The organism is Streptomyces griseoflavus, assembly GCF_014649995.1.
Lineage (GTDB): Bacteria > Actinomycetota > Actinomycetes > Streptomycetales > Streptomycetaceae > Streptomyces > Streptomyces griseoflavus.
The window spans coordinates 1-115,343 of sequence record NZ_BMUC01000014.1 but is presented as its reverse complement, the minus strand read 5'-3'; the positions used below and the strand labels follow the sequence as shown (position 1 = coordinate 115,343).

Sequence of the window (115,343 nt, the reverse complement as noted above, 5' to 3'; positions counted from 1 at the left end):
CGCAGTGGTGGCCCAACGTCCAGGTCGGCGACGACCTGGCCGGCAGCCAGCGGATGCGGTTCTTCGCGCTGGACGAGGAGAGCGGCCGCTACGCCAACCTGTCGAAGAAGCTCGGCATCGGCGAGCCCATCCCGACCCGCGGCATCGCCACCGCCGACGTGGACGGCGACGGCCGTCTCGACATGGCCGTCGCCCGCCAGTGGGACGAGCCGGCCTTCTTCCGCAACGTCGGCGAGACTCCCGGTTCCGCCCTCCAGCTCACGCTGACCCACCCCGACGGAGCGCCCGTGGTCGGCGCCGAGGTCTGTGTCGAACTGCCCGACGGAACCATGCGCGTCACCCGCCTCGACGGCGGCGGAGGCCACTCCGGCAAGCGCAGCACCGACGTGCACATCGGGCTGGGCAAGGGCGTCGGCGGACCGCTGCCCGTCGTGCTGACCTGGCGCGACCGCGACGGCGACGTCCACGAGCAAAAGCTGCGGATGGAGCCCGGCCGGCACGCCTTCGAGCTCGGCACCCAGGCCAAGGAGAAGTGATCATGTCCCCGTCCCAGACCGCCGCCCCGCGCCACAACACGAAGGTCGTCACGGCGCTGCGGAGATTCGCGATCTCGATCTCGGTGCTCAACGTCTTCGGCTACACCGTGCTCGGCTTCGAGCAGCCCTGGACCTGGCCCTTCATCGCCCTGGCCACCGCCTACACGCTGGAGATCGCCCTGGAGGTGCTCGGCGCCCGGGTGGAGGGCCGCGCCGCCCGCTTCCGGGGCAACGGCTTCAAGGGCCTCATGGAGTTCCTGCTGCCGGCCCACATCACCGCGCTCGCGGTGAACATGCTCTCCTACGTCAACGACGTGGTCGAGGTCATGATCTTCGGTGTCATCGTCGCCGTCGGTACCAAGTGGGTGCTCAGGGCCCCGCTCAAGGGCCGCATGCGGCATGTCATGAACCCATCGAACTTCGGCATCGCCGTCATCCTGCTGCTGTTCCCGTGGGCCTCCATCGCACCGCCGTACCAGTTCACCGAGTACATCGACGGCGGCTTCGACTGGCTCGTCCCGGCGATCATCATCACCCTCGGCACGATGCTCAACGCCAAGCTCACCGAACGCATGTGGCTCATCCTCGCCTGGGTCGGCGGCTTCGCCCTCCAGGCCATCGTGCGCGGCCTGGTGTTCGGGACCTCCGTCCCGGCCGCCCTGGCGATGATGTCCGGCGTCGCCTTCGTGCTCTTCACCAACTACATGATCACGGACCCCGGCACGACCCCCTCCTCCAAGTGGGGCCAGATCGCCTTCGGCGGCGGGGTCGCGGCCATGTACGGCGTCCTGACCGCCATGAGCGTGGCCTACGGCCTCTTCTTCGCCACCGCGCTCGTCTGCGCCATCCGGGGCGCCTTCCTGTGGACCGCGGACATCGTGGCCAGGCGGCGCGCCGAGGAGGCCCTGGCGCTGGCCGCCGTGGAACAGGCGGCGGCGAACACCGCCCCCGCGAACACCGCCCCGGCCGACACCACGCCGGTGGACACCGCACCCGCGTGCGCCTGCCCGGCCGGCGCCTGCGCCTGCCCGCCCGCCGCCGAGGCGCCCACACGGAAGGTGCCGGTGACAGCATGAGCAGAATCGCCGTTGTCGGCATGGCCTGCCGCTATCCCGACGCCGACTCCCCCCAGGACCTGTGGGACAACGCCGTCGCCGGACGGCGCGCCTTCCGCCGGCTGCCCGACGTCCGCATGAACCTGGACGACTACTGGGACGCCGACCCGGCCACCCCGGACACCTTCTACGCCCGCAACGCCGCCGTCCTCGAGGGCTACGCGTTCGACCGGGTCGCCCACCGCGTCCCCGGCAGCACCTTCCGCTCCACGGACATGACGCACTGGCTCGCCCTCGACACCGCCACCCGGGCCCTGGCCGACGCCGGGTTCCCCGGCGGCGAGGGACTCCCGCGCGAACGCACCGGCGTGGTCGTGGGCAACACGCTCACCGGCGAGTTCACCCGCGCCAACGTCATGCGGCTGCGCTGGCCCTACGTGCGCCGGGTGATGGCCTCCGCGCTCGCCGGGCAGGACGGCTGGGACGACGCCCGCATCGCGGACTTCCTCGCCGGGGTCGAGACCTCGTACAAGGACCCCTTCCCGGCCGTCGACGAGGACACGCTGGCGGGAGGGCTCGCCAACACCATCGCGGGCCGCATCTGCAACCACTTCGACCTGGGCGGCGGCGGGTACACCGTCGACGGGGCGTGCTCCTCGTCCCTGCTGTCGGTCACCACGATCGGCACCGCGCTGCTCTCCGGCGACATCGACGTCGGTGTCGCCGGCGGCGTGGACCTGTCGATCGACCCGTTCGAGATCATCGGCTTCGCGAAGACCGGTGCCCTCGCCAAGGGCGAGATGAAGCTCTACGACCGCGGCTCCAACGGCTTCTGGCCGGGGGAGGGATGCGGGATCGTGGTCCTGATGCGCGAGGAGGACGCCCTCGCGGCCGGCCACCGCGTCTACGCCACCATCGCCGGCTGGGGCATCTCCTCCGACGGCCAGGGCGGCATCACCCGGCCCGAGGTCAGCGGCTACCGGCTGGCCCTGCGACGCGCCTACGAGCGGGCCGGCTTCGGCATCGAGACCGTGCGCCTGTTCGAGGGACACGGCACCGGGACCGCCGTCGGCGACATGACCGAACTCACCGCGCTCACCGAGGAACGCGCCGCCGCCGGCACGGACGTCCCCGTCGCGGCCATCACCTCCATCAAGGGCATGATCGGCCACACCAAGGCCGCCGCCGGGATCGCGGGCCTGATCAAGGCCGTCCTCGCCGTCGACCACCACACCGTCCCGCCGTCCATCGGCACCACCGACCCGCACGACCTGCTCACCGGCGAACGCGCCAACCTCCGGGCGCTGCGCACGGCGGAACCCTGGCCCGAGGACGTACCGCGCCGGGCCGGCGTCACCGCCATGGGCTTCGGCGGCATCAACACCCACGTGGTCCTCGACGAACCCGCCACCCGGCGCCGGCCGCACCGGCCGCACTCCACACCGGCGCACGTCCCGCAGGACTGCGAACTGCTCCTGCTCGACGCCGACTCGCCCCGCGCGCTCGGCACCCGGATCACCGAGGTCGCCGACTTCGTCGCCGGAGTCTCCTACGGCCAGGTCGCCGACCTGGCCGCCACCCTCCAGCGCGAACAGCGCGGCAGGGCCCACCGCGCGGCCGTCGTCGTCTCCTCCCCGGAGGACGCCGAGCGGCGCCTGCGGCACCTGGCCGGCCTGCTGGAGTCCGGCGAGAACACCCACACCGCCGCCGACGCGCGCAGCTTCCTCGGCGAGGTCACCGGACCGGCCCGGATCGGCTACCTCTTCCCGGGGCAGGGCTCCGGCAAGGGAACCGGCGGAGGCGCGCTGCGCCGCCGCTTCGCCCCGGCCGCCGACGTCTTCGACCGGGCCGGCCTGCCGAGCACCGGCGACATGGTCGCCACCGAGGTGGCCCAGCCGCGCATCGTCACCGGCACCGCCGCCGGACTGCGCGTCCTGGACGCGCTGCGCCTGGACGCCGGCGTCGCCGTCGGCCACAGTCTCGGCGAGCTCTCGGCCCTGCACTGGGCGGGCGCCTTCGACGAGCGGACGCTGCTGGAGGCGGCGCGCGTGCGCGGCGGGGCCATGGCCCGGCACAGCGCCTCGGGCACCATGGCGTCCCTGCACGCCGCCCCCGAGCGGGCGGAGGAACTCCTCACCGGCCTCGACGCCGTCGTCGCCGGATACAACGGACCCGCGCAGACCGTGGTCGCCGGCCCTATCGAGGCGGTCCGGGAGGTCGGGCGACGGGCCGCCGAGGCCGGGGTGGACTGCACCCCGCTCCCCGTCTCCCACGCCTTCCACTCCCCGCTGGTCGCCCCGGCGGCCGAGGCGTTCGGCACCTGGCTGGCCGACGCGGCCGTCGGGCAGGTCCACGGCAGGGTCGTCTCCACGGTCACCGGGACCGAACTGGACCGCGACACCGGGATACCGGAACTGCTGAGCCGCCAGATCACCGCTCCCGTCCGCTTCACCGAGGCGGTGCGCGAGGCGGCCCGGCACGCCGACCTGTTCGTCGAGGTCGGTCCGGGCCGCGTGCTCAGCGGCATGGCACGCGCGGCGACGGACGTACCGGCCGTCGCGCTGGACACCGACGACGAGTCGCTGCGCGGTCTCCTCGGCGTCGTGGGCGCCGCGTTCGCCGTGGGCGCCCCCGTCGCGCTCGAGGGTCTCTTCCGTGACCGGCTGATCCGGCCGCTGAAGGTCGGCCAGGAGTTCTCCTTCCTGTCCAGCCCGTGCGAGCAGGCGCCCCGCGACATCGCGCCCGCCGCCCGGGCCCCCCGCCCGGCCGCCGTGACCGCGGCACCGGCCGACGTCCCCACCCCCCAGGCACCCGCAGCCCTCCAGACACCCGCGGCCGCCGCGGCGACGGCGCCCGCCGGCACCGGGGAGAAGGAGGCAGAGCCCGCCGCGGAGCGGCAGGGAGCGCTGGACGTGCTGCGGGAACTGGTCGCGGAGCGCGCCGAACTCCCGGCCGAACTCGTGGACCCCGGCAGCCGGCTCCTGGACGACCTGCACCTGAGTTCCATCACCGTCGGTCAGATCGTCAACGTCGCGGCGGTCCGCCTCGGCCTGGCGCCGAACCTGATGCCGACCAACTTCGCCACCGCCAGCCTCAGCGAACTCGCCGAAGCCCTGGACACCCTGGTCAGCACCGGCGCGACCGAGGCCGGGGAGACCGGCGTCGCCGCGGTGGCCGGAGCCGCGCCCTGGGCCCGGCCGTTCGCCGTCGACCTGGAGGAGGTCGCCGCACCGTCGCCCGGGGCCGCCGGGGCGAACGGCGCGTGGGAGCTGTTCGGCACCGCCGACCCGGCCCTGTGCCAGGACCTCAGGGCGGCGCTGGAGAGCGCCGGCGCCGGCGGCGGTGTCCTCACCGTCCTGCCCCGGGGCTGCACCCGGCAGGAGGTGGACGCAGCACTCGCCGCCGCCCGCAGCGGCCTCACGGGGGACCGCGAACGACGGTTCGTCCTCGTGCAGGACGGGCGCGGCGCCGCCGGCCTGGCCAAGACCCTGCACCAGGAGGCCCCGCACCTGCGCACCACCGTCGTCCAGCTCCCGCTGGACGGGGACACGGTCGCCCGCGTCGTGGCCGAGGTCCGCGCCACCGACCGGTTCGCCGAGGTCCACTACGACACGGACGGCGTACGGCGCGTGCCGACCCTGCGGGCCCTGCCCGTCGAGCAGGAGACCACCGACCTCCCGCTGGGCGCCGCCGACGTGCTGCTGGTGACCGGGGGCGGCAAGGGCATCTCCGCCGAGTGCGCCCTGGCCGTCGCCCGGCGGACCGGGGCGAAGCTGGCCGTGCTCGGCCGCTCCGACCCGGCCGCCGACACCGAACTCGCCGGGAACCTGGCCCGGATGGCCGACGGCGGCGTCCGCGTGCACTACGCGCGCGCCGACGTCACCGACGCGGAACAGGTCGCGGCGGCCGTCGCCGAGCTGGAGCGCAACCTCGGCGGGATCACCGGCGTCCTGCACGGGGCCGGCCGCAACGAACCGGCCCCCCTGAGCGAACTGGACGCGGAGGACTTCCGCCGCACCTTCGCCCCCAAGGTCGACGGTCTGCGCACGGTCCTGGACGCGGTGGGGGCCGACGGCCTGAAGCTGCTGGTCTCCTTCGGCAGCATCATCGGCCGGGCCGGACTGCGCGGCGAGGCCCACTACGCCACCGCCAACGAGTGGCTGGCGGACCTCACCGAGGAGGTCGCCCGCACCCACCCGGGGCTGCGCGCGAGGTGCATGGAGTGGTCGGTGTGGTCGGGCGTCGGCATGGGCGAGAAGCTCTCCGTCGTCGAGACCCTCGCCCGCGAGGGCATCGCCCCGGTCTCGCCCGACCAGGGCGTGGAGATCCTGCTGCGGCTGATATCCGACCCGGACGCTCCCGTCGTCACGGTCATCAGCGGCCGCACCGAGGGCATCGGCACCGTCCGCCGGGACCTGCCGCCGCTGCCGCTGCTGCGGTTCACCGACAACCCGCTCGTGCGCTACCACGGCGTCGAACTCGTCACCGAGGTGGAACTGAACGCGGGCACCGACCCCTACCTGGCCGACCATCTGCTCGACGGAAACCTGCTGCTGCCCGCCGTCATGGGCATGGAGGCGATGACGCAGGTCGCGACCGCCGCGACCGGCTGGAGCGGCACCCCCGTCATCGAGGGGGCGCAGTTCCTGCGGCCCATCGTCGTACCGCCCGACGGCAGCACCCGGATCCGGGTCGCCGCCACCGTCACCGGACGCGACACGGTCGACGTCGCGGTGCACGCCGAGGACACCGGTTTCGTGGCCGAGCACTTCCGGGCCCGGCTCGTCTTCGGCGGCGTCGAGGCGCCGGACGGGCCGCCCGAGCAGGTGCCCGAGGGCACCGCCCCGGTCCCGCTCGACCCGGCCGCCGACCTGTACGGCGGGCTGCTGTTCCAGGGCGCGCGCTTCCAGCGGCTGCGCCGCTTCCACCGGGCGGCGGCCCGGCACGTCGACGCCGACGTCGACGTGCGCCGCACGCCCGAGGGATGGTTCGCCGGGTTCCTGCCCGGACAGCTGCTGCTGGCCGACCCGGGCATGCGCGACGCGCTGATGCACGGCAACCAGGTCTGCGTGCCCGACGCCACCCTGCTGCCCTCCGGCGTCGAGCGGATCCACCCGCTCGGCTCCGGGGACCACGTGCCGGAGCGGCTCAGGTACACGGCCGTCGAACGCAGCCGGGACGGCAACACCTACGTGTACGACATCGCCGTACGCGACGAGGACGGCACCGTCGTCGAACGCTGGGAGGGACTGACCCTGCACGCCGTGCGCCGGACCGACGGGGCCGGCCCCTGGGTCGCGCCGCTGCTCGGCCCCTACCTGGAGCGCACCCTCGAAGAGGTCCTGGACGCCCGGATCGCGGTCGCCGTCGAGCCGCACGGCGGACAGCCCCCGGGTTCGGTGAGCCGGCGCCGGAGCTTCACCGCGGACGCGGCCGCCCGTGCGGTGGGCGCCCCGGTGACGGTCGGCCACCGGCCCGACGGACGGCCGGAGCTCGCGTCGGACCGGCACCTGTCGATGTCCGCGGCGCACGGGCTCGGGGTGACGCTCAGCGCCGTCTCCGGCGCGGACGTGGCCTGCGACATCGAGGCGGTCAGCATGCGCTCGGAGACCGAGTGGCAGGGGCTGCTCGGCGAACACGCCCCCGTCGCACGGCTGGTCGCCAAGGAGACGGGTGAGGCGCCCGACACCGCCGCCACGCGTGTGTGGAGCGCCGTCGAGTGCCTCCAGAAGGCCGGGATCATGGCGGGAGCGCCCCTGACCGTGCTGCCCCGGCGCAGGGAGGCGTGGGTGGAGTTCACCGCCGGCGGCATCCGCATCGCCACCTTCGTCACCGCGCTGCGCGACGCCCTGGAACCCGCGGTCTTCGCCTTCCTCGTACACGACACGGACCGAACCGAAGGGCGGCCCTAGCATGGTGGATGACTACTTCGAGTACCGGCACACCGTCGGCTTCGAGGAGACCAACCTCGTCGGCAACGTCTACTACGTCAACTATCTGCGATGGCAGGGGCGTTGCCGGGAGATGTTCCTCCAGGAGAAGGCGCCCGAGGTCCTGGCGGACCTCCAGGACGACCTCAAGCTGTTCACGCTGAAGGTGGACTGCGAGTTCTTCGCCGAGATCACCGCGTTCGACGAGCTGTCCGTCCGGATGCGCCTGTCCGAACTGGGCCAGACTCAGCTGGAGTTCACCTTCGACTACGTCAAGGTCACCGGCGGCGCCGAGATCCCGGTGGCCCGCGGCCGCCAGCGCATCGCCTGCATGCGCGGTCCCAACACCAACACGGTCCCCTCGCTCATCCCCGAGCCCCTGGCCCGCGCGCTGCGGCCCTACGCGGTGCGGCCCACCTCGCTGACGGGGCGGACCGCATGAGCCCGCTGACCGCCGCACCGCCGTGGACCGCCGCCGCCGGCGACGCCACGCGGCTGCGGCGGGCCTTCGGGACGTTCGCCACGGGGGTGACCGTGGTGACGGCCGGCGGCGCCTCCCCGCGGGGCATGACCGCCAATTCGTTCACCTCCGTCTCCCTCGATCCGCCGCTCGTGCTGCTGTGCGTCGGCAGGGACGCCGGCATGTACCGCAGCCTCGCCGAGACCGACCGGTTCGCCGTGTCGGTCCTGGCCTCCGGACAGGAGGACGTGGCCCGGTACTTCGCCAGCCGCTCCCGGCCCGCCGGCGCGCAGCAGTTCGACGCCGTCGGCTCGCTGCCCGGCCGGGAGAGCGACGCCCCCCTGATCGCGGGGGCGGCGGCCCACTTCGAGTGCGCGACCTGGCGGACGTACGACGGCGGCGACCACGCGATCTTCCTCGGGCGGGTGCTCGCCCTGGACGAGGCGCCGGGGCGCGAGCCGCTGGTGTTCCACGGCGGCCGTTTCCGGCAGCTCGCCGACCGGGCCCCGGAGGTGTGACATGGGTGTGCACCCCCCGGGCCCGCCGGTGTGGGCCCTGCCCGGGCTGCTGCGCAAGCTCGCCGTGGACCGGCTCGGCATGATGGAGGACGCCGCCCGGCTCTCCGACGCCGTGCGGGTCTCCATGGGGCCGAAGAAGATGTACATCTTCAACCGGCCCGACTACGCCAAGCACGTCCTGGCCGACAACGCCGCCAACTACCACAAGGGCATCGGCCTGGTGGAGTCCCGCAAGATCCTCGGGGACGGGCTGCTCACCAGCGAGGGCGAGCTGTGGCGGGCCCAGCGTGCCACCGTCCAGCCCGCGTTCCGGCCCCGGCGGATCGCCGAGCAGGCGGGAGCGGTCGCCCGGGAGGCGGCCGCGCTCGTCGACCTGCTGCGCACCCGGGCCGGGCGGGGGCCGGTCGACGTGCTCACGGAGGTCACCGGACTGACCCTCGGCGTGCTGGGCCGCACCCTCATGGACACGTCCCTGGACGGCCACGACGGCATCGCCCACGCCTTCGAGGCGGTCCAGGACCAGGCCATGTTCGACATGGTGACGCAGGGACTGGTGCCGACCTGGGTGCCGCTGGGCACGCAGCGGCGGTTCCGCAGGGCCCGCAGGGAGCTGACCCGGACCGTCGACGCACTGGTCGCCGACCGGGCCGCCCGGATGGACGGGGACGATCCCGGTGACGACGCGTTCGCCCGGATGATCCTCGCCGCGCGCCGCCACGACGACCCGGCCGTGGGGCGCCGGCGCCTGCGCGAGGAACTCGTCACCCTGCTCCTGGCCGGGCACGAGACGACGGCGAGCACGCTGGGATGGACCCTGTTCCTGCTGGCGCGCCACCCGCACGTGCGCGACCTGCTGCGTGACGAGGCCCGCGCGGTCCTCGCCGACGGCCGCCTGCCGGACGCCGACGACCTGCACAAACTGACGTACACCACCCAGGTCGTCCAGGAGGCCATGCGGCTGTACCCGCCGGTGTGGATCCTGCCGCGCATCGCCCAGGGGGCCGACGAGGTGGGCGGCTTCGGTGTCGCGGCGGGGGCGGACGTCCTGGTCTGCCCCTACACCCTGCACCGCCACCCCGACCTGTGGGACGACCCGGAGCGGTTCGACCCGGGCCGCTTCGACGCGGCGCGGGCCGCCAACCGCCCCCGCTACGCCTACATCCCCTTCGGCGCCGGACCCCGCTTCTGCGTGGGCAGCGGCCTCGGGATGATGGAGGCCGTCTTCGTCACCGCGCTGGTCACCCGGGACCTGGACCTGGACGTCGTGCCGGGGCACCGGGGCGTGGCGGAGCCGATGATGTCCCTGCGGATGCGCGGCGGGCTGCCGATGACCGTTCGGGAGGCCGGCTGACGCGCTCGGCACGGAGCACCGCACAGGGGGAGGGCCACGGTCACGACCGTGGCCCTCCCCCTGTGCGGTGCGACGCGGCCGGTCAGCCGACGGCTTGCTCCAGCGCGTTGTTCCGCAGGTCGAGCAGGGCCATCAGCACCGGCGGGTCCAGCGCCCCGACCGGGCGCAGCGTGATCTCGGCGGGCAGCAGCGCGGTGTCCGCGTGCGCGGTGACCGGTCCGTAGCGGCCGACGGAGACGGTGTCCCCGTCCGCCGTCCCCGAGGGGAGGTGCTCACTGCCGTACGGGACGGAGTGGACGAGCAGGTACCAGGTGCCGGCCGGGACGTCGTGCATCTCGAAGGATCCGGGACCGTCCAGGACGGTGCAGCGCACCGGCTGCCCCTGGGGGACCGGCGTGGGGAAGAGCCCGACGAAACAGTGCCCGGGGGAGCGGCCCTCGGCCAGCGACACCTGCCCGCGCAGGGTGGTGCGCGGCCCGTCGTCCCCGTCGCCCGCGGGGTCGATGGCGGACGTGAATCCGCCGAGCTCCCTGAACACGCTCGGGGAAACACCCACACAGGCCTTGAACCGGGAACTGAAGGTGCCCACGCTGCTGTAGCCCACCTGACTGCTGATGTCGGCGACGCTGAACGTGGTGTCGACCAGAAGGCGTTTCGCCTCCTGGAGCCGGAGCGCGGAGAGGAAACGCCCGGGGGACGTGCCCGTCACATCCCGGAATACCCGGGTGAAATGAAACTTGCTGAACATCGCGGTGCGCGCCATGTCGTCGATGGTGAGATCCTGGCCGAGATTGGCCTGCATATCGTCGATCACCCTGTGGACTGCACGCTCGATCGTGGTGGAGGTCACCGTTTCTCCCTGTGGTCGAGAATGGCGATGCCGCGCCTTTCAGTTCCGGGGCGGCGGCGCGGTCCGAACGGTGCCGGCGGGCCCCATGTCGGTCAGGCGGCGGCTGGCCAGGTCCTCGGCGAACCTGCGCCAGGTGTGCGAGCACTGCAGAGCCAGTTCGGCCACGGTGGCCGTGCAGTGCGGGGGTACGGCGCCCGCCTGCTGCCGCCATGCCTCGTCCACCACGAAGTGGGTGTGCAGCCAGCGCAGGAAGTGGCGCCCGGACTCGGACTGGCGCAGCGACGGGTCGGCGGCGAGGTTGCGGAGCGTCTCCAGCGGGGTGCGGCTGCGTCCGCCGGCGGCCGGGCGGGCGCCCGCCGGACGGCCGGGCGCGGTGTGCGCCGGCGCCCGGTCCGCCAGGGCGGCCGGGACGGCACCGGCCTGCGGTGTCCCGCCCTCCGGCTCCTTGCCGCGCCGCCGGCTCGGTACCGGGGTCTCGCCGCGCTGGAGACGCCTGCGGACGTCGTGGGCGGTGCCCAGCGACAGGCCCGACCGCTCGGCGACGGCCCGCAGCGGCAGGTCCGGCTCGCTGGTCATGAGTTCCGCGGCGCGCAGGCGTTCCAGCGTGCGGTCCAGCGGGTGGTCCTTGCCGTCGCTGCCCACCCGCGTGTTCGACTGCGGAGTCCCCTCGGTTGAACTGCGCCGCACGGCCGCGACCGTCTTGGGGTCGAGCCCGGTGCAGGTGGCCACGGCCCGGTCGGAGAGGTCCGCGTGGGAGCGCAGGATGCGTTCGGCGGCGGCCTTGCGGTCGGCCGTCGACAGCGGCAGCCCGTGGGCGATGTTCGCGGACACCGAGCGCAGGAAGGTGTCCTTCTCGGGTCCGTCGAAGTAGTGCACCTCGACGGCGTCCTGTCCCATCAGGGCGGCGGCGGCCACCCGGTGCGAGCCGTCGACGATCCGCATCGTCGGACGGTGGACCAGGATCGGCGGCAGTGAGGCGAGGATGTCGGCGAGGCGCTGCACGTGCGCGTGGTCGACTCCGTTGAGCCGGGGGGAGTCGGCCGGGAGCAGAGCGACGATACGGACCCGCTGGGTGTAGTTCGTCGGCAGCTCCAAAGCCTTGTCGCTTTCCAACCTGCCACCCCCTGGACCGGTACGAATTGTTCCGGCGTGCCTCCTCTTCGCACGAAACAGGTCCTGTTTCTCGCAGAAGAGGAATACGTGGCAGGAACGTTAGGCGATCGAACGGTCTTTTGGGCGGGGCGGCGGGGGCGACGCGTCGACTCCGCCTAGTTCATTCATGCAACCCACTGTTCGGTGAACGCCGTCGGGAGTCAGTTGTTTGAAAAGACTCGGCAGTTCTACGTTCTCCCCACACCCCAGGTGAATCCACCAACGAGACCGGGAGGACGCGTTGCAGGCATCGGCAAGAATTCCCGAGCGCAGGGTCGACATCGGGGACGAGGCGACCCTCACCCTCGAGGCCTATGCGGACACCATCGTTCCCGGCGAGAAGCGCGGGTCCGGCGACCGGGCGATAGCCGGCGCCGGCACGGGAGGAGGAGCGGTCGCCGCCGGCGCCCTGGACCTCCTGCGCTGGGACGCCACCGGCATCTCCGAGGGCCTGGAGGACCTGGCCGGTCTCGTCAACGACCACGCCAGGGCCTACGCGGCCGGGGAGGGACTGGAGCCGGACGACACGGTGCCGCCCTTCGTGGCCCTCGGCTACGAGGACCGGGTGACGCTGATCCAGCGGCTGACCACCCCGGGCCACCCGGAGAAGGACTTCTGGGTCCTGCTCTCCCTGTTCTGCAACATGGCCTTCGACTCCGCGGCCCATCTGAACACCGCGCAGGCCATCGAGGACGGCCACCCCGGTCTCTCGGCGATGGGCATCACCGCCCCCGACGCCGACGGCCTGTGGCGGTTCTCGGACTTCGGCTACGGCCGCAAGCTGGCCGAGCTCCACCCCGACACCACCGCCACCGGGAGTCCGGCATGAGCAACGCGATCGAGAAGACCGACGTCCTGGTCATCGGCAGTGGCTTCGGCGGGGCCATCACCGCCTACCACCTCGCCGCCGGCGGGGCGAAGGTCACCGTGCTGGAGCGCGGGCCCTGGCTGAACAGCTCCGACTTCGAGCACGACTACAAGCTGGGCTCCTCCTACACGCGCGCCTTCGACTTCGTGGTCGGCGACGGGATGAGCGTGCTGGGCGGCAACTGCGTCGGCGGCGGCAGCGTCGTCTACTTCGCGGCCATGCCCCGCGCCCCGCGCTTCGTCTTCGACCGCAAGGGCAGCATCGGCCGCCGCATGTGGCCCTCCGCCCTCAGCCGCGACACCCTCGACCCCTGGTACGACCGGATCGAGGAATCCCTCTCGGTGACCAAGCAGGAATGGAGCGACGTCAGTTACGCCGGGGGCCTGTGGGCGGCGGCCTGCCACCACGCCGGCCGCACCGCCAACCCGCTCGCCGTCGCCATCGACAACTCCAAGTGCGCCAACTGCAACTTCATGATGGCCGGCTGCCGCTTCGAGGCGAAGCAGTCCCTCACCGTCAACTACCTGCCGGCCGCGATCGCCCACGGTGCCGAGATCCGGCCCCTGCACGAGGTGCAGCACCTGTCCAGGACCGCCGAGGGGGACTACCGGGTCCACTACAACGTCGTCGACGACCAGGACTACCGGCTGCACCACGACTCCGGCGTCATCCAGGCCAAGATCGTCGTCATGGCGGCCGGTGCCGCGGCCACGCCGGTCATCCTCCAGCGCAGCGAGACCCACCTCGGCACGATGCCGCACGCGGTCGGCCGCTACTTCTCCGGCAACGGGGAGCGGCTCAACACCGCCGTCCTCGACGAGGACAAGATCGCCGAGATCCTCGGCCTGACCCGCGGCGAGGGAGCCCTGCCCTACGGCGCCAACGCGATCGGCCGGGGGCCGACCGTGGCCAGCTGGGACAAGCTGGACGGCTCACTGCCGGAGTACTCCCGCTACTCGCTGGAGCAGCTGTACTTCCCGCCGGGCCTGGGCACCATCCTCGCCCAGGTGCCCGACGCCACCGGGCCGACCTGGTTCGGCCGGGAGAAGAAGGAGATCCTCCGCAACTGGAAGTCCTGGCTGACGATCTTCTCGATGACCGAGGACGACAACGAGGGCGTCTTCGGCCCGCCGCCGGCGACCGGCAACGCGATGCGCATCTCCCAGCAGATGCTCGGCCGCGGCAACCTCTCCTACCGGCCGACGAGGAACACCTGGCACGGCTGGAACCAGTCCGACGCCGAGGTGAAGGAGATCCTGGAGAAGGACGGCCTCGCCAAGGTGATGCCGTGGACCAACGACCTGGTCGGCGCCTACACCGTGCACCCGCTCGCCTCCTGCCGGATGGGCGACGACCCGCACACCTCCGCCCTGGACGACACCAACGAACTGCGCGGCCACTCCGGCGTCTTCGTCACCGACGCCTCCGCGGTCCCCGGCGCGCTCACCGTCAACCCGGCGATGACCATCGCGGCCGTGGCCGAGCGCGCGGTGCCGCACATCGTGGCGGCGGCCCGGCTCAGGGGAGTCGCGGTGAACTACGGCGCCCCGGCGCCCACCGGACACAAGAGCGGCCGCAACGCGGTCCTGCCCCTGCTGCGCCGGGGAGTCCGGCAGCCGGCCGGCGTGTGACCGGCACCGGCGGGCGCGCCGCGCGCCGGCCGGCCGGTCGCGCCACAGGACTTTCCCTTCCCCGGTGAGTTGCTTCACGCAACCCGCCCGCGATCCCAGGAGGCAGCGGTGCGACCGCTCGTGCGAACCATGCTGAAAGGCTCCCTCAAGCAGATCCGGCACGTCACCGCCGTCCCGCCGCAGCAGGCGCGGGGCCTGGTGGCCGACGTCTACCGGGGGGCCCGCCGGGAGTTCGGGATCCTCGCACCGCCGCTGGCGCTGCACTCCCCGGCGCCCGAGGTGCTCGCCGCCTGCTGGATGCTGCTGCGCGAGACCCTCCTCGTCGAGGGCCGGGCCGGCCGGGCCGCCAAGGAGGCCGTCGCCACCGGCGTCTCCCAGGCCAACGCGTGCGCGTACTGCGTCGACGTCCACCGGGCCAAGCTGCAGACCCTGTCCGGGCCGGACACCCCGGCCCTCGCGGCCGTCACCGACTGGGCCCGCGGCCTCACCACCGCCGGCGGCCCGCCCGGGGCCGTCCCCTTCGCCGCCGGTCACCTGCCCGAACTGCTGGCGACCGCCGTCACCTTCCACTACCTCAACCGCATGGTCCTGCTGTTCCTGCCCGACTCGCCGGTGCCCGCCGCGGCCCCCAGGGCCGGACACGGACCGGCGCTGCGGATCGTCGCGCGGGCCATGCGCCCGGACGCCGGCGCCCCGGTCACCGCCGGAGCCGCCCTCGGCCTGCTGCCCGCCGCGCCGCTGCCGGCCGCGCTCGCCTGGGCCCGGCCCGAACCGGCCGTCGCCGGGGCCCTGTCCCGCGCCGTCGCCGGCGTGGACGCGGCCGCCGAACGCTGGGTCCCCGAAGCCGTGCGGGAGCTGCTGCACGCCGAACTCGCCGTGAGCGACGGCACGCCGCCCGGCCCGAGCCGTGCCTGGCTCGAGCCCCTCGTCGCACCGCTCGACCCCGCCCCGAGGGCCGTCGCCCGGCTGGCCCTGCTCATCGCGCTCGCCCCGTACCAGATCACCGACGGGGACGTGACCGCGTTCCGGGGCGTGCGGCCCGGCGACCGCGAACTCGTGGAGCTCGCCGCCTGGGCGTCCCTCACCGCCGCCGTCCGCACCGCGAGCCGTTTCGCGGAGCCCGCCCCCGACACCCCCCGGCCCACCCGCACCGCGTAGGCACCCGGGCCCGGTGCTTCCCGCGCCCCGGCCCCCGTCCCACCCCACCGACCCCGTACGACAGCCCTGAAGGAGCCTCTGCCATGAACAGCGTCAACGACGTTCTGAAGGACCTGGCGACCGACATCGAGGAGACCGCCCGTCTCGTCGAGGGCCTCGACGAAGCGGCATGGAACACGCCGACGCCCGCCCCCGGCTGGCGCATCGCCGACCAGATCGCCCACCTGACCTTCATCTTCCACCTGGCCGGCACCGCCGCCTCCGACCCGGAGGCCTTCGCCCGCATCGCCGCCGGCGCCGCCCACGACTTCGACGGGGCCGTCGACGCCGCCCTGCGCCAGTTCAACCAGTTCCCGCCCGAGCAGCTGCTGGCCCGGTTCCGCGCGTCCGGCCGGGCGTCCGTCGACGCGCTGGCCGCCGTACCGGAGGGCCAGGTGGTGCCGTGGCTGGTCAATCCGCTGCCGCCCGCCGTGCTCGCGTCCGCCGGCATCATGGAGGTCTTCGGCCACGGCCAGGACATCGCGGACGCCCTCGGGGTGCGCCGCGAGCCGACCGGGCGGCTGCGGCACCTGGTCTTCTTCGCCCTCCTCACCCGGGACTTCGGCTACCTGTCCCGCGGTCTGACCCCGCCCACCGAGCCGTTCCGCATCGAGGTCACCTCGCCCACGGGCGACCTGTGGGCCTTCGGCCCCGAGGAGGCCACCGACCGGATCACCGGCCCGGCCGAGGACTTCTGCCTCCTGGTCACCCGCCGCCGCCACCGCGACGACCTGGCCCTCACGGCCGAGGGCGCGGAGGCCGAGCGGTGGCTCGACATCGCCCAGGCCTACCGGGGACCCGCCGGAGAGGGCCGGCGTCCGGGCCAGTTCTCCGGAGGCGGTGAGCACTGAGCCGCGCCACGGTCACCACCCCCGAGTCCCGGGCCCGCACCCCGCCGGCCGCCCCGCCCGCATCCGCCCAGGAGCCGTCATGACCCCCGCCTTCCTGCGTACCGCCGTCGTCATCGGCTGCGGCGTCACGGGAACCTCGATCGCCCTGGCCCTCACCCGGGCCGGGGTCGACGTGGCCCTCGCGGACCGGGACCCGGACGCGGTCGCCCGGGCCCAGCGGCGGGGGGCGGGCACACCGTGGGCCCCGAGCCGTCCGCCCGCGGACGTCGTCGTCGTCGCCACCCCGCCGTCCGCCGTCGTCGACGTCCTGCACGACGCGCAGGCCCGCGGCCTGGGCCACGTCTGCACCGACACCGCGGGGACCAAGGACATCGTCGCCGCCGAGGCCGAACTGCGCGGCTGCGACCTCAAGGGCTACGTCCCCGGACACCCGCTGCCGGCCCGGGGCGCGGCGGGACCGTCCGCCTCCCGCTTCGCCGGCCGGCCCTGGATCCTGTGCCCCTACGACACCACTCCCCGGTGGGCGCTCGCGGCGGTCTCCGAACTCGTCGCCCTGTGCGGGGCGACCCGCCGCGACATGACGCCCCAGGACCACGACCGGGCCGTGGCCGCCGTCAGCCACCTGCCGTACGTGGTGTCGGCCGTCGTGGCCGGCGGGCTGCTCGACCTCGACCCGGAGCTGCTGCCGCTCGCCGGCGACGAGCTGGCCGGCCTCGTCAGGGCCGTCGCCGCGGTCCCCGGCGCCGGCGGCGACCTGCTGGCGCACAACGCCGGGCCGGTGGCCGACCGGCTCGACAAGACGGCCGCCGCGCTGTCGGCCGCCGCCCGGATGCTCCACCGCGGCGAGGACACCGTGCCCGTCGAACTCGCCCTGCTGCTGGAGCTGGGTGAGCGGGGGCGGACCGCGCTGGAGGCGGCCGGCGAGGACCGCACGGCCGAGGATGCCCGCCGGCCGGACGGGAGGTGACGCTCACCCGGTCCCGACGCCGAACGAAGGACGACCGTCGATGCCCCGATCCCCCTTCCTCCGTCCCGTCTACGAAGCCCTGTCCGCCTTCGGATGGCTGTTCATCGGCCCCGTCCCGCTCCCCGAGCGGCGGCAGCCCCTGACCGGCCCCGCGCCCCTGCACCCCGAACGCCTGTGCCCGCAGCGGCCCCTGACGGCCGCGGAGCACGCCCTGGACCGGCAGCTGACGGGCTGAACCCCGCCGGCCCCGCCCGCCACGGAGCCCGGTACCCCGCACGGGATGCCGGGCTTCTTGGCGTCCCGGCACGCCCACGCCACCGTTCGACTTGGCAAAGTCGGGTGAACACCCAGGTCACAGCCGTGCGTCGCGGGCATGGCACGGGCGAAGATGCCGCTTCGAGGCGGCGCGGAAAACGATGGACGGGCCGTTGCGAGACGCCCTACGAGAACGGAGCCCCCGCATGACACACGGCGTGCCGAACCAGCGCCTGCTGATGGTGATGCCCTACAGCCAGTTCGTCCGCAAGGCCGCGCAGGCGGGGTTCGAGGTGTGGGCGATCTGGGACCCGGCCCTGCGCGAGCGGGCCTATCTCGACTCGGTCGCCGAGCACGCCCGCGAACTGCTGCTGACCGACTTCTCCGACGAGGCCGCGCTGCGCTCCCTGATCGCCGCCACCGTCCGGGCCCACGACATCGGCACCGTGCTGCACCTGGGCGCGGAGAGCAGCATGGGCCCGGTCGTGGCCGAAGCGGAGGCGCTCGGCCTGTCGCCCAACCCGGCCGCCGCCGTGCACCGCCTCAACGACAAGGCGGCGCTGCGCGCCCTGCTCGCCGAGCACGGGATCTCGCCCGTGCTCAGCGAGGCCGCCCCCACCGTCGAGGCGGTCGCCGCCGCCGTCGCACGCCTGCCGCTGCCCGTCGTGGTCAAGCCCACCCGGCTGTCCGGGAGCCGCGGCATCGCCCTCATCCGGGACGCCGCCGACCTCGACGAGTGGGCCGGGCGCGTCACCGCCGCGGGACACACCGGCCCGTACCTGGTCGAGGAGTACCTGGGGGGACCGGAGTTCAGCGTCGAGACCCTGTCCACCGGCGGGACGCACCACGTCATCGGCATCACCGCCAAGCGCACCACCGGCGCACCGCTGTTCGTCGAGACCTCCCACATCCACCCGGCGCCGCTCGCTCCCGCCGACGACGAGGCCGTCCGCACCCTGGTGACCCGGCTGCTCGACGCGGCCGGCCTGGTCTTCGGGCCGGCGCACACGGAGGTGATCCTCACCGAGCACGGTCCGCGCGTCGTGGAGTCCCAGACACGGCTGGGCGGGGACCGCATCCCGCAGCTGATCGAGACCGCCACCGGGTACGACATCGAGGCGGAGATCTTCCGCACCCTCGCGGGGGCCGCCACCGCACCGCCCACGGCGCTGCACACCGCGTCCGTCGGTTTCTTCCTGCTGCCGCCGGGGCGCCTGGCGGAGGTCCGCGGCCTCGACGCCGTACGGGCCCTGCCCTACGTGCACACCCTGCACTTCCCGTTCGCCCCCGGGGACGAACTGCCGCCCACCACCGACTCCGCCACCCGCCACGGCTACGTCGTCGTCGACGCCCAGTCACCGGCCGAGGCCGAGGAGCGCGTCGCCCGCGTGCGCTCCCTGCTCGGCGCCGACGTGCGCGAAGCCGTCACCTCGAAGGGAACCCCGCGTTGAGCCCTGCCCCGACCGTGCTGCTGATCGGCGGCGTCGACGCCCACCTGGAGCGCTTCGACGCGCTCGGGGCACGGATCGTCCTGATCCAGCACCCCGACAAGATCACGCCGTACCAGACCCGCACCGCCCACGCCCTGCTGATGCTGGACTACACCGACTGGGAGACCGTACGGCCGTTCGCCGAGGCCGCCCGCGCCGTCTACGGCGCCGACGCGGTGGTCTCCCTCACCGAACCCGGTCTCGACCCCGCCGCCCGGCTGTCCGACCGGTTCGGGCTGAGCGACGGCCGGCGGTACGAGGTGAGCCGCCGGATGCGCGACAAGTACCTGATGCGCCGGCACCTCGCCGAGCGCGGGCTGCCCGTCCCCGAGCACGGCCTCGTCGACGGCCCCGGCTCCCTGGCGGACTTCGGCGAGCGGGCCGGCTACCCCTTCATCGTCAAACCCGTCTCCACCACCGCCGGATTCGGCCTGCTGCGGGTGGAGGGCCCGCAGGACCTCGACGCCGCCTGGGCGCGGATCCGCACGCTCGACGGCGGACGCACCGACCGCGGCTCCACCATGTTCACCGTCGACGGCTTCCTCATGGAGTCCTACATCGACGGCCCCGAGTTCAGCGTCGAGTCGCTCAGCTTCGCCGGCCGGCACGTCGTCGTCGCCGTCACCGAGAAGCTCACCGACGACGCCCACTTCGCGGAACTCGGCCACGTGGTGCCCGCCCGGCTCCCCGCGACGGACCGGGCCCGGCTCGTCACCGCGGTCGAGGACTTCCTGACCGCCATGGACGTCACGGACGGCCCCGCCCACACCGAGATCCGGCTCTCCGCCCGCGGCCCCGTGGTCATCGAGTCCCACAACCGGCTCGGCGGCGGGCACATCCCCGACCTGGTCCGCGCCGCCTACGGCATCGACCTGATCGCCTACGGGGCCGCCTGGCCGCTCGGCCTGACCGAGCCGCTGTCCGCACCGCCCGAGCCCACTGCCGCGGCCGTCACCCGTTTCGTGCTGCGCGACCCCGGCACCGTCACCGCCGTGCACGGCGTCGAGGACGTCGCCGCCCGGCCCGACGTGCTGCTCGCCCAGGTGTCCGTCAAGCCCGGCGACACCGTCCGCGAGCTGCGCGACAACTGGGACCGGCTCGGCAGCGTCGCGGTCACGGCCGCCGACCCCGACAGCGCGGTCCGGCTGTGCGAGCACCTGGTCCGCGAGGAGATCCGCGTCGACGTCGCCCCGGCCGCCCCCGAAGGGCTGCGCGCGGCCTGAGCGGGCCCGCCCCCGCACGACCAGGAGGAGTTGACCACCATGTCCGAACGACGAGGACTGCTGCCCACCCTGCGCGAGGACCTCGGCGTCGTCGTCGAACGGGACCCGTCCCTCGGCGGCCGCTGGGAGGCGCTCGGGCACACGGGCCTGTCGGCCCTGTGGGCGCACCGCGTCGCGCACCGGCTGCACCGCGGCCGGACCCGCTGGGCCGCGCGCGCCGTCGCCCGGATCGCGCGCCGCCGCACCGGGGTCGAGATCCACCCCGGCGCGCGGCTGGGCCGGCGGGTCTTCATCGACCACGGCGCGTCCGTCGTGATCGGGCAGACGGCCGTCGTAGGCGACGACGTGACGATCTACCAGCAGGTCACGCTGGGGGCCGTCGGCTGGTGGGCCGACAACGCGCGGCCGCCCGGCGCCCGGCGGCACCCGGTGGTCGGCGACCGGGTCGTCCTCGGCGCCAACGCCACCGTGCTCGGCCCCGTCACGGTCGGCGACGACTGCCTGATCGGGGCCATGGCCACCGTCATGGACGACGTCCCGGCCGGCGCCCGCGTCTACGCGGCCCGCTCGGTCGTCCGCCCCGCGCCCGACCCGGCCCCCGAGGGCACGCACCCGGCGCGGTCCGCGCCGCCGGCCCTCGACGCCGTCCGCCTGCTCGCCTCGGCCGGCTCCTGGTGAGCGGCCGCGGGGCGCACCGCCCCCTTCCCGCCCGCCCCACGCCCTCCTGGAGACTGCCGTGACCACCGCCGTCCGCACCGAACGCAGGGTCGCCGACGGGCTCGAAGAGCTCATCGGCGGCACCCCACTGGTCCGCCTCGCCGTCGCCGGGGCCGCGCCCGGCGCCGAGGTGCTCGCCAAACTGGAGTCCGCCAACCCCTTCGCCAGCAGCAAGGACCGCGCCGCCCTGGCGATGCTGCGCGGCGCCGAGGAACGCGGCGACCTCGCCCCCGGCAGCACCGTGGTGGAGTCCACCTCGGGCAACACCGGCATCGCGCTGGCGGCCATGGCCGCCCGGCGCGGCTACCGCTGCGTCGTCGTCCTGCCCGACAGCGCCACCCCCGAAAGGATCGGCCTGCTGCACGCGCTGGGCGCCGAGGTCGTGCAGACGCCCAGCGCCGAACGGTTCGCGGGCGCCATCGCCAAGGCCGAGGAGATCCAGGCCGCGACCCCCCGGTCCTGGTACGTGCGCCAGCACGAGAACCCCGACAACGTCCGCGCCCACTACGAGAGCACCGGACCGGAGATCTGGGCCGACACCGGCGGCCGCGTCGACGTGCTCGTCGTGGGCGTCGGCACCGGCGGCACCCTCACCGGCGCCGGACGCTACCTGCGGGAGCGCAACCCCGGCCTGCGCATCGTCGCCGTGGAACCCGAGAACTCCCCGGTGCTGTCCCGGGGGTACGCGGGCAGCCACCGCATCCCCGGCCTCAACGGGGGTTTCGTGTCGCCCACCACCGACGTGGACCTCATCGACGAGGTGATCACCTGCCCGGACGAGGCCGCCCTGGAGACCGCCCTCGCCCTGGTGCGCGAACAGGGCCTGTTCGCGGGGGTCTCCTCCGGAGCCGCCGTGTACGCGGCGACCCTCCTGGCCCGGCGGGCGGAGACCACCGGCAAGTCCGTCGTCACGATCCTGCCCGACACCGGTGAGCGCTACGTCAGCGTCTTCAACGAAGGGACCCCCTCATGACCGTCCTGGTCCTGCACCGAGGCTCCCTGCGGGCCAACCCCTACGAGCGGTGGCTCGCCGACGGGGAGGAGAAGATCGTCCTGCTCGGTTCGGCCGAGCAGCTCGCCCTGTTCGGCGAGGACCTGCCCACCACCGCGCCCTACCTGCACGCCGAGGTGCTGCCCGACTACGACACCAGCCCCCGCGTCGTCGAACGGGCCGCCGAACTCATCGAGGAGTTCGGCGTCACGGACGTGGTGGCCTGCCAGGAGTTCGACATCGAGCGCGCCGCCGAGCTGCGCGAACGCCACGGCCTGCCGGGCCAGCGGCCGGACACCGCGCTGGTATACCGCGACAAGTGGGAGATGAAGCAGGCCGCCGTACGGGCCGGCATCAAGGTCGCCGACCACACCCTGCTGCGCACGCCCGGCGACCTCACCGCCTTCGCGGGCCGCCACGGGCTGCCCGTGGTGGTCAAGCCGCGCCGCGGCGCCCTGTCCGTCGGCGTGGCGATCCTGCGCACCGAGGAGGAACTGACCGCGTGGCCCGCCACCGCCGGGCTGACCGGCCCGGACGGTGAGCCGCAGTGGCTGGCCGAGACGTTCGTCGAGGGCTCCATGTGCCACGTCGACGGCACCGTCCTGGACGGGCGGATCGCCACCCTGTGGCCCTCCCGCTACCTGTACGCGCTGGCGAACTTCCGCGACCGCGCGGGCCGGGTCGACATCGCCCTGGACACCACCGACCCGCTCGCCCGCAGGCTCACCGCGTTCGGCGAGGCCGTCCTGGACGCCTTCGGCGGACCCGACCACTTCGCCTTCCACATCGAGGTGTTCCACACGGACGACGACGAACTCGTCCTGTGCGAGGCCGCCTCACGGGCGGGCGGGGCCGGCGTCCGCGACGTCCAGCGGGCCCTGTTCGGCTTCGACCCCATGGAGTACCCGGTGCGCCGCCAGCTGGGCCTGCCCGTGGACCACGAGGGCCGGGCGGACCCCGGGCGGATCGCCGGGCAGCTGCTGTTCACCAAGCGGCCGGGCGTGCTGCGCGCCCTGCCCGACCCGGCGACCCTGCCGCCGGGCGTCCTCAAGTACACGACGTACGCCCGGCCGGGGGAGGAGGTGGCGGAGGCCTCCCACTCGGGGGACTTCCTCGCCGCCTTCGTGATCGCGGGCCGGGACCGGGCCGAGTGCGAGGCCCGCATCCGGGCCGCCGAGGCCTGGTTCACCGCCGGACTCGACATCGGCTGAGCCGCCGACCTGACCAAGTACGCGCGTCGTGCGCGGCGGCGCGGGGCGCGGCAATCCAGGAGATGCCGCGTCCCGCGCCGCTGTGTGACCGTTCCGGCAGAGCCGGGGGCACGGCGGGTCCGCCGTCCGCCGTAGGGGCCGATCGGATGGGACAACGCCTTGGTCAGCACATCGATTCAGCAGCAGTTCGCCGAGCGGGTGAACTCCACGCCGGACGCGGTGGCCGTCTCGGCGCCCCTGGACGGCACCGCCCTGACGTACCGCCGGCTCGACGAGCGCGCCAACCGGCTCGCGCACCGGCTGATCGCCCTCGGCGTGCGCCCGGGCGACCCGGTCGCCGTGCTGATGCAGCGCTCGCCGGACGTCGTGACCGCCCTGCTCGCGGTGCTGAAGGCCGGCGGCACCTGTCTGCCCCTGCACAGCTCCCAGCCGCTCGCACGGCTGCAGCACATCACCGACCGGGCCGGCGCGCCCGTCCTGCTGACCGACGCCGTCATGCGCGAGCGCGGACTGCCGAAGGCCGGCGCGGTCGTCGAACCCGCCACCGACCCGGCGGTCGCCGCCTCCCCGGCCACCGACCCGGGCGTCGCGTCCGGACCCGACGCCGTGGCCTGCGTCATCCACACCTCCGGATCCACCGGCGAACCCAAGGGCGTGGAGGTCACCCACCGCGGCGTCCTCGCGTTCGCCGCCGACAGCTCCTGGGGCCCGGCGCACCGCCGGATCCTGTCCCTGGCCCCCTACGCCTTCGGTGTCTCCGCGTACGAGATCTGGGTGCCGCTGCTGAACGGCGGCCGCATCGTGCTGGCCCCGCCGGGCGAACCCGACGTGGCCACCGTCCGGCGGCTCCTCGCGGACGAGGGCGTCACCGCCCTGCACGTGACGGCCGGCCTCTTCCGCGTCTTCGCCCAGGAGGCGCCCGGGATCTTCGCCCCGGTCCGCGAGGTGCTCACCGGCGGCGACGTCGTCGCCCCGGCGGCCGTACGGCGCGTGCTGGACGCCTGCCCCGACACCGTCGTACGGGCCATGTACGGCGCCACCGAACTCACCGCCTTCGCCGCGCACACCACGATGACCGCCTCCGGCCCGCCGGACGGCCCGGTCCCCGTGGGCCGGCCGATGGACGGCGTCGGGTTCCGGCTGCTCGGGCCCGGCCTCGCCCCCGTGCCCGACGGGGAGGCCGGCGAGCTGTACGTCACCGGGGACCGGCTGGCCCGCGGCTACCACCGCGACGCCGCCCTGACCGCGGACCGCTTCGTCACCGGCCCCGACGGCACCCGCATGTACCGCACCGGCGACCTCATGCGGCGCACCGCCGACGGGCAGCTGGAGTTCGCCGGACGCCTCGGCGACCAGGTCAAGATCCGCGGCCACCTGGTCGAACCGGGCGAGGTGGAGCACGTGCTGGGCCGCCTGGACGGGGTGGCGGACGCCGCCGTCGTCGCCCGGGACGACGCCCTCGGCGAGGGCAAGCTGCTCGTCGCCTACGTGGTGCCCGGGCCCGCCGGTGTCTCTGCCGACGGCCTGCGCGCCGCGGTCGCCGCGCTGCTGCCCGACTACATGGTGCCCGCCGCCTTCGTCGAGCTCGCCGCCCTGCCCCTGACCCCCAACGGCAAGCTGGACCGTGCCGCGCTGCCCGCCCCCGCGCGGCCCGCCCCGGCGCCCGCCCCCGACGACCTCACGCCGGGCCGGCGACTGCTGTGCGACCTGTTCGCCCGCGCGCTCGGCCTCGACGCGGTCGGCCCCCACGACAGCTTCTTCGAGCTGGGCGGCGAATCCCTTCAGGCGATCCGGCTCGCCGGCCGCATCGGCGCCGAACTGGGCGTGGAGGTGTCCGCCGCGGACATCCTCAGCCACCCGACCGTCGCCGAACTCGAAGCCCTGCTGCGCGAGACGAGCCCCGCCCCCCTCTAGGCCCACCCAGGTCACGACGCGGTCGCCCACGACCGGGAAAAGGATTGGTCACCTTGAGCATCACCGCCGCAGCGCCGCAGCCGGACGCCCGCGCCCAGCGGATTCCGCTGTCGTACAACCAGCAGTTCCTGCTCGCCTTCGACAAGGGCGAGACGGACGGCGCGTTCGGCCACCGGCACACCCTGGTGTGCGGCTGGCGCGTCACCGGCGCCGTCGACACCGACGCCCTGCGGCACGCCCTCGACGACGTGGTCGAGCGGCACGAAGTGCTGCGCACCGCCGTGACCGGCGACGACGAGGGCGGCCACCAGACCGTCCACCCGCCCGCCCCGGCCGTCCTGGAGGTCACCGACCTGCCGGCCACCGACGCCGCCTCCCGCGACCTGCGCGCCGAGGAGTTCCTGGGCGACCTCGACGCCGCCCCGTTCCCGGTGCGGGAACTGCCCCACCTGCGGGCCTTCCTGGGCCGCTTCGACGCCACCGACGCCGTCCTCGTCCTCGCCACCCACCACACGTCCACCGACGCCTGGTCCCTGCAGATCCTGATGCGCGACCTGGTGGCCGCCTACCGTGCCCGCGCGGCCGGCGGCACGGGCGGCCCGGGCGAGGTGGTCCAGTACCGGGAGTTCGCCCGCTACCAGCAGGAGAACGCCGGCAACGAGCGCATCGACCGGGCCCGCGCCCACTGGCGCGAGCGCCTCGACGGGGCGCAGATCACCGGCATCGCCTCCGACCGGCCGGACCGGCCGGACCTGCCGAGCGACTACGGCGTGCACCGCTTCGTCTTCGACGCCGAACTGTCGAAGCAGGTCGTGGAGTTCGCCAGGGCCGAACGCTGCACCCCCTTCATGGTGCTGGCCGCCGCCTACAGCGTGCTGCTGCGCCGGCGCACCGGCAGCACCGACGTCGTCTTCCCGACCTTCTCCTCGGGCCGTTACGAGGAGCGGTTCGCGGACACCGTCGGCCCGTTCTTCAACTTCGTCCCCATCCGCGTCGACACCGGCGACTGCACCACCCTCGCCGACGTGCTGGACCGCTCCCGCGCGGCCTGCGTGAACGCCTACCGCCACGAGATCCCCTTCGCCCGCATCGCGGAGGACAACCCGGCCCTGCTCGCGCCGTTCGCCGACGGCGACCTGGCCGTCGTCGCCTTCGAGGTGCTCCAGTCGGCGTTCCCGCTCGACGGTGAGGAGGAGACCGACGGGCCCCGCTTCACGGAGATCCGGCGCCGCACCCTGTCCCAGCGGGTCAGCTCCGCCATCCCGAACGGCGGCCTGTGGGCGATGGACGTCCTGCCCGGCGGGGAGCTCGCGGGCAGCCTGAAGTTCGACCACAACCGCTTCGACGAGAGCACGGCCCGCGACCTGGTGGAGCAGTTCCGCCACCTGCTCGCGGTGCTGAGCAGCGCCCCGCACACGCCGCTGTCCCACCTGTGACCGGCACACGCCGCAGGCCGCCCCTTCGACGCAAGAGGACCGATCCACGATGACTTCCACCCTGCCCGAGACGTCCCCGCCGCGCGCGGCCGTGCCGGAACCGGACCTCACCCCGGACGAGATCGTCGCCCGCGCCGAGGAACTGGCGGCGCTCCTGCCCGCCCGCCAGGCCGAGACGGAGCGGCGCGGCTACTACGCCGAGGACACCCACGAGGCGTTCACCCGCGCCGGCTTCTACCGCATCCTGGTGCCGCGCCGCTACGGCGGCTACGAGTTCGGCCCGTCGACGTTCATGCGGGTCGCCACCACGCTGGCCCGCGGCTGCCCGTCGACCGGCTGGATGTACCTGTTCGGCGCGGCCCACGCCCTGGTCGCCGCGACCCTGTTCGACGAGCGCACCCAGGCCGAACTGTTCGCCGGCGGCGACTTCGTCTGCCCGGCCACGGTGGCCCCGGCCGGCACCGCCACGCGCGCCGAGGACGGGTCGTGGCAGGTGGAGGGCGTCTGGAACTACTGCTCCGGCGCCCCCTACGCCACCCACTTCATCGGCCACACCCTGGTCTTCGACTCCCCGGACCAGCCGCCCGCGCCGATGCTGTTCATCGCCGAACGGGCGCAGTTCGAGCGCCTGGACGACTGGGGCGACCAGCTCGGCCTCAAGGGCAGCGGCTCGCACAGCATCCGCATCACGGGCGCCCGCATCCCCGCCCACCGCACCCTGCCCGGGCACCTCAGCCAGATCCCGGTCACCGACGCCCTGCCGGGACGCCTGCTGCACGGCCCCGAGTACGGCGGCGGCCCGCTCAGCTTCATGCTGCTCGAACTCGGCGCGCTCGCCGTCGGCATGGCCCGCGGCGCGCTGGACGCCTACGAGGAGCTGATGCGCACCCGCACCACCACGTTCTTCCCGATCGTCCCGCGCACCGAGGACCCGGACTTCCAGTTCCGCTTCGGCGAGGCCACCGGCATGATCGCCACCGCGGACGCGGCGATGACCGAGGCCGTACGCCAGTGGGAACAGCTCTGCCTGAAGGACGCCGCGGCCTTCACCCGCGAGGAGGAGCTGCGGCTGGCCACCATCAGCCGTGAGGTGGTCCGCCTGTGCTGGAGGGCCGTGGAGGGCCAGCTGTTCCCGACCGCCGGCTCCAGCTCCGTACGCGCCGGGGAGCGCGTCGAACGGGTCTGGCGCGACCTGTCGATGCTGCACAGCCACGCCGGCAACGGCGTCTTCCTCGCCTCGCACGCCGGCCGGGAGCTGGCCCGCGCCCACTTCGGCACCGGCCAGTGACCGCCCCCGCCCCTTCTGCAGACAGGGAAAATCCCATGGAGCAAGGCTGCCCCTTCGCCCTCGACACCACCGGGCGGGACCTCCACGGCGAAGCCGCCGTCCTGCGGGCCCAGGGCCCCGCGGTGCAGGTGGAACTGCCCGGCGGCGTCCTCGCCTGGTCGCTGAACGGCCACGACGTCATCAAGAAGGTGCTCGGCGACCCGCGGGTCACCAAGAGCGCCCGCAACCACTGGCCGGCCTTCCGCAGCGGTGAGATACGGCCCGACTGGGAGCTGATCAGCTGGGTGGCCATGGACAACATGGTCACCGCCTACGGCAAGGACCACGTCCGGCTGCGCAAGCTGACCGGCAAGGCGTTCAGCCCGCGGCGCACCGAGGCGTTCCGTCCGCGCGTGGAGGAGCTCACCGACCAGCTCCTGGACGCGCTGGCGCAGGCAGGGCCCGGCGAGGTGGTGGACCTGCGCGAGCGGTTCGCCTACCCGCTGCCGGCGCGTCTGGTCGCCGACCTGATCGGCATGCCGGAGGAGGCCCGCGCCAAGACCGCCAAGGTCATCGACGCCATGGTGGACACCACCATCACCCCCGACCAGGCCCAGGCCGTGCTCGCCGGCTGGCGCGGCGCGATGGCGGACCTGATCGCCGACAAGCGGCGCGAGCCCGGCGAGGACATCACCAGCGACCTGGTGGCCGCCCGCGACGAGGACGGCTCACGGCTGTCCGAGGACGAGCTGACCGACACGATCTTCGCCATCCTGGGCGCCGGCTCCGAGACCACCATCAACTTCTTCGACAACGCCATCACCGCGCTGCTGTCCGACCCCGCGCAGCTCGAACTGGTCCGCTCCGGACAGGCCACCTGGGACGACGTCATCGACGAGACGCTGCGCGTGGAGTCGCCGCTGGCCCACCTGCCGCTGCGCTACGCCGCCGAGGAGATCGAACTCGACGGCGTCACCATCCCCAAGGGCGACCCGATCCTGGTCAACTACAGCGCCGTGGGCCGCGACCCGCGGCTGCACCCGGACGCCCCGGACGCCTTCGACCTCACCCGCGCCGACAAGGAGCACCTGTCCTTCGGGTTCGGCCCCCACTACTGCCTCGGCGTGGGCGTGGCCCGCCTGGTGGCCCGCACCGGACTGTCCCGCCTCTTCGCACGCTTCCCGGACCTGTCGCTGGCCGTGCCCCGGGAGGAGCTCCAGCCGCTGCCGACGTTCATCATGAACGGCCACCGCAGCCTGCCGGTCCGCCTGACGGTCCCGGCCCTGGCCACCACCGCCTCCTGACCTCTCCTGACGCCGCCGTCCCGCCCGGGGGCCGTCCCGCCACGCGCGGGACGGCCCCCGTCGTCGTGTCCGCGCGTACGGGGCGTCCGCCCGGTCCGGCGCCTCGTATCCGGCCGGTCCGGTTCCAGTCCGCGATCTGCCGGAGTGCGGTCGGACGGTCGGCGAAAACCCTCCTCCCTGCCCTTCGACCGCCCGGACGAAGTCGGCTTCCTATACTTCTGGCATGGACCATGACCTGGAGCGTGCCGCGCTTGTCGCCTTGATGCGGCGCGGGGATCGCTCCTGGCCGGATCTCACCGATCAGATCGAGTCGGTGGGCAGTGCCCGGGAGGTCCTGGACAGCGCGCTCGACGCCTCGGGGCAAGGAGCGCTCTTCGACACCGGACCCGCGGTGGACCTGGAGGCCGTCGCCGGCGAGATCGCCGCGTGGGAGCGCGAGGGGATGCGCCTGGTGACGATCCTGGACGAGGACTACCCGTTCTATCTGCGGTTGGTCCACCAGCGCCCGCCGTTCCTGTTCCTGCGTGGCACGCCGGTCGAGGACGATGCGAGGGTCGCTGTCGTCGGCACCCGCACTCCCACGCCGGAAGGTGTCGCTCACGCCCGCGCCGTCGCGGGCGGGCTCGCCGAGCGTGGCGTCACGGTGGTCTCCGGACTGGCGGCCGGGGTCGACACGGCCGCGCACGGCGCCGCGCTCGCTGTCGGCGGCCGTACGGTTGCGGTCGTCGGCACCGGTCTGCGCCGTACCTACCCGGCACAGAACGCCCGGTTGCAGCAGGAGATCGCCGAGCGAGGACTGGTGATCTCACAGTTCTGGCCGGACGCGCCGCCGTCGAAGACATCCTTCCCCATGCGCAACGCGGTGATGAGCGGCTACAGCCTGGCCACTGTCGTCATCGAGGCGGCCTACCGCAGTGGCGCACGGATGCAGGCCCGCCTCGCCCTGGAGCACGGCCGCCGGGTCTTCCTCATGCGGTCCCTGATGACGCACGAGTGGGCCCGCGCGTACGCGACCCGGCCCAACACCACCGTCATCGACGGTCCCGAGGACGTCTTCCGGCAGCTCGACTCCCTCGTCCCCGCCACGGGCGAGCTGACCTGGGCGTAGCGGGCAGCCCCCGGATGACCACCGTTGTCGGGCTGTCCGCCCGCTACGCCAACTTCCTCGTCCACCCGCTGCTGCCGGGACCCGGCGTGTGCCAGGTCTGCCGTGGTCCCGCCAAGACGGGGTATCCGACGTGCTGGCCGTGCCACGAGGCAAGCGGAATCCTCGGGGCGGGCGTCGCCGACACCGTGGTTCCGGTCAGCCTGGCCCTCAAGCGGGAGCAGTACGCCAACGAGCTCTGGCGGTACAAGAACGCCGCAGGTCCTCAGCAGCAGTACTTCCGCATGGGACTGGCAGCGGTGCTGTGGCGTTTTCTCGCCGCGCACGAGGGCTGCATCGCGGACAGGTGTGCCGTCCCGGGGTTCGGCATCGTCACCACGGTGCCCAGCACCAGTGGCCGGGCGGACCATCCACTGCGCACCATGGCCGCCCACATGGTGGGCGCGACCAGGGACCGCTACCGGGACCTGCTCGCGCCGATTCCGGACGCGGCCGCACTCGGGCGCACGGTGTCTCCGTCGCGTTACACGTCGTCGGCGCTCTGGGGCGACGACGTCCTGCTCGTCGACGACACCTGGACCACCGGCAACCACGCCCAGTCCGCGGCCGCCGCCCTGAAGGCCGCAGGTGCCCGCAGCGTGGCTGTCGTCGTCCTCGGCCGCCATCTCAACACCGACTACGGGGACACGGCCGGCCACGTCGAGCAGGCCCGGCTGCGTCGCTTCTCCTGGGACATCTGCGCCCTTCGGAACTGGGATCACGGGTGAGGCGTCCTCCCTGGCGCGGTCACCGACCTGGGCGGCGGGAGAACCGGCCGGCCGACGTGGGAAACGCTCCCTGTGCGGGCCGGCGCACGCTCTGACAAGGGAGTTCCAGTCCTGCCCGCGGTTCGTGGACGCAGGACGTTCACGAGGGCCGTCGGACGGTTCGGCTTGTTGCCCGGAGTGGCTGGACACGCGTCCCCGGCTCGGGCACTCGCACCGGCCGGCGGCTGCACCGACCCGAACTGCCACATCCCTGAGAGAAACCACCTCCGCCCCGAGGCGTTGACCGGGTGACGCCGCTCCGCCCGGCTCGCCGTGCACCGCGCAGGCTGTGGAAGGGCGGGCGGCGGGCACCGGACGACGCAGGGGGAGGGAACGCGGGATGACCGAGACCGCGGTGGAGGAACGGGACGAGCGGGTGCCGGGGCGCTGGTGGACGGTGCGTCTGGACGCCGTCGGCCGGGGCAGTACGGCGGTGCGCGTCACGTGCAGCCGCCCCGCCTGTGCGGAGCAGCGCCTGCCCACCGCGGCCGCCGGCCGCGCGGCCGCGGTCGCCCACTTCGGGGCCCACCTGCGCGCCGCCGCCCCCAGGGACGGGGCGTACTGCGCGTGCCGGACCGAGGGCTGCCGCACCCATCTGCCCGGCCCCGGCCGCCCCGCGCGTACCGAGCCCTGGCGGTGCGGCGGCCCGGTCGTCCTCGCCGTCGTCACCGACCGGGAGGGACGCTGGTGGCAGGCGATGGAGTGCTGCTCGCGGTGCGCGGCCGCCACCCCCGGGGCGAGGACCGTGGGCAGCTCCCGGACGCCCGCCCCACGCACCGCCGAACGCCCGGCCCACGCGGGTGTGGGGGTGCCCCAGTTCTCCGACCACCGGGCCCCCGCCGGGACGGCGGCTCCGGCCCCGACTCCCCGCTCCGTACCCGCGAGGCGCCGCCCCCGGCAGGGGAAGATCGCCCAGCGGATCGTCCCGCACGACCTGCTGCCCGACACCCTGCGGGACGAACTCACCGAACTCGGCGACCTCTTCCGCGCCTACCAGCGGCGCGAGCAGCCCGACCTGGCGCTCCTCGCCGACCTCCAGGAACGCAAGGCCCGCGCCTTCACCACCTGGGCCGCCGTCACCGGCGACGACACCCTGCGCGAGGAGGCCGGGCGCGCCGGGCAGGCCGCCGCCACCATCCGCTTCCAGCACCGGCAGCGCACCGGCGACCACACGCACGGCGACGGGCCGGCCGTGACACGGCTGCTGACCGTACCGACGCAGTGGGAGCACGTACGGTCCGTCCTCACGCACGTCGCCGGCCACACCCCGCTGCCCGGACCGGACGCCCGGCTGCTGGTACTGATGCTGACCCTGCGCACCGCGCACACCGGCACCGGAAACCTCGTCGGCCAGGACCTCAACGGGCTGGGCCTGACCGATCCGGGAGGCCTGGTCGAGGAGCTGACCGGCTGCGGGTGGCTGTCCCTCCCCGGCACCGCCGGCGACCTGCTCGCCTCCCGGCCGGAGAACCCCACCCCGATCACCGTCCCCTCCCTGGTGCCCCCCGAGGACGGGACCGGCCCGTTCACGTTCGGCCGGAAGACGCGGCCCAAGCTCTCCGGCTGGGCCCAGCGGGTCGTCACCGACAAGAAGCTCCGCAAGACCAGGGCGTCCGCCGCCACCCGGCTGCTCGCCCTGACCCTGGCCGCCCACACCGACGCCACGGGCCGCCTCGGCCCCGACAGCCAGGGCATCACGCTGGACACCCTCACCACCCGTGTCCCGGTCGGCCCCGCCGAACTCCAACCCCTCACCGACCACCTGACCGCGGCGGACTGGCTCACCGACCCCACCCTCACCGACACCCACCTCACCGGCCACCTGACCGAACGCGTCCTGCCCCTCAGCTGCCCGCTTCTCTGACCGCGCCGTCTTCGGAGGCACCGCTGCTCTGCCGGGGGCCGGGTGAAGCCGAAGCTGGCGCGGGTGTCGATGACGTGCGTGTGTCGGCAGAGAAAGTTACGTCAACCTCGAAGAGATGCAGAGTTTGTTACCTCTAAGATGCAACAAACTCTGCAAGACTATGTAATCTTCTCTGTATGGAGCGTGCTGAGCAGCTGGCGATTCTGTCCGGTGTGGCAGCCGATCAGTGGGGCTTGGTGACCGCCGCGCAGGCCAAAGCGCACGGCTTGAGTGCCGTACAGCTCAAGCGCCTGACGGAGGCCGGCCTGCTGGAGAACGTCGGCCGAGGCGTCTATGCCGTGCCGGCCGCCGGGCTGCCTCGTCACCTGGAGATCAAGGTGGCCTGGCTGCGTCTGCAGCCCACCGTGCCCGCATGGGAGCGCCCCATCGGTGGCCCGGACTCGGGCGTCGTCTCTCATGCCTCCGCGTGTCAGCTGCACTCCCTCGGCGACATCCCTGCCCCCGACGTGGAGATCAGTGTGCCCCGCCGGCGCACGACCACAGAGCCTTTCGTCCGGCTGCGCACCGCTGACCTGCCCACCGCAGACATCACCCTTGTCGATGGCCTGCCGGTGACCACCCCAGCGCGCACCATCGTCGACCTCCTGCAGACAAAGGCAGACGGCGGTCACGTCGGCGGGGTGATCGCAGATGCGGAACGCCGTGACCTTGTCGACATCAACGTGCTGGCACAAGCCGTCCAGCCATACGCGCGCAAGTACGGCCTTCGCCCTGCGGCCACGGGCTATGAGCTTGTCGAGCACCTGGTGGGCCAGGCGGGACGGACCTTGCACGCCCAGGAGGTGGCCCGCGCCGGCGAAGAAGGCCTTGCCATCGGCGCAGCGCTCGACGCCGCCATGCCCGACATCCTTGGCAGCAGCGTGTTGCGCGCATTGCAGGAGCTGCTGGATTCATCGGCATTCAAAGAAGCACTCAGGAACACCATGCCTTCGTCTCGTCTCAAGGACATGCTCCAGCAGTCCGGCGCGATGAGCGGCCTCCTGCCGGCAGTGCAAGCCTTGAAGATGACGTCGGTTTTGTCGCCTGAAACCCAACGGGCGTTGCAGGGGCACTTGGCCATGTCCGGTCCGGCCACGGCTCGAGCGGTCCGCGCCCTGCGGCAACCGGACGCCGCGCCATTCGGCAACAGGAACGATGCTGCCCCGGACAACGACTGCGAGTCGGACGAAGAACATCCAGACGAGTCGAACGACAAGCCCACCCCCCGCTAGAGTCAACCGCCCAGCACATCGGGTTCCGCGAGGCCGGGGGAAGCAAGCCGCACATGGGGAAAACCTACGCGAGTCCGCCGGCGTTCCGAGCGGCCCTGACCCAAGCCGCCAAGACCATGTCGAAGAAGACCGGCATGAGCGTCTCCGACCTCATGAAGATCTTCTACTTCAACCGTCTCGCCGCCCGGGTGTTCACCAAGGAACCCGACGACTGGCTCATCAAGGGCGGCCAGGCGCTCCTCGTCCGCTACCGCGGAGCTGCCCGCCTCAGCCAGGACATCGACCTGCAGTGCGCTCAGCCCGAGCGCACCGCGGAGGAGGCCAGGGAACTCGTCATCGCCGCGGCCTCCCTCGACCTCGGCGACTACCTGCGCTACGTGCCCGGGAAGTTCCTCGAACACAGCGATGAAGGCCGCGGCGGCGCCCAGTACTTCACAGTCTTCCTCGGACAGACTCACGTCGCCACCATCAAGGTCGACCTCGTTGTCGGCCGCACCCTGGCCGGCACCCCCGAGATCCGCACCCTGCAGTCCGCCGTCGACATCGCATGGCCCGTCGACTGGCCACAAGTCCGCCTCTACCCCGTCATTGACCACATCGCAGACAAGATCTGCGCGATGTATGAGCGCCACGGCCGAAACGGCGAACACGGATCCAACCGCTACCGTGACCTGGCCGACCTCCTCCTGATCAGTCAGCAGGAAACAGTGCCTGGCCGAGCCGCTTGCCAGGCTCTCCAGCGGGAAGCAGAGCGCCGGCGCAGCCTCGGAACCCAGGTACTGCTCCCTGTTGCATTCGAGGCCCCCGGCTCTGACTGGCACGACGGATACCCCAAGCAAGCGGCCATCGTCCTCGGGCTGCAAGGCTGCAGTACTTTCGCCGAAGCGGCCACGGCAGCCGAAGCCTTCCTCAACCCCATGCTCACCGGCACAGCACACGGCACGTGGAACCCGCACCAAGGGACGTGGTCCTGAGCCGCTGATGGCTTCGGGCACGGGCGCGGTTGAGTGTCACACCGGCCCCCGGCTGAGCGCTTGGTAGCCCTCCAGTCGGAACAGCCTGGAATGCTCAGCCACAGAACAGAAGCCCCGCCGGGGGAGCCACGGCATTCGGCGTGCGGAGGTACCGGAGCCGAATGGCCCCCCGGGGCCAGGCGGCGGAACCGTCCACCGGCCCCAGCCACGCTTCCGCGTTTTTTGAGCGTCACGGCCGGTACCGCCCGAGACGCAGAGCCGCTGGTGCTGTCCAGGACCTGCACGGGGCCGCGGAGCCGCACGCGAAGCCGCGCGCGCCACGACGGGGTCCGGCGAGCGGCCTCTGGCACTGCTGCTGACAGGGCCGGTTCCACGGCGTGGCGGTGCTTGATCACGGCGGGGAGAACCGGTATCACGCGCGCGCACGCTCTAGAGAGAAGAGCCGCGCGTTTCCGCAGGTCAGAGACCCAAGCTTGGAAAGATATGTCAGCCCTGGACTGACATATCTCCGTACGGAGGTCAGCCGTTCCTGACCTAACGGCGTCGTTTTGTGGCACTACTGCCACGAAACGACGCACGGCGGGTCAGTGGGCGATTCGGATGGAATCCGCAGGCAGAAGCCGGATTCGGACTGGTGTTTGGACGACTTTCGTGTCATTGCTGCCACGTTTCGGTGGCACTACTGCCACGGATCTGCCTCAATGGTTCCGACGCCAGGACGATCGAGGAGCGGCGACCCATGAGTTCAGGGCCCCTGGACGGCAGCGCGGTACCGAAGCTGCCCGGCGTTCCGTCCGGTCGTCGGCGGCGCCCGAAGCCGCCGCCCACCGCGTACAACCGGTCTTCCGGCCCCACGATCGAGCTGCCCGCCGGCCATGCCGCTCAGGTCTTCCCGCTCGGTTCCAGCACGGGGTTCATCGGCGAGGCGTTCTGCATGGACAGCCTGGAATTCATGCGCTGGGCCGCCGTCCGCTACGACGCCGACCGGTTCGTGCTCGTCGTGCTGTTCCACCTGATGGGCTCTCAGCAGCCAGGCGGTCTGATCGAGGTCAAGCACGAGAACGTTGCGGAGGCCCTCGGGTACAGCCGGCCTCACATCAGCCGTGCCTTCGGCGTCCTGGAGGCCGACGGCGCGCTGCGCAGGCTCCAGCGGGGCCTCTACCAGCTCAACCCGGCCGCATCCCTCAGGGGCGGGATCAGGGAGCCGGTGGAGGGCGGGAGGAAGCGCTCCGAGACGGGTACGGGTGCCAGGGTGGAACAGTTGGACCTGTTGCGCGAGATCCTGGAGGACCCGGACGCACCCGAAGCGTTCCGGGCCATGGCCGCTCCCGGCACGAGACTTGAAGTGCGCAAGGGGTCGGATTCGGATGGGAAAGGGAAGGCGATGTCATGACGTCCGCCACCGAGGAATGGGCGCCGCGCCGCAACGTGCTGTGGGGCAGCTTCAACGGTCTCGCGTACGTGCCCCGGCTGCCCCCCACTGCCTACGCCCTGTTGCTGCACATGATGACCGAGCAGGAACCCGGAGGCATGGTCGTCGCCACCCATGACGAACTCGCCCACGGCCTCGCCATGGAGCGCGGCATGATCAGCCGCGCCATGCCCCACCTGGTCGCCGCCCGGCTCGTCACCGTGGTCCGCCGTGGCCGCTTCCAGCTCCACCCGATGATCGCGGCTTACAACGACCCGCGCGAGCAACAGCGAGCCGTCAAGGCCCTCCCACGGGAGATGCGGCTGGACGCCGGCGACTTCGAGGACGAGTACGAGTACCGCTTCCAGCTCCACCTGGACGAGAAAGCCCGCAAGGCCGAGGCCAGGGCCAGGGGAAACGTCACCTCCATCACCAAGCCGGTTCGTCTCAAGCGCGTCCACTGACCCTCGCCGACCGCACGGGCACGGCGGCTTCGCGACCGTCCGTGCCGTCCGTGGACGGGCGGTCAAAGCAACAGGGGGAGTAAGCCGATCGCGGGAACCGGCGTTCCGCACCGATGCGCACAGCGCCTGGGGGCGTTCTTCAGGTCACCGCGAAGCAGGCGCGGTGACCGTGCCGCCTGCCGAGGAGAAACCCCCATGGACAGAAAGAAGCCCGGGAAGCCGGAAGGCCGACCCGTCCGCGCGCCTTCGCACGCAGGCAGACGGAGCGGCGTCACGAAGTCACGGCAACTCGTCGTGTTGCGCGGTCGCCTGTGGGTCAGCCCCGATGGCGATGCCCACGCGTTGCAGTGCGTCGCTCGCACCAGGAAGGGCAGCCGCTGTCGGAACCCGGTCGAGTACGGGCAGCTTCTCGGTCTTCATGAGTTCCGGCTCGGCCCGGCCGGCTACGTCCAGGCGTACCGCTCGGATGTCGCCTACGACGGTGAGCCGGCCGTCCGCGCGGAAGAAGCCGGTACGACGGGTGCGCAGGACACCCCCACGGGCAGTGTCGCGGCGGTCTTCGAAGCAGCCAGTCAGTTGCGCCCGCGCCCCGGCTATGTCAACGGTCTCGACCATGACGAGTGGTACGTCGAGGCCACGCCGGATCTCCTGCGCGCTCTGGCACAGCTGTCACGAGCCCACTACGAGCGGGAGTTGGCCGATTGGCTCGGGCAGTTGTCGGAACCGCTGTGCATGGAGCCTCTGGACGCCGTGCTGTCGTACGACACCTGCCCGAAGACCTGGTGCTGCCGTTCCGTCCAGGCTGCGGGACTGCCGTGCGAGCTGCGCGTCCCCGAGCGCGCTGCCGACCTCGGGCGCTGCACCTACACGCGCCCCCGGGCACACCCGCATCTGCCGGACTGCTCCCCTTGAAGGCAGTGACCGGTGCGAGGGCCACGCCGCGTAGTGCCGGGCCCCTTCCATTCAGGACGTCAGTGAGGGTGACGAGGGATCGAGGGGCGGGGGACCATGCGGTCCACCGCCCCCTTCTCTCTGTGGGCGCCTGCTCTCTGCCCCGGTTGATCGGAGCTGGAGGAGAGCGGGGTCAGGCGGGCAGTGGCTGGGGCTGTTCGGAGCCGCGGGTGACGCGGTCCTGCATGTCGGGGGTCATCAGGGCGGCGGGGGACTCCACCAGGCCGGCCACGCGCATGAAGGTGGCCGTCACCTCGCCGTCCACCGCGGCGGCGGCGTGCAGCCTGGCCATGTACATCCCGGACTGCTCCCACTCGGGGGTCCGTTCGCCCTCCACCTCCGGGTAGCCGAGGTCGGCGCCCGCGGAGAACTGCCACGGCACCTCGATGACGCCGGAGATGTCCTGGAAGAAGGCGAGCGGGTCGACCTCGCCCCGGGACAGGTGGTCGCGCAGCACCAGGGCCTCCAGCGCGGAGACCGTCATGCCCTGCCCGTAGACCGGGTTGAAGCTGCACGCGGCGTCGCCGAGCACCAGGTAGCGGCCCGGGAAGCGGGTCAGCCGGTCGAAGCGGCGCCGCACGCTGGCGGGATACCGGAAGACCGTGCCGTCGCCGACCGGTTCGGCGTCGTGGATCGCGTCGTGGATGTCCGTCACCGGCAGGGTGCGGGTCCACTCGAGGAAGCCGTCGAGGTCGGCGGGCGCGCTGTCGCCCAGTACGCCGGTCAGGGAGACGACGACCAGGCCGTCCTCGATGCGGGACAGGAACGCCCCGCGCCGGTGGCTCGGTGAGGTGACCGGGTTGATGGACAGGTCGCCGTCCAGGACCGAGTCGTCGCGCAGCCGGAACAGGCGGGTGGTGTAGCTGAGGTCGATCCGGATCCGGTCCTCCTCGGGGCGCCCGTAGCCGAGTTCCTCCAGCCACACCGGGGTGCGGGAGCCGCGGCCCGTGGTGTCGACGACGAGGTCGGCCGTGATCGTGCGCTCCTCGGCGCCCTCCTCGTGGCCGTGCACCCGTACGCCGGTCACGTTCGCCCCGTCCCCGTCGGTGACGAGGCCGGTGATGTCGTGGCGTTCCAGGAAGGTGACGTTGCCGAGGCCGGCCACCCGCGCGCGCACCCGGCTCTCCAGCAGCGGCCGGGTGGCCGAGACGCAGACCAGTCCGGTGGCGCGGGGGCTGAGCCGCCGACCGCCGAAGAACCAGCGCAGTTCGCCGAGGTCGCCGGTGGGGATGCCCGCGGCGACGGCCTCGTCGGTGAAGTCGGGGAAGAGCTCGTCGAGGATCTGCTGCCCGCGGGCGAGCAGCCCGTGGACGTGCCGGCCCTGCGGCACGCCCTTGCGTGCCGTGGTGGAGCGGCCGATGTCGTCACGCTCGACGACCAGGACCTCGCCGTAGGAGCCGGCGAGCACCCGGGCGGCCAGGAGCCCCGCCATGCCGCCGCCGAGCACCACCGCGCGGTCACCCCGCGCACCGGTCATCGCTGTCACCTTCGTTCCGTCCTTCCGTCCTTCGGTGGAGTCGCCCGCCGTACTCACGCGGCGTGCCGGGGGCTGTTCTGGTAGGCGGCGAGGAACCACCGGCCGTCCCGCTTGACGACGACCCAGGACGCGTGGACGGCACGCTCGGGGGCCGGTTCGGTCTCGCCCGGCGCCAGGATGCCGCCGCGCGTGATCAGCACGCCGGCGCCCTCGTTGGCGAAGCGGATGTCGATGGGGGTGCCGGTGACGCGGGTGCCCTGGTAGGGGCCCGCGTAGGCGGCGGCGAGGAAGGCGCGGATGGCGTCGCGGCCCTTCTCGTACACGCCCGGCAGGATGAGGGTCCCGTCGGGCGTGAACACCTCGGCGAAGGCGTCGGCGTCGTGGGCGGCCCACGCCTCGACGACGCGCTGGGGCAGGGAGGCGACGGCCGCCTTGTCCTCGTCGGACATCTCGACGGCCGGGGCGGTGGTCTGCGTGGTCATGAGTGCTCTCTTTCGCGGTGTGGGAAGTGCGCGGGGCGGTGCGGGCCGGTGCGGTGCGGGGCTCAGATGTAGAGCGTGTTCGGCTGCTGGCCGCACAGGACGCGGCCGTACAGCTCGGCGTTGGTGGCCGGGTTCATCAGGGCGTGCAGGGTGATGGCCTGGATGTCGCGGGTGATCCGCTGGATCGGCACGTCCCGGTAGACGGACGAACCGCCCGACGCGGAGGCGAAGATGTCGACGGACTCCTTGGCCAGCCGGACCGCGGTGCCCAGGTCGGCGCGGGCGCGGGCGCGTTCCAGCACCGTCCACTCCTCGCCGGAGGCGGCCTTGGAGTCGACGAGACCGGCCAGCCGGTGCGCGTGGAACTCCGCCTGGTCGGCCTTGAGGACCGCCTCCGAGGCCTGGAGGTGCGTCACGGCGGCCTCGGCCTGCTTGGCGTACCAGGTGTAGGTGAGGGTGCGGCCCGGGAGCCGCTCGAAGAAGGCGTCCTGCGCGGCCCGGGCCAGGCCCACCGCGGTGCCCACCGACGAGGCGGCGGCGACCGGCAGCAGCGGGGCCCGGTAGGCGGGGGTGTCGGCGTTGAGCTGCGAGGCGTACTGGCCCGACAGGACCGCCGGCAGCGGCATCACCCGCTCCTGCGGGACGAACAGGTCCCGGGCGACGGTGGAGACGCTGCCGGTGCCGCGCAGCCCGGAGGTGTCCCAGTCGTCGACGATCTCCAGCTGGTCCATGGGCACGAGCGCCATCAGCGGCAGGTGCTGCCCGTGCGGCATCTCCTGGGCGGCGATGATCTCCTGCCAGTGGGCGTGCGGGGCGCCGCTGACGAAGCTCCACTTGCCGTTGACGACGATGCCGCCCTCCACGGGCGTGGCCTGCGCGGACGGGCTGAGCGTGCCGCAGATCCGCACGTCGGGGGTGGCGAAGACCTCGTCCTGGACGCTGTCGGGGAACAGGCACGCCATGAACGTGGGGATCCAGTACACCGACGCCGTCCAGGCGGCCGCCCCGTCGCCGCGCGCCAGTTCGGCGGCCACGTCGACCAGCGTGCGGGTGTCGGCCTCGTAGCCGCCGTACCGCTTGGGCGTCCGCAGCCGGAACACGCCGGCCCCGGCCAGTGCCTCGATCGTCTCGTCCTGGAGCCGGCCGGCGTCCTCGGCCTTCGACGCGTTCGCGCGCAGCAGCGGCGCCACTTCGGCGGCGCGCTGAACCAGTTGCGCACGCGTGGGGATGTCGGCGGTGAGCATCGTGAGTCCTCCCGGGACGTGACAGGTCGGGGCAACCAGCCGTGCTGCCCCGACCTCACACCGCGGCGGGCGGCCCCGGCACCTTCCGGATTGCGCAACCGGGCTCCCGCAGCGACTTCGCCACCTCGCCCGCGGACCGGCCGCAGCCCCGCACGGGGGAAGAAGCCCGGGCGGGGCGCGGCTGCCACGATGAGACGCATGACCGATCAGCAGGATGCCGCCGCGGACCCGGCGGACGGACACCGGACACGGCCGCTGACGGGAGAGGAGTACCTCGAGACCCTGCGTGACGACCGGGAGGTCTTCCTCTACGGGGAGCGGGTCAAGGACGTCACCGCGCACCCGGCGTTCGCCAACCCGGCGCGGATGACCGCCCGCCTCTACGACGCCCTCCACGACCCCGCCCGCCAGGACGTGCTGACCACACGCACGGACACCGGGTCGGGGGGGTACACGCACCGCTTCTTCACCACTCCGCGCAGCGCCGAGGACCTGGTCGCCGACCAGCGGGCCATCGCCGCCTGGTCGCGGATGAGCTACGGCTGGATGGGCCGCAGCCCCGACTACAAGGCGGCGTTCCTCGGCACCCTGGGCGCCAACGCCGACTTCTACGCGCCCTTCGACGACAACGCGCGCCGCTGGTACCGGGAGTCGCAGGAGAAGGTCCTGTACTGGAACCACGCGATCGTGCACCCGCCGGTGGACCGCAGCCTGCCCCCCGACAAGGTCTCCGACGTGTTCGTGCGCGTGGAGAGGGAGACCGACGCGGGCCTGGTGGTGAGCGGCGCCAAGGTGGTCGCCACCGGTTCGGCGCTCACCCACGCGAACTTCATCGCCCACCACGGACTGCCGGTCAAGGAGAAGAGGTTCGCCCTCATCGCCACCGTGCCCACCGGCGCGCCGGGCGTGAAGCTGATCTGCCGGCCCTCCTACACCGCCATGTCCGCGGTGATGGGCTCCCCCTTCGACTACCCGCTGTCCTCCCGGCTCGACGAGAACGACACCATCCTCGTCCTGGACGAGGTCCTCGTGCCGTGGGAGAACGTCTTCGTCTACGGCGACACCGCTAAAGTCCAGATGTTCTCGGGCCAGTCGGGCTTCATGGAGCGCTTCACCTTCCACGGCTGCGTCCGCCTGGCGGTGAAGCTGGAGTTCATCGCCGGGCTCCTCGCCAAGGCCCTGGAGATCACCGGCACCCAGGACTTCCGCGGCGTCCAGACCCGCCTGGGCGAGGTGCTCGCCTGGCGCAACCTGTTCTGGGGGCTGTCGGACGCGGCCGCCCGCAACCCGGTGAAGTGGCGCGACGGCGCGGTCCTGCCCAACCCGCAGTACGGCATGGCCTACCGCTGGTTCATGCAGATCGGCTACCCGCGGGTCAAGGAGATCGTCCAGCAGGACGTCGCCAGCGGGCTGATCTACCTCAACTCCAGCGCCCAGGACTTCAAGAACCCGGAGATCCGCCCCTACCTCGACACCTACCTGCGCGGCTCCGGCGGCATCGTCGCCGAGGAGCGGGTGAAGGTCCTCAAGCTGCTGTGGGACGCGGTGGGCACCGAGTTCGGCGGACGGCACGAGCTGTACGAGCGCAACTACGCCGGCAACCACGAGGCGACCCGCGCCGAGCTGCTGTTCGCCCAGACCGCCTCCGGCCAGATGGACGACTACAAGGCGTTCGCCGAGCAGTGCCTGTCCGAGTACGACCTCGACGGCTGGACCGCCCCCGACCTCGTCTCCTTCGACCACCTGCGCGGCTCCGTCCCCGGACTGCTCGGCGGCTGACATCCCCCGCGGCGCCGAGCGGGCGGCCGGGACCCCGGAAAGGGGTCCCGGCCGCTCCTTTCGCCGGTCCTTCTGCCGTCAGCGGCCGAGCAGGTCGGACAGCGAGAGGAACGGGAGGTCGGCTGTCACCGAAGCGGGGCGTCCATGTCGGCACTTCGATACCATTTTTTAGTTCAAACTGATATCGTTGGTGTGAGGCTATGGAGGGATGGCTGATGGCCAGGACTGTGATTGATCTGGACGACGAGATCGTCGAGCAGGCGATGCGGGTGTACGGCGTGAAGACCAAGGCCGCCGCGGTACGGGCGGCCATGGAGGAGGGGGTGAAGCTGAGGCTGCGCCGGGAGCTGTTCGACGCCATCGACCAGGGGGAGTTCGAGGACGCGTTCGCGGAGATCCGTTCGCAGACCGGGCCACGTAATCCGGACGGCACGCTCAAGCGTGAGGGCGGGGCCTCGGCGGCGTGAAGGGGCGTTATCTCATCGACAAGTCGGCGCTGGCCCGTCGGGGCAAGGCGGCGGTGCGGGCGCGGCTGGATGTGCTGGACCGCGACGGGCTCCTCGCGGTCTGCGCCCCGACGGAGTACGAGGTTCTGTACTCGGCACGCGGCAAGCCCGAAGCGCTGCGACTGCGTACCCTGCTCCGCGGCTTCGACTACCTGCCCTGCAACGATCAGGAGTTCGAGCGGGCACTCCAGATCCAGGGCCTGGCGCTGAACGCCGGCTTTCACCGCGCGCTGTCGCTGGCCGACGTCCTCATTGCGGCAACCGCCGAACGGCACCGGGCCACGGTCCTGCACTACGACGGCGACTTCGACATGATTGCTTCGGTGAGCGGGCTCAAGGCCGAGTGGGTCGTGGAGCCCGGTACGGCCGACGACTGAGCCGACGTGTGCCGGTGCGGTCGGTGTTCTCATGCAGGGAAAACCCGCCGCCGTGGCGGGCCCCGGCCAGTCCCGCACTCGGTGAGAGGCAGCCACGCGGCTGATCGACACCGCCCATGCCTGCCCCGTCGGCACGGTTCACCGTGGCTGGACCCCCCTTTGTGGTCAGTGGCCGAGCAGGTCGGACAGGAACGGCGCCAGCACGTCCCGGGAGATCTTGCAGTCCAGCAGCAGGGTGCCCACGGCCCCCTCGGCGGTCCACTCCCGCACCACGTCCAGGGCGTCCGGGTTCCGCACGGTGACGGCCCGCGCGCCGAGCGCCCGCGCCACCCCGGCGAAGTCGGTGTCGCCGAAGCGCAGGGTGGCCGCGTCGGCGCCCCGGGGCCCGTACATGTGCTCCTCGAAGCCGTAGGACGCGTCGTCGTAGACCACCACCAGCGCCGAACGGCCCGAACGCACCAGGGTGTCGAGCTCCGGCAGGCCCATCAGTGCCCCGCCGTCGCCGACGGCGGCCACCGTGGTGCGGTCCGGCCGGCCGACGGCCGCGCCGACCGCGCCCGCCAGGCCCAGTCCGATGCTCTGGAAGGCGGCGCCGGTGAACACCATCCCCGCCGGGTCCGGCACCGGCCAGTACATGGCCGGCCAGCCGATGAAGTGACCCCCGTCCAGGACGACCGTGCGGTCGGCGGGCAGCAGCGGGGCCAGCGCCCGGGTCAGGGTGCGCGGGTCGATCCGGCCGCCGCCGGAGGCGTCGGGGTGGGGCAGGGCGGCCCAGCCGCCGGCGGCGCGCCGGAGCGCACCGGAGGCGGCGGCCCGCTCGCGCCACGGGGAACGGGCGATGCCGTGCTCGTCGGCCGCGTCCAGCAGCCGGGTGGCCACGGCCGCCGCGTCACCGCGTACGGCGAGGTCCGCGCGGGGCGCGCGGGCCCCTTCCAGGGTGATCTGGACGACGCGGGCGGCCGGGTCGAGGATCCGTCCGCCGTGCAGCGTGAAGTCGTCCAGGCCGGCGCCGAACGCCAGCACCACGTCCGCCTCGCCCATCAGGGCGGCCGCCGGCGGGGAGGCGAACCCCCCGCACAGGCCGAGCGCGGCGGGGTGCCCGGCGAACATGCCGTTCGCCATGACCGTGGTGGCCAGCAGCGCGCCGAGCCGGTCGCCGAGGTCGGTGAGGATCTTCGCCGCGTCCGCCCGCCAGGCGCCCAGCCCGGCCAGAAGCAGCGGGCGGCGGGCACCGGACAGGAGGGTGAGAATCTCGTCGACCTCGACGGAATCCCCGGCGTGGGCCTGCGGCGGTGGCATCGCGGGCACGGGTACGGCGGGCAGTTCACGGTCGGTCAGGTCGGCGGGCAGGAACAGCGCCACGGGGCACTGCTCGGCGGTCGCGGTGCGCACGGCCCGTACGGTGTCCGCCACCGCCGTGTCGGGGGCCGTCGGGCGTACGACGGGCACGCCCAGGGAGGCGGCCAGGGCGCTCTGGTCGATGTCGTGGGCGCGCGGGCCGGCCACCGGGGCGTCGCCGCACAGCAGGACGACGGAGCTGCGGTTCTTGGCGGCCTCGGCCAGCGCGGTCGCCGTGTTGGCCAGCCCCGGCCCGTGCGTGGTCGTGCACACGGCGACCCGTCCGGTGGCCCGGAAGTAGGCGTCGGCCATGGCCATCGCGCCGCCCTCGTGCCGGGCCGCCGTGTAGTGCACACCGGCCCGTGTCAGTGCGGCGGTGGCCAGGATGTTGCCGCCGCCGACCAGACCGAAGGCGTGGCCGACACCGCAGTCGGCCAGGGTCCGGGCGACCGCCGTCGCGCATGTCGTCATCACGGGAGCCTCCGGGTCAGGCCAGTTCGAAGATGACCTCTCCGACGGTCATCTCGATGCGGTTGGTGCGCACCAGCTCCCAGCCGCCCTCGGCGAAGACGGACTCCCAGTCGGCGACGGTGGGCAGGAACGTGCCCATCAGGTCGTGTCCGAGCTCGAAGCCGAGGGTGAAGACGGGCAGGTCGGTGTCGGGCAGGTCGGTGCGGGTGGCGTCGCCGATCAGCAGCCGGCGGGCGGCCGGGAAGGCCTCGCGCAGGCGTCGCAGGGTGGCGACCGCGTTCTCGCGCCGGCCGTCCCGCCAGAAGTCGTGGCCCATCATGAAGCACGTCAGCAGCTCCACGTCGGCGTACTCGGGCCGCGGTGCCAGGCTCAGGACGTCGCCGTGCAGGAACGCGGTGCGGTCGTCCAGGCCCGCCGCGGCGGCCTCCGCGCGCGCCACGTCGAGCGCGGGCCGGGCGATGTCGATGCCCACCCCGGTGGCGCCGGGATGACGGTCGAGGATCTGCATCAGCCGGGCGCCGCTGCCGCAGCCGAGGTCGGCGACCCGGGTGAACGGGAAGTCCACCCGGCCCAGCGCGGCCCGGAAGGTGGGCGCGTAGGTGACTTGGTCGATCTCCCGGCAGGCGAAGGCGATGGCGGCGGAGTCGCGCCGGTAGAAGGAGCCGGTGCGGTTGTCGTTGCGCAGCACGTCCGGGATCTCCCGGAACAGTTCGGCGCTGCCCCGGGCCAGCCAGTGGAAGAAGGACTTGCTGCGGTACATCTCGTCGTAGCCGTCCAGCGTGGTGACGACCGTGCCCTCGCGCCGCACCAGGCCCACCGCGGCGAGCGCGCGGAACAGGCCCGTGGTCGACGTGGGGTCCAGCCCCCGGCGGTCCGCGAAGTCGGCGGTGTCCAGGATCCGGGTGCGGTGCAGTTCGTCGAGCGCGCCGATCTCCCAGGCGGCGGCGATGGCCCAGGCGGCCACGGCCGAGTTGAAGAGCGAGGCAATGCCGCGCGTGTTGCTCTGTGCGATGTCCACCGTCACTGCTCAGCACCTCATCCGGGAAAGGTCCGGGCGCCTTGCCCGCGGCGACCATGCTCGGCTTCCCGGCCGCGCGGGGGCATCTCCGAGGCTGCTCAGCCGCCACGGGCCCGCCCGCGACGGCGGCGTCCGGGCCGGTACGACGGCCCGCGGCCCGGTGGGGGAGCCTCCCGCGCCGGTGCGGTCGGGGGTGTCCGCACGGCCCGGCGCACACGGGGTGCCGCCTCCCGGGGCCCGGCTGCCCGAGGGGCGTCCGGAGCCGTTCGGGCGGCCCGCGGGGCCGGGGGTGGCCACTCCGGGGGAGGAGCCGCTGCCCCCAGGAGGCGTGGCTGCCCGAGTGGGGTGGTGTCTGCAGCTGCCCGGAGGCCCCGGGCGGCCCGCGCGGGCCGAGGCTCGGCCGGCCGTGCAGCCGGGGTGCCCGCTCTCGGCGGGAAGGGCGGCTGCTCGTGGGAGTGGCGGTGGCGTCCGCAGCCGCCCCCGGCGGCCCGCGCGGGGCGGAGGCCGGGCCGTGGCCGTGCCGCCCAGGGGTGCCCGCTCCGGGTGGGGGAGGGCACGGCTGCCCCGTGGAGGTGGCGGTGGTGTCAGGAGTCGTTCGGACGGCCCGCGCGGGGTCGAGTTCGGGGTTGGCCGTGCGCCCCCAGGGGGTGCCGCCTCCCCGGGGCGGCTGTGCCCGAGTGGCGGTGGCGTCCAGCCGCCCGGGCGGCCCGCGCGGGGCGGAGGCCGGCCGCCCCAGGGGTGTCCGCTCCGGGAGGGGCCGGCCGCCCCAGGGGTGTCCGCTCCGGGAGGGGCCGGCTGTCCGTGGGAGCGTCCGGTGTGGCTCAGACGGCCTGGGCCGGTGCCTGTTCCTGTTCGGCGGCCCGGCGTTCCGCGCGCACCCGCAGCAGTGAGCGGTACAGCAGGATCGCGGCGAGGCCGGCCGTCCCGTACAGCAGGCTCATCGCCAGGGCCGGGACGAAGGCGCCCAGGGTGACGCAGAGGGAGGCCACGAGCAGGCCGACCCGGGCGTTGAGGACGTAGGCGGCCATGTACTTGGTGCGGGCCGCGGGGTCGACGAGGTCGGCGAGCAGCGCCTGGCGTACCGGGACCGCGGCGATCTCACCCACGGTGAGCAGCACGGCCGCGGCGATCAGCACCCAGCCGGTGTTGCTCACCGCCCAGACCATGTAGCCGACGGTGAAGACGGTGATGCCGGCGTACAGCCGGGCCCGGTCGCTGAGCCGGGTCAGCAGGCCCTTGGCGAACAGCACCAGCACCACCACCAGGGCGGCGTTGACGGCCCGCAGGATGCCGAGGATCGCCGTGCCGTCCACGGCGGGCGCCCACGAGCCGACCCGGGCGAGGACCTGCGTGGGGAACTCGTCGGCGAGACGGACGGCGATGTAGTAGCCGATCTGCATCTCGACGGCGGAGATCAGCGCGGCGGCGATCAGCACCCGCCGGAAGACCGTGTCCCGGGCGACGGCCAGGTAGCCGCGCGCCATGGCGCCGACACCGCGGGCGGTCTCCTTGCCGGTCTGCGGCGCGGTCTCGCTGAGCCAGCGTCCGATCACGGCCGTGGTCAGCGCGCTCAGCACGGCCGCGCCGGTCAGCAGCCGGGCGAAGTGCGCCTCGTAGAAGAAGCCGCCGATCAGCGCGCCCACGGTGAAGGCCAGGTTCACCGACCAGTAGTTGATCGTGTAGACGAGCGGCCGGTTCTCGGGCGTGGAGACGTCGACCATCATCGCCTCGGCGGCGGGTGTGGCCAGCTGCGAGCAGCAGGTGTTGAGCAGGAACAGCGCGAACGTGGCCCATCCGGAGGACCACCAGGGCGAGTTGGCCAGCGCCAGCAGGGCGAAGGTGAGGGTGGCGCCGAGTTCACCGGCCACCAGCACCGGGCGCCGCCCGTACACGTCGGCGAGGTGGCCGCCGAGGAAGTTCGCGCCGATGCCCGCACCGGCGACGGCCAGGGTCAGCGCACCGGCCGCGGCCGGCCCGTACAGCTCCGAGAGGCGGATCACCAGCAGCGGCATCAGCATGACGGCCAGCAGGCGCTGGACGAATCCGACGCCGATGCGCAGCCGGATGTTGGGGTGCAGCTCGCCGAGTCTCATGGGGGGCCCTTTCGCGCGGGTGGTCCGCCTGCTCCGGGGAATTCGGCAAAGGCGCAAGGTGGTTCGGGCGCGACGAGCCCACCACGCCGGCCGCGCGGGCGGCAAGGGGGAAAGCCGGGGCGCCGACGACTTGAACAGGTCGGGCCGGACGGGGGCCGCGGGGCGAGTTGGCCAAGTCGTCGCACTCGCACGGGAACACATGGCCGGATGCGGCTGGTCCGTGCTTTGCTCGGTGCCGTCCAGTCCGGCCGTCCCCGCTCCGTGCTGCCGGTATCGCTCCCGTGGCCGCTTCGCGCCCCCTTTTTCCCGGCGGCGGCGAACCGTTGAGATCCCTCCCGGGAGACGCGGACTTCTGACGAGTTCGGAAGGATTACTGGTGTCCCTTTTCGACGTACGCAAAATCGGCGGCCGCATCGGCGCGGAGGTCACGGGAGTCGACCTCTCCGCGGAATTGCCGGACGCGGTCTTCGGCCAGATCCACGAGGCCTTCCTGGAACACAAGGTGCTCTTCTTCCGCGACCAGGAGATCACCGACGCGCAGCAGTTGGCGTTCGCCGGCCGGTTCGGTCCGCTGACGCAGAAGCACCCCATGATGCGGACCGTCGACGCCGCCGCCCAGGTGATCCCGGTGGACGGCGAGGACCAGCGCGCCGACCACTGGCACACCGACATCAGCTTCACCACCGCCCCGTCGCTGGGCACCACCCTGCGCAGCGTGGTACTGCCGCCGTACGGGGGCGACACCCTCGTCGCCAACGCGGCCGCCGGGTACAAGGACCTGCCCGCCGAGCTGCGGGAGATCGCCGACCGGCTGTGGGCCGTGCACACCAACCACGCCGAGCAGCCGCGCCTGGGCACCGAGCGCGGTGAGAAGGTCCGCAAGGCGTTCCTGGCGCGCCGGTTCGAGACCGCCCACCCGGTGGTGCGGGTCCATCCCGAGTCCGGGGAGCCCGTCCTCTTCCTCGGCGGCTTCGCCCAGTGGCTGGTCGGGCTGACGCCGCGCGAGTCGCGTCCCCTCCTCGACGTGCTGCAGTCCTACGTGCGGCGCCCGGAGAACACCGCGCGCTGGACCTGGCGCCCCGGTGACGTGCTCATCTTCGACAACCGCGCCACCCAGCACTACGCCGTCAACGACTACGACCGCCACCGTCGCGTGCTGCACCGGGTCTCCATCAACGGCGACGTGCCGGCCGGCCTGGACGGGAAGCGGAGCTACGCCATCGAGGAGGGCGAATGAGCCGCCCCGGCGCCCCGGAACCGGCGTCCTTCGCCCGGCGCCTGCGCGAACGCGAACGGCTCGTCGGCTACTGGATCGCCCTGAGCGACCCGGCCGCCACCGAACGCATCGCCGGCCTGGGCTACGACTACGTCGGCGTCGACGGCCAGCACGGCGTCATGCACCAGCCGGGCTGGCAGTCCGCGATGCTCGCCGTCGACGCCCGCGGCACCAGCGCCGGCGTCATCCGGGTCCCCTCGCCGGACCCGGTGGCCATCGGCGTCGCCCTCGACACCGGCGCCCGCGGCGTGGTCGTGCCCATGGTGGAGACGCCCGAGCAGGCGCTCACCGTCGTACGGGCCTGCCGTCACCACCCGGCGGGGACCCGCAGTCTGGCCGGGCCGGTGCGCGCGGAGCTGCGCCTGGGCGGTGTGCCCGCCGAGATCGACGACCGGGTCGCCTGCATCGTCATGATCGAGACGGCCGGCGCGCTGGAGAACCTGGACGCCATCTGCGCCACCGAGGGACTCGACGCCGTCTACGTCGGCCCCGCCGACCTCTCCGCGGCGCTCGGCGCCCGCTGGTTCGGCGACCCCGCCGCCTCCGTCGCGCTGGAGGACGCGCTGGTCCGCGTCACCGGTGCCGCCGCACGGGCCGGCATCGCCTGCGGCATCCACGTCCTGGACGGCGAGAGCGCCGCCAAGCGGCTCACCGAGGGCTTCACCTTCGCGACCGTCTCCAGCGACATCACCCACCTGCAGCAGGCCGCGGCCGGCCACCTGGCGGCCGCCGGCGGGCCCTTCGCCGCATAGCGCGGCCGCCACCCACCACTTGGGGAACAGTGATGACAGACATGGACGTGCGGCCCGGCCGGGCCGCCCCCGTCGCCCGGTCCCTGGAGGACCTGGTGGGCGGCACACCGCTGCTGCGGGTCGGCCTGCCGGGCCTCGCCGACGGCGTGACCCTGCTGGCCAAGCTGGAGATGTTCAACCCGCTCGCCAGCGTCAAGGACCGGGCCGCGCTCGCCATGATGCGCGCCGCCGAGGAGGCGGGCCTGCTGCCCGCCACCGGCGGCACCGTCGTCGAGTGCTCCTCCGGCAGCACCGGCATCTCCCTGGCCGCCCTGTGCGCCCGGCGCGGGCACCGCTGCATCGTCGTCATGCCCGACAACGCCACCGAGGAACGCCGCCTGATCCTGCGTGAACTGGGCGCCGAGGTGGTCCTGGTCCCGCACGGCGACGGCCTCCCGGCCGCCTGGGCGCACGCCGAGGAACTCCGGCGTTCCCTCCCCGGCGCGTGGATGCCGCGCCAGGACCGCAACCCGGCCAACGTCCGCGCCCACTACGACACCACGGGCCCGGAGATCTGGGAGGCCACCGGCGGGCGCGTCGACGTCCTGGTGTGCGGGGTGGGCACCGGCGGCACCCTCACCGGGACCGCCCGCTACCTCAGGGAACGCACCGGCGTGCACGTCGTCGCCGTCGAACCGGCCCGCTCCGCGGTGCTGTCGGGCGGCGAGGGCGGCCCGCACGGCATCCCCGGCATCGGAGCCGGCTACGTCTCCGACATCACCGACCTCACCCTCGTCGACGAGGTCGTCGCCGTGCCCGACGAGGCCGCGGCCGCCACCGTACGGGAGGTGGTGCGCGCCACCGGCCTGCCCGTCGGGGTGTCCTCCGGTGCCGCCGCGTGGGCCGCCCGGACCGTCGCCGCGCACCCCCGCTGGGCGGGCGCCACGGTCGTCACCGTCTTCCCCGACAGCGGGGAGCGCTATCTGTCGACGAGGCTCCGCTGACCGTCGTCTCCGCACGGAAAGACAGGCAGACATGTGCCGGATCCACGGCTACTTCAACGCGGTGGCCACACCGCACGAGATGTGCACCGTCGCCGCCCTCCAGCGCCACGGCGGCCCGGACGCCACCGGCATGACCCGGGCCCCCGGATGGGGCCTGGGCTACGACCGGCTCGCCGTCGTCGACCTGGACGGAGGACGGCAGCCCTACGGGCTCGGGAGTCCCGTCCAGGCCGTGTTCAACGGGGAGATCTACAACCACGACGAACTGCGCCGCCGGCTGCGCGCCCGCGGCCACACCTTCGCCGACCGCTGCGACGGCAACGTCCTGCCCGCCCTGTACCTGGAGTACGGGGAGGACTTCACCGAACACCTCGACGGCATGTACGCCCTCGCGCTGGTCGACCGGCGCGGCGCGGTGCCCCGGCTGGTGCTGGCCACCGACGGCATCGGGATGAAGCCGCTCTACTACCGGTGGGACGAGGCGGCCCGCTCCCTGCACTTCGCCTCCGAGATTCCCGCCCTGCTGGGCTTCGGCGCGGTCGGCGCCCGGATGCGGGACACCGCGCTGGACGCCTACCTGGCCACCCGTACGCCCTTCGGCGAGCAGACCATGTTCGAGGACGTCGAGGTGCTGCCGCCGGGCACCACGCTCGTGTGCGACCTGGGCGGCACCCCCCGCCGCAGGCACCGGGTGGCGGCCGCCGCCGAACTGCCCGAGCCGGACCGGGCCGCCGACCGGGTGCGCGACCTGCTGCGCGAGGAGGTGGGCCGGCTGCTCGTCGCCGACGTGCCGGTCGCCCTGATCACCTCGGGCGGACTGGACTCCGGCCTGGTCACCGCGCTGGCCGCCGAGCACGGCCCGGTGCACTCCTTCAACATCGCCTACCGGGGCGACTGGCCCTTCGACGAGCGGCACTTCGCCCGCGCCGTCGCCGAGCACGCCGGCACCGAGCACCACCAGGTCGAGATCGACCCGGCCGCATTCCCCGCCCTGCTGGAGGAGACCGTCGGCCACCTCGGCCAGCCCAACGCCGACCCGATCACCGTGAGCACGTACGCCCTGTTCCGGGCCGTACGGCGGGCCGGGTTCACCGTCGCCCTGACGGGGGACGCGGCCGACGAGGTGTTCGGCGGCTACGCGCGGATGCAGGCCGCTGCCCTGACGGCCGCGTCCGGCGGCGACTGGGCCACCGCCTACCTCGACGCGCTCGCCGCTGCCCCGGCCGCCACCCGCGCCGGGCTCTACACCGACGCCTACCGCGACCACCTGCGGGACCTCTCCCCCCTGCCGGAGACGGCCCGCGAGGACCTGCTGCACGGGCCCGGCAGCGTCCTGGAGCGCATCACCCGCTTCGAACTGGGCCACCGCCTGCCCGCCTACCACCTGCGTCGCGTCGACCACCTGAGCATGGCCGGTTCCGTCGAGGCGCGGCTGCCGTTCTGCCAGCGGTCCGTGGTGGCCCTGGGCCGGGCACTGCCCGACGCCCTGCGCATCGGCGGCGGACAGCCCAAGCGCACCCTGTACGCGGCCGCCCGGGGGCTGCTGCCCGACGGCGTGCTCACCCGCCCCAAGCAGCCCTTCACCCTGCCGGTCGCCGCGATGCTCACCCCCGGCACACCCCTGTGGGAGTACGCGCGGGACCTGCTGCGGCCCGCCCGGCTGGCCGACGACGGGCGGCTCGACGGCGCCGCCGTCGACGCCCTGTTCGACGCGCAGGCGCACCGCCCGGACGACACCGCGGCGCTGACGCTGTGGGCGCTGCTCGTGCACGAGGTGTGGCGGGAACGGTTCCAGGGCGCGGGCGGCCTCGGCGCCCCGCCCGCCCCCGTGGCGGTGGCGGCATGATCGGCCACCTCGCCCACGCCGCGGGCGCACCCTGCCCGACCTTCGTGCTGGACGCCGCCCGGCTGCCGCGCGAGGACACGGCGCTGCTCAGCCACCTCGCCGAGGCCCGCCGCTACCTGACGTCCGCGGGCGGCGCCCACGTACTGAAGATCGCCCTGGTGGAGCCGTCCGCGCACCCGATGTTCGACCTCGACTACCGCTTCGTCCAGGCGCTGACCGGCGGACCCGACCGGTTCGACGTGCGCGGCTCCTGCGGCCACTCGGCGCTCGCGGCGGTGGTCGCCGCCGCCCGCTCGGGCATGCTGCCCCGGCTCGTGCCCGGCACCCGGGTGCGGGTACGGGTGCGCAACACCGGCGACAGCGTGGTCTGCGAGGTCGACCGGGTCGAACGCGACGAGGTCGGCTTCACCGTCACCTTCGTCCAGCCGCGCCCGGTGCCCTTCGCCGAACTGCTGCCCACCGGGGGCCCCACGACGGTGCTGGAGGACGGCGGGGAGCGCGTGGAGGTGTCGATGGTGGCGAGCGCCAACACCTACGCCTTCGTCGACGCGCGTTCGCTCGGCGTGACCGGTGAGGCCGCCCTGTTCGCCGCCGGCGCCGACCTGCTGCGGCGCCTGGAGTCGCTGCGCGCCGCCGCGGCCGAACTGCTCGGCTGGCCTCCCGGCGGCGCCTTCCCCAAGATCGCGGCCGTGCTGCCCGGCGAGGCCGGCGGCATCGCGGTGCGCGCCCTGACCGTGCCCGGCTGGCACCCCACCCTCGCCCTGACCGGGGCGGTGTGCCTGAGCACGGCCGCGCGCATCCCCGGCACCGTGCCCTGGCGGATCGCCCGCGAGACGGACGCCGGCGACGGCCGCCTGGACATCACCACCCCGGGCGGAGAAGTGGCCGTCACCGCGGTCGTGTCCCGGTCCGCGGACACCGACGGCGGCGGAGCCCTGCTGTGGTCCTCCGTCGCCCGCAAACACGTCACCTTCCAGGGCTCCTTCGCCCTGGCACCCCTCAGTCACCTGCAATTCGAGGAGGTCGCCCAATGCCTGGCGCTGTCGGAAGCCGTATGAGACCACGGCTGACGCCCGCGTTGCGCGCGCTGCTGCGCGAGGGCGCCGCCCGGGCCGACGCGGCCGGTGAGGTGGACCGCGAGGCGCTGGCGGCCCTGCGCGCCGGCGGTCTGCTCGCCACCGCGGTCCCCGCCGAGCACGGCGGTGCGGGCGCGGACGCCGCCGCGGTGAACGCACTGGTCGAACAGATCGCCGCCGTCAACCCGTCGATGGCGATCATCGCGTTCCAGCACTTCGCCGTCAGCGCCCGGATCGCCGACTGGGGCACCCCGCGGCAGCGGGCCCGCTGGCTGCCGTCCCTGGCCGACGGGACCTGGCTGGCCGCCTCCGCCTGGAGCGAGAGCGGGGCGGGCGCGGCCAAGCAGAACCTGTCCACGGCCGCCGAGCGCCGCGCCGACGGCACCTGGGTGCTCAACGGCACCAAGGCCTTCACCACCGGCGCCGGCGTCGCCGACCTCTACCTGGTCCTGGTCCGCACCGCCCCGCCCGCCGCGCCCACGGGCGGTTACGGGGCGGCGGGGCAGACCTTCTTCCTCGTCGGCGCCGACAACCCCGGCCTGGTCCCCGACCTCGGCCTGGACCTCGCCGGCATGCGCGGCTCCGCGACCGGTCTGATCACCCTCGACGGGGCCGTCGTGGCCGACAGCGACCGGCTCGGCCCCGAGGGGGAGGCCGCCACGGTCATCGCCTCGGTCCGCGAGAGCGGCGCCAGCCTGGGGGCGGTCGCCGTCGGGACCGCGCAGGCCGCCTTCGACCTGGCCGTCGCCCACGCCCGCGACCGCGGGCTGATGGACCTGCCCGCCGTACGGCACCGGCTGGTGGGCCTGGCCACCCGGCTGGAGGCGGCCCGCGCGGTGGTCGAGCGGGCCGGGGCGCGCACCTCCGCCGACCCGGGCCTGACCACCCTGCACAGCAAGCTGCACGCGACCGAGGCGGCGGAGGAGATCTGCCTGGACGTCGCCCGCATGCTCGGGTCGGCCGGGTACCGCGACGGGGCACACATCGGCCGTCTCCTCGCGGACGCCCGCGGCGTCTCCCTCATGGGGCCGACCAACGACCTGTGCCGGGAACTGGTGGCGGTGTCGTGGACCTGACCCGCATCCCCGACCTCGTCGTCAGCGGCCGCAGGCTGGTCACCCCGCAGGGCGTGCGGCCCGGCCACGTGTCCGTCTCCGGCGGACGCGTCACCGCCGTCACCGACACCGACCCCGGCCCGGCCGCCGCCCGCCTTGACGCGGGCGACCACTATGTGCTGCCCGGGCTCATCGACTCCCACGTCCACTTCCGCACCCCCGGTCTGACCCACAAGGAGGACTGGGAGCACGGCAGCAGGGCCGCCGTACGCGGCGGGGTCACCACCGTGATGGACATGCCGAACACGGTGCCGCCCACCCTGGCCCCCGAGGCGGTGCTCGCCAAGGCGGCCCTCGTCGACGGCCACTCCCTGGTCGACTACCGGTTCCACCTCGGACTCGACCCGGACCACCCCGAAGTGCCGGCCGGCCTGGAGCCGCAGATCGCCACCAGCGTGAAGATCTTCATGACCGGGCACCACACGGCGCCCACCGTGGTGCGCGACGCCGGCCAGCTGGAGAAGGCGTTCGCCGCGGCGGCCGAGGGCGGCGTCCAGCTCGTCCTGCACGCCGAGGACGACGGACTCTTCTCCCTGCTGGACGCCTGGTGGGGCGAGCCCGGCAGCTACCTGGAGTACGAGGAGCGCCGTCCGCGCAGCGGCGGCATCGTCGCCGTCGCCAAGGTCCTGGAGCTGGTGCGCCGGCACGGTACGCGCGCCCACATCCTGCACCTGTCCAGTGCCGAGGAGGCCGACCTGGTGTGCGCGGCGCGGGCGGCGGGGCTCCCCGTCACCTTCGAGGTCACCGGGCACCACCTGTCGTTCACCGACCGGGACACCCGCCGGCTGGGCGCCCGCACCCGGCTGTCGCCGTCCATCCGCGGCAGCCGCGACCAGGACCGGCTCTGGCAGGCGCTGCGCGACGGCCAGGCGGAGACGCTGGGCAGCGACCACGCCCCGCACACGGTCGCGGAGAAGACCCGGGGCGTCGCCCAGTCGCCGCCCGGCCTGCCCGGCGTCCAGGAACTGGCGGTCGCCGTGTGGACGGGCATGCGCAGGCGCTGGCCCGACGAAGACCCCGACACGGCCGCCGTACGGCTGGCCCGTCACCTGTCCGCCCGCCCGGCGGAGCTGTTCCGGCTGCCCGGCAAGGGCCGCCTGGAGGCGGGCGCCGACGCGGACCTGGTGGTCTTCGCCCCCGACGTGCCGTGGATGCTGTCCGCGTCCGACGTGCAGAGCAAGTGCGGCTGGTCGGCGTACGAGGGATGGACCTTCACCGGCCGCGTCGAGCGGACCCTGCGCGCCGGCCGCACCGTGTGGGACGCGGCCACGGGTTCCTTCGGCGCGTACGACGGCCGCCTGCTGGGCGCGGCGCCCGCCCGCCCCGCCGCCCCCGCCCCCTCGGCCCGCGCGGCCGGATCGGAGATCCCGACGCCATGAGACGACGCCAGACCGTATTCATCGCCGGCGGCGGCATCGGCGGTCTCGCCGCCGCCGCGGGACTCGCCGCGCGCGGCTTCGACGTCACGGTGATCGAACGGGCCGCCGGCGTCCGGGAGGGCGGCTCCGGGCTGATGCTCCAGCCCAACGGCCTGCGCGCCGCCGACGTGCTCGGCGCCGGCCTGGGCGCCCGCGTCCGCGCCACCGGGCACGTCACCGCCCCCGACGAGGTGCGTGTCCTGATGGACGCCCGGGGGACGGTGCTCGCCGAGGAGCCCGTCGGGGCCGCCGCCCGGTCGGCGGGCGCCCCGCAGGTGCCCGTCCTGCGGTCGGCGCTGCACCGGGCCCTGCTCGACGAGGCCGTCACCGCGGGCGCCACCCTGCGGATGGCCACCGCCGTCGAGGACTACACCGGCCACGACGACCACGTCACCGTCCGGTTCTCCGACGGCGGCGCCGCCGCCTGCGAGGCCCTGATCGCCGCCGACGGCATCCACTCCGCCGTCCGGCGCCGCATGCTGGGCGACGGACCGCCCGTCTACCGCGGCTACACCTCGGTACGCGGACACACCCGGGGCTCCGTCCTGGGACAGCGCGGCCACGTCGTCAACGGCCGCGGCATCCAGCTGTTCATCGCCCCCGTCGGCGACGACACCCTGTACTGGACCGCCAAGATCACCGCACCCGAGGGGGAGTGGCCCGCCAAGGGGCCCGAGGAGGCCCGGCGCGCCCTGCTCGCCGCGCTGGAGGGCTGGTACCCGCCCGTGGTCGACCTGGTGCGCGCCGCCGACCCCGCCGACGTCGTCGTCACCGACATCCACGACCGTGATCCCGCCCCGCGCTGGACCGACCACCGGGTCGCGCTGCTCGGCGACGCCGCCCACCCCATGGTCCCGGCCCTCGGCCAGGGCGCCAACATGGCGCTCGAGGACGCCGCCGTGCTCACCGACCGCCTCGGCGCCTGCGCGCACGTGCCGACCGCGCTCGCCGCCTACGCCCGTGAACGCATGGACCGCACCGCCGCCGTCGTCCTGTCCTCACGCCGCCAGGGCGCCCTCGACCAGGGCGCCGACCAGGACGGCGAGCGCCGGCGCAACACCCGGATGCGGGAGGCCGGCCGCAAGGACCAGGACGCCTTCGACATCACCGCGTGGCGGCCGGCCCCCGTGTCCGCCGGGCCGGCGCCCGCACCCGCCCCGCCGAAGGGACCCGACACCGTGCGCACCCCCCACATCGTGCTGCTCAGCGGCTCCCTGCGGGCCGGCTCGACCTCCGACCGGGTGGCCCAGTGGTGCGCCCGCCGCGTCACGGCCGCGGGCGCCACCGCCCGGGTCTTCACCGGCGCCGAGCTGGACTTCCCCGCCTACCGGCCCGGTCTGGCCGGCTGCCACGCGGGCGTCGCCGGGTTCCTCGACGAACTGCGCCGCGCCGACGGCGTGGTGCTCGTCTCCCCGGCCTACCACGCCAGCGTCTCCGGGCTGCTCAAGAACGCCCTCGACGTGGTCAACGACATCGACGGGCCGCGGCCCTACCTCGACGGGCGGGCCATCGGCACGGTCGCCGTCGGCGCGGGGTCCCAGGGCGCCGCCACCACCCTCACCACCCTGCGCACGATCGCCCACGCGCTGCGCGGCTGGCCCGCCCCGCTGGGGGTGGCCCTCACCCGGGCGCCCGCGCCGCAGGCGGCCGCCGACCGGCAGCAGGCGCCGGACGAGGCGCGCCTGGACGAGATGGTCCGCCAGGTGCTGTGGCTGGCCGGCGTCCGGGCGGCGGCCGACGTCACGGGGAGCGTCCCGACGGCGGCCTGACACCGGTCCGCTTCGCCTGCCGGGGCGGGCGGTGGCCGACGGCACCGTTCCGGCCGCTGGCCGCCCCGGCCGGTCCCCCTCGCCGGCGGCCGGCGGCACCGGCACGGCTCCGGCCGCCGCGCGGACGCCGTCCTGCCCGGCACTCACCGGGGCCCCACGGCCCGAGGACGGCCCGCCTCCGCTCCTCGGCGCCCACGGCCCGCCACCACCCACCCGTCCGCCCACCGAAAGGCACGTCCATGACCGCCACCTCCTACCACCCGGCCCCCAGCACCCCCGGCCCGATCTGGCGCGACGCCAACGTCCGCAGCGGACCCTCGCTCACCAGCCCGGTCGTCGAACTGCTGCTGCCCGACGGCACCACCGCCCACACGGCCGAGGGCTGGGCCCTCGGCGACGAGGTCGTCGAGGGCGAGAACCCCGTCGGCGAGATCGTCAGCTCCGTCTGGTTCAAGTTCGGCGACGGCCGCTGGTGCAGCGCCGTCAACTTCGACCCCGCGCACCTGAGGTCGCTGCTCGGCGACGCCGCCCCGCTGGTACGGCCGCACACACCGGCGCGCTGACCGCCCCCGGCGGCGCCGCTGCCGGGAACACCGCATTTCAGAAGATGGCGGCGGTATTGCGCCACACCCATGCTGAACGGGCCACCAACAAAGGAGTGCTGACGAAGTGAAAGCCGACGGGGCCGTCGCACAGGCCCAGCAACCGAAACGAGTCGGGCGGCTCGATGGGGTCCGGGCTCTGTGCGCCCTCGGCGTCGCCGCGGTGCACACCTCCTTCGCCGCCGGGGTCATGGGCGCCTACACCGCGGAGCCGGGCAACGAGGTGCTGGCCACCCTGCTGGCCGGCCTGCGGCCGCTGGCGCTCGGCCCCTTCTTCGTCCTGTCCGGCATGCTGCTCTACCGTCCGTTCGCCCGCTGGACCCTCACCGGCAGCCGGCGCCCCCGGCTCGGCCCGTTCATGGCCAAGCGGCTCGCCCGGCTGTGGCCGGCGTACGTCCTGCTCGCCGTGGTCTGCGTGTTCCTGCTCAACTGGAACGCGGTGGACGGCCCCTGGTACGTGCTGCGGCCGATCCTGATGCTCCAGGTCTACGACTACACGTGGATCGCCGGCATGGACCCGGCGTGGACCGTGCCGGCCGAGATGCAGTACTACCTGGCCCTGCCGGTCATGGCGGCGCTCATGCACTGGCTGGCGCGCCGGGTCGACGACCCGGTGAAGAAGGCCCGCCGCATGATGATCCCGCCGGCCGTCATCACCGTGGCGTCCGCGGTGTGGACGTGGTGGATCCACCGTCCGGAGATGGGCATCTACCCGGAGGAGTACTGGTGGCCGTTCGCCGTGGGCGGTGCCTTTGCCCTCGGCATGGTGATGGCCGTCATCCACGTCCTGGCGGAGATCAAGCCGAACGACCGGCCCGCCCTGTACCGCGTCGCCGCGCGCCGGCCGCTGCTGCTGTGCGGCGCCGCCGTCGCCCTCTACGCCGTCAACTGCACGCAGCCCTTCGGGCGTCCCGGCTACGGCGACTACGAGGGCGTCGGCCTGGCCGTCACCCAGTACTTCCTGCTGCTGGCCTTCTCCTACCTGGTGGTGATGCCGCTGTCGATCCCCGAGGCGACGTCACGGGTCATCGACGCGGTCGTCGCCAACCCCGTCGCCCGCTACCTGGGCCGCATCTCGTACGGCATCTACCTGTGGCACTTCGCGGTCATGTACTTCTGGTTCGAGACGGGCAGCGTCTTCGGCACCGAGCCGGCCCTCATGCAGCAGCTGCGCGGCACCATCTCCTTCCCGGAGCTGATGACCGCGGTGCTGGTGGGAAGCATTTTCGCCGCGACGGTGAGCCACTACCTGCTGGAGCGTCCGATCGTCAACGCGGTCGGCCGCTGGGCCCGCCGCAAGGAGGCGGCGGCCGCCACCACGGCCCCGCCCGCGGCGCCCTCCCGCGAGGAGCACGTCCTCACCCGGTGACGGCCGTCCCCGCGCGGACCCGGGCAACGGCGAGCCCCTCGAACGGACAACGGTCCGGGCGGGGGGCTCGTCCCCTTGCCGCCGTGCCTTGGCCGCCGCCCGCCGGCCCTCCTTGCCGCCGGCCCGCCGCCCGCCGGACACGGCATCTTCCAGCGTGCTCTCCCCGCGGCGACTTGAACGCAGCAACCTCGAAGATGCAGGCGCGACACGCCGACGGGGACGCTGGGTTCGGCACCGATCCGTGCCCCAGGACGCCGCCCAGCATCGGGAGAACAATGAACACTGTCCAGTCCGCCGACGGGACCGCCATCGCCTATGACCGCTCGGGTGAGGGCGAGCCCCTCGTCCTGGTCGGTGGTTCGTTCAGCGAGCGCGCGCACCCCACCATGACGCAGCTGGCCGACGAGCTGGCCCCCCACTTCACCGTGTACAACTACGACCGGCGCGGGCGCGGGGACAGCGCCGACGCGCCGGAGTACGCCGTCGAGCGGGAGATCGAGGACCTCGCCGCCGTGATCGCCGAGGCGGGCGGATCGGCGAAGGTGTTCGGTCTGTCCGCGGGCGGCGTCCTGGCGCTCAAGGCCGCCGCGGCCGGCGTGGACATCACCCGGGTCGCCGTCTACGACCCGCCGTTCGCCGTGGACGGCACCGGGCCGAAGCCGCCGGCCGGCTTCACCGAGAAGCTCACCGAGCTCGCCGCGTCCGACCGCCGGGGCGAGGCCGTGGAGTTCTTCATGACGAAGGGCATGGGCGCCCCGGCCGAGGCCGTCGCGGGGATGCGGTTCGCACCCTTCTGGGCGGGCCTGGAGGCGCTGGCCCACACCCTCCCCTACGACACCACCATCACCGGCGACGACTTCGCCCTGCCCACCGAGGAACTGTCCGCCGTCAAGGTGCCCGTCCTCGTCGCCCACGGCGGCGACGCCGACCCGTGGCTGCACGCGGGCGCCCGCGCCACCGCCGACGCCGTGCCCGACGCGCGTCACCGCACCCTGGAGGGCCAGGGCATCGCCGTGGAACCCTCCGTCCTCGCTCCCGTGCTGAAGGAATTCTTCGAGGGCTGAGCCCTCCCTGCCGCCGGCGCCCGTGGAGCTTCGGCCCCACGGGCGCCGACGCGCTCGGCCGGTACCGCGCCAGGCGCGCGAACCGCCGCCGGCCGGACGCCGTACGTCCCCATCCAGAAGGAGAACCCCCCATGCCCACATGGCTCGAGCGCAGCACCGCCGTGCCCGGCGGCCGGCGCGGCAAGTGGCTCGTCCTCGCCGTCTGGCTGCTCGCCGCGATGGCTCTCGGAGCGCTGGCCGGCAAGCTGGGCGAGGTGCAGGACACCAGCGCCAACGCCTTCCTGCCCCGCGGCGCCGAATCGGCGCAGGTCAACACGGAGCTGGAGAAGTTCCGCACCCACGACCTGATGCCCGCCGTGGTCGTCTACACCAGCGACGCCCCCCTCACCGACACGGTCCGCGCCAAGGCCGAGGCCGACCGGGCGGCGTTCGCGAAGATCGCCGAGCCGGGCCAGGAGGTGCCGCCCGCCGTCGCCTCCGACGACGGCCGGGCCCTGATGGTCGTCGTCCCGCTGTCCGGCGAGGACCAGGCCGTGCTCGCCGACAAGGTCGAGGAACTGCGCACCGTGGCGGCCGCCAACGCCCCGCCCGGACTCGACGCCGCGGTCGGCGGTATGGGCGGGGCCACCGCCGACGCCTTCACCGTCTTCGACACCCTCGACGCCACCCTGATGGGCATCACCTGCCTCATCGTCATCGTCCTGCTGCTGCTCACCTACCGCAGCCCCGTGCTGTGGGTGTTCCCGGTCGTCGCGGTCGCCTTCGCCGCCGTCCTGACGCAGGCCTTCACCTACCTGTTCGCCAAGTACGCCGGACTGCAGGTCGACCCGCAGAGCTCCGGCGTGCTGATGGTGCTCGTCTTCGGCGTCGGCACCGACTACGCGCTGCTGCTCATCGCCCGCTACCGGGAGGAACTGCACCGCCACGAGGACCGGCACGCGGCCATGCGGATCGCCCTGCGCCGTGCCTTCCCGGCCGTGCTGGCCTCCGCGGCCACCGTCGCCGCCGGCCTGCTCTGCCTCGGCCTCGCCGACATCAACTCCTCCCGCTCCATGGGCCTGGTCGGCGCCATCGGCATCCTCTTCGGCTTCCTCGCCATGACCAGCGCGCTGCCCGCCCTCCTCGTCCTCGCCGGACGCTGGGTGTTCTGGCCGCTGGTGCCGCGCCACGGGACCGAACCGCGCACCGGCGCCGGGTGGCGGCGCGCCGCCGAGACGGTGGCCCGCCGCCCGCGCCGTGCCTGGCTGGTCTCCCTGCTGGTCACCGGCGGCCTCGCGCTGAGCGCCCTCGGCCTGAACATGGGCCTGAACCAGTCGGAGTGGTTCCAGAACGAGCCGGACTCGGTCGTCGCCCAGGAGCGGCTGTCGGCCCACTTCCCCTCCGGCGCCGGCGACCCGGCCGTCGTCATCGCCCGCACCCCCGAGGCGGACACCGTCCAGCGGGCCGCCGAGGACACCGACGGCGTCGTCTCCGTCACCCCCGTCGCCACCACCGCGGACGGGAAGCTGACCCGGCTGTCCGTGGTCCTGGAGGGGGCGCCCGACAGCGAGGCCGCCAAGGACACCGTGCGGGAGCTGCGCGCGAACACCGACGCCCTCGTCGGCGGCACCGCGGCGCAGAGCCTGGACAAGGAGACCGCCACCGCGCGCGACCTGAGGACCGTCGTCCCGGTCGTCCTGCTCGTCATCCTGCTGGTGCTCGTGTGGCTGCTGCGGTCGCTGGTGGCGCCGCTGGTGCTGCTGGCCACCGTCGTCGTGTCGTACTTCGCCGCGCTCGGCGCCTCCAGCCTGCTGTTCGAGCACGTCCTCGGCCACTCCGGCGTCGACTGGTCGGTGCCGCTGCTCGGCTTCGTCTTCCTGGTGGCGCTCGGCGTCGACTACAACATCTTCCTCATGCACCGGGTGAAGGAGGAGGCGCGCACCCGCGGGCACCGGGACGCGGTGGTCACCGGTCTCGTCAGCACCGGCGGTGTGATCACCTCCGCGGGCCTCGTCCTGGCCGCGACCTTCGCGGTGTTCGCGGTGCTGCCGCTGGTGTCCATGGCGCAGATGGGTGTGATCGTCGGCATCGGCGTCCTGATCGACACCTTCCTGGTGCGCACGGTCCTGGTGCCCGCCCTCGCCCTCGACCTGGGCGAGCGCCGCTTCTGGTGGCCCACCCGGCCGGCGGCCTCCGGCAAGCCCTCCGCGGACACCCCCGAGTCCACCACCCCCGACCGGGAACCCGCCGCGCTCTGACCCACGGCACGGCTCCGCCCGCCGCCGGAAACCTCCGGCGGCGGGCGGAGCCGTGTTCAGCGGGACCGGGGGACGTAGTGGGCCTCGATGACGCCGTTGGCGAAGGCGCGCGTGGCCTCCAGGCGCAGGGGGATCTCCTCGCCGTTGGCGAGGGTGCGGCCGGTGCCGGCGATGACGGGGGCGATCTGCAGGTAGAGGTGGTCCAGCAGGCCGTTGCTCATGAGCCACTGGACGAGGGTGATGCTGCCGCCGACGTTGATGTTGCCGCCGGGCCGCTGCTTGAGGGCCCGGATCTGGCCGGCGACGTCGTCGCCGGTGATCAGGTGGCTGCCCTGCCAGTCCCCGGCCTCGGTGAGGGTGGAGGAGACGACGTACTTCGGCGCGGCGTTCATCCAGCCGGCGGTGGGCACCTGCTCGCTGGTGGCGTGCGGGAAGAACGTGCTCCACAGCTGGTAGGTGCTGCGGCCCAGCAGGGCGGTGTCGGCGTCCTCGAACAGCCGCATCAGCGACTCGGTCGTCTCACCGCTGCTGTAGGGCATGCTCCACTTCTCCGGCGCTTCCACCACGCCGTCCAGCGAGATGAACAGCCCGGCCACGATCTTGCGTCCTGCGGTCATGCGTTGACTCCTCGGGAGGGTTCCTCACGGAACTCACTACATCTGAACAAGAAGTGAGCTTGTTTTTTGCAAGTACGGTACGTCAATCGCATCGCGAACTCCATCCGACCGGGGTGACCGCGGGGACGGTTCCGCAGCCCGGCCCCCCTCCCCGGCAATTCCCGTCCGCAGGAGCGCAATTCAGGAGATGGCCCGGGCCCGGCGCTCGGCGAGGATGGCAGCACGGGCGTGCCCGTACCCCCGACGAAGGAGGGCACCGCTGTGCTGGGCGACGAGGACGGCAAGGCCGCCGAACTGTGGCGGATGGCGAACCTGGGCACGCCGATGGCCGTGCGAGTGGCCGCGACCCTGCGGATCGCCGACCACATCGCCGCCGGCACCCGGACGGCGACGGAGCTGGCCGAGGCGGTCGGCGCCCACCCCGGCGCCCTGGAGCGGCTGTTGCGCTACCTGGCCGTGCGCGGAGCGCTCGACCGCGACGCGGACGGCCGCTACACCCTGACCGCCCTGGGCCGCCCCCTGTGCGAGGACCACCCGGCCGGCCTGCGCACCTGGTTCGACGTCCGCACCGGCGGCCGCGGCGAACTGTCCTTCGTGGAACTGCTGCACAGCGTCACCACCGGCCAGGCCGCCTTCCCGGTGCGCTACGGACGCCCCTACTGGGAGGACCTGACCGACGACCCCGAGCGGGCCGCGGCCTTCAACTCCCTGCTCGGCGCCGACGTCGCCGTCCGCGCCCCGGACATCGTCACCGGCTACGACTGGGGCCGGCTCGGCCATGTCGTCGACGTGGGCGGCGGCGACGGCTCCCTGCTGACCGCCCTGCTGCACGCCCACCCCGGCCTGCGCGGCACCGTCGTCGACCTGAAGGCCGCCGCGCACAGCGCCGAACAGAACTTCGCCGCCTCCGGCCTGGAGGACCGGGCCGACGCCGTCACCGGCAGCTTCTTCGACCCCCTGCCCGGCGGAGCGGGCGGCTACCTGCTCTCGCTGATCCTGCACGACTGGGACGACACCGCCGCCACCGCGATCCTGCGCCGCTGCGCCGAGGCCGCCGGCCGCACCGGCTCCGTCTTCGTCATCGAGTCGGTCGGACCCCGCGGCGACGCCCCGCACACCGGCATGGACCTGCGGATGCTCTGCGTCTACGGGGCCCAGGAGCGCGGCGTGCCCGAGTTCGCCGCGCTCGCCGCCGACGCCGGCCTGCGGGTGGCCGCCGTCCACCCCGCCGGCCCCTCGGCGATCATCGAACTGACCGCCGCGTGACCGGGCCGTCCGGTCACGCCGAGCGGCCCGCCGCGGGAGGAGACACCGGATGCCCGAGCCCGTCGCCCTGTCCCTGACGGAGGCGTTCGCCGCCCTGGGCACACGGCGGGGACGACAGGACCCCTACCCGCTGTACGAGGCGATCCGCGCCCACGGCGACCTCGCCCGGCGGGGTCCCGGGCGGCTGGTCGTCACCGGCTACGACGCCTGCGCCCGCGCCCTGCGCGACCCCCGGCTGCACGTCCAGGACCGCACGGCCTACGACGCCGCCTACCCGGCCTGGCGCTCCCACTCCTCGCTGCGCGCCTTCACCAGCTCGATGCTCTACAGCAACGGACCCGACCACAGCCGGCTGCGGTCCCTGGCCGGCTTCGCCTTCACCCCGCCCCGGGTGCGCGACCTCGCCCAGGTCGTCGAGGACATGGCCGACCGCCTCCTGGACCGCATGACCCGCCTCGCCGCCGCCGGCGAACCCGTCGACGTCATCGCCGAGTTCGCCTCCCGGCTGCCCGTCGCCGTCATCGGCGCCGTGCTCGGCTTCCCCGAGGAGGACCAGGTCTGGTTCCGGGAGACGGCCTCCGCCATCGCCGTGGCCACCGACGGGTTCTCCGACCCCTCCGCGCTGCACCGGGCCGACGCCGCGATGGACGACCTCGCCCGCTACTTCGACGTACTCGTCGACGACCGCCGCCGCCGGCCCGCCGACGACCTCCTCACCACCCTCACCGCCGCGCACGACGGCGAGCCGCGGCGGCTGAGCCACGAGGAGCTGATGGGCACCCTCATGGTGCTGCTCACCGCCGGGTTCGAGACCACCAGCTTCCTCATCGGCCATGGCGTGATGATCGCCCTGGACCACGCCCCGTACGCGCGGCGGCTGCGCGAGGAGCCGGACTTCGCCGACGCCTACGTCGAGGAGATCCTGCGCTACGAGCCGCCCGTCCACGTCACCAGCCGCTTCGCCGCCGACGACACCGAGCTGCTCGGCACCGCCGTCCCGCGCGGCACCCGGCTGACCCTCATCATGGCCGCCGCCAACCGCGACCCGCTGCGGTTCACCGCACCGGACCGCTTCGACCCCGCGCGCGGCGGCTCCCCGGGGCCCCTGAGCTTCGGCGCGGGCCCGCACTACTGCCTCGGCGCCCCCCTCGCCCGCCTCGAGGCCCGTATCGCCCTGCCCCGGCTGCTGCACCGCTTCCCGCGCCTGGCCGCGTCCGCCCCGCCCGTCTACCGCGACCGGTGGGTCGTCCGCGGACTCGACACCTACCCCCTGGTGCTGGGCGCCTGACCTGCGCCGCCGCCCGCCCCGCGGCTCCGCGGGGCCGGGGCCGTCGCACAGCATTTAGAGAGATGCGCCGTCATGCCCGCAGACGTGACGATTCAGGTAAGTCGGCAGGCCCCCACACGACGACTTGGCGAACTCGGGCGCCCGGCGCCCGCGACCCGCTCTCCGGCCCCCGTCGCCGACCGCGCCGGAAGTGCCGAATCTGCGAAGGAGTCATCTCGTGACAGCACCACTGAGGATCCTGGCGATCAACGGATCGGAGCGTGACGGCAACACCGCCGACGTCCTGCGTCACGCCGCCGAGGTCGCGGCGGGGCGCGGGGTCGTGTTCGAGACGGTCGACCTGCGCAGCGTCCGCATGGACCGCTGCGGCCCGTGCGGTGACTGCAACACCCGCACGACCCCCTGTGCCGTGCCGGACGACGTGGCGGGCGTGGTGGCCAGGATGATCGAGGCCGACGGCATCGTCTTCGCCGCGCCGGTCCACGGCTTCGGCACCGCCAGCCTCATGCAGACGTTCATCGAGCGGGCCGGGGTGGGCCACCTGCGGTTCGACCGCCCGCTGACCAACAAGGTGGCCGGGGTCATCTCCGTCGCCCGCCGGTACAGCGCCGGTGAGGTGTGGGCCCAGCTGACCGTCAACGCCCTGCTCAACCGGATGATCGTGGTGGGCAGCGGCTTCCCCGCCACCGTGCACGCCCTGCACCGCGGTGACGCGCTGAAGGATGAGGAGGGACTGACCAACGTCTCCCGGCTCGTGGAGCGCATGACCGACATGATGGAGCTGCTGGCCGAGCACCGCAGGCTCACCGGGAACGACGGCCCGATCCACACCCGCGAGGCCAACGAACGCGTGGGACTCGCCCTGAACGCCGCCGAGTTCGCCGAGCCCGCCCCCGAGCCCGCCCTCGCCCCGCAGGGCCGGCCGTGACCGCCGTCGGCACCGACGCCTTCCTCGCCGCCCACCGCCGGGTCAGCGACGCCTTCCACGACGGCACCCTCACCGGACAGGCCCTGGCCGACTGGCAGGCGCGGCGGCTGACCGCCGTGCTGCGCCACGTCACCGCGCGCTCCCCGTTCTACCGCCGCCACCTGGCCGGCGTGGACATCGAGGCCGTCACCCCCGCGACGCTCGGGGCGCTGCCCTTCACCACCAAGGACGACCTGCGCCGCGAGATGTACGACGTGCTGTCCGGCCCGATGGCCGACGCGCGGATCTACTACGAGACCAACGGCACCACCGGCGCCGCCACCCCCTGCCCGCGCGGCGCCCGGGACATCGCCGCCTCCAACAGCGCCGTGGAGCACTCCTGGCGCCACCTGCTGCGCACGCGCTTCGGGGACCGCAAGCCCGTCGTCGGCCTGATGGGGCCGTCCGAGCTGTACGCGTTCGGCGACGTGTTCACCGACGTGGCCGCGACCCTGGACCTGTGCCACGTCAAGCTGTGGCCCGAGTCCCCGCGCGTCGGCTTCAGGAAGGCGCTGCGCCTCGTCGAGGAGCTGGGCGTCGAGATCGTCGTCTGCGCCCCCGCGCTGTGCCTGAGCCTGGCCAAGGCGGCCCTGCACCACGGCTACGACCCGGCCGCGCTGCCGGTGAGGCTCTTCCTCGTCCTCGGTGAGATCTGCACCCCCGAGTTCGCGGCGAACGTCTCCACCGTCTGGCCGAACGCCGTCGTACGGCCCGCCCTGTACGGCTCCCAGGAGGCCCTGTGCATCGCCTCCGGTGCCGACAGCGGCGCCCTGCACCTGTCCTCGCCCAACTACCTGGCCGAACTGGTCGACCCCGACACCGGCGCCCCGCTCGGCCCGTACGGCACCGGCGAACTGGTGCTGACCATGCTGGTCGACGGCATCAAGCCGCTGATCCGCTACCGCACCGGGGACCTGGTCCGGCTCACCCCCGCCCCGCCCGGCTCCGCCCTGCCCGGCCCCGTCGTCGAGGTCGTGGGACGCGCCGGCGACCGCATCCCGCTCGGTGACGGCCTGCTGTGGCCGGCCGAACTGGAGTCGGCCGTGCTGACGGACGTCCGCGGCTGCCTGGGCTACCAGGTCGTCATCGACCGCGCGCCGGACGGCGGCGACCGCGTCACCGTACGCATGGACCTCCACCCCGCCACGGAGCGGCCCGAGCGGACCGCCGCGGCCGTCGCCGCCCGGCTGCGCGAGCGCACCGGCGCGCACTGCACCGTCGTGGCCGACACCGACATCGACCCCGTGACCCACACCGGTTCGTTCGTCAGCTGGAAGGCGGCCCGGGTCCTGGACCGCCGGTCCGGGCCCGACGGCCCGGCGCGCACCGCCCGACAGGTCGCGCACCGCTACGCGATCACCACGTGAACCAGAGGACCTGCCATGACCGATCCGCACCCGGCGGCGCCCGCCCCGGTCCGCGTGACGACGCGCACGCGCGGTCTGCCCCAGCCGGCGATGCTCCCCGCCTACCGTGCCCTCGCCGCGCGGTTCGGCGCGGACGAGGTGTACCTCCTGGAGTCCGCCGCCGGCCCGCAGCACGACCGCCGCTACCAGTTCGCCGGCTTCGGCACGCTGCTGTCGCTGTCCGTCACCGACGGGGAGGTGCGGGTCGCGGGCCGGCCCGGTCTCGTCCGGCTGCTCCTGGAGCGGGCCCGGCCGCTGCTCGCCCCGGACGGGACGGACCCGGCCGGCAGCGCCGCGCACGCCACCGTGCGGCTGCGCTCCTTCAAGGACCTGTGGGCCCTCCTGCGCACCGCCCAGCGGATGTTCGACGCCGACGGCTCGGCGTCGAGTTTCCGCTTCGGCTTCCTGGCCTACTTCGGCTACGACACCGTCCGCTACGTCGAGGACCTCCCCCACCTCATCGAGGACCGCCCCGACCTGCCCGACGTCCACCTCGTCCTGCACCAGGGCTGTGTCGTCGCCGACCTCGAGGACGGCGGGGCGGAGCTGCTGCTGCACGAGTCGGCGCACTGGGACCCCCTCGACCGGGACGACGTCCTGGACCTGCTCACCCGGGCCCGGGACACCCACCCCGAGCCCGCCGCCCACACCTTCCCCGAGGCCGTCGTCACCGACGACAGCGAGCCCGACCGGTTCGCCGCCGACGTCGAACGCTGCCTGAAGCACATCGCGGTCGGCGACATCTACCAGGTGCAGATCGGGCACGAGCTGACCATGCGCTCCGCGGCCCGCCCGGCCGACGTCTACCAGCGGCTGCGCCGGCGCAACGCCTCGCCCTACATGTACCTGGCGAGCCTGGCGGGGCAGTGCGTCATCGGCGCGAGCCCCGAACTGTTCGTGCGGATCGAGGACGGCACCGTCACCATGCGTCCCATCGCCGGCACCCTGCCGCGCACCGGGGACGACGAGGCCGGCGCCCGCCGGCTGTCCTCGGACCCCAAGGAGATCGCCGAGCACACCATGCTCGTCGACCTGTGCCGCAACGACATCGGCCGGATCTGCCGGGCCGGCACCCTCCAGGTGCCCGACCGGCTCTCCGTCGAGCGCTACTCGCACGTCCTGCACCTGGTGTCCACCGTGCTGGGCCGGGCCGAGGAGGACAAGGACGCCTTCGACACGATCGCCGCCCTGTTCCCGGCCGGCACCATGACCGGCACTCCCCGGATCCGGGCCATGGAGATCATCGAGTCCGTCGAGCGCAGCCGCCGCGGCCTGTACGCGGGCGCCCTCGGCGTCCTCGACGTCGGCGGCTACACCAACCTCGCCCTGTGCATCCGCACCCTGTTCCACCGCGACGGCGTCTACCGCACCCGCGCCTCGGCGGGCATCGTCGCCGACTCCGACCCCCGCGCCGAATGGCGCGAGACGCTGGCCAAGATGAGCGCCGCCCACTGGGCGGTCACCGGAAAGGAACTGCTGTGACCCGGATGTTCCCCCTCCGGCCCACCACCGCCCCGCGGATCCTGGTGGTCGACGCGTTCGACAGCTTCGTCGACATCCTGCGCCAGTACCTGATGTCGGCGGGCGCCGTCCCCCTCATGGTGCGCTCCAACGCGCTCTCCGCGGCCGAGGTGCCCGCCATGGGGCTCGGCGGCATCCTCCTCGGCCCCGGGCCCGGGCACCCGGACGAGTCGGGGCACGTGGAGCTCGTACGGGCCTTCGCGGGGCGGCTGCCGCTGCTCGGGGTGTGCCTGGGGCACCAGGCCATCGGCCGCGCCTACGGCGCGAGCGTGGTGCCCGCCGAGCACCTCGTGCACGGCAAGACCAGCCGGATCCACCACGACGGGCGCGGTCTGTTCACCGGACTGCCCGACCGGTTCGAGGCGACCCGCTACCACTCGCTCGTCGTCCCCGAGGAGACCGTGCCCGACTGTCTGGAGGTCACCGCCCGGTCGGCGGACGACGGCTACGTGATGGGGCTGCGCCACCGCACCCTGCCCGTGGAGTCGGTCCAGTTCCACCCCGAGAGCTTCCGCACCGACCACGGCATGGACCTCGTGACCAACTACCTGCGTGTCGTACGGGACTTCGCCACCTGGGCGGCTCCCGTCCCCGCCGCCTGAGGCCGCCGGCCGCGGACCGCACGCGCGAAGACGCGCCGCCGGTTGGGGCGAGCGCCAGGATTCCCGGTGCCACCGGCTGCCGGGCGTACATCGGAGACACACGTGGACTACTGGAACAGCACAGCGGAGACCATGCCGCGGGAACGGCTGGAGTCCTGGCGGTGGCGGCGCCTGGACCGCGCCCTCGAACACGCCCGGCGTTCCTCGCCGTTCTGGAACGCCCGCATCCCGGACGGCATCACCTCGCTCGCCGACTACACCGCCCGGATGCCGCTGCTGTACAAGGCGGACCTGCTCGCCGCCGAGCAGCAGGCACCGCCGTACGGCACCTGGCCCTCGCTCGACCCGTCGCTGGGCGTGCGCCACCACCAGACGAGCGGCACCAGCGGCAACCCGCCGGTGCGCACCTTCGACACCGAGCGGGACTGGGTGTGGTGCGTGGACACCTTCTGCACCGCGCTGCACGCCAACGGGGTGCGCCCGCAGCACAAGGGCATGGTGTGCTTCGGCTACGGCCTGCTCGCCGGCTTCTGGGGCATGCACTACGCGCTGGAGCGCATGGGCTGCACCGTCTTCCCCTCCGGCGGCCTGGACTCCCGCAGCCGGGTCCGGCTGCTGGTGGACCACGGCATCGAGGTGCTCGGACTGACGCCCAGTTACGCCATGCGGCTGATCGAGACGGCCCGCGAGATGGGCGTCGACCTCGCCCGCGAGGCGAACGTGCGGATCATCCTGGCCGGGGCGGAGCCGCGGTCCGACTTCACCACGCGCACCATCGAGGAGGCCTTCGGCGCCCGCGTCTTCAACGCGGCCGGCACCACCGAGTTCGGCGGCGTCTTCATGTTCGAGTGTCCCTCGCGGCGCGGCGCCTGCCACATCAACGAGCAGTCCTGCTTCGACGAGGTGCTGCACCCCGAGACGAAACAGCCCGTCGGCTACGGCGAGGAGGGCGTCCGGGTCACCACGGGACTGTCCCGCGAGGGCGTCCAGCTCTTCCGCCACTGGACCGAGGACATCGTCGTCCGCCGCCCGCACACCGAGTGCGGCTGCGGCCGCACCTGGGACTTCTACGACGGCGGCATCCTGCGCCGCGTCGACGACATGCGCAAGATCCGCGGGGTGTCCGTCACCCCGGTGATGATCGAGGACGTCGTCCGCTCCTTCGACGAGGTCAACGAGTTCCAGTCGTCCCTGCGCACCGTACGCGGACTCGACACCGTCCACGTCAGGATCGACGCGGGCGAGCTCACCGGCCCGGCCGCCGACGCGCTGTGCGGCCGTGTCGCGGAGGAGTTCAAGCGCGAGATCGGCATCCGTCCCGTGGTGGAGCTCGCCCCCGCCGGCAGCCTGCCCCGATCACAATGGAAGGCGGCACGACTTCATGACGAACGCGTCCTCACCCCTCACGGCTGAGCAGGAGCTCCACCTCCTCGAGAGCTACCGCACCCTGACCCACCTCGCGGACACCGTCCAGGTGCCCGCGGTCCTCGCCTCGCTACGGGTGTGCCTGGCCGAGCTGCGCCTCGCCCTCGACGGCCAGGCGGTCGACATCGAGTACTACCGCGAGCCCGCCCGCGCCCTGGTGGCCTGACGGCCGTGAGGACGCACGGAAGGGGTGCGTCCGGCCGCCCTGGCCCCCGGGTCCGTGCCCCGCACGGCGCGACACCGTCACCGTGAAGCTAATCGCCCGAGAAGGCGATGAGCAGGTCTCTGTCCACGCGGCAGCGCCGGCCCCAGGCCAGCAGCTTCGAGACGGTGTCGCTCTCGGCGCCTCTCAGCCGAGCGAGATCCGAACCTTCCAGCTCCCGCACCATGCGGTCCACCGCCTCACCACGCAGCGTGGTGTCCCCATAGGGATCCACGCCGGCCAGAAGGGGCAGCCGGCGTCGTCCCAGCGCTTCGAGGGCCGTCCAGAGCTCGCCCTCGACGACCATCCGCTCCAGCGGCCCTGCCGCGGCACGGGGCCCTGGCTTCCGTCCGGTGCGGGAGGCCGAGACCCCGCGCCGCAGCTCGATGACGAGTGTCATCACGTCCCCTCGTTCGTGCCTCGCTCGACACGGTCCTGCCGGCCGACAGCCGTCTCCATGATCCTGCAGAAACGGCCTTGCCGGCAGGAGGTGTGCGGGGCGGTCTCGCTGCAGGGGCCCCGGGCGGTCATGACCCGGCTGCGGGTGACCTCGGCACGGCGATGGGTCCGGCCTCCTGGGGAGGAAGGGCCGGACCCATGTGTGCGGCGGGGCGCCCCCGGCCGGGGGGCCCCTTCCGTGCTCCGTCCGTCAGCCGTTGCTGCCGCGCACCGCGTTCTCCAGCTGCGCGCCCGTGTAGGCCTCGGCGTCCTTGAAGTACTCCACCCGCAGGCTCTCGGGGCTGCGCACGCCGTTCTCGACGCGGTCGCGCTCGTAGGCGTCGAGCAGCCCCTGCGCCTCCGCGGTCGCCTCGGCGAACCGCTCGGCCGGGTCCGCGCCGTGCAGCAGGACGTCGCCCATCGCGCGGGTCATCACGTCCTGCGCGCCGGCGAAGTCACCGAACAGCGCGCCCCGGCACGGCGGCACGCCCTCGCCCTCGGGGTAACTGCCGAGCTGGGCGCTGGCCAGCCGGTGGAAGGGGTTCGCCTCGAACCAGCCCTCGTCCTCCAGCAGCCGGTAGGAGGAGCGGGTGACCGGCACGAAGCTGCTCGCGACGTGGCGGTCGGCCGCGTTGCGCGGGTTGTTGAGGAACTGCATGAACGCCAGCGCGCCGTCCTGCGTCGCCTCGTCGAGACCGGCGGTCAGCCACAGCGAGGTGCCGGCGATGATGTTCCCGCCGTACGGCTCGTCCGCCCGGCCGGGGAAGCGGCCGACCGTCATCTCGAAGCCGGCGTGCCCGGCCGCCTGGGCCATGTAGTTGAGGTCGTTGGACGAGGTGACGCGCAGCGCCACGTCCTGGTCGGCGAACGCCTTGAGGTTGCCCTCCCAGTCCGGGATCTTGCCGGTGTACAGGTAGTGGCCGTCGCGGTGCAGCCGCTGCCAGTACTCGACGAAGGCGAGCATCTCCTTGGACGCCAGGTCCAGGCGCGTCGCCCGGCCCGCGCGGCCGTTGTCGTGGTCGGCCAGGTGCCCGCCCTGGACGGCGAGCGCCTGCTGGAAGAACAGGCCGTGGTTGGACCAGGTCACCGCGTGGCCCGGTCCGTCCGGGAGGGCCGCGACCGCCTCACAGGCCGCCTCCAGCTCCTCCCAGGTGGTGGGCAGGTGTGCGACACCGGCGGCGCGCAGCAGGTCCTGGTTGCCGTAGATCAGCATCGCCGTCACCACGGCAGGCATGGAGACCAGGTCGCCGTCGCGGGAGTAGTGCTCGCGCACGGCCGGCAGCAGGTCGTCGACGACGACCGGCTCGCCGAGGATCTCGGTGCGGCCGGCGATCGCCCGCTGCACCGACGTGAACAGCGGCTCGCCGTCCTTCGTCCGCATGTCGTACGCGGCCTGGGTGACGGCGAAGTAGAACTCGCCGATCGCCGGCGGACGGCCCGCCTCGGCCGCCTCCGCGATCTCCCGGGACAGGTTGCGGAAGTCCCGGCCCTCGATGTTGATCCGGTACTCGGGGTGGGCCTTCTCGAACTCGGCGCCCAGGCGGTGCAGCCGGTCCATGTAGCCGGGGAAGGTCAGGTCGCCCAGCCAGACGTCGATCACGGTCGGGGTGGTCATCTACGGCCTCATCTCTGTCTGAACGGGTGTCGTCTCAGGCGGCGGGGGCGGTGGTCAGGGAGCGGGCGAAGGCGCGGATGTCGCCGGTCAGTTCGGCCGGCTTCTCCATCGCGGCGAAGTGCCCGCCGTGTGCGAACTCGGTCCAGTGCGTGAGGTGGGGCAGGTCGCGCTCGGCGAGGCTCCGGATGGGCACGAAGATGTCGTCGGGGAAGACGGCGACGCCCACCGGCACCGTCAGCGGCGGCGGGACCGCGCCGGCGGCGGCGGCCCGTACCCCCTCGGCGCCCTCGAAGTAGAACTGGGCGGACGAACCGGCCGTGGCCGTCAGCCAGTAGATCGACACGAGGGTCAGCAGCAGGTCGCGGTCGACCGCCTCCTCGGGCCGCCGCTCGGCCGAGGTCCAGTCCAGGAACCGCTCTACGATCCAGGCGAGCTGGCCCACCGGCGAGTCGGTCAGCGCGTAGGCCAGCGTCTGCGGGCGGGTCTGCTGGACCTTCATGTAGCCCGACAGTTCCGCGTCGAAGCGGGCCAGCTTGCCCAGGCGGGCCTGGTCGGCCGGACCGAGCCCGGCGAGCTCGGCCGGATCGCCCGAGGGGAAGGTCATCAGCATGTTCACGTGAACACCGATGACGTGCTCGGGGGCGATCCGCCCGACCTCCAGGGAGATCACCGCGCCGGCGTCACCGCCCTGCGCCAGGTACCGGTCGTATCCCAGACGCTCCATCAGCGTGACCCAGGCGCGGGCGATGCGGCCCGTGTCCCAGCCCTTCTCCGGCAGCGGGCGGGAGAACCCGTAGCCCGGGATCGACGGGATGACCAGGTGGAACGCCTGGGCCGGGTCACCGCCGTGCGACCTCGGGTCGGACAGCGGGCCGATCACGTCGAGGAACTCGGCGACGGAACCCGGCCAGCCGTGCGTGAGGAGCAGCGGTGTGGCGTCCGGCTCGGGCGAGGTGACGTGCAGGAAGTGCACCGGCGCGCCGTCGATTTCGGTGACGAACTGCGGGTGCGCGTTCAGGCGCGCCTCGGCCGCGCGCCAGTCGAACGAGGTGCGCCAGTACTCGGCGAGTTCCTTCAGGTAGTCGAGCGGCACTCCGCGGCTCCAGCCCACGCCGGGCAGTTCGTCGGGCCAGCGGGTCGCCTCCAGCCGCCGGCCCAGGTCGTCCAGCTGGTCCTGCGGGATGTCGATACGGAAGGGATGCATGAAGCGCTCCGAGGAGAGTCGGTCCGCGCGTGAAGGCCGCGGCTCGCTGAAGGAGGTCACAGGGCTCGCCCGGCGGGATCGGTCCCGCACCACGTGCGTCGAGCCGTATCGTGCGCCGCCGCGGAACGGCCCCGCATCTTGTCGATTGCTCCGTGGCCCGAACGTTCAGCGGACGCGGCCGGCGCGCCCCCGGGAGCACCGGAGCGTGCCGCGCGGGCGGGGCCGGGCGGCGCCTACAACCGCCGCAAGGAAGGCAGTCCAGAAGATGCGGCGGCCCGGGCGGCGCTGGCAGCATCCCCCACGACCGGCCCCTTCGCCGCAGGTCAGCGCGCCGGTCGCGCAGGGCGCCGGGTGACGCCGGGTGACGCCGCACCTCAGCAGGAAGGACGCCCCATGAACGCTGCCACCGCCCACGCCACCGACGCCCTGGTCGACGCCTTCGTGGACGCCGCGCCGGAGCGGGCCGCGCACCACTACCGCCTGCTGGTGGAGACGGTGTGGGACGACGGCGAGCCCACCGCGTCGGCACTCGACGCCGTGCCCGCCCTGGTCGCGGCGCTCGACAGGACCGGCCGGGAGCGCCGCGGGCACCTGGTGATCCTGCTCGGCCTGCTCGCGGAGTCCGAGCACCCCACCCCCGCCGGGCCGGTGACCCGGGCGGTCCGCGCCCACCTGGACCGCTACCTGCGGCTGCTGCGCACCGACGGCATCGGCGTCCCGCTGACGCTGGCCCTGTTCTACCTGCTGTCGCACTTCCCGGCCGACCGGGACGAGATCCTCGCCGCCGCGTCCGGCCGGGAACCGGACCCGGCCGACCTCTCCCGCCTCGACCGCGCCCTGAGCGAACTCGACCCGCACCGGCCCCGGCTGGGCCGGGTGTGGCCCTCCCCGTCCGCGTGGACCCTCAACGAGGACGAACGCGCCTTCGACGAGAGCTGGGTGAAGGCCCTCAGCCCGCAGCAGCTCCTGACCGCCTGGGACAACGACACCCGCACGGTGCTCGGCTGCACCGGCGCCCGCGCCTACTGGGCGGTGTGCCACGGCGACCCCTCCGACGCCCCGGCCGCCGCCGTCCCGGACCGGGCCCGTGCCACCGCCCCCGCGGCCGGCCCGGAACTGTTCGCCGCGCACACCGGCGCCCTGCGCTGCCCCGTCTGCGACAAGGAACTCGAGGCCGGCGAGGGACGCCTCACCTGCACCGGCTGCGCCGCCGCGTACCCGGTCGCGGGCGGCATCCTCGACCTGACCGCCCCCGCCGGCGAGGAGACGGGCGTCGACGACTTCCTGGAGAAGCTCTCCCAGGTGCCCAGCATGGGCCTGTTCTACGAGGCCGTGGCCCGCCCCTCGTTCCTGCGCGTCGCCGGGTCGAACTGGGGCGGCGACGTCACCCCCGCCGACGAGGACCGCTACATCGCCGAGCACGTGGCCCCCGTCGAGGGACCCGTCGTCGACCTCGCCGCCGGCGCCGGCCGGTGGACCGCCGTCGTCGCCGAGGCGGTCGGCGCGGACCGGCTCCTCGCGGTCGACAGCTCGCTGCCCATGCTGAACGTGCTGCGCGGACGGCTGCCCGACGTGCCCGCCGTGCTGGCCGGCGCCTCCGACCTGCCCTTCGCGGACGACTCGGTCGGCGCGGTCGTGTGCTGGAACGCCCTGCAGGCCTTCTACGACGAGACGCCCGCCGCCATCGCGGAGGTGGGCCGGATCCTGCGTCCCGGCGGCACGTTCACCGTGATGACGTTCCGCCGTTCCGAGGACCCCGTCTACCGCCACTTCCAGACGGCCCACCGCTTCCCCCAGCACGAGGGCGGGCTGCGGCTGTTCGAGCCGGAGGACCTGAAGCGGTGGCTCACCGGGGCGGGCCTGACGGTCCGTGAGGAGAGCGGCCCGGGCACCTTCGTGTTCCTCACCGCCGTCAAGGACGCCTGACAGCCCGCCGGCCCGGCCGCCGCTACGGAAGGAACCCGCCCATGTCCCTCTCCGACGTCCGCGAGACGGCTTTCGCCCGGCCGGGGAGTCCCGCCTACGAACGGGCGGCCGCCGCGTTCAACCTCGCCGCCCCGCCCCGCCCGGCGGCCGCCGTCACCGTCCGCACCGCCGGCCAGGTCCGGGCCGCCGTGCGCGCCGCGGTCCGGGCGGGACTGCCGGTGCGCGTGCACAGCACCGGGCACGCCGCCGGCGCCGTACGTCCCGCCGACGGCGCCCTGCTCATCCGCACCGAACCGGACGGCGGCGTCGAGGTCGACCCGGTGCGCCGCACCGCCCGCGTCCCGGCCGGCACCACCTGGGGCGAGGTCGTCGGGGCCGCGGCCCCGCACGGGCTGGCCGCCGCCCACGGCTCGGCCGCGGGCGTGGGCGTCGTCGGCTATCTGCTGGGCGGCGGCGTCAGCTTCTACGGCCGCAGTACCGGCCTCGCCGTCAACACCGTCCGCGCGATCGAACTGGTCACCGCCGACGGGGAGTCGGTGCGCGCCGACGCCGGCCGGGAACCCGAGCTGTTCTGGGCGCTGCGCGGCGGGGGCGGCGGCTTCGGCGTCGTCACCGCGGTGGAGATCGCCCTGTTCCCCGTCGCGCGGGTCGTCACCGGCGCGAGCTACTGGTCCGCCGCCCACGCCCGCCCGCTGCTGGACCGCTGGCTGGCCTGGACCCGGCACGCCCCGCGCGAGGCGACCACCTCCCTGCGGCTGATGAACCTGCCGCCGGTCCCGGGCGTCCCCCCGCAGCTCGCCGCCGGGCCCGTGCTCTGCGTCGACGGCGCCGTCCTCGCGCGCCGCGAGGAGGACACCGCGACGGCGCACGCGACGGCCGCCGCGCTCCTCGGCCCGCTGCGCGAGATCGCCGAGCCCCTGCTGGAGACGTGGGCCGCGACCGGACCCACCGGGGTGCTGGAGGCCCACATGGACCCCGCCGAGCCGGTCCCCTTCGTCGGCGACCACCTGCTGCTGCGCGAACTGGACGACGCCGGGGCCGAGGCATTCCTGGGCGCCGTCGGCGCGGGCTCGGGCTCACCGCTCGCCGTGGCCACGCTGCGCCAGCTCGGCGGGGCGTTCGCCGCATCCCGCCCGGAGGGCGGCGCCCTGTCCGCGGTGGACGCGGCCTACGCGTACATGGGGTCGGGTCCGCCGTTCGGGCCGGTCACCGTACGGTCCCTGCACGGCCACTGCGACACGGTGCGGGCGGCGCTCGCCCCCTGGAACACGGGGCACACCCTGCCGTCCCTGGTCGAGGGGCACGGGCGTCCGCAGCGGCATCTCGACGACGAGCGCGCGGCGGCCGTCGCCCGGGTGCGCGCCCGGGTCGACCCGCACGGCGTGTTCGCCGGGGACGTCGCCCCCGGCGCGCTCGGACCGGCCCGGCGTGCACCGCGGTAGACGGGACGGCGGCCCGGTGTCCGTGGAAGGGGCGGGACACACCGCTTCCCCGGCCGGCGGGCCGCGCCGCTTCGTGCACGTCACGCGGGTGCAGAGCAATCTGGAAGAACACTCGGCCCCACTTGGCCAAGTAGCATCCGTCTACGCCGAGGGATCTTGGCCGGAGCGAGGGGCGGTGAGGTGGCGTGGTGCGCGACGGACGCCGCTTCGGTGCCCCCTGCCGCTCCACCGCGCCCTCCGGACGCCCGGGAGGACACCTCCCGCGCCCGCACACCGGCCCCCGCCCCTCGGACCGCCGGCCCTCCGCCAGGAGCCGGCCCTCCGACGGAGTCCCCCGCACCGGCCGTCGCAGACGCTGACGGCGTCCGTACGGTTCGCGGCACGTGCGGTGAACGCCCGCTGCCCGCTCCGCGGCCGGGACCGTCGTCGCCTCCCGGCAGTGGCACCGTCCGTCCCCCGCGCCGTCCGTCCCGGGTGACGATCCGCCGGCCACCGACCGATCCCCCAGGAAAGGGGGCACGAATTTCCATGACCCTGCCCGGAGACTTCGTCCTCAGACGTTCCGCCGACGTCCCCGTGGACACGCTGGTACGCCTGGTCAGGGCGTACGAGGAGGACAGCACGGGCACGGCCGCCTGCACCCGCGAGGACGTCCTGCTGGCGATCTCGCACCCCCACTACGAGGACCACAGCTGGTGCCTGACCGGGCCCGGCGAGGAGCTGCTGGCCTGGGCGTCGCTGGCCCTGAACGGGGGCACCGACGCCGACGCGGCGCTCACCGTCCGGCCCGGCCCGCGCAGCGCCGCGGCCGCCCGTTTCATGGTCCTGCACCTGCTGGACCGCACCGACGCGCTCGCCCTGTCGTACGGCACCGCGTTCGGTCTCGCCGTCGGCGGGGTCCTCGACGGTGACACCGTGCTCCCCCACGTCCTGGAGGACACCGGCTTCGTGCGCGGCGCCACGATCGCCCAGTACGACGTCGACCTGTCCCGCCCGGTGACGCCGGCGGCCCTGCCCCGCGGCGGGCACATCCGCCCGGCGGTGCCCGCCGAGGACGCCGACGCGCTGCACGCTCTGCACGTGCGCAGCCGCGCCCGGGGCCCCAAGACACACGATCCGGCCCTGTTCCGCGCCCGGGTCCGGCGGCTGGGCGAGATCTCGGGCTTCGCCCTGCTGATGGAGATCGCCGGGCATCCCGTCGGCCACGTCCTGGCGCAGGCGGCGAGCGGCCAGGGCCGCATCCTGGAGGCCGCCGTCGCCCCCGCGTCGCGCGGACTGGGCGTCGGCCTCTCCCTGATCGCCGCCGCTCTCGTGGAGCTGCGCCGCCGCTCGTGCGTCCGGGCCCTCATCGCCGTCGACACGTCCCAGCTCCTCGCCCCCGAGGCCCTGCACCGGGCCCTCGGCGTCCGCAGGGAGCGCTCGGTGACGTACTTCCACCGGGATCCCGAGTGGTGACCCCCCGCCGTCGCGCAGCGGCACGGCACACGTGACCGGTCGGGGCCGGGACGCCGTCGGCGTCCCGGCCCCCGCCCGTCACTTGGTGAGGGTCAGTCCGCTGCGCTCCAGCACCGGACGCACCGCCCGCGGCCGGCGGGCGAGCACGGCGGCCGGCAGGGCCAGCAGGACGCCCGCCATCACCGCGGCGACGAACCAGGCGGAGGCGTCCCGCTCGGCGGCGAAGGCGGCCGACACCGGCATCACCGCGCCGAGCACGGCACTGGTCACGGCGTTGGGCAGCCCGATGCCCAGGGCGCGCACCTGCGGGGGGAAGATCTCCGTCAGGAGCTTGGGCAGGACCGTCGTCGCGCACGTCAGGTAGAGCACGCCGGAACCGTAGGTCAGCAGCAGGCTGGTGAAGGTGCCCGCCATCGTCAGGTACGACCAGGTGCCCGCCACGGCGAAGAGCACGCTCACCACGGCCAGGAAGCGGGCCGCCCCGACCCGGTCGGCGAGCAGGCCGAGCGGGACGTTGACCACCATGAGGAACGCGGTGGCGCTCACCACGACCCACATCATCGTGCCGGGATCGGACAGCTGCCCGCCCAGGGCGGGGACGACCGCGGTCCAGGTGCCGCCGACGGTGGCCGTGCCGGCCACGAACAGCACGGCGAGCAGCACCTGGTACCGGTGGGCGCCCAGGACCCGGCGCAGCGACCCGCGGCCCGTCCGGCTGCTCACCTCGCGCCGGAACACGTCGGTCTCGGCCAGCCCGGCGCGCAGCACCAGCAGCACCAGGCCGAGGACACCGCCCACCAGGAACGGCACCCGCCACCCCCAGGCCGCCATGGCCTGCGGGCCGAACACGGCGGTCAGCCCGCCGCCCAGCAGGGAGGCGGTGAACGCGCCGGCGCAGGTGGTCAGCGAGAACAGGCTGCCGTACACGCACTTGCGCCGCTCGGGCGCGACCTCCATCAGGTAGGTGGCCGCGGTCGGCCACTCGCCGCCGTGCGAGATGCCCTGGGCGGTCCGCGCGAGCAGCAGCACCAGCGGGGCGAGCAGCCCGATGTGCTCGTACGTCGGGGTGATCCCGATGAGGAACGAGCCGCCCGCCATGAGGGAGACGGCCAGCATGAGGGCCGGCCGCCGGCCGCGCCGGTCGGCGAACCGGCCCAGCAGGAGGCCGCCGAGCGGCCGCATGAGGACACCGACACCGAGGACCGCGAACGCCCCGAGGACGGAGGTCAGGGCGTTGTCGGAGGGGAAGAACCGGGCGGCGAACAGCGGTGCGAACAATCCGTACGCCAGCCAGTCGAAGGACTCGACGAAGTTGCCGACGACCGTCGCGGCGACCGAGCGCCGGTGGGCCCTCTTGCGCGCGGACGCGGTTACGGGCAGGGGCATGGGACTCCTTCGGACCGCGTCGGCGCGGCCGTGGAACGTGACCCGCCGACGGCCCTGCCGCGTGGGTGCGGGGCCGGGGCGGACGGTGGACGGGGCGGCACCGGCCGCTGCGGCGGCCGGTGGGTGCCCATCGTGGGAAGCGGCGGGGGCTCCGGCCAACTCCCGGCGTGCGCACCTGCCGGCCGCCCGCCGCGCCCCCGTACGGTTGCGCACCCTCGGAGTTGGCCGCCCCGCACCCCGCTGCCGACGATGGCCCCCACCGAACCCACCAGACAAAAGGGGTGCAGCGATGACGCACATCGCGCTCGACAACGACCTGCCCGGCATCAGTGGCCTGATGGTCCAGCGTCCCGACACCGGCGCCCCGCTGAACCAGCTCGCGGAGACGTTGCTGCGCAGCGGCGACTCCCCGCTGACCCGCGGTGAGCGCGAACTGATCGCCGCCTACGTCTCGCACCTCAACGGCACGCCGTTCTGCGCCCGTTCCCACAGCGCGTTCGCCGCCGCCCAGCTGGAGGGCGGCGCCGGTGTGGTGGCGGCGGTCCTCGCCGACCCGGAGGGCGCCCCCGTCTCCGCGCTGGTGAAGAGCCTGCTGCGGATCGCCGCCGAGGTGCGGGCCCACGCCCGTCCCGTCTCCGACGAGGCGGTCCGCGCCGCCCGCGCCGAGGGCGCCACCGACGCCCACCTGCACGACACGGTGCTGATCGCGGCGGCGTTCTGCATGTACAACCGCTATGTCAGCGGCCTGGCCACCGACGTGCCCGCCGACCCGGCCTACTACGACATCTCGGCGGACCGCATCGTCCGGCACGGCTACGGGGCCGCGGCCTGACGTCCCGTGCCGCCGCCACCACCCGAGGAGGACTCACGTGGACTGGTCCCCGGCCGGCGTTCCCGGCCAGAACGGCAGGACGGCCCTGGTCACCGGCGGCAGCGGCGGCCTGGGTCTCGAGGTCGCCCGGCTGCTCGCCGGGCGCGGCGCGCACGTCGTCCTGGCCTGCCGCAGTACCGAGCGGGGCAGGGCGGCCGCCGCCCGTATCGCGGGGAGCACCGAGGTGCTCCCCCTCGATCTCGCCTCGCTGGACTCGGTGCGCCGGGCCGCGGACGAGGTACGGCACCGGCACGGGCGGCTGGACCTGCTGGTGAACAACGCGGGGGTGATGTTCCCCTCCCGTCCGGCGACGGACGACGGCTTCGAGTCCCACTTCGGCGTCAACCACCTGGGGCACTTCGCCCTGACCGGGCTGCTGCTGGACCTGATGCACGGGGTCCCGGGATCCCGGGTGGTGACGGTGTCCAGCCTCGCCCACCGCGCCGGCCGGGGCGCGCCGGACGCGTCGGCGGCCCGGGCCACGAGCGGTCACCGCTCGCTGCACGCCTACGGACGGTCGAAGCTGGCGAACCTGATGTTCGCCCGGGAGCTGGAGCGGCGGCTGGCCGCCGGCGGCGCCGAGACCCTCTCCGTCGCCGCGCATCCGGGTCTGTCGGCGACCGCCCTGTGGCAGGGGGAGGCGCCGGGGTGGCTGCGTCCGGTGAGCCGGGTCGCGCTGCGGCTGCTGGCGCAGCCGCCCGAGCGGGCGGCCGGGCCGGTGCTGCGGGCCGCCACCGACCCGCTCCTGCGGGGAGGGACGTACCTCGGGCCGGGTGAACGGTTCGAGAGCCGGGGCGCGCCGGCTCCCGCTGCCTCCAGCCGTGTCTCCCGCGACACCCTGGCGCAGGTGCGCCTGTGGGAGCTGTCGGAGACGCTGACCGGTGTCCACTACGGCCTCGCGCCGTCCCGTCCCGCGGCCGGCGGCCCGCCGGCGAAGGCCGGGGGATGACCGTGCCGCCCGCCGCCCGTCCCGACGACGGGGCCTTCCTGCGGGCCGCGGCCTGGGCCTGGGCCTGGCGCAGCTTCGACATCGGCCTGCCGGACACCCCAAAGGCCCCGGACGCCGCCGAGGCCCCTGAGTCCCTGGAGCTTCCGCAACCCCCAGGCGCCCCGGAGTACTCGGAGCCCTCGAAGGCTCCCGGGCCCGCGGCGGGCCCGCCCTGCCCCGTACGGAACCGGCCGCGTCCGGTGCGGCGCCGGCGCGGCTGTCGTCCCTGATCAGTCCCCCACCGGCAGCGGCTCCCCGGCCCTCACCGGCAGCGGCTCCCCGCCCCTGCCCGCGCCTGCCCGGAGGGGAGGGGCGGCGCGGGGGGACGGAGAGCCGCGGTGGTGGGCCGGCCGCACGTCGGCGGGCGGCCGTGGATCAGGAGAAGGTGATCGCCTGGCCGCCGCCCTCCCCCTTGTCGCTGCCCAGGCCGACCTGGCAGGCGGTGACCTTGCAGTCCACCGTGCCCCACGGGGTGGTGGCGGAGCCGACCACGGCCTGGAAGGTGCGGTTCACGACGATCTTCGTGTTGACGCTGCCGGCGGAGTCGGCCACGACGTCGAGGGCGGTGGCCTTGTTGCAGCCGTACTGGCCGCCGTCGACGAAGGCGCACTGGCCCACGTGGTAGACGGTCCCCGGCGTCAGCCCCGTCGCCTTGAGGGCGACGGTGGTGCCGTCGGCGAGTCCCGTGGCGGGCGTGACCGAGACGACCGGGGCCGTGGCCGTCGCCGAGGCGCTCGGGACGACTGCGACACCCAGCCCTATCGCGAGGGCCGCGGTGGCGCCGACGCGGGTGATGAGGCCGAGCTTGTTCTTGGCGGTCATGTCCTGACTCCCTGCGGGTCGTGAAGTGAGCCGGGCGTTCCGGCTGCCGTGTCCATGAAGTTACGGGCCCCGCTCCGGCCTGGGCATCTTCCAAGTTGCTTCATGCAACTCGCGGATTCCGCATACGAGTTCCGCACGCAGAGAGATGCGGGCCCGGCCGGCTCCGGAGGACGGTGACAGGTGGGCCCGACGGCAGCACGCGCACGGGCACGCCGCGGGGGCGGACGCACACCCGTGCCTCTCCCCGCCGGCACCACCCCACCCACACGCGCACCACCCACGACGAGGGGAAGTAACAGGCACATGACTGCAGGCGGTGCTCCCAAAGCCGGGCGGAAGGAGTGGATCGGGCTGGGCATCCTCGCCCTGCCCACCCTCCTCGTGGCCCTCGACGTCTTCGTACTCCTCCTGGCGCTGCCGCATCTGAGCGCGGATCTCGGCGCCGACTCCACACAGCAGCTGTGGATCATGGACATCTACGGCTTCATGGTGGCCGGTTTCCTGGTCACCATGGGAACCCTCGGTGACCGCATCGGCCGCCGCAAGCTGCTGCTGATCGGCTCGGCCGCGTTCGGTGCCGCCTCCCTGATGGCCGCCTTCGCCACCAGTCCGGGCATGCTCATCACCGCGCGCGTCCTCCTGGGCATCGCCGGCGCCGCCCTGACGCCGTCCACCCTGGCGCTCATCACCACCATGTTCCAGGACGCCAAGCAGCGCACGGTCGCCATCAGTCTGTGGGCCAGCTGCTTCACCATCGGCGCCATCGTCGGCCCGCTGCTCGGCGGTGTGATGCTGGAGTACTTCTGGTGGGGGTCGCTGTTCCTGATCGGCGTGCCGGTCATGGTGCTCATCCTGATCGTCGGCCCGCGCGTGCTGCCCGAGTTCAAGAACCCGGGGGCCGGCCGTCTCGACCCGGCGAGCGTCCTGCTGAGCCTGGGCAGCACCGTCCCGGTCATCTTCGGCGTCAAGGAGATCGCCCGCGACGGCTTCGAGGCGCTCCCGACCGCCGTGCTGGTCGCGGGCCTCGTCGTGGGTGTGCTGTTCGTCCAGCGCCAGCGCCGGCTGAGCGACCCGCTCCTCGACGTCAGGCTGTTCACCCACGTCCGGTTCACCGCCGCGCTGCTCAGCCTGCTCGCGTACAGCCTCATCGGCGGGGTGGTCATGCTCTTCATGACCCAGTACTTCCAGGCCGCCCAGGGGATGTCCCCGTTCAAGGCGGGCCTCGGGATGCTGCCCGGCATGGCCGCGGCGACCGTCTCCTTCGCCGTCTGCCCGATCATCGCCCGCAAGGTCCGTCCCGCGTACGTCATCGGCGCCGGCATCGCGGGCGTGACCGCCGTCCTGCTCACCTTCACCCAGCTCGACGCCGGTTCCGGCACGGCCGTCCTGGTCGCCGGGTTCGCCGTCTTCTCCTTCTGCGGCGCCCCGATCGTGGCGCTGGGCACGAACATGGTCGTGGGAACCGTCCCGGCGGAGAAGGCCGGCTCGGCCGGGGCCCTGTCCCAGATGAGCAACGAGTTCGGTGCCGCCTTCGGTGTGGCGACCCTGGGCACCCTGGGCCTGGCCGTCTACCGGGACGACATCGCCGGCACCCTCCCGGCGGGTGTGCCGGAGAGCGCCGCCGACGCCGCCCGCGACAGTGTCGCCGGTGCCGCGGCCGCCGCCGACACGCTGCCCGGACCGGTCGCCGAGTCGCTGCTGGAGCCCGTGCGGGTGGCCTTCACCGGCGGCCTGCACACGGTGGCCGCGGTCAGCGCGGTCCTCATCGCCGTCGTCGGCGTCTTCTTCGTCGTCCTGATGCGGCACATCCCGCCGGTCGGCCAGGAGGAGCCCGCGGCGGAGACCGGGACCGCCCCCGAGGACGGGACCGGGCCCGAGGGCGAGACCGCCCCCGAGGGCGTGTCCGAGGCCGGGAACGCGGCCGGGAGCGAGCCGGCGCAGAAGGCCGGGGTCTGACCCCGCGGGCCTTCTCCGGAACACGGATCGGCCGGGTGCGCGTGGCGCGCACCCGGCCGATCCGTGTTCCCGTCCGCCTCAGTGGGCCCAGGGCGCCATCGGGTACCAGATCAGGTCACGGCGGGCCAGGATCCGCAGGTCCCAGTACAGGATCATGAAGACGCCGGCGGCGATGAAGGCCGCCGCCATCAGCGCCGACGCGCGGCTCGGCCGGGCCGTCAGCCAGCGCTGCAGCCGCTGGCCGAAGACGACCGTCACCAGGAGGAACAGCGCCGCCACGACGACCAGGTTGCCGAGCGTCTGCAGCACGAACGCCGCCGCCCCGTAGACCAGGTTGCCGCTCTCGGCCGCGTCCCGGAACAGCTGCCGGAACAACGGGAACGGGCGTCCGACGAGGAACGCCCCGATCAGGGCGCCCATGAACAGCATCGGCGCGCCGGGGTAGCGCCGCGAGATCCGCGCCAGCGGGTCCTTCACCACCCCCAGCGAGGACAGCCCGAGCACCAGCATGGCCACGCCGATGAGCCCGTACACCACCATCGCCTGGATCAGGCGGCCGGACAGTCCGCCGCCCGGCGCGCTCTCGTCGAACTGCGGCATACCGGTGCCGACCACCGCCACGAGCGCCCCGTACAGCGCCGACACGGCGACCGCGCCCAGGGCGAGCCTGCTCAGCGGCTGGAGAGCCGCGACCAGCCGCCGCCGCGCGGAGGAGGGCCCGCCCGCCAGCGGGGCGAGCGCGCTGAACACGGCGACGTTGCAGGCCGTGAACGTGCCGGCGATGCCGGTGGCCACGGCGAACGCCAGGCCGGCCAGGACACCGCCGATGGGGGTGTCCTTGGCGTGGTGGCCGAGCAGGGTGTCGGCGACGTTGTCACCGATGGTGCTGTCGACGAACTCCGCCGACCACACCACCGTCAGGGCGAAGCCGAACAGCGCGCTGACCACGGCGACCAGCGTCCGCCGCCGGGGGGCGTGGCCGTTGAAGAAGAACGAGGGCTCCGGCGGGGCGGGTGCCTGCCGGCCGGGGGCGTCCACGGGAGGACGTTGCGTCAGTTGCGTCATGGCGTGCCTTTCACGGAGGGATGAGTACGGAAAGGACGTGCGGTGGTCACGGGGCCGTGGAGAGGCCCCCGGGCACGGCGTGGGGGGCGGTGCACGTTCCGTTCACCGCCCCCCACGCCGTCGTCTCGCCGGGTCAGCGCAGAGCGATTCCCTCCCGGAGCAGGGACTGCAGGAACTCGCCCCGCGACAGCGCCGCGGCGATCAGCTCGATGTCGTCGGCCATGTAGCGGTCCACGCCCAGGGCGGGCACCAGGGACCGCACCGTGTCGTAGGTGACCTGGCTGGCCGGGCTCAGGTCGGCGTACCGGCGCGACACGTCCACGGCCTGGGCCGCGGCGAGGAACTCCACCGCGAGGATGCGGTGGTTGTTCTGCAGCACCCGGCGGGCGTTGCGGGCGGCGATCAGGCCCATGCTGACGACGTCCTGGTTGTCGCCGTTGGACGGCACGCTCTGGGTGCTGGCGGGTCCGATGGTCCGGTTCTCCGCCACCAGCGCCGTCGCCGGGTAGTTCGCGCCGGCGAAACCGCAGTTCAGGCCAGGGTCGGCGGCGACGAGGAACTCCGGCAGGCCGTAGCTGAGATGCCGGTTGAGGAGCCGGTTGACCTGCCGTTCGGCCAGCACCCCGAGCTGGGTGAGCGCGATCGTGGTGAAGTCCATGACGAACGCGATCGGCTGGCCGTGGAAGTTCGCCCCGTGGAAGATCTCCTCGCCCTCGAAGAACAGCGGGTTGTCGTTGGCGGAGTTGAGTTCGGTCTCCAGCCGCTCCCGGGCGTGCCCGAGCGTGTCCCGGACCGCTCCGAGGATCTGCGGCACGGCACGCAGCGTGTACGCCTTCTGCAGGTACACCTCGGTGCGCTGGACGTCCGCGCCGCCCTCCCTGGCCTTCTCCAGTTCGCGGCGCAGGTCCGCGTGGTCCAGGGCCAGGCGGCTGCCCGCGAGGAGGGTCCGCATGTTGGCCGCCGAGTCGATCTGGCCCCGGTGCGGCCGGGCGACGTCGTGGCCCTCGGCCAGGAACGGGCTCCTGGAACCCCGCAGTACGTCGTTGAGCAGGCCCGAGACCATCTCCGCCTGGCGCACCTGGGTGAACGCCCGCTCCACCACCAGCGAGCCCAGCCCCGTCATGGCGGAGGTGCCGTTGATCAGCGCCAGGCCCTCCTTGAAGCGCAGCTGGAGCGGGGTGATGCCCAGTTCGCCGAGCACCCGGCCCGTCTCCCGGCGCTTGCCGTCGCGCAGCACGTGCCCCTCGCCGATGAGCGTGCCGGCGAGGTGGGAGAGCGGGACCAGGTCACCGCTGGCGCCGAGGGAGCCGATCTCCGGTATCGCCGGGGTGATGCCCTCGTTCAGGTACAGGGCCAGGCGGTCCAGGATCTCGGGCCGCACCGCGGAGTACCCCTTGGCGAGGGTGTTCAGACGCGCCGCCATGATGGCCCGGGACTCGTCCTCGGCGAACAGCGGTCCCACCCCGGCGCTGTGACTGCGCACCAGGTTCGTCTGCAGTTCGACCTCTTTCGACTTGTCGATCTGCATGTAGATCATCTCGCCGTAGCCCGTGGTCACGCCGTAGATGGGGATGTTCTGTCCGGCCAGGTCCTCCAGCATCGCGCGGCTCTTGCGCGCCTTGGCCACGGCGTCGGGGCAGACCCCCACCGGTGTTCCGGGTTCCGCGACACGGGTGACCGCGTCGGTGGTGAGGCTCTCGCCGTCGAAGACGATCGTGGCGGTGCCGGTGTCAGCTGTTGTCAACGCTCTCACTCCAGGTGGACGGAGCCGGACCCGTGAGGAACCGGCGCGCAGGTCGGGGCAGGGCAGCGGGGGTCAGTGCCGGGAGGAACCGCCGGCCGCCTGCGCGCGGACCGTGCGGCGCAGCAGCTTGCCGGTGTGATTGCGGGGCAGGGAGGTGACGAAGACGACGTCCTCGGGGACCTTGTACCAGGTCAGCGTGGTGCGGGCGGTGGCCAGCAGCTCCTGCCGCACGTCCTGGGCGGCGACGGCGTCGACGCCCGCCCGCAGGACGACGAAGGCCCGCAGCGCCGAGACCCCGTTGTCGTGCCGCACCGAGCACACCGCCGCCTCCTCGACGGCCGGATGCTCCATGAGCCGGTCCTCGATCTCGGTGGGGTGCACGTTGATCCCGCCGACGATCTCGACGTCGTCCAGGCGTCCGTGCACGGTGACGAACCCGTCGGGGTCGGCGGTCGCGGCGTCGCTGGTGGAGTACCACTCCCCGGGTGCCGTCCGCAGCGGGACGTCGCTTCCGCGGGCGACGCCCGGGCCGATGGTGGGCCCGGCCAGTTCGAGCCGGCCCTCGGTGCCGGCGGCCACCGGCCGGCCCTCCTCGTCGACGATCCGCAGCCGGTAGGGCGCCAGCACCCTGCCGAGGGTGAACTCGCGGTACGCCCCGGCTCCGTTGGCCAGCAGGGCGTGCCCGATCTCGGTGGTGCCGTACACGTTGAGCAGCCGCTCGCCCAGGATGTGGCGCAGCCGCCGCTCCAGTGCCCGGGGCAGCACCTCCCCGGCGACCACCGCCACCCGCAGCCGGCCGAGGATCTCCTCGGCGCCGGGGTGGGTGAGCATGTGCGCGAAGAAGGTGGGCTGGCTGTAGTGGACGGTCACCCCGTGCCGGGCGAGGAGGGCCAGGCAGTCGGCCGGGGCGAGCCGCCGGGCGGTGAGCACGGTGGCGGCTCCCCGCAGCAGCGGGAAGAGCAGCGAATTGCCCAGCCCGTAGGCGAAGTTCATCCGCGGCACCGAGTAGCAGACGTCGTCCTCGGTGACCCCGACGGCCCGGCCGGCCGCCTGGTCGAGGACCTCCGCGTCGGCGTGCGTGTGGAAGCACAGCTTGGGGTCACCGGTGGTGCCCGAGGTGAACGCGGCGTACGCGGGCGTCCCCGGCGCGCACTCGGCGTACGGCGGCACCGGGCCGCCGTCGCCCGACAACCGGTCCGGGGTCAGCACCGGCGCGGTGAACAGCCCTTCGAGTTCGGGCGTGGCCACCACGGCGTCGGGCTCGGCGATGCGTCCCGCCCGCGCCATCTCGTCCGGGTGGAAGGTCGAGTTGACGACGACGGCCACCGCGCCGACGCGCAGGGCGCCCAGGAACGCCCGGACCAGGTCGAGGCCGTCGGGCAGGGCGACGAGGACGCGGGAGCCGGGGCCCAGACCGTGTGCGGCGAACGCCGCGGCGGCCCGGCCGGCTCCCTCGTGCACGGAGCGGAAGGAGTGCTCGCCGTGCTCGTCGATGTAGGCGGTGCGGTCCATCCGGCCGTGCGCGCGGGCGGACTCCGCCAGCAGTTCGGCCAGGTTGCCGCTGCGGGTGTCGCGGACGGAGGCCGGCGCGGTCGTGTCGCCGGCGGGACGCGGCGGGGCGGTGGTCATCGGCAGATCCCCTCGATCTCGACCAGCAGGTCCGGCCGGCAGATCCCGACGTTGAAGAACACGGCGCCCGCTCCGCCGGGGAACACTTCGGCGCACCTCGCCCGCACCGCCGGCAGGTGCTCCGCGTCACGGACGTAGACCTTGACCGAGCCCAGTTCCGCCAGCCCGTACCCGGCGTCGACGGCGTGCTGGCGCAGGTTCTCCCCGCTCACCAGCGTCTCGATGTTGGCCAGGGTGACGTCCAGCTGCCGTTCGATGTCGCCGGGGTGCACGGTGTCGTCGCCGAGGATGCTGGCGGTGCCGGACACGAAGAGGGCCCCCGCCCCGTACCCCTCGGACGCCAGATGGGTGCCGCGCGCGAAACTCGGCGGCCTGACCCCGTACCGCTCGGGGTAGCGGTGGGCGGGGGTCTGCCGCGGGTTCTCCAGGTGGGTCGTGCGCCCGGGACGGCAGGCCAGGAAGTACAGGTCGATGCCCGTCCCCAGGGCGCCGATGCCGGTCGCGGCGGGCATGCCCTCGAAGTGCTCGGACCACTCCTCGAAGGCCAGGGCCCGGCCGGCGCAGAAGTCCTGGTAGATCTCCGTGCCCTCGGCGTTGGTGCCCGTGATGTCGCCGACGAGGTTCCACATGCGGAACAGGTCGGTGTAGCCCTGCTGCCGGGCCAGCCGGAACGCGGCGTCGTAGGCGGTGCGCACCGGGTCGCGGTACACCCCGCTCTCCTCGACGCGCACCGCGCAGAAGAAGTACTCGCCGTCCTCCGCGTACACCAGGTTGTCCTGCAGCCCGCTGCGCACCGGACGGTCGGTGACCCAGACCTCCGTGACCGGGACGGCGTCCGCGGCGGTCATGTGGACGTCGATCCGGGGGGACCCCCGGTAGAGCGTCGGCCGCCCGCCGTGGTGTCCGTAGACGACACGGGCCAGGACGTTCCGGCCGGCCGGGGCGTCCCCGCCGGAGGTCATGTCGAACACGCAGTCGAGCAGGGGTGTGCGTGCGAGGGTGTTCAGGGCTGTCACGAGTCTGCTCCCATGGGGTGAGCCGCTGCGAAGCGAGGCGGTGAGCGCGTCAGGCGGGCGGCCACGGCAGGCCGCGGTCGCCGAAGCCGTCGGAATCGACCCACAGCGCCCGCAGGCCGCGCAGGGTGACGTTCGGTCGGTAGGAGGGGGTCCCGGTGGCGAAGCGGGCGCCGGTGACCCGCTGGGCGAACCGGACGAGGACCGTTTCGGCGATCAGCCGGGCCACCGGCTCGCCCGGACACGCGTGCGGCCCCAGCCCGAAGGCGGCGTGCGGAGCCGTGGTCCCGTCCGGTGAGAACACCTCGGGGCTGTCCCGCTCCAGGGGGTCGCGGTGGGCCGCGGCCAGCAGGAGCAGCACGGTGGTCCCGGCGGGCACCCGGGTGCCGCAGACGTCGAGGTCGGCGGTGGCGTGACGGCGGAGCAGCTGGACCGGCGGGTCCAGGCGCAGCACCTCCTCCACCACCTGGCCCGCGTACCGGGGCTCGCGGCGCACCGTCCTCGCCACGTGCGGGGCGCGCAGCAGCGCCAGGACGCCGCCGGAGACGAGGCCGGCGCTGGTCTCGTGGCCCGCGACGAACAGGGCCCGGTACGCGGCGGCGAGCTCCGCTCCCTCCGCGCCGGTCTCCGGTGGGCGTTCGCCGGTCCGGGTGGCCGGCGAGGACTTCCGCTCGCCGAAGTACGCCTCCAGTTCCTCCTCCGCCCACCGGCGGGCCTCGCCCCCGGGCGGGGCGGTGCCGGTCAGCAGTTCGTGCGGGTCCAGGGCGGGGGAGAGCAGCAGCGCCCGCCGGTGCAGCCAGGGCGCGTCCTCCCGCGGCAGGTCCAGCAGCCGGCAGAGCACGGCCGCCGGCAGCGGATACGCCAGATCCGTGACCGCTTCGAGCCGTCCCCGTGCCGCCACCCCGTCGAGCAGGTCGTCGACGAGGCCGCGCACGAAGGGAACGAGGTCACGCAGCCGGTGCGGGGTGAGCAGCCGTGCCGCCAGCCGGCGCGGCGGCGTGTGCTCCGGCGAGGCGGCGGGCGTCCCGGGCCGGCCGCCGGGGCGCACGGGACACGCGTCGTCCCGCGGGGCGACGGCTCCCGGCGCCCGCAGGACGGCGGAGCAATGGCGCCACGAGGAGAAGACGACGGTCGACCCGTCCCACCACAGGGGCCCCGTCTCCCGTATGCGGTTGAACACCGGATACGGGTCGGACCGCAGGGAGCCGTCCAGGAGGCGCAGCACCAGCGAGCGGGCTTCCTCCTGCCGCTCCCGCTCCCCGGAGAGGAGGGACGCCGAGCGAGGGCTTTTCATGGCACAGCCTTCCTGAAAGGGGACGCTGCCACGGGGAAGGATGTGGGCGCTCTTCCGGCGCTGTCCACGCGGAGTTGCACAAGCCGCCGCAACCGGCGGCGGTTGCGAAGACTTCGCCAAGTCCGCTTGTGGGACCGGTACGCGGTGAGTTTGATGAACCGCCGGTCCGCCCGGTCACCGGACCGGCGGGCAAGGCCGGCCGTGTGAGGAGAAGAGTCTCGTGAAACCGGTTCCCGCGGTTCTCGCCCCCGGCGCGCCCGGCCGCCCCCCGTCCCCCGTCCCGCCCGGGCAGGCGGACGGGGCACCGCTGAACCCCCGCCGGTGGCAGGCGCTCGCCGTCCTGGCCGTCGGCCCCTTCCTCTCCCTGTTCGACCAGTTCTGCGTCAACCTCGCCGCGCCCTCGATCAACCGGTCGTTCACGCTGGCGCCGCTGGAGTTCCAGGCCGTGGTCGGCGGGTACAGCCTCGTCTACGGACTGGGCCTGATCACCGGCGGACGGCTGGGCGACCTCTTCGGCCGCCGCCGCGTGTACCGCGTCGGCCTCGCCCTGTTCGCCGTCACCTCACTGGCGTGCGCGCTGGCGTGGTCGCCCGCCGTGCTGATCGTCGCGCGCCTCGCGCAGGGCGCCGCCGCGGCCGTGCTCCAGCCCCAGGTACTGGCCCTGATCCGGGTCCAGTTCCCGCCCGCCGAACGGGCCAGGGCCCTGTCCTGGTACGGCGTCTCCATGAGCCTGGGCATGATCTGCGGGCAGGTGCTCGGCGGCGCGATCCCCTCCTGGGACCTGCTGGGCCTCGGGTGGCGTCCCGTCTTCCTCGTCGCGGTGCCCCTGTGCGCCGTCGCCCACCTCGCCATCGCCCGGACCCTGCCGGCCGACCGCGCCGCGCGCGCCGGGCAGGGCATCGACGGTGCCGGCATCGCGCTGAGCGCCACCGGTTTCGCCCTGCTCCTGCTGCCGCTCGCGGCCCTTCAGGAAGGGAGCTTCCTGCCCGCAGGACCTGTCCTGCTCGCCGCCGCGGCCCTGCTCCTCACCGTCTTCGTCGCCCACCAGACACGGCGCGAACGGGGGGACCGCGCCGTGCTGCTCCCGGTCCGGCTCTTCGCCGGCCGGACCTTCGGCCTGGGCGTGCTGCTGAACTTCCTGCTGTACATGTCGAGCGTGCCGTTCGCCGTCATGCTCGGCCTCTACCTCCAGGACGAGTCGCGTCTGAGCCCGGCCGTCGCCGGCCTCGTCTTCACCCCGGCGGCCGTCGCCATCGCCGCCGGATCACGCCTGGCCCCCGCCCTGCAGAGGCGCTTCGGCCTCCGGGTGCTCGTCGTCGCCGCCGCCCTGACCGCGGCCGGTCTCGCCGGAGCGCTCGCGACCGTCGGCCTGGGCACACCGGACGCCGTGGTCCTGCCGCTGACGGTCTCCTTCGCGGTCTACGGACTCGGCAACGGGATGATCGTGCCCCTGCTCACCGGCGTCGTACTCGCCCAGGTGCCGCCCCAGGACGCCGGCGCCGGCTCGGGCGTGCTCAGCACCGCCCAGCAGCTGGGGGCCGCCGCCGGGATCGCCGTGATCGGCGCCTTCCTCTACCCGGCGGCGACGGGCGCGCCCCTGCGCTACGCCGACGCCATGTGGGCCGGGACCTCGCTGGCGGTCCTCGGCGTGGTCTGCGCGGCCCTGCTGACGTCCGCCGCCCGCCGCCAGCGGCCCGGGAACTGACGCCGACACCGCGAACGCGGGATGACCGCCGCTCCCGGTGGAGCGGCGGTCATCCCGCGTTCGTCACGTGGAGGACGCGGACCGGGCCCGCCGGAGGCCGCCGGTCCCGCGCCCGGCTCAGGGGCGGTTCGCCTTGCCGTCGAGCCAGAGCGTGTCCGACTCGTCCCGGTGGGTTCCGCCCGAGCCGACGTGCTTGTCGGAGATCTTCGCGCCGTTCTTGATGACGTGCACGAGCGCCATCCCGTGCCCGCGGCCCAGGTCGTAGTCCTCCTTGAGCCACTCCAGGATGGTGCCGGCCTTGGTGTCCGGGCTGTCGTACCCGCGTTCCTCCGCGAGCGCCATGAACTGACGCGGCGTCAGGCCCGTCTTGTCCTCGATCTTGTCCAGATACGCCTGAAAGGACATACCGTCTCCCGCTTTCCTGTGTCAGTCCTGCCGGGGCAACAGACTATGCGGAACGAAGTCTACTTGCAAAAGACAAGCTGTGTTCCTTCTATGGTGCAGGAACTAGGATGTGAAGCATGACGGTCAAGGAGTACGGACAGTTCTGCGGACTCGCCCGGGCGATGGAAGTAATCGGTGAACGCTGGACGCTGCTGATCGTCCGGGACCTCCTCCTCGGCCCGAAGCGCTACACCGACCTGCGCAACGGCCTGCCGAACATCCCGACCAACGTCCTGGCCACCCGCCTCAAGCAGCTCGAGGCCAACGGCGTCGCCGTCCGCCGCGCACTGCCCCACCCCGACCGCGGCGTCGTCTACGAGCTCACCGAGCACGGCCAGGAACTCCAGCCCGCCGTGACCGCCCTCGGCCGCTGGGGTGCCCGCGGCATGACCGAGCCCCGCCCCGGCGAGATCATCACCACCGAGAGCCGCGCCCTGTCCTTCCACACGGCCTTCCGCCCCGAGGCCGCGGGCGAGGACACCCTCTCCTACGAGGTGCGCATGGCGGACGCCACGTTCCGGCTGGACATCGACGGCCCCTCCCTCACGGTCGGCCACGGCCCGCACCCCGACCCCGGCCTGACCATCGAGACCCGCGCCGGCCGCCCCGTCCTCGACCTCATGCGCGGCACCCTGCCCCCCGCCGAGGCCCTCACCTCCCCCGACCTCCACATCGAGGGCCCCCCGCGCCTCCTCACCCGCTTCACGGAGATCTTCCGCCTCTGACGGGCGACCCCGGACGCACACGACCCGCGAAACGCGGCTCACGCCGCCCACAAGCGAAGCGACCCGACTCCGGAGTCGGGTCGCTTCACCGGTCTGCCGTCAGCCGCCGACCGCCCGCAGGTGACGCCCGGCGGGGCCCCGGTCCTCGAACAGGGCCGGCGCGAGCCGGTAGTGCTTGACGCTGCCCACGCTGCCGGTGACCTCCAGCCAGCCCGCCTCGAGCAGTTCCTTGCGCGTGCGGGACAGCACCGGCGGCGTCATCCCCGCGGTGACCGCCAGCTCACTGGCCTTGATCATGACCGTTCCGTCGCGCCGCTGCTCCGAGGACGCGTAGAGCATGACGACGATCCGCTGGTTGGGACTGAGGACGCGCCCTGTCTTCCTGAGCAGGTACTGGACGTCTTCCGCATCATGAATCCTCATCAGGCCTCGCCCTTCCTCCGGCGCCGGCGGTCACGGGGCTCGCGCACCCTGGTCTCCGGCGGGTTCCAGTCCTTCACGGCGTCACGGTGCGCGAAGCCGGTGCCGATGAAGGCGAGGTAGGGCGTGCACCTGTAGAAGGTGGTCCGCCCGAGCCCGCCCGCCTCGACCAGCAGCCGAGCCTGTTTGAGAACCTTCACCGCTCTCGACAGAGCATCCGGGCTCATGCCGAGTTCTGCCGAGATATCGGCACCCGTCCGCATGACGGCCTCCTCGCTCGTCTCCGTGGCGAACCAGTACCAGACCAGGACGCGGAACTCCCGGTCGGTCAGGCCCGATGCGGCCGAGGCCAGTTCCCGGCCCCTGCGGATGCCCACGTTGACGTGGGCTCCGTCGAAGGCATAGCTGGCGCGGTGCACCTCCTCGACCTCGCCTGTGTCCTGATCGACCAGGGCGAGGATCTTCCGCGCCTGCTCTGCCATGTGAGGGCCGTCCCTGGAAGTCGGTATGGGGCCGGGAAGCGATCAGGCTCGGGAACGGATCACTTACCAGGAAGAGCATTACCACATTGCTAAGTGATCCCGCCGCACAGTCGGATCGATTGACCGGGCGAGCAGTGTGCTCATGGCTATCTGATCCGATCCTGGAGTCGGGATGATCCGACTCCAGGATCGGATCAATCCGACTCTGGAGTCGGCAAAGCCGATCCTGGAGTCGGGTATGCCGACTCCAGGATCGGATCACATTCCGCGTTTTCGCAGGTCAAGGCCGCGTTGATGACTGCGAGTTCTTCATGCACGAAAGTCGTGGGGCGCGCCGGTCCCCGGGGAGCCCTGCGGGCCGGCGCGGGCGCCGGTCCTCGGGTGTGTCCGGACGCTGCCGTCGTCCGTGTGCGGGCCGCCGAGGGCGGGCGTGGGCGACAACAGGGAAGCGTGGCTGGTGTCCTCTGTGGCGCGGGTGGCACACGCGCGCCTGCCCGGTCGGCCCGGCCGCCGTCGTGGCTGACTTGTGGGGGCTCGGGTTCGTACGGGGGCGTTCAAGGGCTGGGCAGGTGGCGACCGTGGCGGCCCGCGGGAACGACGGGCTCCACCGCACGGGCACCGGCCGACCCCGAGGACCGCTACGTCGTGCCGGAACCGCTCCCTGTCTCGTCGGCGAAGGGGCTCGGTGAGTGGGCGACGACATCGGGGAGGAGGGACGAGGAGATCTCGGCGAGGTCGGGGTGGGTGGCGGCGACGTCGCGCAGGAGCCGGGGGAAGGTGACCCGGTCGAGACCGCGTCCCGTGCGGGAGAGCAGCAGGGGGCCGGTGGTCCCGGTGGAGTGCGGGGCCTTGTGGGTGCGTACGGGCAGGTACTCGTCCAGGGCCCAGACCACCGGCCGGGGGATGGGGTGGGGGTGGGTGACGGCGGAGGCGCTGTTGTTCTTGGCGGGCAGGCGCCAGGTGGGGCCGGCCTGGTTGTGGCGCTGGACGTGCTGGACGACGACGGCGATGGACTGGCCGGGGCGCAGGCCCGCGAGGGTCATGTAGACGGCGAGCCGGGCGCGTTCGGGGTGGGGGCCGCGGTAGCGGTCGGCGGCGGTGCGCAGGGCGTCGGTCTGGAAGCGGGTGAGCTGTTCGCGGGGCGCGGGCGGGGTGGGGCCGGCGAGCTGGCGGCGCGGGGGGAGGTTCCAGCGGGCGGCGCCGAGGTCTTCTTCGCAGTGGGTGTAGAAGCTGCGGACGGCGGAGACGGCGCGGCCGCGGGAGGCGGCGGCCATGGGGCTGCCGTCGAGGTTGGTGAGCCGGGCCGCCCAGTCCTTGATGTGCCGGGGGTCGAAGTGCCAGACGAGGTCACCGATATGGGTGAACCAGTCCCCGTGCCATCCGGCGGGGGCGTCGATACCGGCGAGAATCAGTCCGTAGCGGTACCGGGTGTCCTCGTCCCAGGCGCGTCCGCGGACCTCCTGGCCGTCGGGCCGCAGGTAGGCTCCGGCCAGCCAGTCGCGCAGGATCGCGTACGGGTCGGGTGCTTGGTTCGCCGCTCTCACCTGACCACTCCAGGAACCTCGGGGACACCGGTGGCGCACACCGGGAAAACGGGCCGGGTCACGGGAATCCACCGTGTCCGTACCTGCTTTAACTTTACGGAACAGACCGCGCGACCGCCACCAAGTGCCGTGGTGTGGCCAAGGTCCGTGGAGACAGTGCGGAGCGCGGCGCGGCGCCGCCCACCCTCCGCACTTGGCTGAGGTAGCCGTCTGTTCCGTAAAGTTCAGCCGATGCGGGAGGCGAATCGGAGCCGGTTTCGCCAGGGCAGTGCCCCGGGACGGTGTACGCCCGGGACACTGCCCTGCTCGGCTACTTCATCGGCCGGCTCCGCGGGCCTGCCCAGGCTAGGGGGTGGGCCACAGGACGAAGGTGTGGTCCGGTGTGCTGCCTCGGTGCGTGTAGACCTTCACCTGATGGCTCTTCCTGTCCGCGGTGACGGTGAATCGGACCTTCCAGGTACCGGGGCTCTTGCACGGCCATCCCACCTTGGGCACGCAGGTGCGTGACTGGAAGGTGGCTTCGTAGCGGGCGAACCGGTTCCACCTGTTCTGGCCGGTTTCGATGACGCGGAGCTTGGAGTCCTCGACGACGGTCATGCCGAGGTTCGACGCGGTGGCGTTGAGCTCGATGCCCGACGTCTTCGTCCAGGTGCCCGGGCTCTTGGTGGGGCAGGCCAGCACGTTCATGTTCCATTCCCCGTAGCGGGGCGAGAGCAGCGAGCCGGGGTAGCGGGTGACCTGCGCGTTCTCGCAGGCGGCGGCGGTGTCGGTGGGGGCCGCTGTTCCCTGGGCGCTGGTCGCGGTGGCGATCGCGCCGACGACGAGGCCGCAGGCGGCGGTGGCGGTGGCAAGGCGGGTGAATCTCACGAATGTCCTCCGAGGTGAGCAGGGCGGGAGTGTGTCCGGGGAGGTGTGCGCCGGTTCACGGGGTGCGGTACAGGGCCATGCCGAGCGGCATCGTGCTCTTGACGCCGCCGCCGTAGACGAGGCTGACCTTGCCGCTCTTCTTGTAGGCGACGAGGGCGAATCCCACGTCGACCCGGTGCGTACGGGTGCAGGGCCACAGGGTGACGGGAACGCAGTCCTTCACGGTGAAGCTGCCGGTGTACGTGGCGGTCCGGCTCTTGCTGTTCTCGGCCGTGGAGTTGACCCGCAGTGCGGCCGACTCGAGGAGGTAGCCGACCGAGTTGCCCGTCCCGTTCGTGGCGGCGCCGGCCTGTGTGCTCCAGCCGGCCGCGTCCTCCGTGGGGCAGACGGTCACGTCGAAGTTCACTTCGCCCAAGCGCAGGCGCGGGGGGACCCTCTCCCCGGGGTAGACGGTGACGCGCTTGGGCTTGCAGCTCGACGCGGCCTCGGTGGCCTGCGCGGGGCTGAGAACGGCTACGGCGCCGGCCAGCAGTCCGCCGACGGCGGTGATGGCAAGAGCGCGGACCTTGGTGACGCGTGGAGTGTTCACACCAGTGCTCCTTGGATCGCTCGGACGAAGAGGCAGGAGATGACAGGGGCGGTGAGCCCCTGTGGTCCCCGCGGTGAATGCCGTGACCGGCGGGCGTCCTCCGCGGCGGACAACCGCGGGGACGAGGGCGCAGGGCCGTGTCGTCTCCGACCCCGGTCGCCAGAGCCGCTGCCGGCCGGCTGTTAAGAGCCTCCCGGCGCGGTGCCCCGTGGACAACGGTCGGCGGCGGCCCGGACAGTCCGGGTGTGTCCGCCCAGGTCAGCCCGTGTCCGAGCGCCTCCTACGAGGGGGCGGGGCAGCGTCTTGAGGTGTCCTGGTGCGTCTCGGACTGTCCCGGAGGGCAGGAGATCTTGCCGGACGACCACCGGCGGAAAAGGCTCCGTTCCAGCCCTCTCGGGAACCTGCGAACGGAGTGTGAGATGACACCGCAGATACGGCCGGCCCTCCGCCGGGCCGGCAAGGCACTGCGCCCGGCCCGCGGCCGACACGCCCGCCCCTCACGCACCCGGACAGGAGTGCGCAAGGCCGTACGGTTCACGCGGACCGCGCTGGCCCTGGGTGTGACCGGGATCGTCTGCGTGCTCCTCGGCGCGCTCCTCAGCCTGCAGGGGGCCTCCCCCACTGCCGCGCCGCCCGACCGGTCGGTGCTGGTGGAGGAGGCGCCGGAACCGCCGCCGGCACCCGCACGGACCGAGCCCCGTCCCGGACCCGCCGCGCCCACGGCAGTGGTACTGCGGCCCGGCGACACACTCTTCGCGCTGGCCGAGCGTCACGACACCACGGTCGAGGAGCTCCAACGCCTCAACGAGCTGGGCCGGTCGACGCTCATCTACGCCGGTGACACCCTGCGCCTGGCGCCCGGAGCCGCGGCCGCCGGCGGCACGGCCACGAAGCTGTCCGAGCCCGCCCCCGCGAAGCGTCCCGCGTCCGACAGGTCCGGCAAGGAGACGTCCCGCGAGAACCCATCGGGCAAGGAAACATTCCCCGGGAGCCGACGGCCCGCCGCGAAGGGACGCGCCGCCGCAGCGGTCGCCTTCGCCAGGGCGCAGCTCGGAAAGCCCTACATCTGGGGTGCGACCGGCCCGAACGGTTACGACTGCTCCGGCCTGATCATGCAGTCGTGGAAAGCCGCCGGTGTGCGCATCCCGCGGACCACCTGGCAGCAGCTCCACGCCGGCAACGCCACCACCCGCCCGCACCTCGTCCCCGGCGACTTGGTGATCAGCTACGGCGGCGGCCACGTCGCCCTCTACATCGGTGACGGCAAGGTCATCCACGCCCCCCGCTCCGGCAGCACGGTCACCGTCGCGCCGCTGCCGCCGGCCTCACAGGTCCTCGGCTACCGTCACATCGCCGCATAGGACCGGCCCATGACGGTCCGGTCAGACACAGTCGTTGGTGACGTCCCAGCAGGTCTCTTCGGGGAAGGGATCACCGCCCTGGGCGGGTGGGGTCGACGACGGAGGCGGTTCGTAGGGATCGTAGGGAAGCGGTGGTTCGTACGGCGTCGACTCCGGCCGCCGCGAGGTCCGCTGCGGCTCGGGCCTACCGGGCCGGGCCGTGCTCCCGGACGGGGTGGGCGGCGGGGCCTGCCGTGTGGTCGCCGGTGCGGGCCTGTCCTTGCCGGCGGGCTCGGCCGCCGGCCCGGAGGCGGTGCTGTCCGGGGCCTGGCCGGACGTGTTCGACGGGGTGACCGTGACGACGGCAGTCGGACCTGGCGGGGGCGTGCTTGCCGGGGGCGTACGCGGATCACCGGAGCCGTCATCGGGAGCCAGGACGATCCCGGTCACGCCGGCCGACAGGAGCACAGCCAGGACGGCGACGAGAAGCGGACCGCGCCGGCGCGCAAGGCGCCGCCCGGCATCCTCCGTCCCCGCCGACGAGCTGTCCGCTCCCGCCCCTGCGGCGGCCGTTTCCTCCTGCGGCACAGCCGTACCCGCCGCGGCCGTGCCGGTGTCCGCGTCCCTCTCGCCCTCCGCAGGGACCACCGCCGCCGCCCGGTCAGCGGCAGCCGCGGCGGGCTGCGCGGCCTCCGTGCCCTTCCCGCCGGGACGGGACTCCTCGCCTTCCGTCGCCGGTGTGCCGGTACTCGCCCTCCCCGGCTCACCCGGCCCGTCGAGCGAGCCGTCGTGCGGATCCGGGAGCCCCACGCTCCGCGGCTCCGGGCCGGCTGCCGGCAGCCCGCGGGCGGACGGTTCGGCCACGGCCGGAAGCCCGGACGCCTCGACCACGGAAGGACGCCGCTCGGAGTCGACAGCCAGGCGCTTGCGAACACCCACCCACGCCTCGACGGTGCCGCGGTCCCCGCCGCAGGCCCGGACGAAGGCGGCCAGCAGCTCCTCCCGAGGGAGCTCCGCCCGGCTCAACGCACCGGCGAGTGTGGCGCGCGGAAGCACGTCTCCGGCAGCCTCGGCCCGCCGTTCCAACTCGCGGTAACTCACGTGCGCCCACTGCCGTAACTGTCGCATTGCCGCGACGAACTGCGCGGCGTCCGCTGCCTCATGTGGCTGCGGCTGTCCCCCGTCCACCCCTGGCCCCCCGGGATCGATGCCATTCGGAGCTCGAATGTCCGGCAGTCTAGAGCGCCCGCCCGCAGGCAGCCGTAGCAGCACAGACGGTCCCCGGTTCCGGAGCGACCAGCCCCAGGACTACGCCGTCGGCCGGGAGGGCGGGCGGCCGGGTTGTAGGTTGATCACTCGCGTCGCTCCGGTGTTCGGGCTGCTCGACGGCGGCGCGGGAAAAAGATGTCGAAGAAATCCGAAGAACGTCGTCGTCGGATGTCGAGGAGCCGTCTCCCGCTCCGACCGAGGGATGACAGCGCGCCGACGGAGCGCGCGGGAGCGAGGGGACACCCGGGATGAAGTACGTCGCGATGATCTACGGCAACCAGGCCAAGTGGGACTCCTTCCCGGCCGAGGAGTGGCCCGAGGCGATCGCCAAGCAGGAGGCGTTCAACACGAAGTACCGCGAGAGCGGTGAACTCCTCGGCGCCTACGGCCTGGCGGACGCGGCCAACGCCCAGCTCGTGCGCCGCGAGGACGGCGTCCCGGCGGTCACCGACGGCCCGTACCTGGAGACCAAGGAGTACATCGCCAGCTTCTACCTGCTGGACTGCGACAGCCCGGAGCGGGCGCGGGAGATCGCGGCGGACATGCCGTTCGCCGACGTGGAGCCGGTCGAGCTGTGGCCGGTGCTGCACGAGTCCGCGGCGGACGTGTGACCGCCGCGCACCACCCCGCCGAGGACCTGCTGCGCGAGCTGGCGCCGCAGGTCCTCGGCGTGCTCGTACGCCGCTACGGCGCCTTCGACACGTGCGAGGACGCGGTCCAGGAAGCTCTGCTGGCGGCCGCCCTGCAATGGCCCGGGGCCGGCGTCCCGGACAACCCCCGGGGCTGGCTGGTCACCGTCGCCTCCCGCAAGCTGGTCGACCACATCCGCAGCGACAGCGCGCGCCGGCGCCGCGAGGACAGCCTCGCCCTGGCCACCCCGCAGGCCGAACTGCTCGGCCACGCCGCCGACACCGTGCCCGACGCGGACCGGGACGACTCGCTCGCCCTGCTGTTCCTGTGCTGCCACCCCGCGCTGTCGCCGGCCAGCCGGATCGCGCTGACCCTGCGCGGTCGGCGGCCTGACCACCGCGCAGATCGCCGCGGCCTTCCTGGTGCCCGAGGCGACCATGGCTCAGCGCGTCAGCCGGGCCAAGCAGACCGTCAAGGCGTCCGGCATCCCCCTGGCCGTGCCCGAGGGTGCCGATCTCACCGAGCGGCTGGCCGAGGTGCGGCACGTGCTCTACCTGGTCTTCAACGAGGGGTACACCACCACCGGCGGGACCGACGGTGCCGGCCTGACCGCGCCGGAACTGTCCGCCGAAGCGATCCGGCTCACCCGGATGCTGCACCGCCTGGTGCCCGACGACACCGAGACCGCGGGCCTCCTCGCGCTGATGCTGCTCACCGACGCGCGCCGCCCCGCCCGCACCGGCCCCTCCGGCGAGGTGGTGCCGCTGGCGGAACAGGAACGCTCCCGGTGGGACCGCCGTGCCATCGCCGAGGGAGTCGACCTGATCAGCCGCACCCTGCCGCGCGGCCGGGTCGGCCCGTACCAGCTGCAGGCGGCCATCGCGGCCGTGCACGACGAGGCCGAGACCACCGACGCCACCGACTGGCCTCAGATCCTCGCCCTGTACGACATGCTGGAACAGTTCGGGCCGAACCCGATGGTCTCCCTCAACCGCGCGGTCGCCGTCGCCATGGTCCACGGCCCGGCCGCCGGACTCGACCTGATCACCGCGCTGGAGACCGACCACCGCACGGCCCGCCACCACCGCCTCCTCGCCACCCGCGCCCACTTCCTCGAACTCCTCGGCGAGCACGAGGCCGCGGCCGCCTCCTACCGCGAAGCCGCCCGCCGCACCACCAGCGCCCCCGAGCGCCGCCACCTCGGCGCCCGCGCCCACCGCCTGGAGTCCCGCGTGTGACCCGCCGTGACGCCGACAGGCGCGGGCGCCGCCCCGCTTCACGTCATCGACGCACCCGGCGGACTTCGACGGAACGGAGGGATGATGCGGGGCATGGATCCGCAGTACTCCCGCCCGCCCGAGCCGTCCGCCGCCGAGGTGCTGCGTGCCCGGTACGCGGGCCGGCTGCCCGGCCGGCTGGACGAGCTGACCGGGCCGGTGCACGGGCAGGTCGAGCTGCCGCTGCACATCGCCTGGTCCGGGCTGCGCGCGTACGACCTGGACCGGCCGCGTCAGCGGATGAGCCTCTACCGGACCGTCCTGGCCGAGGGGCAACGCCACGACCTCCTCACCCACCTGAACGGCGACCTGCTCGCCGCCCAGTGGCCCGCGCTGCGCACCCTGGTCAGCCGGCCCATCCGCGACGTGTGGGAGGACGCCTTCCCCGAGCTCGCCCGTCAGCCGTCCGCCGCCGCGTGAACCTCACCGACCTGCACCGCCGCCCGCTGTCCGACGTCCTCGCCATCGGCACGCCGTACCCGCTGGTCGTCACCGGCGGGTACGGCGTCCAGGCGCACGGGCTGGTCGACCGGCTCAAGCAGATCACGCGGCTCCGGGCCCGGCCCTGCGGTGGACGGGCGACCTCGGGCGCCGGCTGGGCGGGAATGGCCGTGTGGACGTCGCGGCGTCCTGCTAGCGTCTGCGGCATGAAACGCGCCGCTGTGACGACGACGCCGGAGAGTGTCCCGGCGCGCTGACGGACGACCTGATCCCAAGCCCCGGGGCAAGTGCCCCGGGGCTTCGTCGTGGGCCCGGTCACCTGCCCCGCCGCCAGCGAGGAGACCGCGATGACCACCGTGCACGACCACCGCAGGCTCGGCCGTGAACTGGGCCTGTTCGACACCGACCCCCTGATCGGCGCCGGCCTGCCGTACTGGCTGCCCGACGGCGCGGCCCTCAGGCACACCCTGGAGGAGTACATTCGCGCCGCCGAACGGCGGGCGGGCTACCAGCACGTGTACTCGCCGGTCCTCGGCAAGCGGGAGCTGTACGAGATCTCCGGGCACTGGGAGCACTACAGCGACGACATGTTCCCCCCGATGGAGCTGGGCGGGGAGCAGGTCGTCCTGCGGCCGAGCCTGTGCCCTCATCACGCGGTGATCTACCGCTCCCGCTCCCGGAGCTACCGCGAACTGCCCCTGCGGATGGCGGAACTGGGCGGCATGTACCGCTCCGAACTCTCCGGGGTGCTCGGCGGGCTGACCCGGGTACGGGCCATCCAGCTCAACGACGCGCACATCTTCTGCACCCTGGACCAGGTCGCCGAGGAGGCGCGGGCCGCGCTGGAGATGATCCGCCGGGCGTACCAGGCGCTCGGCATCACCCCCGCTCGTCACCGGCTCTCCCTCCCGGGCCCCGGCGGCAAGTACGTCGCCGCCCCCGAGAAGTGGCGGCGGTCCACCGCCCTGCTGACCGACGTCCTCGACCGCTCGGGCCTGCCCTACGAGGCAGCCGAGGGAGAGGCCGCGTTCTACGGCCCGAAGATCGACGTCCAGGTCGCCGACGGTGCCGGCCGGGAGTCCACCCTGTCCACCGTCCAGGTCGACTTCCACCAGCCCGAGCGGTTCGACCTGCGCTACATCGGAGCGGACGGCGCCGGACACCGCCCGGTGATGGTCCACCGCAGCATCATCGGCAGCGTGGAACGTGCCGTCGCCCATCTCGTCGAACAGCACGGCGGTGCCTTCCCCGCCTGGCTCTCCCCCACCCAGCTGGTCATCCTCCCGGTCTCCGACACCGAACGGCCGGACGCCGCAGCCCTCGCCCGACGCTGCACCCGCCTCGGACTGCGCGCCCGGATCGCGGGACCGGACCGCGGCAGCCTGGGCGCCCGTATCCGGGAGGCCCGCCTGGTCCCCTACCAGGCCGTCATCGGCGCCAGGGAGGCCGCTGACGGTCACGTCGCACTGCGCTTGCGCGACGGACGCCGGCTCGCCCCGCAGCCGGCCGGCGACGCCCTCACCCGCATCAGCGCCCTCGTCGAAGCCCACAGCACCGACTTGTGGGCCGACGTCACCTCGTAGCGAGCACGCGGTCGGGGAGAGGAGTGCCAGGGCACCCCCCGCGGCCGTGGCCCACGGCCGCGGGGAGTCTCTCCGCCCCGGTGTCACGGTCGCATGAGGTCCAGGTCCTCGCCCCAGGCGTCCAGGACCCCGCCGAGCCCGGCCTCTCGGGCCGCCGTCTCGACAAGGGCGAACAGGTGCCGCTGCGGCGCTACGTCGCCTGTCGCAGAGACACGGTCCACGGCGTGGAGCAACGCGCCGGTGTCCCAGCCCGGGAGCGGGAACCGGCCGAGCTCCCACTCCAGGTACTTGTTGTAGGGGCGGGTACGGCGGTCGAGAGCGAAGAGCAGTTCGAGCAGGAACCGCATGCTGTCGGCGGCGTCGAGGCGAGCGGCGAGGGCGTGTCCGTCCCGGTGGTTCTTGACGGAGCGGTAGAGCGAGTTGGCGTAGGCGTCGAGCAGGCCACCGGCGTGTTGGAACGCCTCATCGGCACCCAGGCGTGCCTTGTCGGCGAGAAGCCGGGCGATGTCTCCGTCGAGCCGGTCGAGCACGACCCGGGCACGGGCGAGGGCGTAGCGTTCGTGGCCGGGCATCCCGGCTGCGCGGAACTCGGTGAGGGAGACGATGACGAGGTCCAGCCCGGCGGTGCGGCGGCCCGCGAGCCCGGCGAGCTCGGTGACGGCGCCATCGGCGAGGACCACGTACAGATCGTGGTCGGAGTACCGGGTGATCATGCCGTCGTGGGCTCGGGAGCCTTTGAGGACGAGGCCGACGACGGCCGGGTCCGCGGTGGCGAGTTCGACGAACGCGTCGTAGGTGAGGAACTGCTGAGCGGTCATGGTGGAGATCTCCGCGAGGTGATGACGGGTATGCCTGCCGGGGCGGCCCCTTGCTCGAGGGGCGCCCCGCACCGTCTGCGGCCGCACTTGGCTGCCGCCCGGGAGATCAACGCACATCCGGACCCTACCCCGGCCAGGGACGGGGCGTTCGGGCCCAGTACGCACAGCCGGCCGGAAGCCCAGTGCCGCGGGTCACGCCTTCTGCTGCGCGTCGATCTCGGCGATGAGCGCCTCGATGCGGGTCTTGATCTCGTCGCGGATGGGGCGGACGGCTTCGACGCCCTTGCCGGCGGGGTCTTCCAGGGCCCAGTCGAGGTACTTCCTGCCGGGGAAGACGGGGCAGGCGTCGCCGCAGCCCATGGTGATGACGTAGTCGGACGCCTGGACCGCCTCCGTGGTGAGGATCTTCGGCCGGGCGTCGGCGATGTCGATGCCGACTTCCCTCATGGCCTCGACGGCGGCCGGGTTGACCCGGTCGCCGGGGAGGGAGCCTGCGGAGCGGACCTCCACACGGTCGCCGGCGAGGTGGTGGAGGAATCCGGCGGCCATCTGGGAGCGGCCGGCGTTGTGGACGCAGACGAACAGCACGGAGGCGAGCGGGGTGGAGGACATGCGTTCTTCCTTCACGGGGTGAGTGGCAGGTGGTGCGGGCCCGGCATCCCCGCAGCCCATGGTGATCACGATGTCGGCGGCCTGGAGGGCGGGCATGAGAGACCTTCCGATCAGGTCAGCCCGGACTGGTATCAGCGTCGGCTGATGTGACAGTATCAGCGCATGCTGACGTCAGTCGACACTGACCTGATCCGGGTGCTGGCCGACCCGCTCAGGCTCCAGATCGTGACCCTGCTCGCCCGGGAGACGCTGTGCACCACCCACCTGGTGGAGGAGACCGGGGCCCGGCAGACCAACCTGTCCAACCACCTGAGGGTGCTGCGCGAGGCCGGGGTGGTGGAGACGGAGCCGTGCGGCCGGTACACGTACTACAAGCTGCGCCCCGACGTCCTCGCCTCGCTCGCCGACGGGTTCGCCGAGCTGGCCGAGTCCGCCCGTAACGCCGCCGGGAACAAGAGGGCCTGTCCGTGACCCGCACCGAAGCACCCGCGTCCACCGGCGCGGAAACGTCGGTCGCCGCGAGGATGTCGACCCTCGACCGCTTCCTCGCGGTGTGGATCCTGCTCGCCATGGCCGTGGGCCTCGGCCTGGGCCGCGCCGTCCCCGGGCTGAACGACGCCCTGGCGGAGGTGGAGGCCGGCGGCATCTCCCTGCCCATCGCCGTCGGTCTGCTGATCATGATGTACCCGGTGCTCGCCAAGGTCCGCTACGACCGGCTGGACGCGGTCACCGGCGACCGGAAGCTGATGACCTCCTCGCTGGTCGCCAACTGGCTCGTCGGCCCGGCGGTGATGTTCGCCCTGGCCTGGATCTTCCTGCCGGACCTGCCCGAGTACCGCACCGGTCTGATCATCGTCGGTCTGGCCCGCTGCATCGCCATGGTCATCATCTGGAACGACCTGGCCTGCGGCGACCGCGAGGCCGCGGCCGTGCTCGTCGCGCTGAACTCGGTGTTCCAGGTCCTCGCGTTCGGCCTGCTCGGCTGGTTCTACCTCGACCTGCTGCCCGGCCGGCTGGGCCTGGGCAACGGAGAGCACCTCGACATCTCCCTGTGGGAGATCGCCCTCAACGTCGTCGTCTTCCTGGGCGTCCCGCTGCTGGCCGGCTTCCTCACCCGCCGGATCGGCGAGAAGAGGATGGGCCGCGAGAGCTATGAGCGGAAGTTCCTGCCGAGGATCGGCCCCTGGGGGCTGTACGGCCTGCTCTTCACGATCGTCATCCTCTTCGCCCTGCAGGGCAAGACCATCACCTCGCAGCCGCTGGACGTCGCCCGCATCGCGCTGCCACTGCTCGTCTACTTCGCCACGATGTGGTTCGGCACCTTCGCCCTGGGCAAGGCGATCGGCCTGAATTACGAGCGCACCACCACCCTCGCGTTCACCGCCGCCGGCAACAACTTCGAGCTCGCCATCGCCGTCGCCATCGCCACCTTCGGCGTCACCTCCGGCCAGGCCCTGTCCGGCGTGGTCGGCCCGCTGATCGAGGTTCCGATCCTGGTCGGCCTGATCTACGTGTCCCTGGCCTGGCGCAAGAAGTTCAGCACCGCCCAGCCGGGTTCATGACGGCGACCGCCTCATGGCCGAGGCGGACACGGGCGCCCATGGAGTCCCCGCGGTTCGGTCCCCTGCCCGGCCTCCCGGACCTGACGGTAGCCGTGACCGTGATGAACCCGGCCGCGACGGCACACCGCTCCAGTCCGCACGGGCCGGGCGGAGCCCGGCCGGCCGCCCTCCGCCGCGGCGTCCCCGGGCGTCGCCGAGGGGAGTCCGGATGCGGTCATGCCGCAGCCTGGGCACCCACCAGCAGCCGGCCCATGGCGGCCAGCACGGACGGCTCGACGCGGTAGTACACCCAGGTTCCGCGCCGCTCGGAGGTGAGCAGGCCGGCTTCCTTGAGCTTCTTCAGGTGGTGGGAGACGGTGGGCTGGGAGACGCCGACGTCGGAGATGTCGCACACGCACGCCTCGCCGCCCTCGTGCGAGGCCACGGCGGAGAACAGCCGCAGGCGGACCGGGTCACCGAGCGCCTTGAACATCCGCGCGGCCGTCTCGGCCTCGTCGGCGGTCATCGGGCGCTCGGTCAGCGGCGGGCAGCACGGCACGACGCCCTGGCCGTCGGCTTCGAGCAGCGGCAGCACCTTCGTGTTCGACATGCATCTATGTTGACATATGTCGAACCAGCGGGGGAAGGCTCGTCACCGCCGCGCGAGACGGGCGGCCAGGCGCCGGGCCATCCGCTCCGCGTCCCGGCCCACGACAGGCTGCGCTGCCACTCCAGCCCGACGAACGCCGACCCGGGCACCCCGACGCGGCCCGGGCCGCCGACGACGGCCACGTCACTGTGCTCCATCAGCGAGTACCCCTGAATTCGATGAATGTCTATGTTGACGCTCATCAATACAGGTGCCATGCTGGGCCGCGCAAGCCATCGACAGACGTCGAAACACGCGAGGAGTCGCCGTGAACGCGCCCGCCACCACCGAACTGCCCGTCGTCGTCATCGGGGCCGGCCCCGTCGGTCTGGCCGCCGCCGCCCACCTGATCGACCAGGGCGTCGAACCCCTGGTCCTGGAAGCCGGCCAGGCAGCCGGTGCCGCGGTACGCGAGTGGTCGCACGTGCGCCTGTTCTCCACCTGGGGCGAGGTCATCGACCCGGCCGCCGAGAAGCTCCTCGCCCCCACCGGCTGGACCCGGCCCGACCCGGCCGCCTACCCCTCCGGCGGCGACTGGGCCGAGTCCTACCTGCGGCCGCTCGCCGACGTCCTCGGCGACCGCGTCCGCCTGGACACCACCGTCACCGGTGTCTCGCGCACCGGCCGCGACCGCATCGTGGACGCCGGCCGCGAGCAGCAGCCGTTCGTCGTGCACGTCGCCCACGCCGACGGCCGTGAGGAGCGTCTCTTCGCCCGCGCCGTCATCGACGCCTCCGGCACCTGGGCCACGCCGTCCCCGGCCGGCGGCAGCGGACTCGCGGCCCTGGGAGAGCGCGCGGCCGCCGACCGCATCACCTACCGCGTCCCGGACCTCAGGGACCCGGCCGTCCGCGCCCGGTTCGCGGGCAGGCGCACCGCCGTGATCGGCTCCGGCGCCTCCGCCTTCACCGCTCTCGCCTACCTCGCCGACCTCGCCGAGTCCGACGACGGCTCGGGCACGAAGGGCGTGTGGATCCTGCGCCGCGGCATCTCGGGCTCCACCTTCGGCGGCGGCACCGCCGACCAGCTACCCGCCCGCGGCGCCCTGGGCCTCGCGGCGAAGGCCGCCGTCGACGAGGGCCACGCCGACGCGGTCACCGGCTTCCGCACCGAGGCGATCGAGCGCGACACCGACGGCCGCCTGGTCCTGGCCGGCGAGGACGGCCGCCGCCTTGACCCGGTCGACGAGGTGATCGTCCTGACCGGCTTCCGCCCCGACCTGTCCTTCCTCGGCGAACTGCGCCTCGGCCTGGACGAGCGCCTCCAGGCGCCCGTGGCCCTGGCACCGCTGATCGACCCCAACCAGCACTCCTGCGGCACCGTCTACCCGCACGGCCACCGCGAGCTCTCCCACCCCGAACAGGGCGTGTACCTGGTCGGCATGAAGGCCTACGGCCGCGCTCCGACCTTCCTCGCGATGACCGGCTACGAGCAGGTCCGCTCCGTCGCCGCCGCGATCGCCGGCGACCTCGCCTCCGCCGACCGCGTCGAACTCACCCTGCCCGAGACCGGAGTCTGCGGCGGAGCCGGCCTCTTCGACGCCCCCGACACCCAGCAGGCCGGCGACGGCGGCGGCTGTTGCGCGCCCGCACCCCGGCTCGTCCAGCTCGGCGCGCCCGCCGCGGCCGGGGCAGCCACCGACCAGGCGCCGGCGGGCGGCTGCTGCGGCTCGTGACCGACCTGCACACCCGTGGCAGTGGGGCCGCGACCGGAACAGGGGACCGGTCGCGGCCCCGCGCCGCCCTTCCCGCCCTCTGCGCCACGCAGATCGTGAGCTGGGGCGTCGTCCACTACGCCTTCCCCGTCCTCAACCCGCAGATCACCGCGGCGACCGGCTGACCGGCCGGGGCGACCACCGCGGCGTTCTCCCCCGGCCTCGTCGTCTCCGCCCTCGCCGGAATCCGCGTCGGCCGCATCCTCGACCGGCGCGGCCCGCGCACCGTCATGACCGCCGGCTCGTCGATCGGCACAGTCGGCCTGCTGACAGTTGGCGCGGCTCCGACACGTGCGCGCCCTGACCGTCGTCACGCTCGCCGGCGGCCTGGCCTCCCCCGTCTTCGCACCCCTGACCGCGGCCCTGACCGACCACCTGTCCTGGCGCCACACCTACCGCCGTGCCGGCCGCCGTCCCCGCTCACGCCCCGGCCCTGCGCGCACCCTGGCCCGACGCCCCGACGAGCCGCGCCCCTGCGGGCGCAGGCGCCGCCGAGGTTGCGCGCAGCCGTCCGTTCCAGCCGCCCGCCGGCACCCCGGCCGGCCACCTCGCCGGCGCCGCGCTCGCCCGCTGAGAACCATGGATCCGGACCCTCCCGAGTAGTGCGGAACGGCCGATTCCCCCATACCCCGCCGGGTACCCGACGGACGCCGGGCGACGTCGTGAGCGGGGTGCCGTCATCCCGGGCGGAATACCCCCCTAGGTATAGCTGTTAAAGTGGGCAAAGATACCCCCGGGGGTACATCGCTCGAGAGGAGTCGTAGTCGTGTTCTTCGTTGACACCCTGGAATTCGAGGGCCTGGGCAACCGCAGCTACCTGGCCGGCGGTCCCAGCGCCGCGGTGGTCGTCGACCCGCCGCGCGACATCGACCAGGTGATCGCCGCCGCCGCCAGGCGCGGGGTGCGCATCGCGTACGTGGCGGAGACCCACGTGCACAACGACTACATCACCGGCGGCCTGGAGCTGGCCCGCGTCACCGGCGCCCAGTACCTGGTGCCGGCAGGGGCGCACGTGTCCTTCGCCCGCACAGCGGTCGCCGACGGCGACACCGCGGGCGTGGACACGGGTCTGGTACTGCGCGCGATCGCGACCCCCGGGCACACCCCGCACCACACCTCCTACGTCCTGGAGGAGGACGGGCGCGGGGTCGCGGCGTTCACCGGCGGGTCGCTGCTGATCGGCACGGTGGGCCGCCCCGACCTGGTGGAGCCGCGGCTGACCGAGCAGCTGGCCCGGGCCCAGCACGCCTCCGCCCACCGCCTGGTAGCCGAACTGGACGACGAGGTGCCGGTGCTGCCCACCCACGGGTTCGGCAGCTTCTGCTCCTCCTCGCAGGCCGAGGGGGACGCGACCACGATCGGCAAGGAACGCACCAGCAACGACGCGCTCACCCTGGACGTGGACACCTTCGTCGCGCAGATGCTCGCCGGGCTGGAGGACGTGCCCGCCTACTACGCGCACATGGGCCCGGCCAACGCCGCGGGCCCCGCGCCGGTCGACCTCACCCCGCCCCGGCGAGCGGACGGCGAGGAGATCGCCTCCCGGCTGGCCGCGGGCGAGTGGGTGGTGGACCTGCGCAGCCGCATGGCCTTCGCCGACGGGCACGTGGCCGGGTCGTTCAACTTCGAGGGCGACGGCAAGCTCGCCACTTACCTGGCCTGGCTGATCCCGTGGGGCAAGCCTGTCACCCTGCTCGCCGACACTCCGGAGCAGATCACCGACGCGCAGCGGGAGCTGGCCCGGGTGGGCATCGACCGCCCGGCCGCCGCCGCCACCGGTGATCCGGCCGGCTGGATCCGCGCCGGTGAGCAGCTCGCCTCCTTCCCCCGCGCCCGCTTCGCCGACCTCGCCGACGTCCGTGAGCGCGGCGACGACCTCGTCGTCCTGGACGTGCGCCGGGACTCGGAGCGCGCGGGCGGCTTCATCGAGGGCTCGGTCCACATCCCGATCCACGAACTGCACGGCCGTATCGGCGAGGTGCCGGACGGGACGGTGTGGGTGCACTGCGCGGGCGGGATGCGCGCGGCGATCGCCGCCTCCCTGCTCGATGCCGCCGGACGGGACGTGGTCGCCGTCGACGACGGCTTCGACGCCGCGACGGATGCCGGGCTGTCCCTGGCCTCCGGCTGATCTCGGCCGTTCCTCCTCTCCCCTCCCCCCGCCCCCCGTTATCTTTTTCGCGGTCCTGCAAGAGGGCCGCTGGCCTCCGGGCCCGGCATGACTGTTGCCCCCTGTCGA

General features: G+C 73.6%; 97 protein-coding genes and 2 pseudogenes (1 of these 99 running past the window's edge). 71 read left to right on the top strand and 28 right to left on the bottom strand.

What is annotated here, in order from left to right:
• The 6 genes in view from IE172_RS26225 to IE172_RS26200 are tightly spaced (at most 2 nt apart) and all read left to right on the top strand, a layout consistent with a single transcriptional unit that may run on beyond the window.
• Positions 1-536, top strand: partial view of a CRTAC1 family protein gene (locus tag IE172_RS26225; RefSeq protein ID WP_190099853.1) — the final stretch only. The gene continues 1,315 nt to the left of window position 1, outside the view; 536 of the gene's 1,851 nt are visible here — the last part of the coding sequence; the start codon falls outside the window, past its left edge; the stop codon is at positions 534-536.
• A gap of 2 nt (positions 537-538) precedes the next feature.
• Positions 539-1,612, top strand: coding sequence for an enediyne biosynthesis protein (locus IE172_RS26220; protein WP_190099781.1), 1,074 nt, complete (start codon positions 539-541; stop codon positions 1,610-1,612).
• Positions 1,609-7,503, top strand: a complete 5,895-nt coding sequence (locus tag IE172_RS26215) for a type I polyketide synthase (RefSeq protein ID WP_190099780.1) — start codon at positions 1,609-1,611, stop codon at positions 7,501-7,503. Before IE172_RS26220 ends, IE172_RS26215 begins: the two co-directional genes overlap by 4 nt.
• A gap of 1 nt (position 7,504) precedes the next feature.
• Positions 7,505-7,963: an acyl-CoA thioesterase gene (locus tag IE172_RS26210; protein WP_228969414.1), complete on the top strand. Its 459-nt coding sequence runs from the start codon at positions 7,505-7,507 to the stop codon at positions 7,961-7,963.
• Positions 7,960-8,499, top strand: a complete 540-nt coding sequence (locus IE172_RS26205) for a flavin reductase family protein (protein WP_190099779.1) — start codon at positions 7,960-7,962, stop codon at positions 8,497-8,499. The genes IE172_RS26210 and IE172_RS26205 overlap by 4 nt, the downstream gene beginning before the upstream one ends.
• 1 nt (position 8,500) lies before the next feature.
• Positions 8,501-9,850: a cytochrome P450 gene (locus IE172_RS26200; RefSeq protein ID WP_190099778.1), complete on the top strand. Its 1,350-nt coding sequence runs from the start codon at positions 8,501-8,503 to the stop codon at positions 9,848-9,850.
• 82 nt (positions 9,851-9,932) lie between these two features.
• Here IE172_RS26200 and IE172_RS26195 read toward each other — a convergent pair whose 3' ends face one another.
• A complete protein-coding gene (locus tag IE172_RS26195; RefSeq protein ID WP_190099777.1) occupies positions 9,933-10,700 on the bottom strand; it encodes a helix-turn-helix domain-containing protein in 768 nt (255 codons plus the stop codon).
• Positions 10,701-10,739: 39 nt separating this feature from the next.
• Positions 10,740-11,789: a ParB/RepB/Spo0J family partition protein gene (locus tag IE172_RS26190; RefSeq protein WP_190099851.1), complete on the bottom strand. Its 1,050-nt coding sequence runs from the start codon at positions 11,787-11,789 to the stop codon at positions 10,740-10,742.
• 304 nt (positions 11,790-12,093) lie between these two features.
• On the opposite strand from IE172_RS26190, the gene IE172_RS26185 reads away from it, so the two are divergent.
• From IE172_RS26185 to IE172_RS26075, 23 genes are all read left to right on the top strand, one after another.
• Complete coding sequence (locus IE172_RS26185; protein WP_190099776.1) at positions 12,094-12,681, top strand: DUF5987 family protein; 588 nt, start codon at positions 12,094-12,096, stop codon at positions 12,679-12,681.
• Positions 12,678-14,351: an FAD-dependent oxidoreductase gene (locus tag IE172_RS26180; RefSeq protein ID WP_190099775.1), complete on the top strand. Its 1,674-nt coding sequence runs from the start codon at positions 12,678-12,680 to the stop codon at positions 14,349-14,351. The genes IE172_RS26185 and IE172_RS26180 overlap by 4 nt, the downstream gene beginning before the upstream one ends.
• Before the next feature lie 129 nt (positions 14,352-14,480).
• Positions 14,481-15,509, top strand: coding sequence for a carboxymuconolactone decarboxylase family protein (locus IE172_RS26175; RefSeq protein WP_190099774.1), 1,029 nt, complete (start codon positions 14,481-14,483; stop codon positions 15,507-15,509).
• Between the two features lie 83 nt (positions 15,510-15,592).
• Positions 15,593-16,399 (top strand): TIGR03084 family metal-binding protein, encoded by an 807-nt coding sequence (locus tag IE172_RS26170; RefSeq protein WP_190099773.1) that lies wholly within the window; start codon positions 15,593-15,595, stop codon positions 16,397-16,399.
• A 79-nt stretch (positions 16,400-16,478) separates the two neighbouring features.
• Positions 16,479-17,366 carry a prephenate dehydrogenase/arogenate dehydrogenase family protein gene (locus IE172_RS26165; protein WP_190099772.1) on the top strand — a complete coding sequence of 296 codons (888 nt, stop codon included), beginning with the start codon at positions 16,479-16,481 and terminating at the stop codon, positions 17,364-17,366.
• A gap of 40 nt (positions 17,367-17,406) precedes the next feature.
• Positions 17,407-17,601 carry a DUF6059 family protein gene (locus IE172_RS26160; protein ID WP_190099771.1) on the top strand — a complete coding sequence of 65 codons (195 nt, stop codon included), beginning with the start codon at positions 17,407-17,409 and terminating at the stop codon, positions 17,599-17,601.
• Positions 17,602-17,827: 226 nt separating this feature from the next.
• A complete protein-coding gene (locus tag IE172_RS26155; RefSeq protein WP_190099770.1) occupies positions 17,828-19,072 on the top strand; it encodes an ATP-grasp domain-containing protein in 1,245 nt (414 codons plus the stop codon).
• The gene (locus tag IE172_RS26150; protein ID WP_190099769.1) at positions 19,069-20,334 is read left to right on the top strand and encodes an ATP-grasp domain-containing protein; all 1,266 of its coding nucleotides are present in this window, start codon (positions 19,069-19,071) and stop codon (positions 20,332-20,334) included. Before IE172_RS26155 ends, IE172_RS26150 begins: the two co-directional genes overlap by 4 nt.
• 39 nt (positions 20,335-20,373) lie before the next feature.
• A complete protein-coding gene (gene epsC / locus IE172_RS26145; protein WP_190099768.1) occupies positions 20,374-21,012 on the top strand; it encodes a serine O-acetyltransferase EpsC in 639 nt (212 codons plus the stop codon).
• A gap of 58 nt (positions 21,013-21,070) precedes the next feature.
• On the top strand, positions 21,071-22,024 hold the full coding sequence (cysK, locus tag IE172_RS26140) for a cysteine synthase A (RefSeq protein WP_190099767.1): 954 nt from the start codon (positions 21,071-21,073) through the stop codon (positions 22,022-22,024).
• Positions 22,021-23,253, top strand: coding sequence for an ATP-grasp domain-containing protein (locus tag IE172_RS26135; RefSeq protein ID WP_190099766.1), 1,233 nt, complete (start codon positions 22,021-22,023; stop codon positions 23,251-23,253). The genes cysK and IE172_RS26135 overlap by 4 nt, the downstream gene beginning before the upstream one ends.
• 159 nt (positions 23,254-23,412) lie before the next feature.
• Positions 23,413-25,167 carry a non-ribosomal peptide synthetase gene (locus IE172_RS26130; protein WP_190099765.1) on the top strand — a complete coding sequence of 585 codons (1,755 nt, stop codon included), beginning with the start codon at positions 23,413-23,415 and terminating at the stop codon, positions 25,165-25,167.
• 53 nt (positions 25,168-25,220) lie between these two features.
• Entirely contained in the window at positions 25,221-26,603 is a 1,383-nt protein-coding gene (locus tag IE172_RS26125; RefSeq protein WP_190099764.1) for a condensation domain-containing protein, read from the top strand.
• A 49-nt stretch (positions 26,604-26,652) separates the two neighbouring features.
• Positions 26,653-27,891 (top strand): acyl-CoA dehydrogenase family protein, encoded by a 1,239-nt coding sequence (locus IE172_RS26120; RefSeq protein ID WP_190099763.1) that lies wholly within the window; start codon positions 26,653-26,655, stop codon positions 27,889-27,891.
• A 35-nt stretch (positions 27,892-27,926) separates the two neighbouring features.
• Positions 27,927-29,174 (top strand): cytochrome P450 family protein, encoded by a 1,248-nt coding sequence (locus IE172_RS26115; RefSeq protein WP_190099762.1) that lies wholly within the window; start codon positions 27,927-27,929, stop codon positions 29,172-29,174.
• Positions 29,175-29,397: 223 nt separating this feature from the next.
• A complete protein-coding gene (locus IE172_RS26110) occupies positions 29,398-30,282 on the top strand; it encodes a DNA-processing protein DprA (RefSeq protein WP_190099761.1) in 885 nt (294 codons plus the stop codon).
• A gap of 14 nt (positions 30,283-30,296) precedes the next feature.
• Positions 30,297-31,046, top strand: a complete 750-nt coding sequence (locus tag IE172_RS26105; protein ID WP_190099760.1) for a hypothetical protein — start codon at positions 30,297-30,299, stop codon at positions 31,044-31,046.
• Positions 31,047-31,425: 379 nt separating this feature from the next.
• Positions 31,426-32,949 (top strand): hypothetical protein, encoded by a 1,524-nt coding sequence (locus IE172_RS26100; protein ID WP_190099759.1) that lies wholly within the window; start codon positions 31,426-31,428, stop codon positions 32,947-32,949.
• A 176-nt stretch (positions 32,950-33,125) separates the two neighbouring features.
• Positions 33,126-34,220 carry a type IV toxin-antitoxin system AbiEi family antitoxin domain-containing protein gene (locus tag IE172_RS26095; protein ID WP_190099758.1) on the top strand — a complete coding sequence of 365 codons (1,095 nt, stop codon included), beginning with the start codon at positions 33,126-33,128 and terminating at the stop codon, positions 34,218-34,220.
• 53 nt (positions 34,221-34,273) lie between these two features.
• The gene (locus IE172_RS26090; protein ID WP_229886399.1) at positions 34,274-35,194 is read left to right on the top strand and encodes a nucleotidyl transferase AbiEii/AbiGii toxin family protein; all 921 of its coding nucleotides are present in this window, start codon (positions 34,274-34,276) and stop codon (positions 35,192-35,194) included.
• Between the two features lie 739 nt (positions 35,195-35,933).
• Positions 35,934-36,587 carry a type IV toxin-antitoxin system AbiEi family antitoxin domain-containing protein gene (locus tag IE172_RS26085; protein WP_190099757.1) on the top strand — a complete coding sequence of 218 codons (654 nt, stop codon included), beginning with the start codon at positions 35,934-35,936 and terminating at the stop codon, positions 36,585-36,587.
• Positions 36,584-37,069: a hypothetical protein gene (locus IE172_RS26080; RefSeq protein ID WP_190099756.1), complete on the top strand. Its 486-nt coding sequence runs from the start codon at positions 36,584-36,586 to the stop codon at positions 37,067-37,069. Before IE172_RS26085 ends, IE172_RS26080 begins: the two co-directional genes overlap by 4 nt.
• A 195-nt stretch (positions 37,070-37,264) precedes the next feature.
• Positions 37,265-37,981, top strand: a complete 717-nt coding sequence (locus IE172_RS26075) for a hypothetical protein (RefSeq protein ID WP_229886397.1) — start codon at positions 37,265-37,267, stop codon at positions 37,979-37,981.
• A 172-nt stretch (positions 37,982-38,153) separates the two neighbouring features.
• On the opposite strand, the gene IE172_RS26070 is transcribed toward IE172_RS26075, so the two are convergent.
• The 3 genes from IE172_RS26070 to IE172_RS26060 all read right to left on the bottom strand — a co-directional run bounded on the left by IE172_RS26070 (position 38,154) and on the right by IE172_RS26060 (position 41,223).
• On the bottom strand, positions 38,154-39,497 hold the full coding sequence (locus tag IE172_RS26070) for an FAD-dependent oxidoreductase (RefSeq protein WP_190099755.1): 1,344 nt from the start codon (positions 39,495-39,497) through the stop codon (positions 38,154-38,156).
• Between the two features lie 53 nt (positions 39,498-39,550).
• On the bottom strand, positions 39,551-39,979 hold the full coding sequence (locus tag IE172_RS26065) for an SgcJ/EcaC family oxidoreductase (protein ID WP_190099754.1): 429 nt from the start codon (positions 39,977-39,979) through the stop codon (positions 39,551-39,553).
• Positions 39,980-40,041: 62 nt separating this feature from the next.
• Complete coding sequence (locus tag IE172_RS26060; RefSeq protein WP_190099753.1) at positions 40,042-41,223, bottom strand: acyl-CoA dehydrogenase family protein; 1,182 nt, start codon at positions 41,221-41,223, stop codon at positions 40,042-40,044.
• A 198-nt stretch (positions 41,224-41,421) separates the two neighbouring features.
• Here IE172_RS26060 and IE172_RS26055 point away from each other — a divergent pair, with 198 nt between their 5' ends.
• The 3 genes from IE172_RS26055 (at position 41,422) to IE172_RS26045 (ending at position 43,885) form a co-directional block, all read left to right on the top strand.
• Complete coding sequence (locus IE172_RS26055; protein WP_190099752.1) at positions 41,422-43,002, top strand: 4-hydroxyphenylacetate 3-hydroxylase family protein; 1,581 nt, start codon at positions 41,422-41,424, stop codon at positions 43,000-43,002.
• A gap of 215 nt (positions 43,003-43,217) precedes the next feature.
• Positions 43,218-43,469 carry a type II toxin-antitoxin system VapB family antitoxin gene (locus IE172_RS26050; protein WP_190099751.1) on the top strand — a complete coding sequence of 84 codons (252 nt, stop codon included), beginning with the start codon at positions 43,218-43,220 and terminating at the stop codon, positions 43,467-43,469.
• The gene (locus IE172_RS26045) at positions 43,466-43,885 is read left to right on the top strand and encodes a PIN domain nuclease (RefSeq protein WP_190099750.1); all 420 of its coding nucleotides are present in this window, start codon (positions 43,466-43,468) and stop codon (positions 43,883-43,885) included. Before IE172_RS26050 ends, IE172_RS26045 begins: the two co-directional genes overlap by 4 nt.
• Before the next feature lie 165 nt (positions 43,886-44,050).
• On the opposite strand, the gene IE172_RS26040 is transcribed toward IE172_RS26045, so the two are convergent.
• The 3 genes from IE172_RS26040 to IE172_RS26030 all read right to left on the bottom strand — a co-directional run bounded on the left by IE172_RS26040 (position 44,051) and on the right by IE172_RS26030 (position 48,805).
• Positions 44,051-45,694 (bottom strand): thiamine pyrophosphate-binding protein, encoded by a 1,644-nt coding sequence (locus tag IE172_RS26040; RefSeq protein WP_190099749.1) that lies wholly within the window; start codon positions 45,692-45,694, stop codon positions 44,051-44,053.
• A 16-nt stretch (positions 45,695-45,710) separates the two neighbouring features.
• A complete protein-coding gene (locus IE172_RS26035; protein ID WP_190099748.1) occupies positions 45,711-46,718 on the bottom strand; it encodes a methyltransferase domain-containing protein in 1,008 nt (335 codons plus the stop codon).
• A gap of 815 nt (positions 46,719-47,533) precedes the next feature.
• Positions 47,534-48,805, bottom strand: coding sequence for an MFS transporter (locus IE172_RS26030; protein WP_190099747.1), 1,272 nt, complete (start codon positions 48,803-48,805; stop codon positions 47,534-47,536).
• Between the two features lie 376 nt (positions 48,806-49,181).
• Here IE172_RS26030 and IE172_RS26025 point away from each other — a divergent pair, with 376 nt between their 5' ends.
• The 12 genes from IE172_RS26025 (at position 49,182) to IE172_RS25970 (ending at position 64,312) form a co-directional block, all read left to right on the top strand.
• Positions 49,182-50,042, top strand: coding sequence for a TauD/TfdA dioxygenase family protein (locus tag IE172_RS26025; protein ID WP_190099746.1), 861 nt, complete (start codon positions 49,182-49,184; stop codon positions 50,040-50,042).
• Positions 50,039-50,833, top strand: coding sequence for an HpcH/HpaI aldolase family protein (locus IE172_RS26020; RefSeq protein WP_190099745.1), 795 nt, complete (start codon positions 50,039-50,041; stop codon positions 50,831-50,833). The genes IE172_RS26025 and IE172_RS26020 overlap by 4 nt, the downstream gene beginning before the upstream one ends.
• 32 nt (positions 50,834-50,865) lie before the next feature.
• On the top strand, positions 50,866-51,816 hold the full coding sequence (locus tag IE172_RS26015) for a PLP-dependent cysteine synthase family protein (protein WP_190099744.1): 951 nt from the start codon (positions 50,866-50,868) through the stop codon (positions 51,814-51,816).
• A 31-nt stretch (positions 51,817-51,847) separates the two neighbouring features.
• Positions 51,848-53,662, top strand: a complete 1,815-nt coding sequence (gene asnB / locus IE172_RS26010; RefSeq protein WP_190099743.1) for an asparagine synthase (glutamine-hydrolyzing) — start codon at positions 51,848-51,850, stop codon at positions 53,660-53,662.
• Positions 53,659-54,720 (top strand): PrpF domain-containing protein, encoded by a 1,062-nt coding sequence (locus IE172_RS26005; RefSeq protein WP_190099742.1) that lies wholly within the window; start codon positions 53,659-53,661, stop codon positions 54,718-54,720. Before asnB ends, IE172_RS26005 begins: the two co-directional genes overlap by 4 nt.
• Positions 54,717-55,814 carry an acyl-CoA dehydrogenase family protein gene (locus tag IE172_RS26000; protein WP_190099741.1) on the top strand — a complete coding sequence of 366 codons (1,098 nt, stop codon included), beginning with the start codon at positions 54,717-54,719 and terminating at the stop codon, positions 55,812-55,814. Before IE172_RS26005 ends, IE172_RS26000 begins: the two co-directional genes overlap by 4 nt.
• The gene (locus IE172_RS25995; RefSeq protein WP_190099740.1) at positions 55,805-57,232 is read left to right on the top strand and encodes a dihydroorotase; all 1,428 of its coding nucleotides are present in this window, start codon (positions 55,805-55,807) and stop codon (positions 57,230-57,232) included. The genes IE172_RS26000 and IE172_RS25995 overlap by 10 nt, the downstream gene beginning before the upstream one ends.
• Positions 57,229-59,040: an NAD(P)H-dependent oxidoreductase gene (locus IE172_RS25990; RefSeq protein WP_190099739.1), complete on the top strand. Its 1,812-nt coding sequence runs from the start codon at positions 57,229-57,231 to the stop codon at positions 59,038-59,040. Before IE172_RS25995 ends, IE172_RS25990 begins: the two co-directional genes overlap by 4 nt.
• 239 nt (positions 59,041-59,279) lie before the next feature.
• Complete coding sequence (locus IE172_RS25985) at positions 59,280-59,603, top strand: hypothetical protein (protein ID WP_190099738.1); 324 nt, start codon at positions 59,280-59,282, stop codon at positions 59,601-59,603.
• A 106-nt stretch (positions 59,604-59,709) separates the two neighbouring features.
• The gene (locus IE172_RS25980; protein WP_190099737.1) at positions 59,710-61,011 is read left to right on the top strand and encodes an acyltransferase family protein; all 1,302 of its coding nucleotides are present in this window, start codon (positions 59,710-59,712) and stop codon (positions 61,009-61,011) included.
• A gap of 275 nt (positions 61,012-61,286) precedes the next feature.
• Positions 61,287-62,075, top strand: coding sequence for an alpha/beta fold hydrolase (locus IE172_RS25975; protein ID WP_190099736.1), 789 nt, complete (start codon positions 61,287-61,289; stop codon positions 62,073-62,075).
• 131 nt (positions 62,076-62,206) lie between these two features.
• The gene (locus IE172_RS25970) at positions 62,207-64,312 is read left to right on the top strand and encodes an MMPL family transporter (protein WP_190099735.1); all 2,106 of its coding nucleotides are present in this window, start codon (positions 62,207-62,209) and stop codon (positions 64,310-64,312) included.
• 56 nt (positions 64,313-64,368) lie between these two features.
• On the opposite strand, the gene IE172_RS25965 is transcribed toward IE172_RS25970, so the two are convergent.
• Entirely contained in the window at positions 64,369-64,929 is a 561-nt protein-coding gene (locus IE172_RS25965) for a dihydrofolate reductase family protein (protein ID WP_190099734.1), read from the bottom strand.
• A gap of 228 nt (positions 64,930-65,157) precedes the next feature.
• Here IE172_RS25965 and IE172_RS25960 point away from each other — a divergent pair, with 228 nt between their 5' ends.
• From IE172_RS25960 to IE172_RS25925, 8 genes are all read left to right on the top strand, one after another.
• The gene (locus IE172_RS25960) at positions 65,158-66,195 is read left to right on the top strand and encodes a methyltransferase (RefSeq protein WP_306432814.1); all 1,038 of its coding nucleotides are present in this window, start codon (positions 65,158-65,160) and stop codon (positions 66,193-66,195) included.
• Positions 66,196-66,244: 49 nt separating this feature from the next.
• Positions 66,245-67,483, top strand: coding sequence for a cytochrome P450 (locus IE172_RS25955; RefSeq protein WP_190099733.1), 1,239 nt, complete (start codon positions 66,245-66,247; stop codon positions 67,481-67,483).
• A 217-nt stretch (positions 67,484-67,700) separates the two neighbouring features.
• The gene (locus IE172_RS25950) at positions 67,701-68,411 is read left to right on the top strand and encodes a flavodoxin family protein (RefSeq protein ID WP_190099732.1); all 711 of its coding nucleotides are present in this window, start codon (positions 67,701-67,703) and stop codon (positions 68,409-68,411) included.
• Positions 68,408-69,817 carry a phenylacetate--CoA ligase family protein gene (locus IE172_RS25945; protein ID WP_190099731.1) on the top strand — a complete coding sequence of 470 codons (1,410 nt, stop codon included), beginning with the start codon at positions 68,408-68,410 and terminating at the stop codon, positions 69,815-69,817. The genes IE172_RS25950 and IE172_RS25945 overlap by 4 nt, the downstream gene beginning before the upstream one ends.
• A 15-nt stretch (positions 69,818-69,832) precedes the next feature.
• A complete protein-coding gene (locus IE172_RS25940) occupies positions 69,833-71,338 on the top strand; it encodes an anthranilate synthase component I family protein (RefSeq protein ID WP_190099730.1) in 1,506 nt (501 codons plus the stop codon).
• A 5-nt stretch (positions 71,339-71,343) separates the two neighbouring features.
• Complete coding sequence (locus tag IE172_RS25935; RefSeq protein ID WP_228969488.1) at positions 71,344-71,979, top strand: anthranilate synthase component II; 636 nt, start codon at positions 71,344-71,346, stop codon at positions 71,977-71,979.
• A 102-nt stretch (positions 71,980-72,081) separates the two neighbouring features.
• Entirely contained in the window at positions 72,082-73,392 is a 1,311-nt protein-coding gene (locus IE172_RS25930) for a phenylacetate--CoA ligase family protein (protein ID WP_190099728.1), read from the top strand.
• A complete protein-coding gene (locus IE172_RS25925; protein ID WP_190099727.1) occupies positions 73,361-73,570 on the top strand; it encodes a DUF6052 family protein in 210 nt (69 codons plus the stop codon). Before IE172_RS25930 ends, IE172_RS25925 begins: the two co-directional genes overlap by 32 nt.
• 88 nt (positions 73,571-73,658) lie before the next feature.
• Here IE172_RS25925 and IE172_RS25920 read toward each other — a convergent pair whose 3' ends face one another.
• From IE172_RS25920 to IE172_RS25910, 3 genes are all read right to left on the bottom strand, one after another.
• Positions 73,659-74,006, bottom strand: coding sequence for a hypothetical protein (locus IE172_RS25920; RefSeq protein WP_190099726.1), 348 nt, complete (start codon positions 74,004-74,006; stop codon positions 73,659-73,661).
• A gap of 249 nt (positions 74,007-74,255) precedes the next feature.
• Positions 74,256-75,659, bottom strand: coding sequence for an extracellular solute-binding protein (locus IE172_RS25915; RefSeq protein ID WP_190099725.1), 1,404 nt, complete (start codon positions 75,657-75,659; stop codon positions 74,256-74,258).
• A gap of 34 nt (positions 75,660-75,693) precedes the next feature.
• Positions 75,694-76,863 carry an epoxide hydrolase family protein gene (locus IE172_RS25910; protein WP_190099724.1) on the bottom strand — a complete coding sequence of 390 codons (1,170 nt, stop codon included), beginning with the start codon at positions 76,861-76,863 and terminating at the stop codon, positions 75,694-75,696.
• A gap of 393 nt (positions 76,864-77,256) precedes the next feature.
• Between IE172_RS25910 and IE172_RS25905 the strand changes: the two genes are divergently transcribed.
• The 3 genes from IE172_RS25905 to IE172_RS25895 all read left to right on the top strand — a co-directional run bounded on the left by IE172_RS25905 (position 77,257) and on the right by IE172_RS25895 (position 81,686).
• Positions 77,257-78,789 carry a class I SAM-dependent methyltransferase gene (locus tag IE172_RS25905; RefSeq protein WP_190099723.1) on the top strand — a complete coding sequence of 511 codons (1,533 nt, stop codon included), beginning with the start codon at positions 77,257-77,259 and terminating at the stop codon, positions 78,787-78,789.
• A 41-nt stretch (positions 78,790-78,830) separates the two neighbouring features.
• Positions 78,831-80,231: an FAD-binding protein gene (locus tag IE172_RS25900; protein WP_190099722.1), complete on the top strand. Its 1,401-nt coding sequence runs from the start codon at positions 78,831-78,833 to the stop codon at positions 80,229-80,231.
• 528 nt (positions 80,232-80,759) lie between these two features.
• Positions 80,760-81,686 (top strand): GNAT family N-acetyltransferase, encoded by a 927-nt coding sequence (locus tag IE172_RS25895; RefSeq protein ID WP_190099721.1) that lies wholly within the window; start codon positions 80,760-80,762, stop codon positions 81,684-81,686.
• A 78-nt stretch (positions 81,687-81,764) separates the two neighbouring features.
• Here IE172_RS25895 and IE172_RS25890 read toward each other — a convergent pair whose 3' ends face one another.
• Positions 81,765-83,072 carry an MFS transporter gene (locus tag IE172_RS25890; RefSeq protein WP_190099720.1) on the bottom strand — a complete coding sequence of 436 codons (1,308 nt, stop codon included), beginning with the start codon at positions 83,070-83,072 and terminating at the stop codon, positions 81,765-81,767.
• Positions 83,073-83,361: 289 nt separating this feature from the next.
• On the opposite strand from IE172_RS25890, the gene IE172_RS25885 reads away from it, so the two are divergent.
• Together IE172_RS25885 and IE172_RS25880 are read left to right on the top strand one after the other, a co-directional pair.
• Positions 83,362-83,904, top strand: a complete 543-nt coding sequence (locus IE172_RS25885; protein WP_190099719.1) for a carboxymuconolactone decarboxylase family protein — start codon at positions 83,362-83,364, stop codon at positions 83,902-83,904.
• Between the two features lie 37 nt (positions 83,905-83,941).
• Positions 83,942-84,892 (top strand): oxidoreductase, encoded by a 951-nt coding sequence (locus IE172_RS25880; RefSeq protein WP_229886395.1) that lies wholly within the window; start codon positions 83,942-83,944, stop codon positions 84,890-84,892.
• Between the two features lie 414 nt (positions 84,893-85,306).
• Here IE172_RS25880 and IE172_RS25875 read toward each other — a convergent pair whose 3' ends face one another.
• Positions 85,307-85,753: an enediyne antibiotic chromoprotein gene (locus IE172_RS25875; RefSeq protein ID WP_190099717.1), complete on the bottom strand. Its 447-nt coding sequence runs from the start codon at positions 85,751-85,753 to the stop codon at positions 85,307-85,309.
• Between the two features lie 303 nt (positions 85,754-86,056).
• Between IE172_RS25875 and IE172_RS25870 the strand changes: the two genes are divergently transcribed.
• Entirely contained in the window at positions 86,057-87,709 is a 1,653-nt protein-coding gene (locus IE172_RS25870) for an MFS transporter (protein WP_190099716.1), read from the top strand.
• 78 nt (positions 87,710-87,787) lie between these two features.
• Here the strand turns inward: IE172_RS25870 and IE172_RS25865 are convergent, their stop codons facing one another.
• The 5 genes from IE172_RS25865 to IE172_RS25845 all read right to left on the bottom strand — a co-directional run bounded on the left by IE172_RS25865 (position 87,788) and on the right by IE172_RS25845 (position 94,454).
• Complete coding sequence (locus tag IE172_RS25865) at positions 87,788-88,774, bottom strand: hypothetical protein (protein WP_190099715.1); 987 nt, start codon at positions 88,772-88,774, stop codon at positions 87,788-87,790.
• 133 nt (positions 88,775-88,907) lie between these two features.
• Positions 88,908-90,518, bottom strand: a complete 1,611-nt coding sequence (gene cmdF / locus IE172_RS25860; protein ID WP_190099714.1) for a tyrosine 2,3-aminomutase — start codon at positions 90,516-90,518, stop codon at positions 88,908-88,910.
• A gap of 72 nt (positions 90,519-90,590) precedes the next feature.
• Positions 90,591-92,147 carry a class I adenylate-forming enzyme family protein gene (locus IE172_RS25855; protein WP_190099713.1) on the bottom strand — a complete coding sequence of 519 codons (1,557 nt, stop codon included), beginning with the start codon at positions 92,145-92,147 and terminating at the stop codon, positions 90,591-90,593.
• Positions 92,144-93,163 carry an FkbO/Hyg5 family chorismatase gene (locus tag IE172_RS25850; protein WP_229886393.1) on the bottom strand — a complete coding sequence of 340 codons (1,020 nt, stop codon included), beginning with the start codon at positions 93,161-93,163 and terminating at the stop codon, positions 92,144-92,146. Before IE172_RS25850 ends, IE172_RS25855 begins: the two co-directional genes overlap by 4 nt.
• Positions 93,164-93,212: 49 nt before the next feature.
• Complete coding sequence (locus tag IE172_RS25845; protein ID WP_229886391.1) at positions 93,213-94,454, bottom strand: cytochrome P450; 1,242 nt, start codon at positions 94,452-94,454, stop codon at positions 93,213-93,215.
• Between the two features lie 220 nt (positions 94,455-94,674).
• Between IE172_RS25845 and IE172_RS25840 the strand changes: the two genes are divergently transcribed.
• Positions 94,675-96,159, top strand: coding sequence for an MFS transporter (locus IE172_RS25840; RefSeq protein ID WP_190099712.1), 1,485 nt, complete (start codon positions 94,675-94,677; stop codon positions 96,157-96,159).
• Positions 96,160-96,276: 117 nt separating this feature from the next.
• Here IE172_RS25840 and IE172_RS25835 read toward each other — a convergent pair whose 3' ends face one another.
• Positions 96,277-96,564, bottom strand: a complete 288-nt coding sequence (locus tag IE172_RS25835; RefSeq protein ID WP_190099711.1) for a DUF4287 domain-containing protein — start codon at positions 96,562-96,564, stop codon at positions 96,277-96,279.
• A 116-nt stretch (positions 96,565-96,680) separates the two neighbouring features.
• On the opposite strand from IE172_RS25835, the gene IE172_RS25830 reads away from it, so the two are divergent.
• A complete protein-coding gene (locus IE172_RS25830; RefSeq protein ID WP_190099710.1) occupies positions 96,681-97,328 on the top strand; it encodes a winged helix-turn-helix transcriptional regulator in 648 nt (215 codons plus the stop codon).
• 99 nt (positions 97,329-97,427) lie between these two features.
• Here the strand turns inward: IE172_RS25830 and IE172_RS25825 are convergent, their stop codons facing one another.
• From IE172_RS25825 to IE172_RS25805, 5 genes are all read right to left on the bottom strand, one after another.
• The gene (locus IE172_RS25825) at positions 97,428-97,751 is read right to left on the bottom strand and encodes a cyclic nucleotide-binding domain-containing protein (RefSeq protein WP_228969458.1); all 324 of its coding nucleotides are present in this window, start codon (positions 97,749-97,751) and stop codon (positions 97,428-97,430) included.
• Positions 97,751-98,230, bottom strand: coding sequence for a MarR family transcriptional regulator (locus IE172_RS25820; protein ID WP_190099709.1), 480 nt, complete (start codon positions 98,228-98,230; stop codon positions 97,751-97,753). Before IE172_RS25820 ends, IE172_RS25825 begins: the two co-directional genes overlap by 1 nt.
• A 638-nt stretch (positions 98,231-98,868) precedes the next feature.
• Positions 98,869-99,774, bottom strand: coding sequence for a site-specific integrase (locus tag IE172_RS25815; RefSeq protein WP_190099708.1), 906 nt, complete (start codon positions 99,772-99,774; stop codon positions 98,869-98,871).
• Between the two features lie 345 nt (positions 99,775-100,119).
• Complete coding sequence (locus IE172_RS25810; protein ID WP_190099707.1) at positions 100,120-100,641, bottom strand: hypothetical protein; 522 nt, start codon at positions 100,639-100,641, stop codon at positions 100,120-100,122.
• A 55-nt stretch (positions 100,642-100,696) separates the two neighbouring features.
• Positions 100,697-101,230: a hypothetical protein gene (locus IE172_RS25805; protein WP_190099706.1), complete on the bottom strand. Its 534-nt coding sequence runs from the start codon at positions 101,228-101,230 to the stop codon at positions 100,697-100,699.
• Positions 101,231-101,649: 419 nt separating this feature from the next.
• On the opposite strand from IE172_RS25805, the gene IE172_RS34800 reads away from it, so the two are divergent.
• From IE172_RS34800 to thrS, 6 genes and pseudogenes are all read left to right on the top strand, one after another.
• The gene (locus IE172_RS34800; protein ID WP_229886389.1) at positions 101,650-102,591 is read left to right on the top strand and encodes a C40 family peptidase; all 942 of its coding nucleotides are present in this window, start codon (positions 101,650-101,652) and stop codon (positions 102,589-102,591) included.
• Between the two features lie 1,496 nt (positions 102,592-104,087).
• Positions 104,088-104,450 carry a YciI family protein gene (locus IE172_RS25795; protein WP_190099705.1) on the top strand — a complete coding sequence of 121 codons (363 nt, stop codon included), beginning with the start codon at positions 104,088-104,090 and terminating at the stop codon, positions 104,448-104,450.
• Positions 104,447-105,707 (top strand): annotated as a pseudogene (locus tag IE172_RS25790) (RNA polymerase sigma factor). The gene IE172_RS25795 and the pseudogene IE172_RS25790 overlap by 4 nt, the downstream one beginning before the upstream one ends.
• A 93-nt stretch (positions 105,708-105,800) precedes the next feature.
• Positions 105,801-106,166, top strand: coding sequence for a hypothetical protein (locus IE172_RS25785; RefSeq protein WP_190099704.1), 366 nt, complete (start codon positions 105,801-105,803; stop codon positions 106,164-106,166).
• Positions 106,163-106,444, top strand: a complete 282-nt coding sequence (locus IE172_RS25780) for a hypothetical protein (protein ID WP_190099703.1) — start codon at positions 106,163-106,165, stop codon at positions 106,442-106,444. Before IE172_RS25785 ends, IE172_RS25780 begins: the two co-directional genes overlap by 4 nt.
• Positions 106,445-106,543: 99 nt before the next feature.
• Positions 106,544-107,770 carry a threonine--tRNA ligase gene (thrS, locus tag IE172_RS25775; RefSeq protein ID WP_190099844.1) on the top strand — a complete coding sequence of 409 codons (1,227 nt, stop codon included), beginning with the start codon at positions 106,544-106,546 and terminating at the stop codon, positions 107,768-107,770.
• An 83-nt stretch (positions 107,771-107,853) separates the two neighbouring features.
• Here the strand turns inward: thrS and IE172_RS25770 are convergent, their stop codons facing one another.
• Both IE172_RS25770 and IE172_RS25765 read right to left on the bottom strand, forming a co-directional pair.
• Entirely contained in the window at positions 107,854-108,588 is a 735-nt protein-coding gene (locus IE172_RS25770) for a hypothetical protein (protein ID WP_190099702.1), read from the bottom strand.
• Positions 108,589-108,780: 192 nt separating this feature from the next.
• Positions 108,781-109,200 (bottom strand): arsenate reductase ArsC, encoded by a 420-nt coding sequence (locus IE172_RS25765; RefSeq protein ID WP_190099701.1) that lies wholly within the window; start codon positions 109,198-109,200, stop codon positions 108,781-108,783.
• 162 nt (positions 109,201-109,362) lie between these two features.
• Between IE172_RS25765 and IE172_RS25760 the strand changes: the two genes are divergently transcribed.
• Together IE172_RS25760 and arsB are read left to right on the top strand one after the other, a co-directional pair.
• Positions 109,363-109,671, top strand: coding sequence for an ArsR/SmtB family transcription factor (locus IE172_RS25760; protein WP_190099700.1), 309 nt, complete (start codon positions 109,363-109,365; stop codon positions 109,669-109,671).
• Entirely contained in the window at positions 109,668-110,762 is a 1,095-nt protein-coding gene (arsB, locus tag IE172_RS25755) for an ACR3 family arsenite efflux transporter (protein WP_190099699.1), read from the top strand. The genes IE172_RS25760 and arsB overlap by 4 nt, the downstream gene beginning before the upstream one ends.
• A gap of 214 nt (positions 110,763-110,976) precedes the next feature.
• Here the strand turns inward: arsB and IE172_RS25750 are convergent, their stop codons facing one another.
• A complete protein-coding gene (locus IE172_RS25750) occupies positions 110,977-111,351 on the bottom strand; it encodes an ArsR/SmtB family transcription factor (RefSeq protein ID WP_190099698.1) in 375 nt (124 codons plus the stop codon).
• Positions 111,352-111,658: 307 nt separating this feature from the next.
• On the opposite strand from IE172_RS25750, the gene IE172_RS25745 reads away from it, so the two are divergent.
• The 3 genes and pseudogenes from IE172_RS25745 (at position 111,659) to IE172_RS25735 (ending at position 115,235) form a co-directional block, all read left to right on the top strand.
• The gene (locus IE172_RS25745; protein WP_190099697.1) at positions 111,659-113,065 is read left to right on the top strand and encodes an NAD(P)-binding domain-containing protein; all 1,407 of its coding nucleotides are present in this window, start codon (positions 111,659-111,661) and stop codon (positions 113,063-113,065) included.
• Positions 113,062-113,621 (top strand): annotated as a pseudogene (locus tag IE172_RS25740) (MFS transporter); the annotation flags it as partial. The gene IE172_RS25745 and the pseudogene IE172_RS25740, both read left to right, overlap by 4 nt.
• A 249-nt stretch (positions 113,622-113,870) precedes the next feature.
• A complete protein-coding gene (locus tag IE172_RS25735; protein ID WP_190099696.1) occupies positions 113,871-115,235 on the top strand; it encodes an MBL fold metallo-hydrolase in 1,365 nt (454 codons plus the stop codon).
• Positions 115,236-115,343 lie beyond the last annotated feature (108 nt).

Coding starts and splice junctions, on each gene's coding strand:
- IE172_RS25910 (WP_190099724.1), bottom strand. CDS start 76,863: ATGCATCCCTTCCGTATCGACATCCCGCAGGACCAGCTGGACGACCTG.
- IE172_RS26005 (WP_190099742.1), top strand. CDS start 53,659: ATGATCGGCCACCTCGCCCACGCCGCGGGCGCACCCTGCCCGACCTTC.
- IE172_RS26055 (WP_190099752.1), top strand. CDS start 41,422: ATGACCGATCAGCAGGATGCCGCCGCGGACCCGGCGGACGGACACCGG.
- IE172_RS25795 (WP_190099705.1), top strand. CDS start 104,088: ATGAAGTACGTCGCGATGATCTACGGCAACCAGGCCAAGTGGGACTCC.
- IE172_RS25895 (WP_190099721.1), top strand. CDS start 80,760: ATGACCCTGCCCGGAGACTTCGTCCTCAGACGTTCCGCCGACGTCCCC.
- IE172_RS25885 (WP_190099719.1), top strand. CDS start 83,362: ATGACGCACATCGCGCTCGACAACGACCTGCCCGGCATCAGTGGCCTG.
- IE172_RS25875 (WP_190099717.1), bottom strand. CDS start 85,753: ATGACCGCCAAGAACAAGCTCGGCCTCATCACCCGCGTCGGCGCCACC.
- IE172_RS25935 (WP_228969488.1), top strand. CDS start 71,344: ATGTTCCCCCTCCGGCCCACCACCGCCCCGCGGATCCTGGTGGTCGAC.
- IE172_RS25925 (WP_190099727.1), top strand. CDS start 73,361: ATGACGAACGCGTCCTCACCCCTCACGGCTGAGCAGGAGCTCCACCTC.
- IE172_RS34800 (WP_229886389.1), top strand. CDS start 101,650: ATGACACCGCAGATACGGCCGGCCCTCCGCCGGGCCGGCAAGGCACTG.
- IE172_RS26100 (WP_190099759.1), top strand. CDS start 31,426: ATGACCGAGACCGCGGTGGAGGAACGGGACGAGCGGGTGCCGGGGCGC.
- IE172_RS25915 (WP_190099725.1), bottom strand. CDS start 75,659: ATGACCACCCCGACCGTGATCGACGTCTGGCTGGGCGACCTGACCTTC.
- IE172_RS26000 (WP_190099741.1), top strand. CDS start 54,717: ATGAGACCACGGCTGACGCCCGCGTTGCGCGCGCTGCTGCGCGAGGGC.
- IE172_RS25750 (WP_190099698.1), bottom strand. CDS start 111,351: ATGTCGAACACGAAGGTGCTGCCGCTGCTCGAAGCCGACGGCCAGGGC.
- IE172_RS26120 (WP_190099763.1), top strand. CDS start 26,653: ATGACTTCCACCCTGCCCGAGACGTCCCCGCCGCGCGCGGCCGTGCCG.
- IE172_RS25975 (WP_190099736.1), top strand. CDS start 61,287: ATGAACACTGTCCAGTCCGCCGACGGGACCGCCATCGCCTATGACCGC.
- IE172_RS26115 (WP_190099762.1), top strand. CDS start 27,927: ATGGAGCAAGGCTGCCCCTTCGCCCTCGACACCACCGGGCGGGACCTC.
- IE172_RS25940 (WP_190099730.1), top strand. CDS start 69,833: ATGACCGATCCGCACCCGGCGGCGCCCGCCCCGGTCCGCGTGACGACG.
- IE172_RS26095 (WP_190099758.1), top strand. CDS start 33,126: ATGGAGCGTGCTGAGCAGCTGGCGATTCTGTCCGGTGTGGCAGCCGAT.
- IE172_RS26105 (WP_190099760.1), top strand. CDS start 30,297: ATGACCACCGTTGTCGGGCTGTCCGCCCGCTACGCCAACTTCCTCGTC.
- IE172_RS25900 (WP_190099722.1), top strand. CDS start 78,831: ATGTCCCTCTCCGACGTCCGCGAGACGGCTTTCGCCCGGCCGGGGAGT.
- IE172_RS26030 (WP_190099747.1), bottom strand. CDS start 48,805: ATGAGACTCGGCGAGCTGCACCCCAACATCCGGCTGCGCATCGGCGTC.
- IE172_RS25825 (WP_228969458.1), bottom strand. CDS start 97,751: ATGAGGATTCATGATGCGGAAGACGTCCAGTACCTGCTCAGGAAGACA.
- IE172_RS26015 (WP_190099744.1), top strand. CDS start 50,866: ATGACAGACATGGACGTGCGGCCCGGCCGGGCCGCCCCCGTCGCCCGG.
- IE172_RS26200 (WP_190099778.1), top strand. CDS start 8,501: ATGGGTGTGCACCCCCCGGGCCCGCCGGTGTGGGCCCTGCCCGGGCTG.
- IE172_RS25785 (WP_190099704.1), top strand. CDS start 105,801: ATGGATCCGCAGTACTCCCGCCCGCCCGAGCCGTCCGCCGCCGAGGTG.
- IE172_RS26060 (WP_190099753.1), bottom strand. CDS start 41,223: ATGCTCACCGCCGACATCCCCACGCGTGCGCAACTGGTTCAGCGCGCC.
- IE172_RS25985 (WP_190099738.1), top strand. CDS start 59,280: ATGACCGCCACCTCCTACCACCCGGCCCCCAGCACCCCCGGCCCGATC.
- IE172_RS26170 (WP_190099773.1), top strand. CDS start 15,593: ATGAACAGCGTCAACGACGTTCTGAAGGACCTGGCGACCGACATCGAG.
- IE172_RS26050 (WP_190099751.1), top strand. CDS start 43,218: ATGGCCAGGACTGTGATTGATCTGGACGACGAGATCGTCGAGCAGGCG.
- IE172_RS25835 (WP_190099711.1), bottom strand. CDS start 96,564: ATGTCCTTTCAGGCGTATCTGGACAAGATCGAGGACAAGACGGGCCTG.
- IE172_RS26155 (WP_190099770.1), top strand. CDS start 17,828: ATGACACACGGCGTGCCGAACCAGCGCCTGCTGATGGTGATGCCCTAC.
- IE172_RS25770 (WP_190099702.1), bottom strand. CDS start 108,588: ATGACCGCTCAGCAGTTCCTCACCTACGACGCGTTCGTCGAACTCGCC.
- IE172_RS26080 (WP_190099756.1), top strand. CDS start 36,584: ATGACGTCCGCCACCGAGGAATGGGCGCCGCGCCGCAACGTGCTGTGG.
- IE172_RS25965 (WP_190099734.1), bottom strand. CDS start 64,929: ATGACCGCAGGACGCAAGATCGTGGCCGGGCTGTTCATCTCGCTGGAC.
- IE172_RS26070 (WP_190099755.1), bottom strand. CDS start 39,497: ATGACCGGTGCGCGGGGTGACCGCGCGGTGGTGCTCGGCGGCGGCATG.
- IE172_RS25865 (WP_190099715.1), bottom strand. CDS start 88,774: ATGACGCAACTGACGCAACGTCCTCCCGTGGACGCCCCCGGCCGGCAG.
- IE172_RS25955 (WP_190099733.1), top strand. CDS start 66,245: ATGCCCGAGCCCGTCGCCCTGTCCCTGACGGAGGCGTTCGCCGCCCTG.
- IE172_RS25905 (WP_190099723.1), top strand. CDS start 77,257: ATGAACGCTGCCACCGCCCACGCCACCGACGCCCTGGTCGACGCCTTC.
- IE172_RS26040 (WP_190099749.1), bottom strand. CDS start 45,694: ATGACGACATGCGCGACGGCGGTCGCCCGGACCCTGGCCGACTGCGGT.
- IE172_RS26210 (WP_228969414.1), top strand. CDS start 7,505: ATGGTGGATGACTACTTCGAGTACCGGCACACCGTCGGCTTCGAGGAG.
- IE172_RS26220 (WP_190099781.1), top strand. CDS start 539: ATGTCCCCGTCCCAGACCGCCGCCCCGCGCCACAACACGAAGGTCGTC.
- epsC (WP_190099768.1), top strand. CDS start 20,374: ATGTCCGAACGACGAGGACTGCTGCCCACCCTGCGCGAGGACCTCGGC.
- IE172_RS26085 (WP_190099757.1), top strand. CDS start 35,934: ATGAGTTCAGGGCCCCTGGACGGCAGCGCGGTACCGAAGCTGCCCGGC.
- IE172_RS25830 (WP_190099710.1), top strand. CDS start 96,681: ATGACGGTCAAGGAGTACGGACAGTTCTGCGGACTCGCCCGGGCGATG.
- IE172_RS26180 (WP_190099775.1), top strand. CDS start 12,678: ATGAGCAACGCGATCGAGAAGACCGACGTCCTGGTCATCGGCAGTGGC.
- IE172_RS25890 (WP_190099720.1), bottom strand. CDS start 83,072: ATGCCCCTGCCCGTAACCGCGTCCGCGCGCAAGAGGGCCCACCGGCGC.
- IE172_RS25990 (WP_190099739.1), top strand. CDS start 57,229: ATGAGACGACGCCAGACCGTATTCATCGCCGGCGGCGGCATCGGCGGT.
- IE172_RS26020 (WP_190099745.1), top strand. CDS start 50,039: ATGAGCCGCCCCGGCGCCCCGGAACCGGCGTCCTTCGCCCGGCGCCTG.
- IE172_RS26175 (WP_190099774.1), top strand. CDS start 14,481: ATGCTGAAAGGCTCCCTCAAGCAGATCCGGCACGTCACCGCCGTCCCG.
- IE172_RS25765 (WP_190099701.1), bottom strand. CDS start 109,200: ATGTCCTCCACCCCGCTCGCCTCCGTGCTGTTCGTCTGCGTCCACAAC.
- IE172_RS25870 (WP_190099716.1), top strand. CDS start 86,057: ATGACTGCAGGCGGTGCTCCCAAAGCCGGGCGGAAGGAGTGGATCGGG.
- IE172_RS26090 (WP_229886399.1), top strand. CDS start 34,274: ATGGGGAAAACCTACGCGAGTCCGCCGGCGTTCCGAGCGGCCCTGACC.
- IE172_RS26215 (WP_190099780.1), top strand. CDS start 1,609: ATGAGCAGAATCGCCGTTGTCGGCATGGCCTGCCGCTATCCCGACGCC.
- asnB (WP_190099743.1), top strand. CDS start 51,848: ATGTGCCGGATCCACGGCTACTTCAACGCGGTGGCCACACCGCACGAG.
- IE172_RS25845 (WP_229886391.1), bottom strand. CDS start 94,454: ATGAAAAGCCCTCGCTCGGCGTCCCTCCTCTCCGGGGAGCGGGAGCGG.
- IE172_RS26165 (WP_190099772.1), top strand. CDS start 16,479: ATGACCCCCGCCTTCCTGCGTACCGCCGTCGTCATCGGCTGCGGCGTC.
- IE172_RS26065 (WP_190099754.1), bottom strand. CDS start 39,979: ATGACCACGCAGACCACCGCCCCGGCCGTCGAGATGTCCGACGAGGAC.
- IE172_RS26135 (WP_190099766.1), top strand. CDS start 22,021: ATGACCGTCCTGGTCCTGCACCGAGGCTCCCTGCGGGCCAACCCCTAC.
- IE172_RS26075 (WP_229886397.1), top strand. CDS start 37,265: ATGGACAGAAAGAAGCCCGGGAAGCCGGAAGGCCGACCCGTCCGCGCG.
- IE172_RS26160 (WP_190099771.1), top strand. CDS start 17,407: ATGCCCCGATCCCCCTTCCTCCGTCCCGTCTACGAAGCCCTGTCCGCC.
- IE172_RS25970 (WP_190099735.1), top strand. CDS start 62,207: ATGCCCACATGGCTCGAGCGCAGCACCGCCGTGCCCGGCGGCCGGCGC.
- IE172_RS25855 (WP_190099713.1), bottom strand. CDS start 92,147: ATGACCACCGCCCCGCCGCGTCCCGCCGGCGACACGACCGCGCCGGCC.
- IE172_RS25760 (WP_190099700.1), top strand. CDS start 109,363: ATGCTGACGTCAGTCGACACTGACCTGATCCGGGTGCTGGCCGACCCG.
- IE172_RS25820 (WP_190099709.1), bottom strand. CDS start 98,230: ATGGCAGAGCAGGCGCGGAAGATCCTCGCCCTGGTCGATCAGGACACA.
- IE172_RS25920 (WP_190099726.1), bottom strand. CDS start 74,006: ATGACACTCGTCATCGAGCTGCGGCGCGGGGTCTCGGCCTCCCGCACC.
- IE172_RS26205 (WP_190099779.1), top strand. CDS start 7,960: ATGAGCCCGCTGACCGCCGCACCGCCGTGGACCGCCGCCGCCGGCGAC.
- IE172_RS26110 (WP_190099761.1), top strand. CDS start 29,398: ATGGACCATGACCTGGAGCGTGCCGCGCTTGTCGCCTTGATGCGGCGC.